Origin of the sequence: Myroides sp. C15-4, from assembly GCF_050522745.1 — a bacterium.
Lineage (GTDB): Bacteria > Bacteroidota > Bacteroidia > Flavobacteriales > Flavobacteriaceae > Flavobacterium.
In genome coordinates this window covers 1-85,928 of record NZ_JBMVQX010000012.1, presented here as the reverse complement: position 1 = coordinate 85,928, position 85,928 = coordinate 1, and the positions used below count along the sequence as shown (strand labels likewise).

The following is an 85,928-nucleotide window of genomic DNA, read 5'->3' as shown; positions in this document are numbered from 1 at the left end:
TAAATCAGTGTTAAAGCCTGTAACATTAGGTCGTTAGTGTGCTTATTTGGTTCATTGTTTTGAGATTTAACAATTCGAAAAAAATGGGGAAATGCGTTTTTTTTAAATAAATGTAATTTGTTTAAAAAAGAGTAAACGATATGATAACAAGGCTGTTTTGGAATTGGCATATGGAGGCCTCTTTTGATTATTCACTGATCATTCTTCGACCTTCCTTCGACTTTCCTTCGACTTTCCTTTGGTTGAGGGGGCTTTTGTCGAAGGATTGTTGAGGGAGACTTGGAGCATGCTAGGGGAAACTACTTACAAAAGATAAGGAAATACAAAGGATAGGGTCAGGTAGGTAGTAGAAAACTAGGAGGGCGTTGCTCACTGAAGGCAGGATATGTGCTTCACAACTAGAAAAATAGGTTAGTTTTCGCTTCTTGTATATAAGAATAAATGGGAAGACTTGATGTGTAAGGTGTTGACTATAAGTTAATTTTAGAATAAAGAAGATTAATTTTTGGTCTAAAAACAGGAATGCTATATATTTGCATCTTATTTCTTTTCCAAAAATATGAACAAGTTATTGATCGTCGGAACGATGGCGTTTGACAATATAGAAACACCATTCGGGAAAACGGACAACGTATTAGGAGGTGCTGCTACATATATAGGATTGTCTGCCTCTCATTTTGAGGTAGAATCAGCCATAGTCTCTGTAGTAGGGGATGATTTTCCTAAAGAGTATTTAGCCTTACTACAAAGTAAGAAAATAGATACAACAGGCGTAGAGGTGGTTCAAGGAGGTAAAACCTTCTTCTGGAGTGGTAGATACCACAATGACCTAAATGCGAGAGATACCTTAGATACACAATTAAATGTATTAGCGGATTTTAAACCTGTGGTTCCTGAAAATTTCAAGAAGGCTGATGTGGTGATGCTAGGTAATTTACATCCTGCTATTCAGCAATCCGTTTTGGCACAATTAGAACAAAAACCAAAATTAGTCGTTTTAGATACGATGAATTTCTGGATGAATTGCGCCTTAGATGAATTGAAAGAAGTGTTGAAGCAAGTTGATGTAATTACGATCAACGATGAAGAGGCCCGTCAGTTGTCTGGAGAATACTCTCTAGTGAAAGCTGCGGAAGTGATTCATCAGATGGGACCTGAATACGTTGTAATTAAGAAAGGAGAACACGGAGCGCTGTTGTTTGCAGGAAAAGATGTTTTCTTTGCTCCAGCTTTACCTTTAAAAGAAGTATTCGATCCAACAGGAGCTGGTGATACATTTGCTGGAGGGTTTGTGGGCTATTTGACAGAAAGAGGTAGTATTTCTTTTCAATGTATGAAAAACGCCATTATTTTTGGTTCTAATTTAGCTTCCTTCTGTGTAGAAGAATTCGGAACACAGCGTATGGAACAGCTAGAAGAAGAAGAAATGAAAAAAAGATTAATGCAATTTAAAATGTTAACACAGTTCGACATTGAACTCAAATAAACATGCAACATACTAAGCCTCGTCGTGGGGCTTTTTTTAATGATAACACACAACACAACACACTATGAGCGACGCACTACAACACGAATGTGGAATTGCTTTTTTACGATTAAAAAAGCCGTTATCCTATTATAAAGAAAAATACGGCAGTACGTTCTTCCCCATTCAGAAGATGTACTTGTTGTTGGAAAAACAACACAATAGAGGGCAAGATGGAGCTGGGATGGCGAGTATTAAACTCGATATGGAACCTGGTGAACGCTATATTAGTCGTGTGCGTTCAAATAAAGCACAGCCTATTCAGGATATTTTTGCTCAAATCAACGGGCGTATCAATGCAGAAATGGAGGCACATCCAGAATATGCAGATAATGCCGAATTGCAAAAGCAACATATTCCGTATTTAGGGGAAGTGTTTTTAGGACATGTGCGTTATGGAACATTTGGAAAAAACAGCATTGAGAGTGTTCATCCTTTTTTGCGTCAAAACAACTGGATGCACCGTAATTTAATTGTGGCTGGAAACTTCAACTTAACGAATGTTAGAGAATTATTCGAAGATTTAGTTCGCTTAGGGCAGCATCCAAAAGAAATGTCAGATACCATTACAGTAATGGAAAAGATCGGTCATTTCTTGGATGATGAAATCGACGATTTATATCACCAAATTAAACAAGAGGGCTTTTCTAAAAAAGCGGCTTCGCCAATAATTGGCGAGCGTTTGGACATTGCGCGTATCTTGAGAAGAGCATCGAAAAATTGGGATGGTGGTTTTACCATGGCAGGTATGTTAGGACACGGAGATGCCTTTGTATTTCGCGATCCTGCGGGAATTCGCCCAGCATTTTACTATGAAAACGATGAACTTGTCGTGGTAGCTAGTGAGCGTCCAGTGATTCAAACGGCTTTGAATGTTCCTTTTGAAGATATTAAAGAACTTACCCCTGGACAAGCGATTATCGTGAAAAAAGATGCAAGTGTGCATTTTGAGCAAATCTTAGAACCACTGCCTTTAAAAGCGTGTTCGTTTGAGCGCGTATATTTCTCAAGAGGTAATGATGCAGATATTTACCAAGAACGCAAAGATTTGGGGAAATTTATTTTTCCGCAAGTGTTAGACGTGATTGAAAATGATACGGATAATTCCGTATTTTCTTATATCCCCAATACCTCAGAAACTTCTTTCTTTGGTATGATTGAAGGCGCACAAGACTTTTTGAACCAACGCAAGATTTCCGATATCTTGAAGAACAAAGAAGCCTTAACGGAGGAAAAATTACAAGAGATCTTATCGGTTAAATTACGCACAGAAAAAATCGCAATTAAAGATGCGAAACTGCGTACGTTTATTACCGATGACAGTAGTCGTGATGATCTTGTAGCTCACGTGTATGACGTGACGTACGGAGTGATTAAACCGACAGATAATTTGGTTATCATTGACGATAGTATCGTTCGTGGAACAACGTTGAAGAAGAGCATTATCCGCATGTTGGATCGTTTAAATCCGAAGCGCATTGTGGTTGTTTCGGCAGCGCCTCAGGTGCGTTACCCCGATTGCTACGGAATCGACATGGCAAAATTAGAAGGGTTAATTGCCTTTCAAGCGGTTATCGAGATGCTAAAAGAACGCAAGATGTATCACATTGTAGAAGAAGTGTACCAAAAATCAAAAGCACAAGTAGGGCTGAAAGATGAAGAGGTTGTCAACTACGTAAAAGAGATTTATGCTCCTTTTACAGACGAAGAAGTTTCAGCTAAGATTGCTCAAATGGTAACTGAAGAGGGAACTAAATCAGAAATCAAAATTGTTTTCCAATCGATTGAAAACTTACACAAAGCTTGTCCAAAGAACCTTGGAGACTGGTACTTCACGGGAGACTATCCGACAAAAGGAGGAAATCGCGTGGTCAACCGCGCCTTCATCAACTACTACGAAGGTAGAGACGAGAAGCCGTATTAATAGAATAAATGTTTAGATATTGAAAAGCACTGATCGAGAGATTGGTGCTTTTTTTTGGGGTGTAAAGTTGTTGTTGTTTAAGTGCTTTTAATTAACAAACCTGCAGGGTAATGAAATTACCTTTTTGTATTAATAGTAAAATGTTTATTAATCGCAGTATAAGCGATATGTTTTCTTTTTCTTACTTGTTTTTTTAAACTATTAGTTTCAAATGTTGCACAACAACGGAGTACATAGCTGTAAAATGGGGAAGCCTACAGAATTTAATTAATGTAATAGAGTTAGATAAGGGTGTTTTATTAGAAAAGGGAAAAATAATGAAGGAGGAATAATATGAGTTCATGTATGGTGTTAGAACTATTTCAGATTATGATTTTTGTACACTAGAAATAATACTCTTCAATCCATCAGCTCATCAAACAAAACCGTAAAACAGGTACAATTGTTGATGTGATTTCGCTATCTTTAAGTTTCAAGAATAAATTGTAATTTTGCACCATGGCAACAGCAGAGCAAATAAAATCCTTATTAGAATCGCATTACAAAAATGATAATGAACGATTTACATCCATTGCACTTCAGGTGGCAGCACATGAAGCGCGCAAGGGAAGTATGGTCGTCGCTAAGGAAATCAAGGCCTTAGTGGATCGATCACAAAAGGACGCTTTTAATGTAATCCGGTTGGAGCCTAACCTCAGTGACTTAGTGCTGGTTTTTTATCCAGAGACCCAGTTCAATGAATTAGTGCTAGGAGAGGAAGTAGTGACGAAGTTAACTCGCATTGTGCGGGAGTATCAAGAGCGAGATAAGATTAGAAAACACGGACTAAAACATCGCAGTAAAATTTTGCTGTCTGGACGACCTGGAACTGGAAAAACGGCAACCGCTTCGGTCATTGCTGGAGAACTAAAATTACCCTTGTATGTCGTGATGATGGATAAACTCATGACGAAATACATGGGAGAAACAGCATCCAAACTACGCCTAATCTTTGATATGATGGTATCCAAACGCGGGGTATATCTCTTTGATGAATTTGATGCTTTAGGCGCTGAAAGAGGACGAGATAATGAAGTAGGTGAAATGAGAAGGGTCTTAAATGCCTTCTTGCAATTCTTAGAACAAGATGAATCAGAAAGCCTCATTTTTGGTGCTACCAATAATTTAAAAATATTAGATTCTGCCCTTTTCAGACGCTTTGATGATATTATTCATTACGATATTCCCAATGCAAAAGAAATAGAAGATTTACTTCAGTTGAAATTACATGGTTTTCTAGGAGACTATAGTCTAAAGCCAATAATCGAAGAAGCCAAAGGACTAAGTCATGCAGAAATTACCAATGCATGTAATGATGCGGTAAAAGAAATTATCTTGGATAATAAAACCATCGTTTCTCAAAAATTACTCTTGCAAATGATTAAAGATCGAAAGCAGACCTATCACCTCTTATAATGTAATGGCGTATGTCACAAAGTTTCAAACCGCATTTGTTTGTACAGCATGTCAAAGAATCTCAGGGATACACTAAACCAAAAATGGGTTTTAGTGGACTTCCACTTCCAGAAAAGGACAAGGAAAAACAAGGCAATCTCGTTTTAACTAGTTTACAAGAACTATGGGCAAGATTTGAGGAGGAAAAGGAATATACGACTCGACATGATATTCCAATGAGGAAAGGGGAATACATCACAGTTAAGGGAGAGCAAGGGCAAAGCTTAGAAGTAGATTCCTTAAGTAGTCATGGAGGTGCTTTTCTAAACATAAAAAAAGAAAAGGAGATAGAAGAGGCTACAATTTTTATTCCATTTGAAAAGAAAGAGGCCTTACTCAAAAAGGTTAGCCAGTATCTAACTGAATTTACGTCATCTGGAAATCCAAAACACCAAAAACTTATTGACAAAATAGCTTTAGTTCATCGCGCTTCAGTAGAAGATTTGTGGACGGGAGATTTAATGCTCTTACCTCAAGAAGAGATGCAATGGTGTGAGCTTTGGTTTGCGCTAAATGAAGAAAGCTTTACGGATGCTGTATTTCATCAAATTAAAGAACGATGTGATTATTTCAATATAGTATACAGTACGGTAAGACAGTTTTTTCCTGAACGAACAATCGTTGCCATTCAAGCGAATGGAGTACAACTAGAGCATTTTTTTAATTCCTGTGATCATATTGCGGAAATAAGAAGAGCGGAAGAACTCAATCGCTTTTGGACACAAGAACTCAATACACTAGATCGAGAAGAGTATATCGAAGATTTAACCCAACGAATAACATATACGGATTCAAATAATGTAGTAACAATACCATAGCTCAAGTATATGAATTATCGCCCTTTAGTACCACCTCTGCAAGCTGGGAGGGTAATTGGCCCATAAAACCAGAAGTCGTTTTTGAAGGAGGGAATGTGATTAGGCAAGAGCATAGCATCGATAGAGATGATGAATTAGAATTGTTAACGCTATCATTTTTGCCAAGAATGAATCAGTTTCGGACATTTAATGCAACAAGTGCGGCAACTGCTTTAGCGTCTAATTTTCTGGCACAAGTAAAAACACAATATCCTGAGGCTTGGCCAGAAACATTACGAGGACTTATGATCCATGCTGCTGATTGGTCAGAACAGATGATTAGACAGTTTGAAACAGATTTAAATGCTGTAAAAAGTAAACAAGAGTTGTTGAGAATTTTCGGATATGGTATACCTGATTTTAAAAAAGCAATACAATGTGGTTCCGATTACCTGACATTAATTGCGGAAGAGACGATTCAACCTTATAGAATTGAAGAGGGACGTGTTAAAACAAATGAAATCCACTATTATGAATTGCCCTGGCCAGTAGAAGTTTTGGCTAGTTTAGGCGAAACGATGGTTAAAGTAAAGGTAACCTTATCCTATTTTATAGAACCTAATCCTGGTGAAAAGGGGGATACAACATCCTATGCGTATCAATCGAGTGCGTTAGAATTTAAGTTAATCCATCCTACGGAAAGCTTTGATAACTTTAAAGCAAGATTGAATGAGGAATACCAAAGAACGGAAGAGGATGTTGCAAGATATAGTGATTCAAGATGGTTTTATGGATCCTTGTTTAAGGGGTCTATACACAGTAATTATATAGAAGGAATGGCGATTGAGATTGCCCAATGCAATAAACTAGCTGTTTTTCCAAAAGCCTCAGGTTGGTGGAAGAATTTAAAAGCTAAAAACAGGTATAATGATACCATGCGTTACGCTTTAATTATCTCAATCGAAACACCCGAATTAGAAACAGATATTTATACGCCTGTTCAGTTCCAAATTGAAAGTCAAATCAGACAAGCGATTATTACTTAATCCCTTACCCCAACCAAAAAAAGTAAGCCACCACAGCGATAATTACCGCACAAAATATATTGAGGATAAATCCTGCTTTCATCATTTCCTTTTGTTGAATGTCACCAGTGCCAAATACAATAGCATTCGGAGGTGTGGCCACTGGAAGCATAAAGGCACAAGAAGCACCGAGTCCGATAATCATAGACAATCCCAGTGGATGCATACCTAGTTCCTGAGAGATGGAGAAGAAAATAGGTACTAATAGTGCAGCACTAGCGGTATTGGAGGTGAATTCCGTTAAGAATACAATAAAAAAGGCGACGATTAGGCTGATAATAAAAAACGAACTATCGTGAATCACAGAAACCAATAAATCGGCCATCACCTTGCTAGCTCCTGATTCTTTAAGTACCATACTCAGTGTTAATCCCCCACCAAAAAGAAGTAAAACGCCCCAATCGACATTGTGTTGTAATTCTTTCCAACGAGAAACTTGACTAATACAAATCAAAATAAAAGCGCCTAAAGCGATAAAGGTATCGAAGTTCTTGAAGCTGCCTTCAAATCCGACCAAAGCCGCGAATAGGGGATTGATTTGGTTACTTAAAATCCAACAGATAGCCGTCATTAAGAAGATGCCAAGGGTAATCCAACGGTCTGTATTCATGGGAATGTTTTCCATTTGATGTTCAAATCGCAGGTTGAGTTTGGGCTTGAAAACAAAATAGATGACAGCAATCATTAAAGGGAGTAGTATGATAACCATAGGAAAACCCATTTTCAGCCATTCCGCAAAGGAAATATTGAGTTGAGAGGCAACAATGGCATTGGGCGGACTTCCAACTATGGTTCCCATACCGCCAATACTGGCGCTATAAGCAATTCCCAACAACACAAATACATAAGTATTTCGGTAATGTGATTTATCTAATTGACTCAATATTCCTGTAACTAAGGGCAGCATCATGGCTACGGTAGCTGTATTGCTAATCCACATGGATAGAATGGCTGTAGCGAGAAAGAGATAAAGAATGGCATAAGAGAGCCTTCCTTTTGCGAGATACATAATCTTACTAGCGATGATCAAATCAAGTTTTTGCACGTGTAAAGCTCCTGCGAGTACAAAACCGCCTAAGAATAGAAAGATGTTCGGATCTGCAAAAGAAACAAGGGCGGGTTGAACATCTGTTAGTCCCAATCCAATCGCGAGAACGGGAACAAAAACAGCGGTAGTTGTTACGTGCAATGCTTCTGTTAACCATAAGACAGCAACAAAGGCAAGCAGGGCAAGACCTTTATTTACTTGAGGTTCATAGGGTAAAAAATGAATCAAGCTAAAGAGCATCAGGATGTTTAAACCAATAATGAGGTAGTTTCGTTTTGATTTGTGTCTTTTGCTTTCGGGTTCGAAGTCTAGTTGCATGTCTTCAAAAGGTTAGGTGTAATAGGAAGGGAAATTACAAAAAAATAGGGGAAGTAGGTAGGGGAAAGAAGTATAACATTAGAAGTAAAACGAGTGAATAGTTCTAGTTTCAAATAAAAAAGGGAAATATCGATGATACTTCCCTTTTTACTATGTAAAGAGTGAACTCTTTATGTCTTATTTAGCTGCTGCATATCGCTTAGCAACTTCAGCCCAGTTAATTACGCTGAAGAAAGCGGCAATATAGTCAGGGCGTCTGTTTTGGTAGTTTAAGTAGTATGCATGTTCCCAAACGTCCATTCCTAAGATTGGCGTTCCACCACAAGCAACACCTGGCATAAGCGGGTTATCTTGGTTTGGTGTACCACATACTTCTAATTTACCGTCTTTTACGCATAACCATGCCCAACCTGAACCGAATTGCGTAGCACCTGCTTTTGCAAAAGCTTCTTTGAAGTTTGCAAATGAACCAAAATCCTTAGCGATTGCATCTGCTAATTCTCCTGTTGGCTCACCACCACCATTCGGGCTCATTACCGTCCAGAATAAGTTGTGGTTATAGAAACCTCCACCATTGTTGCGAACTGCACCATTTGACATATCAAGGTTTGTTAAAATCTCCTCGATTGTTTTTCCTTCTAATGCTGTACCAGCGATAGCTGCATTTAAGTTCGTTGTATAAGCATTGTGGTGTTTCGTATGGTGGATTTCCATTGTACGAGCATCAATATGTGGTTCTAATGCGTCATACGCATAAGGTAATTGTGGTAATTCGAAAGCCATAATTCGTATTATTTAAAGATTAGTGTTATTTTTATTCAAATTTAGGGATTTTCTGTGGAATATAAAAGATCTTAGGGGTTAATATAAGTTAAGGTATAATTTGATGGTTAGAGAGGAAAGGGCTTCATTTTCAGTGTATAACGCTTCTGCGGGTTCAGGAAAAACACATACATTAGTAAAAGAATATTTGAAAATTGTCTTAGAGGATCGATCCGATGATGCGTATCGAAAAATTTTGGCAATTACCTTTACGAATAAAGCAGTAGCGGAGATGAAAAATAGAATTCTCTCCTGCTTGTATGCATTTGCTCAAAAAGAAACGGAGAAGAGATTTCAGCCCATGTTGGAGCAAATTGTCCAAGAAACAGGATTGAAAGAAGGGGTGATTAAGGAAAAATCTGCGCGTATTATGAAGCATATTATTCACAATTACGCGGCTTTTGACATTTCCACGATTGATAAATTTACCCATAAAGTCATTCGTTCTTTTGCTTTTGATTTGAATTTACCCATGAGCTTTGAAGTGTCATTGGATTCGGATGAATTGCTACAGGAAGCGGTTGACTCTGTTATCGCAAAAGCGGGTACAGATCAAGCGTTGACCAAAGTGTTGATTGATTTTTCGATCGACAAGGCAGACAACGACAAAAGCTGGGATATTACTCGAGAATTGAAAGAAATGGGCGCCTTGTTGCTGAATGAAAATAACCGAGAGGAGATTGCCTTATTTGATCAGAAAACCCTACAGGATTTTATGGGAACGCGTGATTATTTGCGCCAAAAGATTGAAGAATTAACCGTAGAAACCCAACAAAGAGGACAGGCTATCTGGGATCTATTGATTGACAAAGGAGTGGATATGAAATCCTTTTCAAGGGGAACATTTCCCAATCACCTTTTGGCAATTATCAACAATACCGATAAAAGTACCCAGCGAAAATACGTCGAATTTGACGAAATTGCCATCCTCAAAGCAGCCAAAGATCGCGATACCATCGAGGCACTTCTACCAGAAGTGCTCAAGCAATTGGCAGTTGTCTATCAAGTATTGGCTAAACGCTTGTTTTATCAAGCTTTTTTAAAGAATATTACGCCTTTATCGCTGCTGAATATTTTGGGTATTGAGATGCAAAATATACAGGAAGAAAAAAATATGTTGTCGATTAGTCAGTTTAATGCGATTATTCACAACGAAATTCAACACCAACCCGCACCTTTTATTTACGAAAGATTAGGTGAACGTTACCGTCATTTTTTCATTGATGAGTTTCAGGATACTTCCGTCATGCAATGGGATAACTTAGTGCCTTTGATTGACAATGCGCTAGCAGGGGAAGATTTTGGCGTAAAGGGAAGCCTAATGTTGGTGGGAGATCCTAAACAATCTATTTACCGTTGGCGCGGTGGAAAAGCAGAACAATTTATTGCCTTGAGTAAAGACGACAATCCCTTTTCGAATCCAGATAAGGAAGTGGTGGTATTGGGAAAAAATTACCGCAGTTATGCTGAGGTGATCCACTTCAACAATAGCTTCTTCAAAGAAATCGCTAGTTTTTTTACCCAAGAGGATTACAAGCACATTTACGAAAATCAAAGCCACCAAGAGACCAATAGTAAAGAAGGTGGTTATGTCAAGGTACAGTTTTTAGACGAAAGTTTGATTGACAAGGAAAATGAAGTAGATAAAGAACGCCTGTATTTAGAGGCAACTTTGGCTACGATCAACAAGTGTAAAACGCAGGGGTTTTCATATAGCGATATTGTTGTGTTAACGCGCAAACGCGCCCATGGTATTGCGTTAGCCAATTATTTAACGGAACAGGAAATTCCCATTCTCTCTTCAGATTCACTGTTGATTAGCCATGCTACAGAAGTACGTCTGATTATGGATGTGTTGCGCTATATCCGCAACAAAGAAGACAAAGAGTCGAAATCACTCCTGTTGTACTATATCGCAAATAAAAGAAAGCAAGAAGCGGTTCACGACTTTATTGAAGAAGGTTTGCGTCATACATCTGATGCAAGTTTGGAAGAGTGGTTAGGGACGAAGGATATTGATATCTCCTTTGATCAATGTCGAAAGAAATCGCTGTATGAAGCGGTTGAGATTATCGTTCGCGCATTTTTTCCGGCACAAGCAACAAGTTCTTATGTGCTCTACTTTATGGATATTGTATTAGAACGCACCATCAAGAATCAATATGGCATTGGCGATTTTATCTTGTATTGGGAAGAGAACAACCACAAATTTAGCATTCCTACACCCGAAGGAAAGAATGCCGTTCAGCTGATGACGATCCACAAATCGAAAGGGTTGGAATTTCCCGTTGTTATTTTTCCATTTGCAGAAGAGGATTACGACCGATCCAATCGCGATAAATTATGGGTAGAGTTTGACGAAGATGACACGGGGATCGAATTGCCCAAAGCCTTGGTAGATGCAAAGAGAGAAGTGAAAGAATACGGTGTACTTGCAGAAGAATTATACGCCCAAAAAGAACAGGAAGAGCTTTTGGATAACATCAATGTGTTGTATGTAGCGTTAACGCGTGCAGAAGAGCAATTGCATATTATTACAACATGCGATATGAAAGCAGATGGCGCATATAAAAACAATATGTCTCGTTTTTTTATTCACTATTTACGTGCGCAAGGAGTGTATGAGGAGGAGGTAGAAGTATATGAATTTGGTCAACCCCAACGCCTGTCTGTACCAAGTGAAGCTCCTTTGGGACAAAATAAGTTGATTCACAGTGTGGAAACCCTGTTTAATTTTAATGATATCAAAATTGCTGAGCGCGAAGCCTTGATGTGGGATACCCAAGTGGGAGAGGCGATTGCTTATGGGAATATTACCCACCGAATTATGTCGTTTATTCAGACAGATCAGGATGTCGATGCAGCGATTGAGCGTGCATTAGAAGAGGGGCTCATTGTAGAAAGTGAAAAAGATAACTTCAAAGGAGCGATCGAAAAAATTATCAGCCATCCCGATTTACAGGTCTTCTTCACTGGAGGAGTAGTATATAATGAGCGAATGATTATCGGTAAAAGCCAACATAACCTCATTCCCGATCGGGTGGTGATCAAAGAGCAACAGGCCTATTTGTTGGATTATAAAACGGGAAAGCCAGAAGAAAAGTACATCAAACAGTTGGAGAAATACGAAAACTCCTTAGTTGCGATGGGCTATGTCGTGGTTAAAAAAGTTATTTTATATATGGGAGAGGATGACTTAAATATAATACATTTGTAAAAGAGTATAGTTAACGCTTAAAAAGAGTAAGTATGTACGGAAAAATTAAAGACCATTTACAACAAGAGTTGAAGTCGATTGAAGACAATGGTTTATTTAAAAAAGAGAGAATTATTACTTCGCCACAAGGAGCAGAGATTACAGTTTCTACAGGAGAAAAAGTATTGAATTTTTGTGCGAATAACTATTTAGGACTATCCTCACATCCAGAGGTAGTACAGGCGGCAAAAGACACACTAGATACCCATGGGTTTGGTATGTCCTCTGTGCGTTTTATCTGTGGAACACAAGATATCCACAAACAATTAGAAGCTACGATTGCTAATTTCTATGACACAGAGGATACTATTTTATACGCAGCGGCATTTGACGCTAATGGAGGAGTTTTTGAACCTTTATTAGGAGCAGAAGACGCTATTATTTCTGATAGCTTAAACCACGCTTCTATTATTGATGGGGTTCGCTTGTGTAAGGCAGCGCGTTACCGTTATGAAAATAACGATATGGCTGATTTAGAGCAACAGTTGATCAAAGCAAATGAAGCGGGACATCGCTTTAAAATTATCGTAACAGATGGGGTGTTCTCCATGGATGGTTTGGTAGCGCCTTTGGATAAAATCTGTGATTTAGCGGATAAATACGATGCCTTAGTGATGGTAGATGAATGTCATGCGGCAGGATTTATCGGAGCAACGGGAAAAGGAACGCTTGAAGCGAAAAAAGTTATGGGTCGTGTAGATATCATTACAGGAACCTTAGGAAAAGCATTAGGTGGTGCTATGGGGGGATATACAACGGGTAAAAAAGAGATTATTGAGTTGTTGAGACAACGTTCTCGTCCGTATTTATTCTCCAATTCACTAGCTCCTATGATTGTAGGTGCTTCATTGAAAGTGTTTGAGTTGTTGCAGAAAGACACAAAATTACGCGATCAATTGGAGTGGAATACCAATTATTTCAAAGCTGGAATGAAAAAAGCTGGATTTGATTTCATTGATGGGGATTCGGCTATTGTACCGGTTATGTTGTATGATGCGAAGCTGTCTCAAGAGATGGCAGACCGCCTATTACAGCATGGTGTTTATGTGATTGGATTCTTCTATCCTGTTGTGCCTCAAGGGAAAGCGAGAATTAGAGTGCAGTTGTCTGCTGCGCATACGCAAGCACACCTAGATCATGCGATTCAAGCCTTTACAACAGTAGGTAAGGAATTAAACGTGATTTAACTATTAACTTTTTTTAGTAAATAACAATAATTGTTAAGAATAAAATTTGTTAACTAGACATATAATTGTATTTTTGTTTTAACATTACAATAAATAGAAAAATAAAGTTATGAAACATCTCAACAAATTAATTGCAGCGGCAATACTATGTGCGGGTCTTTCGACTCAAGCGCAAGATGCTGACCACCCGTGGGCTGTAACTATTGGTGCGAATGCCGTAAACACTAAGGTTAGTTCAGCTAAAGGGTTTTCACACAGAATGGGAGGTTATTTCCAAACGTCAGATTGGAATATTTTACCTTCAGTTTCTTACCTAAACGTATCAAGATACTTAGGTGATGGATTTTCATTAGGTGTTGTCGGATCAGTGAATAAAATTGAAAAATTCATCGATACTGAGGCTACAGGATACAATAAGTTCAACCCTGGTGATTTATCTTACTACGGGATTGATGCAGAAGTTAAGTATAGCTTCAAAGAAATGTTGAAAGCAAAAGTTATTGACCCATTCGTATTAGTTGGAGGGGGATATACTTTTATGGGAGATGCAAGTACAGGAACTGTTAATGGAGGTTTAGGATTAAACATCTGGTTCACTGAAAACATTGCATTAACATTCCAATCAACGTATAAACATTCATTTGACGATACAAGAACGCCAGATATTGATGTGGCAAGCCACATGCAACACTTCGCTGGTGTTCGTTTCCAATTTGGTGGAAAAGATACAGATGGAGATGGAATCTTAGATAAATACGATGAGTGTCCAGATGTTCCAGGTTTACCAGAATTCAACGGATGTCCTGATACAGACGGTGATGGTATTCCAGATCATTTAGATGAGTGTCCAGACGTTCCAGGTTTACCAGAATTCAACGGATGTCCTGATACAGACGGAGACGGTATTCCAGATCATTTAGATGAGTGTCCAGATGTTCCAGGTTTACCAGAATTCAACGGATGTCCTGATACAGACGGTGATGGTGTGCCAGATCATTTAGATGAGTGTCCAGAAGTTCCTGGTCCAAAAGAAAATAAAGGTTGTCCTTGGCCAGATAGAGATGGAGACGGAGTGCCTGATCATTTAGACGATTGTCCAGATGTTCCTGGTCCAGCTTCAAACAGAGGATGTCCTGAAATCAAAGAAGAGCAAGTGAAACAACTTAATGAGTATGGAAAAACAATTTTATTCCACACTGGTAAGTTCACATTCCAAGATGCTTCTTACGCTGTGTTAGATAACATCGTGAAAATTATGAAAGAATTCCCTACTGCTAAATTCCACATCGCTGGATACACTGATAGTACAGGATCTGACAAAATTAACGTGCCATTATCGGATAACAGAGCAAACGCAGTTAAAGTTTACTTGATCGAGAAAGGTGTTGACGCGAACAGATTAACTTCAAAAGGTTATGGTTCTGAAAACCCAATCGCTTCAAACAAAACTGTTAAAGGACGTGAGTTAAACAGACGTGTTGAAATTCAATTACAAAAATAATTGAACGAAATATAATCACAAGATAGAAAAGGGCTTCGAGTATTCGAAGCCCTTTTTTTAGTACCTTTAGTCACATGAGTCAACAGCGTTTTTTATATCGATTAAGTGAAGAAATAAAGCGGAATTTTCCCTCTTCTATGCATGATTTGGTTGTGGTATTGCCCAATAAAAGAGCAAAGGTCTTTTTGCTTGAACAACTGAAACAGTTTTACGATCAAAGTGTCTTTGCTCCTAGTATTATCAGTGTCGAAGAGTTGGTGCAAGATATTGCTCAGCTTCGCGGTATTGATTCAATTGAGCTTTTATTTGAGTTTTATCACGTCTATAAAAATCAAGTAGGGGAGCAAGCGGAGGACTTTGATTACTTTGTAAACTGGGCACGCATGTTGTTGCAGGATTTTAATGAAGTCGATCGTTACTTATTAAATCCAACGCATGTCTTTAGTTATTTAAAAGACATTGAAGATATTAACCATTGGGCAGTTAATGTTGATCAACAGACGGATTTGATTAAAAATTATCTTCAGTTCTGGGAGCAAATACCACTGTATTATACAGCGCTTTACGAATATTTAAAAAGCAAAAAGATTGGTTATCAAGGAATGATCTACCGAGAGGCTGTTGCGGGACATCAGGATTTTTTGAAAACCAAAGACAATCAGTATTATTTTGCGGGATTCAATGCGTTAAACGCGGCTGAGGAAGTTATTATTCAGCACTTCCTAGTCGAAGGTCGAGCCCGTGTTTTTTGGGATATTGATGCGGTATTTTTACATGATCCTTATCACGATGCTGGTTTGTTTTTGAGAAGAATCAAAAAACAGTGGCCTTACTATGAAAATCATCCTTTTGAATGGATTACCACTCATTTTTCGGAGGAAAAAAATATCGAAATTATTCAAACCCCTAAGAGTGTTGGGCAAGCTAAGATTGTTGGCGGCGTGATTGAGCAAGCCTTGGCAAAGGGAACTGCTTTGGATCAAATTGCCGTTGTCTTGGGCGATGAAAATTTACTTCAACCTGTCTTGTATGGGTTACCTCATACTGTAAGTAGTTTGAATATTACTATGGGATACAGTGGAAATAGCAGTCCTGTACAGTTGTTTTTAAACAAAGTATTCAAGATGCATTTGGCTGCGGTACGACGTGGTGGAAAGCAGTATGTATTTTACTATAGAGATGTACTGGAAGTATTGACGAGTCCTGTTATGGAAGGCCTATTTGCTGTTGATACCGTCGTTTCGGAGATTCAGAAAAAAAACCTAACTTTTTTCTCTTTTGATCGATTTGAATCGTGGATAGAAGGAAGTGATACGGAAGAAAAAAGGCTTGTTTTCGATGCGTGGAGTGATAAAGATCCAGCGGCTATTTTAAAGGGATTGATTGCTTTGATTATTCTAGTCAAAAATAGATTAGCGGTGGATAGCCAGCAAAATCGTCTGATGAAAACGTTTTTGTTTACCACTTACAATCTGCTTAATCGCTTGTTGTCGTATTGTGAAAAATATCCATTTATCCACTCGATCGAATTGCTTCATGTTTTATACAAACAGATCATGGATATGAGTGAGGTTTCTTTTGAAGGAGATCCTTTAGAAGGCCTGCAAATCATGGGGATTTTAGAAAGTAGGGTGTTGGATTTTGATACGGTGATTGTCACTTCTGTCAATGAGGGAAAATTTCCTTCAGGCAAAACGCAGCAGTCCTTTATTCCCTATGATGTAAAAAGAGAATTAGGTTTGCCTACCTACAAAGAAAAAGATGCGATTTATAGCTTTCACTTCTATCATCTGCTTTTGCGCGCCAAGCAGGTGTATTTGATTTACAACTCCCAGGCAGAAGGAATAGATGCTGGAGAGAAGAGTCGCTTTTTAGCTCAACTTGAAATGGAGAAACAAGCTGCTCATCACTTGACTAATGTGACCTATTCCGCTTATTTGCCAGACAAGGCTTATGCGCCTATTTCAATTGGAAAATCGGAGGAGTTGATGGAAAAGTTGAAGGAAATTGCTACAGTAAAAGGATTTTCGCCTTCAGCTTTAACGGCCTATTTGCGAAATCCCCTACAGTTTTATGTACAACAAGTTTTGCGCATTCGCGAAGTAGAGGAGGTAGAAGAAAGTGTAGCCTTGAATACTTTGGGTACCATTATTCACAATGCTTTAGAAAATCTGTACCAGCCTTATGTTGGTCAAGTCTTGGATGTTGGAATGATTAAAGCCATCCAACAAGTGGCAGATGAAGAAGTTCAGAAACAATTTGAAGAAATTTACAACAGTGACAAGGAGAAGATGGGAAAGAACCTCTTGGCATTTGAGGTAGCGAAGCGCAATGTTTATCACTTTTTAAGAGAAGAATTAAGCGGGTTAGAACAAGGCGATCAGGTCGAGTTATTGGCGTTGGAAACGAGGCTAGAACACGTGTTGGAAGATAGTCGTTTGCCCTATCCGATTAAATTGTTTGGTTTTGTTGATCGCATTGAAAGTAGAAATGGCACCATCCGTGTAATTGATTATAAATCTGGAAAAGTGGAGGCAAATCAGGTCAAACTTTCCCAATGGGAAGGATTGACGACTCACTTAAAGAATGACAAGATCATCCAATTGCTGTGCTATGCCTTGATGTATGCGGATCAAAAGAACTTAGAAACGCTAGAAGCAGGGATATATTCGTTCAAAAATCGCCGAGAAGGCTTTTTGTTTTTCGGTGTACGCGAAGGTAGAACGGTCGATCACGCCATCACGCCATCAGTTTTAACTGCTTTTCGGGATGAATTGATCGAATTGATCTTACTTATTTTAGATCCAGAGACCCCCTTTGTTGAAACAATATAAAAAAAGCGAGAAGTAAATTCTCGCTTTTTGTTTTATTCATTAGCCTTTGACCTGTTCTGTTAGGAGTTGTAGTAAGGCTTCTTTTTGTTCGATATGGAGCATATGTCCACCTGCTAAGGTTGAGACAGTTGCGTTTGTGCCGATGGCTTGTTCTTGTGTTTCTTCATAAGGCATGACAGGATCCTCTTGCCCTAAGATAAAAGAAATCGCATAGGGAGCAAAGTGGAGGAGGACTTCTCTGTCAATCCTCGTTTTCATTCCTTCCAATGCGGCGATTACGCCTTGAGTGGGTGTTTTTAAAGCTTCTTCTCTTGCGTGATCGATGGCTTGTTGATGCAGTGGTCTGATGTGATCTGCAAAGAGGTTGTTGATGGCCATATTGATAAAAAGCGGCGCATTTTTTTTAATTAGGTCAATAGCGCGATTTCTATTTTCAATGCGTTCAGGACTATCTGCTCGTGCTGTTGAGTTAATCAAGATGATCTTTTTTACCAAATCAGGATATAGTTCTGCAAAGGCAAGCGAGACATATCCTCCCATAGAATGACCAATCAGTGTTACTTTTTTTAGCTTGAGCTGCGTAATTACTGCAAAAATGGCATCTGCCATGTCTTCCATGGAATGAATGTAACCAAGGCAACCTGTTTCACCATGGCCCAATAAGTCAAAGCTAATGACGCGATACTTTGAAGAAAAGTGATCCATGTAGTCTGTCCACATTTTGGCATTTTCTAAAAAGCCATGTAAAAAGATCAAGGTAGTTCCCTTGCCGCTGTCATAGTAATTGACTGGAATGTTTTTATATATCAGCGATTTCTGTACCATTATTTGTGTTTTGTTGAGCAGGCAAAAGTACAGGATGCAAAAGGAATAAAAAACTTTCTTCTAGTTAAATCCTCATTTAAGGTATTGGTTTTCTATTTTTATTTATTCTAAATTATTGAAATAGAAGTATCTTTGAAGCAGATAAAAACACAGATAACATGAAATATATTTACAGCGTATTATTCGCTTTGTTAGTAGGGACCGTTTTTGCGGGAGAAGGACAGCCGTATCAAATTTACAATGCGAAAGGGAAGAAGGTAACGTATAAACAAATGATTAAGCAGTTGGCAAAATCCGATGTTGTATTATTTGGCGAATACCACAATAACTCATTAGGGCATTGGTTGCAGCTAAAAGTAACCGAAAGTTTGGGAGAAAATCAGGCGCTAGTTTTAGGAGCGGAAATGTTTGAGGCGGATAATCAGGAAGGATTAACGGCTTATGTAACAGGAAAAACCCAAGAGGAAGAGTTTTTGCAAGCCGTTCGTTTGTGGAACAATTACAAAGGCGATTACCGACCGTTGGTGGAATATGCCAAGGCAAAGCGCTTTCCTTTTGTAGCTACTAATGTACCGCGTCGTTATGCAAGTTTGTTATTTAAAGGGGGGATGGAAGCGTTAGATACGTTAAAAGTAGAAGAAAAAGCGTGGATTGCTCCGTTGCCTTTTCCTTATGATCCTGAATTGCCAAGTTATAAAGAGATGTTGACCATGTTTGAAGCAGAGCATGTAAATGAGAATTTACCTAAAGCACAAGCGATTAAAGATGCGACCATGGCACATTTTATTCAAGCCAACATGGAACAAGATAAATTGTTTGTACACTACAACGGATCCTACCACAGCAATAAGTATGAGGGGATTTATTGGTACTTAAATCACTATGCGCCCCAGCTTAAAGTAGCAACAATTACGATGGTAGAGGGCGATAATGTAGCAGATTTCGAAAAACTCAATCTTGGTTTGGCTGACTTTATTCTTGTTATCGATGCGAATATTTTAAAGTCGTTTTAGAATGTTATAGAAAAATATACTATTTAGTCTTAAATCTAGTTGAGCAATAATTTTTTTTTAAAGAAAATAATGTGAAAAACTTTGTTTATATTGAGTATAAATAGATGTGCGCACATTGTGGATAACGTTAATTAGGTGTATTTTTGAGAGATTTTTTCAAGAAAAACAATTAAAATTACATTATGGCAAAATCTGCACTTTTAAAGTCATCCATTGCAAAGAAATATTGGATGTCTCTTACAGGGTTATTTTTATGCTTGTTTTTAGTTGGTCACTTGGTAGGGAATCTTCAGTTGATTTTTGGGGATGCGTCAAAATTCAATGAGTATGCCTTATTCATGACAACTAATCCAGCTGTAAAAGTATTATCTTACGTAACGTATATCTCAATCCTTTTCCATGCGATTGATGGTATAGTTCTAACGATTCAAAACAAAAAAGCTCGTCCGATTGGATACGCGAAGAACAACGCTAGTGCAAACAGCAAGTGGGCTTCTCGTAACATGGCGATATTGGGAACTTTATTGTTAGTTTTTATCGTAACACACATGGTAAATTTCTGGGCGAAAATGCACTTTTCGACTATGCCATTGCAAACGATGGAAGTTAAGATTGAAGGTCAAGAAGAGCCTGTATTTATTTACAAAACAGTTCAAGAGCAACCGATCGATGTAAGAGCAGTTGAAATGGGACAGTTAGAAATCAAAGGAACTTCATTTTACCAAAAAGGGACAGATTTAAAACTTGCGGATGGTTATAAAGATTTACATAAAATTACAATTGAGTTTTTCCAAGATCCTTCTACAGGATTGATTAGCACAATTTTATATGTAATCGCAATGATTGTTCTTGGATTCCATTTATCTCATGGTTTTGCAAGTGCATTCCAATCTTTAGGGATAAATAATCCAAAGTATAACTGTTTGATTAAAGGCATTGGCTACTTATTTGCCTATTTAGTTCCTGCTTTATTCGCAATCATTCCATTATACATTCACTTTATTAAATAGTCCTAAAGAAATTGATTATGAAATTAGATTCAAAGATACCTCAAGGACCAATCGATAAGAAATGGTCTGATTATAAAAACCACATTAAATTAGTGAATCCGGCGAATAAACGTAACATTGATGTTATCGTTGTAGGTACGGGATTAGCTGGTGGATCTGCTGCTGCTACTTTAGCAGAGCTAGGTTATAATGTAAAAGCCTTTTGTTATCAAGATTCTCCTCGTCGTGCGCACTCAATTGCAGCACAAGGAGGGATTAACGCGGCAAAAAACTATCAAGGTGACGGTGACTCAATCTACAGATTATTCTATGATACTGTAAAAGGGGGAGATTACCGTGCACGTGAAGCAAACGTTCACCGTTTGTCTGAAGTTTCAGCTAATATTATTGACCAATGTGTGGCTCAAGGGGTACCATTGGCACGTGAGTACGGTGGTTTATTAGACAACCGTTCTTTTGGAGGAACACAAGTTTCTCGTACGTTCTACGCGAAAGGACAAACAGGGCAACAGTTATTGTTAGGAGCATACTCTGCAATGAACCGTCAGATTGGTCGTGGTAAGATCAAAATGTACAACCGTCATGAAATGCTAGATTTAGTTTTAGTTGATGGAAAAGCAAGAGGAATTATTGCTCGAAACTTAATTAATGGGGAGATTGAGCGTCATTCAGGACACGCTGTAGTAATTGCTACAGGTGGATATGGAAACGTATTCTTCTTATCTACGAATGCAATGGGATCAAACGTAACTGCTGCTTGGAAAGCACACAAACGTGGAGCCTTCTTTGCAAACCCTTGTTTTACACAAATTCACCCAACTTGTATCCCTGTTACAGGAGACCACCAATCAAAATTAACGTTGATGTCAGAGTCTTTGCGTAATGACGGACGTATTTGGGTACCTAAAAACATGGAAGATGCTGTTGCAATTAGAGAAGGTCGTTTAAAACCAACCCAAATTGCAGAAGAAAATAGAGATTACTACTTAGAAAGAAGATATCCATCATTCGGAAACTTAGTACCACGTGACGTTGCGTCTCGTGCTGCAAAAGAAAGATGTGATGCTGGATATGGTGTTAACGCAACTGGAGAAGCTGTTTACTTAGACTTTGCTTCTGCTATTGAGCGTTACGGTAAAGAACAAGCGCGTATTCAACATTTAGATGAAAACGATGCAAAGTTAGTTTACAAATTAGGTAGAGACGTTGTAGAGAATAAATACGGAAACTTATTCCAGATGTATGAGAAAATCGTTGACGAGGATCCATACACAACACCAATGATGATTTACCCAGCCGTTCACTATACTATGGGAGGTGTTTGGGTTGATTACAACTTAATGTCTACGATTGAGGGATGTTATGTAATTGGTGAAGCAAACTTCTCAGATCACGGAGCAAACCGTTTAGGAGCTTCTGCTTTGATGCAAGGATTAGCCGATGGATACTTCGTATTGCCTTATACAATCGGGGATTACTTAGCTGATGATATTCGTACAGGTACGATCCCTACTACTTTACCAGAATTCGACGCTGCGGAGAAAAATGTACAAGATATGATCGATCACTTAATGAATAATAAAGGATCGCATTCAGTAGATTATTTCCACAAGAAATTAGGTAAAATCATGTGGGATAAAGTAGGTATGGCGCGTAATGCGCAAGGTCTAAATGAGGCAATGGATGAAATTGCAACATTGAGAGAAGAATTCTACAAAGACGTGAAAGTATCTGGAACTGCAGATAGCTTTAACCAAGAGTTAGAAAAAGCACTAAGAGTTGCTGACTTCTTAGAGTTAGGTGAATTATTCGCAAAAGATGCTTTACACCGTGAAGAATCTTGTGGAGGACACTTCCGCGAGGAACACCAAACAGAAGAAGGAGAAGCACAACGTGATGATGAGAACTTTGCTTATGCTGCTGCATGGGAGTACAAAGGAAATCCTAGAGACGCTGTTCTACACAAAGAAGACTTGGTGTATGAAAATATTAAGTTGGTAACTCGTAGTTATAAATAATATTGAGGTATTGATTCTTGAATCATATCTTGTTGTAAAAATTCGATGCAGATGAATCTTACATTAAAAATATGGCGTCAAAAAAACGCTAAAGAACAAGGAAAAATTGTTGAATATAAAATTAACGATGTTTCTCCTGATATGTCTTTCTTAGAAATGCTTGATGTGTTAAACAATGAGCTTATCGAGAAAGGGGATGATCCCGTAGCATTTGACCACGACTGTCGTGAAGGTATTTGTGGAATGTGTTCGTTATTTATTAATGGACAAGCACACGGACCAGATAGAGGGGTTACTACTTGTCAGTTACACATGAGAAAGTTCAAAAATGGTGATACAATCTATATTGAGCCATTTAGAGCAAAAGCTTTCCCTGTAATTAAGGATTTAGTAGTAGACCGTACCGCTTTTGATAAAATTCAACATGCTGGAGGATTTATTTCGGTAAATACTTCAGGAAATACACAAGACGCTAACGCTATTCCAATTCCTAAGCACGATGCTGACCGTTCATTTGATGCAGCAACTTGTATCGGATGTGGAGCTTGTGTTGCAACGTGTAAAAACTCATCAGCTATGTTATTCGTTTCAGCTAAAGTTTCTCAGTTTGCTTTGTTGCCACAAGGTAAAGTTGAAGCGACAGACCGCGTGATGAATATGGTCGCTGAGATGGACGCTTTGGGCTTCGGTAACTGTACAAATACAGGTGCTTGTGAGGTTGAATGTCCAAAAGGTATTTCATTAGAGAATATTGCTCGTATGAATAGAGAATACCTTAAAGCTGCATTATAGTAGATTTTAATATTTTTTTGAAAAAGGAAAAAGCAGAACCATGAGTTCTGCTTTTTTTATGTACGTGTTTTTAACCTCTGGTTTTCCTCAGTTTGCTGTAAAAAGAATAGGTGATACTAGCTTGAAAAGCTGAATGTAAAAAAACGATTGATAAAGTGTGCGTGAAATAAGGAAAATATGGTTTAATTTTTTATGTTTTGAGGTAATAAAAATTTTAAAATTAAAATCTATTAACATACATTTGGTTTTTATTAACAAAAGTTTAAAAGCAAATGAAAACCTTACTACTAACAATGATCGTGCTGTGTATTTCCTTTGTATCTTACGGACAACTCGGATTCGCAGGTACAGATGTAAATTATGGAAAAACGGTTCTTACATTCAAAAATGGTTCAAAAGAAACAGGAAAAATTAGAGAGAAGTTCACCGTTTTCGGTTCTCAATATACCGATCCTTACGAGTTTAAGTTTAAGAGCGAGGGGGCAAAAGACTATCGTCCTGTTTCATCTAGAGATGTAGTTTCAGTCGAAGTTTTCGATAAAAAGGATGAAAAATTGTCTACGGTATATTATCCTGTTCGCGTAAGAAAGTTTGATAAAAAATACGAGTTTTCAGATAAGTATTTTATTGATTTCTTTCCGTTGAACTCGTATAAAGATGTTCCGTATGCCCAACTGTTGTTTTTAGATAATGGGAAATTAATTTTTACTCATTTTTATTTTCCCGTAGCAAAAACCGATTACTTCTTCTTTTTCCATGCCGCTTATCGCAGAACCGATCGCGAGACTGCCAGACATATGATGCTAATGGATAAGGATTGCAAGGCTTTCCATGATTATTTGCAAGAAAACTATATTGATTCAAAAAACTATAAAGTAGAGTATAAACAAGCACTGGCTGATTTTAAAGCAACCAAGAAAGAGTATATTGCTAAAAGAATGGCCAATGGATCTCCGAAGCGATGGGCTAAAATCGAATATAAAAGCGAAGTAGATTTCGTGTTCTTTAAACAAATATTAGCGAAGTACAGCGAGCTTTGCACCCATGAAAATCATTAAAAATAGAGGAGGAGAAACGATCGTTTCTCCTTTTTTGGTTTGTACTTTCAGGATAAACAAGGGTTGATTTCGTGCGTAATGGAAAATAGCATCCCAATAATATTTTGTACTTTTGAAGGTACTTAAAACTCGCGTATGAAATTAGCACTAATTCAGGCCCCTTTGGTTTGGGAGGATGTCGAACAAAATACCGCCTATTTTAAAAATAAGTTGAATCATATCGAAGCAGGAACGGACTTGGTAGTTCTTCCTGAGATGTTCACCTCAGGCTTTACGATGAATCCTGAGCGCGTTTTTATGACAATGGAAGATACATTTATCCAAGAACTGCAAACGTGCTGTAAAACGCATCATTTTGCGTTAACAGGGAGTGTGGTGATTAAGGAAGACAACCAATTTTTCAATCGCCTGTTTTTTATTCTTCCTACGGGAGAGTTTCAAACCTATGACAAGCGCCATTTATTTTCACTTGCAGGAGAGGAGAAAGTTTATGCACCAGGTATGGATCGATTGATTATTGAATACAACGGATGGAAAATCTGCCCGTTGGTATGCTATGATTTGCGTTTTCCTGCTTTTGCCCGCAATGTTGGCGAAGCCTATGATCTATTGCTTTATGTTGCTAGCTGGCCTGATCAGCGCATCTATGCTTGGGATACGCTTTTAAAAGCGCGTGCCATTGAAAATATGAGCTATGTGATTGGAGTTAATCGCTGTGGAGAAGATCAAAACGACAACCAATATACAGGACATTCACAAGCCATTGATTATATGGGGCAGTATTTAATCGATCCTCTTGAAGGAGAAGTGATTCGCTATGTTGTTTTAGATAAAGCTGCACAAGACAAAGCGAGAAACCGATTTGCCTTTTTGAAAGATGCTGATGCAATTGAAATTAAAAACTAAGATGTTCCACTAGAAGTGACGTCGTTTTCAACATAAAAAGCTACTCCGCGGAGTAGCTTTTCTTATTTCAATTCCCATGTTTTTACTGTTTTGTGAAGGTATCTTTTGAGTCGCCTTGTAGAAGGTGTAAGGTCGTGTTATCCACTACTTCAAATTTGTAGGATACCGTGTCAAGACTTGATGTGCCGTTTCCAATACTCTCTTGTTCCAAGAACAATTGATCGCCTTCTACCCACCAGGTATTGGTTTTAAGCGTAGCCATATTAATAGAAGCCGCTGTTCCGTCCTCTTTTAATTCGAAACCTTGTACTTCTTTGTCATTAATGGGGTTGGGTTGCGTCCAAGAAGCAACTAAGGCTTTCGTGTCTGTGGCTTGAGGAGCTGTAGCCTCTACTACTTCCGTTGTTGTTTCTTCTGTTACAGGTGCTTCTTTGATCTCTTTGCAAGAAGCAAAAGTGATAGCCACAAATGCAGTAGCTACAATCATTTTTGTTGTGTTCATCGTAGACTAAATTTTAATTTTCACAGCTCAAATGTAGAACAGGAATAGGTGGGAAAATTATTTTAACAGTATTTTAACTCAGTATATAACGATCAGTACTATAGGGTGTTGGTTGGTTTTCTTTACTGTTGCAATCCTTTTTAAGCTAACTATTTTGCTTTTGGGTTTTAACGATTCGCAAGATGGGCTATAAACGCAGGGGTGTTGGGAGATTGCGTTCTATTTGCACAAAAAAATGTAAAAAAATACCTAGATTCACTAGCATTAGGGAGTAAAAACGGTTGTTTTTTTAGTTAATTTTGGTAATTAGTCCAAGAGGATTCACTTAACTGACCTAGTTTGGGAATTGTTCTTGTACATTAAAGCGTAAGCCTATGGAGTTTCTATCTTTTATCCTGCTAGTTGTAGCAGTTGTGTTGCTTATAAGAGTAACAACTAAATTTGATAAGGTCAACACAGAACTTGAACGATCGAATCGAATGGTCCACGGTTTACGTGAAACGCTAGAGCATTTAAAAGTAGATCTCGCTAGGCTCAAAGGAAATCAGCAAGACGAAAAACCAGCAGCTATCGCTACAGAAGAAGAGAAATCCGCTGTCGTTTCACCGCCAATTGAGGTTGATCCTGTTGAAACTCTTATTTCTCCACTGGCAGAAGAAGTGGTTGTTCCAGAGCCCTTGCAAATCATCACTAAACCTGAAGAGGAACAAAAATCAACTGCAATGCCTCCGCCTATACCTGATTTTGCTAGCCAAATGCAGCCTGCTGATTCAGAAGAAGGCGTTAATCCTAGGGCGAATTACGTGTCAAAAGAACCGCAAGATAGCAAGTTGGTCAAAGCGATAAAAGAATTAAACTGGCTCAATGCTATTGGAGTAATTACCTTGGTCTTAGGGATTGGTTTTTTTGTAAAATATGCGATCGATCAAGATTGGATCAATGAAATAGGGCGCGTGGCTCTTGGTGTTGTCGTTGGCGGTATCGTTGCGGGAATTGCTCATAAACTTAGTGCAAAATACCACGTCTTTTCTTCTGTTCTCATGGGGGGAAGTTTGGCTATTTTTTATACGACCATTACGCTCGCTTTTCGAGAATATGAGATATTTAATCAAACCACAACCTTTATTATTTTAATTGTAATTACGATACTGGCTGTTGGTTTATCCCTTGCATATAAGAGACAAGAACTCGCTATTTTTGCCTTTATTGGGGGGATGTTAGCACCTCTTTTAATTAGTACAGGCAATGGAAATCACGTGGTGTTGTTCTCGTATATCTTTTTGCTTAATACAGGAGTTCTTATTGTGGCTGTCCGCCAGAAATGGCTGCTTGTGGATAAGTTTAGCTATGTATTGACCTATTTGTACCTGTTTTCTTGGATCATACTCAAAGTCAATACAGCCCTTCAGTTTAGCGCTATATTTTTCATCAGCTTGTTCTTTGTGCAATTCATGGTTTTGTTAGTCTTGCGCTATATCAAGACTACTGCAGAAAAATCAAATGTCGGACAGTTGTTGTACATCACTGTGGTTAACTTTACCACCTTGATCTGTTTCTTTATGGTGCAAGCAAATAGTGCAGGTACCAATTATTTAGGGGTTATTATTATTGGAATGGCCCTCGTTAATGCACTATTCATTGTGCTTACAATGCGAACTAAAACAACAGCAGTTGACAAAAATTTTATTTATACCCTCTTAGCAATTACCATCGGATTGGTATCTTTAGCAATCCCAGTACAGTTGAGTAAGGTGTATATTACCATTGTATGGGCCGTAGAGATGAGTGTCTTATTCTGGATCTGGACGCGAACCAAAGCGAATCTATTCCGAATTGGATCAATTATTCTCAGCGTGCTTACCCTTTTATCCTACTTGATGGATCTTCGTGATTTTACACCAAACTTGGTGTATAACCTTGAAGAAGATAAAAACGTGTTACTAGATGTATTGCCTATTATAATCAATCAATATACGGTAACCGGTATAGTTATGCTCTTATCCTTTTTCTTCATCTATACGGTTGCTGCCAAAAAACCAATACAGGAAGAAGAAACGATTGGCTTAAAAGGGATCCAACAACCAACAAGTGGTGAAATACACAAAGTACTTGCTATTCTTTTACTTGTCATAGCATATGGGATCGGGTTTTTGGAAATTTCCTATCAGGTCGCCACTCGTATTGAGTATCCCCATCGAGCTGTAACTGATGGACTATACAAATTTTTGAGCTTAGTTGTATACACCCTCGTGTTTGCTACCGTTTATGTTACCTTATACAAAAAACAAATGACCAAGCTGTTTTACTCCATTGCGCTCGTTGTATCAGGTTTATTGTTGTTGCTATTTACCATTGCAGTTGTTGCTTTGCGAAAAGATATTTTCTACTATGGCGAATATAATTCAGGCTATTTTAGCTTACACTTGCTGGGCATTGGCGCTTTTATCTATTTCTACTTTAGACTTTACCGTCAAATTTACCTGCTTAAAGATCAATCGTATAAATGGGTACATGCGCTTTTATTCGGCTCTTTAGTATTGCTATCTTCTGTAGAACTTGATAATCTCGTGATTTGGATCAGGAGTACAGAAGAAACGTATAAAGCGATATTGGGCGATGTGCATGCCTATGGGTATCCAATTCTGTGGGGATTAATGGCTATGTTGCTGATGATTGTTGGTATCAACAAAGAGAAAGCAGAGTTGAGAAAATTATCGCTTATCAGTTTTGGTATTATTGTATTGAAGTTCTATTTATACGATGTTTGGCGTATGAACCAAGGGGGAAAGATCGCTTCATTTGTTGTGCTGGGTATTATTCTTTTAGTTGTATCTTTCCTTTTAGAGCGCATTAAATTGTTGCTAAAAGACAAAGAAAATAAAGAGGATAAGGATTTGAACACACCAGCATAAGGTATTTTAAATTGAGATCAAAAGAATTACACATGACAAAGAGAGAGACGATTGCGTTATTCTTGATGGGAAGTACTTGTTTTCTAAGTGTGCCATCGGGATATGCGCAAGAGAAAATCTATAAGGCAGATCTGGCTCCTGTACAAGAAAGTGGATATTATAACATTGAATTGGATCATCGATTAGTCGGTAATGCAAAGCCAAAGGGAACGAATCTTCGTATTGTTCAGCAAGAGCAAGGCAATCGCATGGAGGTTCCCTATTTTATCAGAGCGGTACAGCCAACAGCGAATGAAACGAAGATTGTTGATCATCCTGTACTAGATAGCGTTGAGCGAGATAGCATCAATCGCTTTGTCATTCACAATCCCGAAAAAAAGAAAATAACGGATTTCTATATTACAATAAATAAAGCCGATGTTGCGCTAAGTGCTTCGGTGAAAGGAAGTAACGATAAGCAAGAGTGGTTTATTGTCAAACAAAAAACACCGATTTATACCTATGCTTCGTCCGAACGAGAGGAAGAAACGTTGTTTGTATCCCTTCCCGAAGGGCGTTATTTATACTATGAGATGGAGTTGATAAACAATCAAACAACACCACTAAAAGTAAATAAGGTTAGTACAATTGTGGGGACAAAGACCTATGGACAGTTTAGCCCAACGCAGTTGCGCTATGACAAGAGTACCCTTGGTGCGAAGGACAAGAAAACAACAGTATCCTTTGTTGCGCAAGATTTGAGCTATATACTCAATAAAATTGTCTTTGAGATCGCCGCACCTCGTGATTATTACCGCAAGGCAGTCTTGCGAGATTCAATTACAAAAGTAGCCGTGCCTTTTACGCTGTCATCTAAACAGCGCAATGAATGGGTTCTCGATGATGTGTTGGTTCGCAATCCTTATATTGAGATTGATAATGGCAGTAATATTCCACTGGACATTATATCCGTTCAAACGTATTCTTTAACGCGATTTGCTACGGCATATCTCGATGCACATACCCATTATACAGTAGAAGTCAATACTTCAACGAAAGACGTTCCCCAGTACGATATTGAATATTTCAAGAATGAAATTCCCGCACTATTGCCTACTGTTAAAACACATGACTTTGACGTTCAGGTTCTCCTAGATGATCTAAAGGAACAAAGGGCAAAGGAGGCTAAGGCAAAACAGATGAATACTATGCTGTGGGCAGTACTTGTTGTTGTAGGCCTGTTGGTTTCTTTTATCTGTTATCGAGCGTTTAAGAAATTAGAGAAATAAAAAGGGGGCTAGCGGTGCGTTATTCCGCTAGACTCATGTCCTGATTGATATCCCAATTGGCGCGTAAATCGATGGCTTCTTTGGAGTAAAAGGTTTCTTCAGGTTGGCGTTTATCCCAATAATATCCCGTATCCCATTGACCATTTTTATTGTCATCGTAAATCACGCGAACAAAGTACTTGCGTGGTGGGAGTAAATCAAACACAATGGTCTGAGGCTCTTGGATCACTTGTGTGAAGTACACTTTCTCCTGCTCATCGATCAGGTCTACAATAATAGGGTAGCGTTTAACGTCACTTAAATTCAGATTTAAGTTCCCATAATCACTGTGTTTATTTGTCTTTAACGTATATTGAAGGGAATCGTTACCTTGTCCAAAAAAATCGGTTATCGCCTCAGGCATCAGTTGAATATTGTATAATTCCTCTTGCAGTTTTTCGAAGAGCAAAACTATTTTTTGCTCCGCTGCAATTTCTTGAACCTCAAAAGAAACAGGAAGGGAGTCTTTATTGATGATGTTGATTAGACTTTTGTTCACCTGACCAAGCGGTGTTGTCATTTTTAAGGCGAAATTCTCCTTAAAGTCAATGATACTGTTTTTAGCACTGATTTTTAAGGTGTCAATCTCTTTCATTTTTGCACGAGGACGCACCGTAAAAGTTTCAGCGTAATCCTCGTTAGTTACCGTAAAATGCAAGGAATCTGCCACAACTTTTGGAAACCAAACTTGAAGGGTGTCTTTGCCTTCCAAAGGCGTGTATACACTGCGAATTAAACTGTCATTTTTAGACACCTTTACTTGTGTCCCTTTACTATTGCCGATATAAGGAAGATACCATTTGTTCTCTGAAAGTTGAGCAGGTCGTTTAGCAACAAATGCCTCCTCAGATTTAAAAAGCACCAAATTGTATTTGTCCTCTGTTGGAATGACAATAGAATCTTGAATAAAGGCAATTTTATCCTGTTCCGGATTAAATTTATAATTGTTGGTCTTTTGCTTCAATCCCACTAAATAATACGTGCCTGCCTTAATATTTTCAATCGAGAAGGTAGTAAGAGAATCTAAGGTATTGGTGATATATAGCGGTTTTTCTTTGTAAACTGTTGAGTCTTTGAATGTTTTGGCATCATAAAGCATAATATTGACAAAATTGTCCGTTTTCAGTTGATGAGCGGATTGTATTGTTCCCTCTAGTTTTAAGGAATCGATATAGGTTCCCGTAGAGAATATATACTTAAATTGAGGTAATACATTACCTTCATTATTGTCAATAATAGCGTCTCCAAAGTTGAAACTATAGGTGGTATTTGGGAGCAAAGTATCTCTAAGCTGGATGGTTAATTCCTTTTTAGGTCCTCCCATCGGTTGAATTTCAGGATTGTTTTTCAACGGTGGAGAAACAATCAAATTCTGGGTGATGTTTTTCAATTTGATGAATTCATCAAATTCGATTTTGATCACTTCTTTATCAAAGTTGATGGAATAATTTTCAGGATAACTCTTTAATACAACGGGAGGTAAGGTATCCATAGGACCCCCTGATATAAAACCTCTCTTAGCACAATTGGAAAAACAAGTTACACATAAAATGAGTAAACAAGTAAAAAAATATAGACGAAACTTAGACATAGTTTTGTTTTGAAAAGACAAAGTAACAATTATATTTTTTACTTAGAAAATATCAACCCGTAAAAACTTTATTTTGTGTATGCTAAACACAAAATACTCACCTTGCACCCAGGTATTTGAAGCAATAATTTGGCGCAGGTCTCCAATGTACTTCCCGTGGTTAAAATATCGTCTAATAAAAGCAAGTGTTTTCCAATAAAAGAAGAAGAATCGCCAAGGTAAAAGGTTGTGATTTTTGTCTTGATGCGCTCTTGAAAGGTTTTGGTTGTTTGAGACGGGGTATGTGTTATTTTGGTAAGCAAGGTTCTATTTACGGGAATTCCAAAATAATAAGCGAGCGCATCAGCAAATCCATCGACTTGATTGTAGCCTCGTTGGCGTTGTTTTCTCTTGTGCATGGGCACGGGAATGAGATAGTCAACAGTATCCAAATGAGCCGTTTCTGCAAGGAGTTCGGCATACATTCTTCCCAAGGTATAGCTAATTTTAGGCTGGTTGTTGTATTTCAATTGATGGAGTAAACGCGATACAATTCCTTCTTTGGTATAGTACAACATACAGCTAGCATGGTTGATTTTTACTTTGCCATAAAATTTATTGAGTGCTTCGTTTGGAGTATGGCAATGCTGATCCGTAAAGGGCAGGAACGTACGACAGCTAACACAAAGTAGGTCTTCCTGTTGCAAAAGTAAAGTGGAACAACCACAACAGTAGTGTGGTAAAAAGAGATGGAGTACGTCTTGTAACATGGGCGAGAAGGTGTTTCTCGAAAATAACACAAATAAAAAGCCAGTTTAAATCAACACAACCAATATCTTTGTATAGTATATGAAATTAGAAGAAAGAGTATGGAGAAAGCAATACTTGAATTGATGCAGCTGATAGAGCAGGGAAAACACGACATTGCTCAAGCATTTGCCGTTGAAATTACCAAACAATTACAGCGTATGATAGATGTTGAAACCAAGGACGACGCTTTGGTTCGTTTGGCCAAGATGCAAAAAATTGTGGAGGATCTCCAAGAAAAAATAAAACAGTAAGAAGATGATGTGTCCTTGTGGAAGTGAACATACACTCGAAGCGTGTTGCTTGCCCTTGTTAAAAGGCCAACAACAACCAATCTCCGCAGAAGCGCTAATGCGTTCTCGTTATACAGCTTATGTCTTGGCTAATGCAAACTACTTAATTGATACAACACATCCGCGTACGCGCCATCTGTACAGTAAAAAGTCAATCTTACAATGGGCAAAGGAAAATCAATGGTTGGGATTAAAAATAAAAGAAGCAACGGCTACAACTGTGACGTTTCGCGCGTCTTTTAGAGATCAGTCGGGCGTGGAACACCAGCATGATGAACATTCTACTTTCGAGCTTTTAGGAGGAAAATTATACTATGTAGCTGGTACTTTTGAAGAATAGGATTTTTTGTATTAAATACAACGTAGAATCTATTACATATAAGGAATCGAAAAAGAATAAAAAAAAGAGATGAAAAAAACTAGAATTGAAAGCGATTTAATTGGGGAAATTGAGGTTCCTCTTGACGCCTATTACGGCGTACAAACGCAACGTGCGATTGAAAACTTCGCTATTTCTCAACAGAAATTAGCAAATTACCCCGCTTTTATTAGAGGTTTAGCGCTAGTAAAATGGGCTGCAGCGAAAACAAATTTTGAACTCAATCTATTAGAAAAATCCATTTATCAAGCTATTGAAACGGCGTGTAAAGAATTAGTAGCAGGGCAATTTCACAGTGATTTTCCTATAGATATGATTCAAGGTGGAGCGGGAACATCGACCAATATGAATGCCAATGAGGTTATTGCCAATCGTGCTTTAGAGCTTTTAGGACACGAAAAAGGGGACTACCAATATTGTTCACCGAATGATCATGTAAACCTTTCACAATCGACTAATGATGCCTATCCTACTGCATTTAAAGTTGCATTATTTGAAATGAATCAAGTAGTTGTGGCAAGTCTAACTCGTTTAGTTGTTGCATTAAAAGAAAAAGAAGCACAGTTTAAAGAGGTGCTTAAAATGGGACGTACCCAATTACAAGATGCTGTTCCCATGACGTTAGGTCAAGAATTTGGAGCTTTTGCCTTTACTTTAGAACGAGAAATTGGTAAGTTAGAGGAGGCAAGCCATTCATTTTTGGAAATCAATATGGGGGCAACAGCTATTGGAACGGGATTAAATGCCGTTCCTGGTTATGCAGCACTTTGCGCAGAAAATTTGGGTGCGCTTATGCAACAGCCTGTTATTTCAGCAGCTAACCTCATTGAGGCAACTTCAGATACCAGTGGATTAGTGGCGTATTCTAATGCGCTAAAAAAAGTGGCTATCAAGGTGTCCAAAATGTGTAACGACTTACGCCTGTTGTCTTCTGGTCCTCGTACGGGATTGGCAGAAATTCAATTGCCTGCCATGCAACCTGGATCTTCTATTATGCCAGGGAAAGTTAATCCCGTGATTCCAGAAGTAGTCAATCAAGTTTGTTTCAAGGTAATCGGAAACGATATGACTATTACCATGGCTTCTGAGGCAGCTCAATTGCAATTAAACGTGATGGAACCTGTATTGGTACACAGCTTAATGGAATCCATACAATGGATGAGTCAAGCCATGGATACCCTAACAACAAAGTGCATTACTGGGATTCAAGCCAATGCAACCCATACGAAGGAACAAGTGTTGCACAGTATTGGAATCGTAACGGCATTGAACCCTTATATTGGTTATAAAGCAAGTACAAAAATAGCGAAAGAAGCACTTGAAACAGGTAAAGGAGTCTATGAATTAATTCTCGCTCATCAACTGATGACTCAAGAACAACTAGATGAATTATTGGATCCAAAACACATGCTTGCACCGCATTCAGTGAACAAATAAGAAGAGAATCGACTAAAAAAAGAAAGTAGTCGCATTATTTTTTTTTGTAAATTACTTTTATGAGAGCTGTAATTATTGGGGCTACTGGAGCCGTTGGAAAAGTATTAGTGCGTCAACTGCTGTGTGATGATCGCTATCATTTTGTCGAAATATTCGTACGAAGCTCTTGGGATATCCAACATCCCAAGCTGATTTGCCATGTTGTAGATTTTGAAAAGATGAATGAGTGGCATCACTTGATCGAAGGAGATGTTGCATTCAGCTGTCTGGGAACCACCAAAAAACAAGCGGGAAGTAAAGAAAATCAGTGGCATATTGACTATGACTATGTCGTACAATTTGCTAAATACTGTAAAGCAAAATCAGTACAGACGTTTGTTTTAGTCTCTTCTATGGGAGCTAATTACCACAGCAAAGTGTTTTATCTCTACCTTAAAGGTCGCATTGAACAAGCGATTGCGCAATTGCATTTTAATCGAACGATTATCATTCGCCCAAGTTCACTCATTCGCCCTAATTCCGATCGCAAAGGAGAAGAATGGGGAGTAAAGACCTTGAATTTTCTCAATCGACTAGGGTTATTTACATCGTATAAGCCCGTTCCTGTATCCAAAGTAGCAGATCGGATTCGCGAGGCTGCCGTACAGCATGTTGCATATAATCTAGTTGTGATTGACAATGAAGAAATATAAAAAAAGGCTTGCTACTAGCGCAAGCCTTTTTCATTTGAAGGTATTATAAAGGATTAGTTAGCCTTACTAAATTCTAAGTTTACCGTAATATCAACATTTTTTCCAATGGCTTGACCTGTTGGGTCATAAGCTACCTCGTAGTCAAAGCGATCGATCGTTGTTTTGGCTTGAAAACCTAGTTTTGTATTCCCATTTCCATCATCTGCCAATAAACCACCATAAGTCAATTGAAAGGTTACCAGTTTGGTAATATTTTTGATTGTTAAGTTTCCTACTAATTCGTATTTATCTTTGCCTGTTTTTTTGATTGACTTGCTTTCAAATTTCATTGTAGCATATTTTGCTGTATCAAAAAAGTCAGCTGATTTTAAGTGATTGTCACGCATTTCTACACTGGTGTTGATACTGTTTAAATCAACTGTAAAATTGAATGTACCTTTTGTTAAATCCTCTGGGTTGCCTACAAAAGTACCTTCGTATTTGTCAAAGCGACCATCCACAAAGGAGATGCCTAAGTGTTTAACCGAAAAGTTTAAAAAGGAGTGCATAGGATCGACATTCCATTTTGTTTGTGCAAATGAAGTAACTGAAAATAAGGCAGCTACAACGAATAAAACTATTTTTTTCATATGGTTTATATTTTGTGATTATCAATGATACAAAAATACGGTTCTGTTGCAGGATATGTGCTTAACCTACATTAAGAAAAGACCTGGTGTTAGGGATAAATCCAGATAAAGAAGTAAAAGCAGGACGAGTCCTGCTTTTACCAGTAATCGGTTTATTTGAAATTTGCAGCAATTTTAAGCAAAGCACCAGGATTACTTACTCCTTTTTCGACATCCATTATTTTGATGCCATCATGATCAGTAGTACCTGTGCTCAGAGGTAATTGTTGGGGTATTTTTGGCGTTTCTCCAAATAGCGTTTGATAGAGGACGATGCTGTTTACAAATACAGCATCATTCAACATATGATGGGAACTATCCGTAAAGCGCAATTGATCCTTTCCCTCAACAACGGCAATGTAGCCTTCTTTCCCTTGATAGGCAGCACCCAATACAGCGGAGAAATTCAAATATCCAGTATTGGGTACGGATTGAGCCACCATTACGCCATTTTCCTGTAAGATCGGTTGGTACTCTTTATAATCGGACCCATTGTATTCAAAAGGAGCAGTTAGCCCGTAAATATACGTAGCGACCTCTGGACTGTTTTTAGTCGCTAAATCATGTATGGTTTTTACGTTTGCTTTGTAATCCTCTAAATCTTGGATTGCTACAGGCGTTGATTCTTGTAGGATGATGAAATCAAAATAGTTGCCATCAGCATCAGTGGCACTGAAGATTTTATCCGCTTCTTTTTTGTTGGAAGCGAGAATGCGATCAAGGCTTACGCCCATTTCGACTAGTTTCTTTACCTCAAGCGGTTTGCTGTTTTCTTTGGCTAAGGCTTCGAGAACTTGGGGAAAACTAGCGAAGTATTCGGTATGACTATTGCCTACAAAGAGTACGCGAAGCGTTCCTTCGGCTGTGGGTGGCGTTGGTTTAGCGACCAACGCTGTTGCCGTTTGGTCAGCATCTTTTGTTTTGTCTCCACATGAGCCTAAAGCTAGGGAAGCAAATAAGGCGAATAATACAATTTTTTTCATAGTCAATTTTTAAATATGTTAATTATTATAAATTTATTAAATTAAAACATTTAAAAAGTCTTTTTATTTTAATTTTTATTTGTTTTTTAAACGTATGGACTAGAAGTAATGAATTGGAAGCGATTAATCGCACCCATTGCTCCTTTATCTCACTGAGTTTACCTTTGTTTTGGTGTTTGATGAATCTATCTCCCTATTCAAGCCGTAGGCTAACAAAAAAAGGAGGGTGTCCTTTTGGGACACCCTCTCGTTATTATTAGCTAAATTTTTAGATCATTTTCTTTAACCAGTTTTTCATGGAGACTTCTTCATTGATGAGGTTGCGAAGATCAGCAATTGCCACGCGATCTTGTTTCATCGTATCGCGGTGACGGATGGTTACTGTTTTGTCTTCTAATGTTTGGTGATCCACAGTAATACAGAATGGAGTTCCCAAAGCATCAGCACGACGGTAACGACGTCCTACCGCATCTTTTTCATCATATGCCACATTGAAATCCCATTTCAAATCTTCAATAATTGCTTGCGCAATTTCTGGTAAACCATCTTTTTTTACCAATGGGAAAATAGCCGCTTTTGTTGGTGCTAATACAGCTGGTAATTTTAATACCGTTCTCGTTGTTCCGTCTTCTAGTGTTTCTTCTTGTAGAGATTTAGAGAAAACAGATAAGAACATACGATCCAATCCTACCGATGTTTCTACTACATAAGGAACATAAGATGAGTTGGTTTCGTTGTCGAAAAACTGCAACTTCTTACCAGAGAATTGTTCATGTGCTTTTAAATCGAAATCTGTACGCGAGTGAATTCCTTCTAATTCTTTAAATCCGAATGGGAAGTTGAATTCGATATCGGTAGCTGCATTAGCGTAGTGCGCTAATTTTTCGTGGTCGTGGTAACGGTAATTTTCCGCTCCCATTCCCAAGGATAAATGCCATTTTAGACGGGTATCTTTCCAATACTCGTAGTATTTCATTTCTTCACCTGGTTTCACGAAGAACTGCATTTCCATCTGTTCAAATTCGCGCATACGGAAGATAAATTGACGCGCAACAATCTCGTTACGGAATGCTTTTCCTGTTTGTGCAATACCAAAAGGAATCTTCATACGTCCTGTTTTCTGAACGTTTAAGAAGTTAACGAAAATACCTTGTGCTGTTTCTGGACGCAAATAAAGATCCATCGCTGTATCCGCAGAAGCCCCTAATTTAGTACCAAACATCAAGTTAAATTGACGTACTTCCGTCCAGTTTTTAGAACCTGTATCTGGGTCAGCAATTTCTAACTCTTCGATTAGCGCTTTTACATCAGCTAAATCTCCTGTATCTAATCCGTGAGCCATACGCGCTAAGATTTCTTTTTTCTTTGCGTAATACTCTACAACACGTGGATTGGTAGCGATAAACTGTTCTTCATCAAAAGACTCACCAAAGCGTTTTTTCGCTTTTTCAATCTCTTTTAATGCTTTTTGGTGTAATTTTTCACAGTAGTCTTCAATTAAAACGTCTGCTCTATATCTTTTTTTACTGTCTTTATTGTCAATTAAAGGGTCATTGAATGCATCAACGTGACCTGAAGCCTTCCAAGTGGTTGGATGCATAAAGATTGAGGCATCAATTCCTACAATATTTTCGTGCATTTGTACCATGGATTTCCACCAGTACTCTCTAATATTTCTCTTTAACTCTACACCGTTTTGAGCATAGTCATATACTGCACTCAAACCATCGTATATTTCGCTTGATGGAAAAATATATCCATACTCCTTTGCGTGCGAAATAACATTCTTAAAAATATCATCTTGTTTTGCCATACTGCAAAAGTAATAAAAGACTTTAAGATTAAAAACTTCAACACAAGCTATTTGCTGTTAATAATCTTAAGCTTATTGGTTTATAGTAGAATTGTTACTTGTTTTTTTATTTTAGTGCATGGTAAGCGGATAAAATGCGTTCCGTATTCTCTATATGCCCTTCTTGATTCCAGTTATCATGGCCTGGAATTACTGTTTTTGCTTGTTTAAATTTGTTTTTAACGGCTTCAATTGTTGCGAGCCAAGCGTCGGTATTTCCATCTCCAATGAAACCAATGTCTGTGGCCTCCGCGCTTTTAATTAAGCAACCGCCATATAAAACTTTTTCCTTCGGAAACCACACTACTGTATTATCCTTGCTGTGTCCTTCTCCTAAAAAGTAAACAACGATTTCTTCTTTACCAAAAGTGAAATGCTTTTCCTTTCCGAAAGTGAATTCTGCCCGAGGCTCATTTCTTGATTTGAGAATCTCATTCGTTAGAGCATACGTATAAGTCTCTGCTCCTGCTTTTCTGAAATAGTCCAATCCGCCAGATCGATCTGCGTGAAAGTGTGTGGTAATGACCCATTTCACTTCCTTATTGTGCTGCTTTTTGATGTGTTCTACCAAAGGATCATTCTGTTCTTTGTCCCAGGGTGTGTCCACGAGAATCGCTCCTTCATCAGTCAAAATATACAAAGCATTAGATGAATATTCTATACCATTATACATTTGATAGGTAACGTAAACATAGATGTTGTCCTGTAGCTTTTCAACCTTTAATTTGTCGGATTGTGCATAGGTCAAGGAGGTAAAAGCAAGTAAAATGATGCTGTTAATGAATTTGTACATGGGATGGATTGAATTAGTAATGAGTAGATGACATCAAAGACAATGAAAAATGGCGATTGGCCTCGTGTACTATTTTAATTGTGCAAAAATAAAAAAAGGGTTTATATGTTACCCTATCATTTATTCCTTTTTATAGCCATCAAATCGATTATTTGTTGTTTTTTACTCGTCCAAGTATAAACCGATCGCGCGGATTTAATCCGTGCGTTGGATTAAAATATGTATTTAAATCCACGCCAGCGGATTGGGTTTTGTTCGGGTTTTGTTCGGGTTTTGTTCGGTAAATGGGGGGTAATCCCCCGTAAATACGCATGTTTACCGAAGAAGACCCAAACAAAACTAAAACCAAACAAGATAAATGACTGAATAACAGCTGTTTGTGTTGTTTGTATAGGAACAAATAAAGCCATTTGAGCTTTTTTTTGCCATATAAGGAAAGGGGATATTGCAGGTTAATTTCGACTGATGTAGGTTTGTAGTTTATTCATGTAGCTTGTGAATAGCACAGAACGATGGTAAAAAAATAGTAAACAGTTAACAAGGTAAATTATGGCAGAAATTAAAAGAGGAATTTTAGGTGGCCTAAGCGGGAAGGTAGGTACAGGAGTAGGTGTAAACCCGATCGTGCGGATTTGAATCCGTGCGTTAGATTTATTCTAATTCTTTTATAAAAGAGATGATAAATTATATTCATCATCGGATTTGTATGTTACCCTATCATTTATTTTTTTTTATAGTCATCAACGCGATTATTTGTTGTTTTTACTCGTCCAAGTATAAACCGATTGCTGTGTGGATGAATTTACTTTCACAGGTGGTGATTTAGCTTTACTTTTGGATTTGTTTTTAGAAAGAATCCTATGTACACACGAGTTAAAAAGGCGGTATTGTTTATTGTTGGTGTTTTTTTGCTGACGGGATGTGTTGATCTTTGGGAACGAGAACCAGATTGTAAGGTATCGACTAAAGTAAGTCAGAAGAAATTAACCTTCCCCAATGTAGGAGGACAGCAATACGTAGAGGTTACGCCTAAGCCTTTTTACCTTATCCAAAAGATTGAGGTAGGGAAAGTAGGCGAGCATGGCTATACCTATGAGGAACGTCCTGTGAATAGTTATAATACGGAACACTATACGGTGCGGAAAATAGAGGATGGGCGTTTGCTTGTCCAAACGAATCGCTATTACGGTGATAAGCCTTATGAATTTTCAATTGAAGTAAAAGGAGGAGATTGTTCCAAAACGATTTACTGCACGATAAAACCATAAAAAAAGTCCAGCCTAGTGCTGGACTTTTTTTTATTCTTCGTCTTCCGTATTGCGGAGTTTCATCAGTAGGGTGTACGCTCCTTTCGAAACAATGGTCTTACCCGTTAGGGACGCTGCATTGCGAATTGCTGTAAAACCGTTTTCTGTTTCGCCAATCTCAACAGGGACCATTTGATAGGTTTGTTTACTCACTTCGATAAAAACGAAATGCTTGGCTTCAAAATACACAACGCTCTCTTCTGGTAAAGCTTTGGTTTGGGCAGAATGGGTATCAATTTCGGCATTCATATACATCCCAGGTAACAGGTTTTTTTCAAAATGCTCAAAATGACAGTGAACTTCTGAGGTTCCTTCTACGGTGACATCCATGCTGATCAATACAATTTCGCCTTCGTATTTTTTTGAGGGATTGTTGTTGGTAAAACTCACCACACGTTGTCCTACTTCTAGCTTATCAAGGTCTTTTTCATATACTTTTAAATTCAAGTGAATATCTGAAGGATCAATGAGTTCAAATAACACATCAGAAGGGGTAACGTATTTGCCAATATTGACATAGGTATTACTCACAAAACCATTGATTGGACTGTAAATAGCAATGGATCTACTGATGGTATTATGCGTCAGTGTATTGGGATTAATGTTAATTAAACTTAGCTGTTGACCTAAGGCATGCATGGTAATGCGCTGTGCATTCATCTCTGCTTGCGCTTGTTGCATCACCTTGTCACTGCTGGCCTGACTTGCGTTTAAGTCTTTCTGACGTTGATAGTCCAATTGAGCAAATTGAAATTTGTCTTTGGCAATTAAGTAATTCTGTTGCAACTCAATATAACGCGGATCTTCCATCAGGGCAATTTGTTCTCCTTTTTTGATCTGCATCCCCGGCATGAGTTTGGTTTGCTTGATATAGCCTCCTAGTGGATTGGTAATGGATATTAAATTTTGAGGTGGAACATCAATTTTTCCATTTAGTTTCAAAACTGTTGCAATGTTGTGTTCTTGGATCTGTGTGGTTTGCAGATCGACGTGTTTCATTTGTGCATCGGACAATTGTACAAGATCCGTTTCTTCGTGTACAGTTGATTCTTCTTCTTGGGTAGCTTCTCCTTTACATTGGGTAAAAAGTAACATCGGTGCCAGTAAAAGGGCGATGAATGCGAAGCGAAAGCTGGTTTTATGTGGTGTAAACATGGTCTTAGTTATTTGAAGTTAGGTAATTAATTTGAATCACGGTGTCATTATACGTCTTGAGTGCATCGAAATAGTTACTCAATAATTCCATGGCTTGATTGGTCAAGAGCACATATTCCAAGTAATTAATTGCCCCGTTGATGAATTGCAGTTCTGCCGTTTGCATAATTACAGCAGCTCCTTTTGGTGCTTGTTGTTCATAACTTGTCAATATTTGTTGACTACTTTCAAGGGTTATCAACAGTTGTTGATAACGGTTCTGTACGTTTTGTTGAGTGAGTTCCAGTTCTGCTGTGGCCAAGTCTTCTGCTTGTTTGGAAGCGCGAATTCTACCGCGTTGTCCAAAATCAAATAAAGGCAAGGTCAGTCCTACTTGAAAAGCGTGAAAACGATCTTTTCGATCATAGTATACTTCATTGGCTGCCAATCCCATAAAACTGCTGTTATTATAGGCGAGTTGTAGGGTAGGTAAGAGCTTTGATCGCTCTAATTTGGTTTGTGCCTCTGCCAGTTCTTTGTTTTGTTCTGCTATTTTTAATTGCGGATTATCGTTGAGGTTCTGTTCTAATGTGGATAACTCCATTTTTTGAGCGGCCAATGTTGGCAAGATGTCTTCTTCGGTATTCAACAAGTATTTTAACTGTAGTTGGGCTAAACTTTTCGCTTGAATCACTTCAGCCAGTTGCATCTGTATTTTAATCAATTGATTCTTTGCAGTAGTTTGTTCCAAAATCGTACTTTCTCCTTTGGTAAAGCGCAACGTAGCTTTGGTATAGAAACTCGTGTACAAGCTATCGGCTTGTTGCAGTAGTTCTTCTTTTTCACTCCAATAGTAATAGTCATAGAAATTTTGAGTGACTTCTCGTTTTACCTCTGTGGTTTTGAGTGATAGTTCGAAAATACTCTTTTGCCATGCTTTAGAATAAACGCTTTTTTGTTTGCTGTACACGGTTGGGAAAGCAATATCTTGACTAATGGTAAATTTATTGTCAGTATAAGGGCCATTAATCTGTCCAAATTCACCCGAAATAGCCGTTTGCGGAAGATCGGTTGAGGTATGAATAAAGGCTTTGGCAAAGGCAGTTCGCAAGTGTTCAGTTCGAATCATTTTGTTGTTTGCTACTGCTTGATCCAACGCCTCGGTTAGTCCAATAGGGGTTTGTGCAACTACAGGACCTGCTGTTGCAAGTGCTAGGCAAGTAATTGCTGTTAGAATGCTAGCTTTCTTCTTTTTTAAGAAAGAGAAATGGAGCTTCTGTTCGAAGGTAATATAAAGTAAAGGCAAAATAAATAACGTTAAAAAAGTGGCTAAAATTAATCCTCCAATTACAACAGTCGCGAGTGGACGTTGTACTTCTGCTCCAGCACCATTACTCAATGCCATGGGAAGGAACCCAAAGGAAGCAACAGAAGCGGTCATTAATACAGGACGTAAACGACTTTTTGCACCGCGTACTACAACGTAAACAATGTTGGTAATACCTGATTTTCGCAAGCGATTGAATTCGGCAATCAAGACGATTCCATTGAGCACAGCAACGCCAAATAGCGCAATAAATCCAACGCCAGCACTAATACTAAAAGGCATTCCGCGCAAGGCTAGTAAAAAGACTCCTCCAATTATAGAAAGAGGAATAGCCGTGAAAATCATCAAACACTCTTTGATATCTCTAAAGGCAAAGAAGAGCAAAATAAAGATTAGTACTAGGGCTAAAGGCACTGCAATGGCTAAGCGTTCTTTGGCTTCATTTAAGTTTTCAAATTGTCCACCATAAGTAATTCGATAACCTGTGGGTAAGGTAATTTTTGCTTCTACTTTTTGCTGTAGTTCTTCCACAATACTCTGAACATCGCGACCTTTTACATTGAAACCAACAAAAATACGACGCTGTGCATTTTCGCGTTGAATTTGATTCGGACCTTCTTTGACTTCAACACGGGCGAGTTGGTTCAGGGGAATTTGTATTCCTGCGGGTGTAGGAATCAAAATATTGCGGATTTGTTGGATGTCTTTTTTGCTTTTTTCTTCCATGCGGACCACCATATCAAATCTATTTTCTCCTTCATAAACCACACCTGCGCTTTGCCCTGCTAATGAGGTATTGACAATGCGGTTGATTTCCCCTATTGACAAGCGATGACGAGCAATGGCTGCACGGTCGTATTCAATGAGAAGTTGAGGCATACCAGTAATGGGTTCCACATAAAGGTTAGCTGCACCGGGAATTGTATTAATGATTTGTCCAATCTGATTGGCAGTAGTCGCTAAAGTGTCTAAATTATCTCCAAATACCTTGACTACAACATCTTGTCGTGCCCCTGTCATCAATTCATTGAAGCGCATTTGCACAGGAAACTGAAATCCAACCGTTATTCCGGGCACTTCTTCTAGTGCTTGTGTCATTTTTTCTGCTAGCTCTGGGAAAGACGAAGCAGAGGTCCATTCTTTTTTGTCTTTTAAGATGACCATCATGTCTCCTGCTTCCATTGGCATAGGATCCGTAGGAACTTCACTATTCCCAATTTTGGTTACTACTTTTTCTACTTCGGGAAATTGAGAGACCAAGATGTGAACAGCTTTTTGTGTACTTTCTATGGTCGTTGTTAAATTACTGCCTTGGAGTACTTTCGTATCTACTGCAAAGTCACCTTCCTCCAAAGAAGGAATAAACTCACCTCCTAAGGTTGACAAAATATACAATGCACTGACAAAGAGTAAACCAACAACAGCATAGATAATTTTGGGAATCTCCAGTACTTTGACCAATGCTTTTTGGTATATCTTTTCCAATTTTGCCATAAAACGATCTGAAAAATTGGGCTTGGTATTTACTTTTCTACTTAAAATGAGGGAACTCATCATAGGGACATAGGTCAATGACAGTAAAAAAGCACCAAGTAAGGCAAACGCAACGGTTTGTGCCATCGGTTTGAACATTTTTCCTTCAATGCCCTGTAAGGTTAGAATGGGGATATAAACGATTAGAATGATAATTTGCCCAAATACGGCACTATTCATCATTTTTGAAGCAGATTGAATCACTGTTTGATTCATTTCTTCCTGTTTGAGCAATACCTTTTCCTTGAATTTGTTATTGTGACTGAATTGATGGAGGACTGCCTCCACAATAATGACGGCGCCATCGATAATTAATCCAAAATCTAAGGCTCCTAAGCTCATTAAGTTTCCACTTACACCGAATAGATTCATCATACAGATCGCAAATAGCATCGCCAACGGAATAATAGAAGCAACTAAAAGCCCTGCACGGAAATTACCCAAAAATAAAACCAGGACTAGTACGACAATTAGTGCCCCTTCTAATAGGTTGGTTTCGACGGTTCCAATGGCGTTATTAACCATCTTCGTACGATCGAGAAAAGGTTCAATCACTACGCCTTTTGGCAGTGATTTTTGAATTTCAGCCACTCGATTTTTTACGTCTTGAATTACGTTGTTGCTGTTTTCACCTTTTAGCATCATGACAATGCCTCCAGCAACTTCCCCTTGATCGTTATAAGTCAAGGCTCCATATCGTGTGGCATATCCAATATGAACTTTCGCTATATCGCGGATAAGTATAGGAAATTCACTGTTTTTGGAAGAAATAGCAATGTTTTCGATGTCTTCAATGTTGCCAATTAATCCTTCTGAACGAATGTATAGAACCGTTGGCCCTTTTTCAATATAGGCACCTCCTGTATTTTCGTTATTTTGATTTAAAGCCTCAAAGACATCTGTAATCGTGATGCCATTTGCATCGAGTCGATTGGGATCAATGGCTATTTCATACTGTTTTAGTTTTCCTCCAAAGCTACTGACTTCAGCAACTCCTTTTACTGCAATTAATTGACGGCGAACGATCCAATCCTGAATCGATCGTAATTCTGTCAGATCATATTGTTTTTCATAGCCTTTTTCTGGGCGTACAACATACTGATAAATTTCTCCTAATCCAGTAGAGATTGGACCCAATTCAGGTTGCCCTACTTCTTTAGGAATGTCATTTTGAACCTGTTGTAGACGTTCCCCTACTTGTTGTCGCGCCCAATAAATATCAACGTCTTCATCAAAAACGATGGTGATTAACGATAAACCAAAGCGAGAAAAACTTCGTATGCTTTTCATACCGGGGATGTTGCTGTTCGCTTGTTCTATAGGGAAGGTGACTAAACGTTCAATATCTGTAGCTCCATAGTTGGGAGCGACTGTGATAATTTGTACTTGATTGTCTGTAATATCTGGTACAGCATCGATAGGCAATTTGGTCATTTGGAATAATCCAACACCGATTAGGCCTAGTACCAGTAAGCCGATGATGAGTTTATTCTTGATTGAATACTCAATAATTTTGTTTAACATAAGATAAGATTTAACCCCAAAATCTACAAGAAACAGGACAAGGCATATTGCGGCATAGCAGTTGGATTCCGACTAAAAAAGAGTGCTTTTTAGCTGGAATGCATGCCTATCCCATGGCAATATAGGCCAATAAGGTATTTCAGGTAAAGGTTGAGTTGATACATAAATGGATACAAACCGTTCAAGCCATAGCATTACAGCTTGGACGATGTAAAAAGTTCAATATGTATTAACAAAATTTAGGCGGTTGCCAGATGGAAGATAAAAAACTACTCTCAAAGACAGCGTCGTGTATACGCGCTACTTTTGGGTTATTTGCAGGAATTTTAATTTTATCGATTTTTAAAATCGTGGGGGGAGTAGTGGCAACCAAATGAATAATGGGCGCATGAGAAACAAAAGGCAGCTTCTCGTCTGTAGGATCTCCATCTTCTTTGTGGTTGTTGTCGTAGTGGATTTGTAAAAATCCCCAAATACTCAAATTAGGATTTGCCCCTTTGTGTTCAACATAATGCTCTATAAGCAAAGGAAATTTCAACAGCTGACCAAATTCAGTTGTTGAAATCAAAAACGCAAGCATAAAAAATACTGCTAGTTTTCTTTTCACGACGCTTAGTTTGAGGTTATTAGTTGATACAAAATTAAGTAATCTTTTCCATTCAGGAGTGCGCAAGGTAGTAATTTGTTTGTATTCAAAATAACTAGTTCACCAATTCTAATAAAAATCTAATAATGCTTAGGCATAAAAAAAGCAAGATCTAATGTCTTGCTTTTCAGTATATTGTCCTTGAATCTACATTTCTGATGCAGCTGCTACTGCGATGGCAGTACCTAAAATACCCAGAATCAGAAACATAATGATAAATCCAATGAAGGAAATTACGATACCTGCAATCGCGAATCCTCGAGGTTTTTTAAATACTCCAACGATTGATAAAATTAATCCCAACAACCAACACAACCAACCGACTACGGGTACTAACGAAATTACAATCGCAACAATAGATAAGATGAATCCCGTTAATCCGATATTGTTTTTCTCAACAGGGGGGTGTACTGGTGGTGGAAAATTCTGATAGCCTGTATGGACAGGTGGTGCAACTATTTCCTCTTGTTGAATCGGCGTTGGCTCTAGATGAGGTTCTTGATGTTCTTTTTGCTGATTTGTATCCATAACGATGTGTTTTAACTCAAATTTAAAATATTTTATCAAATATTCGTAAATAAAAGTTAATTATTTATACAAATCAAGTTTATTAATGGAATATGAAGATGAAGGTTGAGCAAAAAAAACTGGCTAAAGGCCAGTTTTTTTACTTTATTGTAATGCATTCCATCCTTTTGCTTTGATTGGAATTTTAGTATTATCGCGTGTGATGAGGTGAACTCCCTCACTTGCTTGTGTCATATGTCCGATAACTGTTAAGTTTGGATTTCCTTTGATCTTGTCGTAATCTTCCATTTTAATAGTGAAAAGCAGTTCATAATCTTCTCCACCATTGATGGCAATTGTCGTTGAATCTATATTGAATTCTTCACAAGTATTGATGAACTGGGGATCTAAAGGGAGCTTGTCTTCAAATAGGTTACATCCTACTTTAGATTGTGTACACAAGTGCATAATCTCAGAAGAAAGACCATCAGATACGTCAATCATACTCGTTGGTTTGACATCAAGTTCCGTTAAGAGTTGTTTGATATCTGTACGTGCTTCAGGTTTTAATTGTCTTTCGATGATATAGTCGTAGAGCGATAAGTCGGGTTGGTTATTCGGATTCACCAAATACACTTGTTTTTCTCGTTCCAGTACTTGTAATCCCATATAGGCGCTTCCGATATCTCCTGTGAGCACTAATAGATCATTGTCTTGTGCTTGATCTCTATACACCAGTTCTTCCGTTTTGGCTTGGCCTATTGCGGTTACACTAATAATTAATCCCTTTTGAGAAGAGGTTGTATCTCCGCCAATTAGATCTACTTTATAATAAGTACAAGCTAGTGCAATACCTTCGTATAGTTCTTCTAAAGCCTCTAAGGGAAAGCGATTGGAAACGGCAATTGAAACAGTTACCTGAGTAGGGGTAGCGTTCATTGCACAGATATCAGAAAGATTGACAACAATAGCTTTGTAACCTAAGTGTTTTAAGGGAGCATAAGCCAAATCAAAATGTACGCCCTCAATGAGTAAATCAGTTGAAACAACCAGTTGATCATCAGCAAAGTCAAGGACAGCTGCATCGTCTCCAATTCCTTTTAACGTAGAAGGTCGTGTAATAGAGAAGTCTTTCGTTAAATGTTGGATTAAACCAAATTCACCCAATTGCTCTAAATCTGTTTTGCTTTGATTTTTATTTTCAATCATATTGTGTTTTTCCTTTTGAGTGACAAAGTTACTAAAAAATCAATGGCATACCTTCGAATTGTTTTCAACCTTATATCAGTAATAGACCTATAACAAAAACAGCCTTTATTGTACAATAAAGGCTGTTTTGTTGCGCTAAGCTATTTTTTATTCTACAGACTCTCCGTCTTCTTCTCCTTGGTATCTTTTGAACAAGTAGTTGAAGTGAGTGAAGTAGGTATTAAAATCATTTTTATATGGATCGACAAAAGCAGCTTGTTTGTCTTCCGTGTCAACAATTTCAACTAAATGTCTCCAAATATTTAATTCTGAAAGAATTTCATACGCATTGTAGTTTTGCTCTTCAAGCGAAAGGTTCTTATAGTAGAACAATTTTTCATTTGATTTTTGTGCTAGCTCTTTCGCATATTTTTGTGCCAGTTCTGTTTCTCCTATTTTGTAATAGCACTCGACAAATGGGATAACCATTTGATAGTAACCAAAGTATTGAATAGGCATATTGATCATCGCAATATCAAGAATTTCTTTCGCTTTATCGTTTTTACCCTCCTCAATTAATTGCTCTGCCAGACGGCTTAAATTAACGCGGTAGTTTAGTGAATTTCTGCGTGTTTGTGGATCGTGATAAATCTTGTCACTACCCATATTACCCCAATACCAAGTTTTTACAGTATTGTACATGCGATCAGCGTCAATCATACCCAAGTCAAGTGGGTGTGCATTTTGTCCTGCTGATTTAATAGGAACTAGCTTGTAGATCAATCCTTGTAATTGCAAGTAATCTTTCATCCAAGCAAAGTCGTCATTGTTGAAACTACCTCCTGAAAAATAAATTGGACGTTCCCAGTTGTTGTTCGCAATGATATCCAACATGATCAAACGGTGTTTGTAGATCGCTTGATCTGTGATGTCAATTTCTACTTGTGGAACAACTTGATCCATTAGGTAAGGTGATACAATATTATTTTTGGCAATAATGTTGCGATCAACAGGTAAAAATGCTTTGCTTGCTGGGAATAAGTATAGGGTTGTTCCTGCTTCAGTCAATTTTTTCGTACGCTGATCGTCTAATCGCACCACATCTAATAAAAACGATAAATTGTATCGTTCTTCTGACACCGAGTTAATCACAGTAATATCGCGTTTATTACCTACGTATTGATCGTGAGTGAATTTAATTGGCAATGGTTCAGAATCATACGCTTTTGCCTTCATTTGATCGATATACCAATCCTGTGTTAATAAGCTGGTACACACGACGCGTACATCTGTTCGATAACCTTCAATTTCTTGAAGATACCACAAGGGGAAGGTATCATTATCTCCAATGGTGAAAATAATGGCATTTGGATCACAGGAATCCAGATAAGCTCGTGCATTAGCTAAAGCTGTATAGCGATTCGAACGATCGTGATCGTCCCAGTTTTGTTGTGCCAATAGGACAGGAGCCGCTAAGGTACAAACCGATAATACTACGACGTTGGCCAATTTTGGGTTGAGGTATTTACTCAGTCCTTCATAGATTGAGTACACACCAAATCCTAGCCACATAGCAAAAATATAGAAGGAGGGAACAACAGCGTAATCGCGTTCTCTCGGCTCAAATGGACGCTCATTTAAGAATACTTTTAATGCTAAACTCGTAAATAGGAAGAGCACCAATAAAACCCAAAACATCTTAGGATCCTTGCGGTAGTTGAACACAATTCCAACAATACCCAAGATAAAAGGCAAGAAGAAATACGTGTTTCGACCTTTATTTTCTAGTACATCTGTAGGAAGATTATCTTGTGAACCTAGGCGAATTTCATCTAAAAAGTTAATACCGCTCAACCAGTTTCCGTGTTCTAAATCCCCTTGACCTTGAATGTCATCTTGACGACCGACGAAGTTCCACATCAAGTATCTCCAGTACATATACCCAAATTGATAGGTAAACATAAACGACATATTATCTGAAAAAGAAGGTACTTCAATATCTAATGTTTGACCATATTGGCTAAAGAAATTGTCTAATTCTTCAAGGCCAAATTCTCCTGAGGCTAGTTTTTGTTTGACTGCGCGATCGAGATATACCAATTTTTCGCTATTGGTATAGCCTTGAGCTATGTTGAAGTTCAACGGTTTTGAATAGCGCATATAGTTTATGCGGTGGTTTTTATCTGTACTCCACATACGCGGTAAAAAGCCTTTGTGTTTTTCATCAAAGTTTTGTCCCGCATTTTTCCATTCGTTGACTACAACGTATTTTCCTGTTTTATAATCTCTTTCGTAGTTGGGTTGCTGATCTTTAAATGGATTGTTTGCATCTAGACCCACGTAGGCTTTCGTAAAATAAGAGTCATAGTAAATACTCTCATCTCCATATTGCTCACGTTGATAGTAGGCCAATAATTCGGCAGCATCCGAAGGTGTATTTTCATTAATTGTTACGTTGGCATTGGCGCGAATAGGTAACATTAACCACGCACTTAATCCCACGCAAACAAATACTAGCGTCAAAATCAGTGTATTGATTTTTACATGTCCTTTCTTTCGAGTATAGTACAGTCCAAATACAGTAGCACCAATTAAAATTAAAAAGGCAAGAATTGTTCCGCTGTTGAAAGGAAGCCCAAGCGTATTAATGGCAAATATTTCTGTTTTTCCGAAGAAAGCTAAAAGCTTAGGAAAGAAAAAGGCAAATAGGAAGAATAAAGCGGCAACGGAAACAATGTTACCGATGATAAAGTTCTTAATGGTAACCTTTTCGTATGTTTTGAAATAGTATAATAAACAAATAGAAGGGATGGTTAATAGGGCCATTAAGTGAACCCCAAAAGAACATCCTGCAACGAGTCCAATGAGCAGTAACCAACGATTTCCTCGAGGTTGATCTAGGTCATCCACCCATCGCAATCCTAAATAGAGCAAGAGGGAGGTCAGGACCATAGCGGAGGCGTATACCTCTGATTCTACGGCATTAAACCAAAAACTATCTGTAAAACTAAATGCTAGTGAACCAATTGCAGCACTACCTAAAACGGCAATTGCATTGGATGTATTCCATTCTGAAGTTTTCACCACCATTTTCTTTAAGATGTTGGTCATCGACCAAAACATAAAAAGAATAGTAAATGCACTTGAAAATACAGCTACCATATTCACTGCTAAGGCGATATGTTGAGGTGAAGCTGCAAATAGAGAGAACAAAGCACCTGTCATTTGATAGAAAGGAGCCCCCGGTGGGTGTCCAACTTGAAGTTTAGCCGAAGTAGCAATGTACTCTCCTGGATCCCAGAAACTAACGGTAGGTTCTACGGTCAAAGTGTAAGTGATTAATGCAACGAGGAAGCATAGCCATCCCCCGATTATATTCCACTTTTTGTAGTTGAATGTTAACATATAAGAATATTCTTGGTATTTTTAATCATTATATACAAAGAAAGACTTTTTTTATTAGATACATGCCACATTAAAAAAAAATAATTTTGCATTTTGTTTTTGGATAATATAAAAAAAGTGTTACTTTTGCCTCCGCAATGCAGAAGTAGTTCCTACTTTTGAAACGCAACGTGGTACTGGCCTATGGTGTAATGGTAACACAGCTGATTTTGGTTCAGTCGTTCTAGGTTCGAGTCCTAGTAGGCCAACAAGAGCTCCTTGATTAATCAAGGAGCTTTTTTTTTGTTTTATTGGGGTCTGCTTTTCGAAGAGCAACCTACAAGAGGAGCGCTGACTTTCTTTTTTTGCTGGAGAGAGGCTCGCTTGCTTGAAAAGACTAAAAATAAAAAATCCGCTTTTAAAACAATAAAAGTTTTCAATTGGTGAAAATAAATATGTTAAAATTTATTTTGTTTTTAGTTGATTGTTAATGGATTGTAGTGAGAGTGGGAGCTGATGGAGTATTATTCTTTCATAAATCTTTGGTAAGTACAGAAATATTGCTAATTTTGCCTCCGCATTACAGAAGTAAAATACTTTTGAACGCAACGTGGTACTGGCCTATGGTGTAATGGTAACACAGCTGATTTTGGTTCAGTCGTTCTAGGTTCGAGTCCTAGTAGGCCAACAAAAAGCTCCTTGAATTTCAAGGAGCTTTTTTTATGACCTTGTGTGTAAATAAAAAAGGTTGGAAGCTAACTTCCAACCTTTTTTTCTTATCCTTTAAAATTTGGTTTTCTCTTTTCTAAGAAAGCAGTAGTACCTTCTGTAAAATCTTGGGTGTTAAAACACTCTCCGAAGTGTTTAATCTCTTCGTGATATCCGTTTGTACCGTCTTTGAAGTTGGCATTCACTGATTTGATAGCTTTCGAAATCGCTGTGATCGAATTGTTTGAGATCTTTTGTGCAATCCCCTTAGTAAAGGTCAATAAGTCTGCTTGTTCCACTACGTGGTTCACTAAGCCATATTCCAATGCTTTTGCAGCAGAGATCATATCAGCCGTCATAATTAATTCCATCGCACGTCCTTTGCCAATCAGTTGGGGCAAACGCTGTGTTCCTCCATAACCTGGAATCAATCCTAACGTTACTTCAGGTAATCCCATTTTAGCATTCGTAGAAGCAACTCTAAAATGACAAGACATAGCCAATTCTAATCCGCCACCTAAAGCAAATCCATTAACTGCCGCAATAATTGGTTTTGAGTAGTTTTGAGCGTAATCAAATAACAACTCTTGCCCTTTGGCTGCTAATTGTGAGCCTTCACTTACATTGAAGCTAGAAAATTCTTTAATATCAGCACCTGCAACAAACGCTTTTTCTCCACTTCCTGTGATAATCACAACGCGAACGCTTTTGTCTTCTTCAAGTTGAATTAAAGCACGGTGTAACTCCTCAATAGTAGGTTTGTTTAAGGCATTTAATTTTGTGGGTCTGTTAATCGTGATGACCGATATGTGATCATCCGTCTCAATTAAAATATTTTCATATTCCATATTTCTCAAATTTTTATTTGGTCTGTGGTAAAGTTACGGTAAAAGTCGTTCCCTTACCAGCTTCTGTTTCAAAGGTAATGGTTCCTTTATAATTTTCTACAATATTTTTAATAATCCCCAGGCCAAGTCCCATTCCACTTGTTTTGGTAGTAAATTTCGGTTCGAAGATCCTCGTCTTGTCTGCAATAGAGACTCCCGTTCCATTATCGGTGACCGAAATAATAATGTTTTCATCATCTTGATACGCTTTAACCAGAACAATTGGACTCGGGTTGCTATCGGGAATCGCTTGAATTGCATTTTTTACTAAGTTAGTAATAATACGGATAAGTTGTGTCTGATCAATTACTGCAATAATTTCATCTTCTTCATGCTCAAAATAGATGAAATCTTCTGTAAAGATGTCCAGCGAAATGCGAATAGTTTTAATGACATTAAGGGTCTCATTTTGCTGAGCGGGCATGGACGCAAAACTTGAGAAAGCCGTGGCTACGGATGACATGGTGTCAATCTGCCCAATCAGTACAGCAGAATAGTCTTTGAGTTTACTGCTGATCTCTGGATCAGTAGGGTCAAATTTTCGTTCAAAGCTCTGAACGGTTAATCGCATGGGTGTAAGTGGATTTTTAATCTCATGGGCGACTTGTTTTGCCATTTCTCGCCAAGCTTGTTCGCGTTCGTTTTGCGCTAATTGCTGGTAGGTTTCATCTAATTTCTCTACCATATCATTATATGCATTGATTAAGTTGGAAATCTCTTTACTGGTCGAAATGTCTTCTATCTTTTCGTTTTTCTGACCCAATTTCGTACGCGTCATTTTTACGCTTAGCTTGTTTAAACTTTGGGTGATGTAGTTGGATAGAAAGTAGGAAATGGCAATTGACATGATCAACATGATGATGTAAACCTGAGCGAATTTTGACATGAAGTTGTGTACTTCGTTTTCGTAAAATTCAGTCTCCTCAGCATAAGGGATTTTAATAATGCCTAGCGGTTTGAATTTTTGATCTTTTACATAACGATACGAGGTTCGAATGCGTACGTCATCTATTTCTTCAGCATCAACAAAACGCTTGTGTGGCGAAGATTGGATCGTTTTTAAGATGATAAGCGGTATATTGGACTGAATGCTATCAACGGAAAAAGTCCCCTTAGAGGACAGTAGTAATTTTCCGTTGAGATCGTGTATATATAGTTCTGTATTGTGTATCGCTGCTAACTCGTGTATTTTGTCTTTAAATATGAGCGGAAGATTTGCTGTGTTTAACGGGTAAGGTGTTGTGGTTAAAATGTAATTAATATTTTCTGTGATGGAGCTTTCTTTTCGCTCCAAGCGATATTGATGGTAAGTACGCGCTTCTTCCTTAAATTGATAAACGGAAACCGCAGATATCAAGATGGAAGATATGATACTTAAAAAAATTAAAGAGAAAAATATTCTATTTTGTAGGGAGAAACTTTTTAAAAAAAACTTGTCTTTCATTCATTCTTATTGCGTTGACGTCTTCGTTTGTAAAGCTTAATCCCTATCATTAACAATATAGCCAAAGCAATTAATCCGACTACACCAAATATCCAGTTGAAAGCATTCTTTAAAAATACTAAAAAAACAACAGAAAATAAAATAATTGTTGCTCCTTCATTCCAAACTCGAAAGAACGAAGACGTTTTTGTTAAAGTATTGCGATTGATTTGTTTAACAAACTGATGACACTTTAGGTGATACGCAATTAAAAGCACCACAAATAGTAGCTTTACGTGCATCCAGGGCTGTTGTAGCAGATAGGGATTCACCACAAAAAGGGAGATTCCAAAAACAAGCGTTAGAATCGCAGCAGGCCATGTAATGATGTTCCAGAGGCGATTGGTCATAAGGCGGTATTGCTTTTTGAGAATAATTTGCTCCAGTTGTGGTTTTTCATTCGCTTCTACGTAATAGACGAAAAGGCGAACAATGTAGAATAAGCCTGCAAACCAGCAGACAACAAAGATAACGTGTAGTGCTTTTAAATATAAATAGGCCATAGCTTCGCGTTAATTAGTTTGTTGCCAAGCTGTAATCCAAGTGGCTAAGGCATCGATAAATGTATCATTGTCGTTTAAACAAGGGATGGTTTTAAAAGATGTGCCTCCGTGGTGTAAGAACTCATCATGCGCTTCCATGCCTATTTCCTCTAGTGTTTCCAAACAATCGGCTACAAAAGCAGGTGTAACAACAGCCAAGTGTTTAACGCCACTTTCTGCAAGTTGATTTACTGTTTTGTCTGTTGGAGGTTGTAACCATTTGTCTGGTCCCAATCGCGATTGAAAGGTATTGGTATATTTTCCTTCAGGTATGTTTAATTTTTCAACCACTTGTTTGGTCGTTTCCAAACATTGATGTCTGTAGCAATGTTGATGGGCAACAGAAGGAGTATTACAACACGAACCGTTAATTTTACAGTGTGATTTCGTTGTGTCCGATTTATAAATATGACGCTCCGGTACACCGTGATACGAAAATAAGAGATGATCCCATTCGTTTTGCTCTAAATGCGTTTGAATAGACGCGGCCAAGGCATCAATGTACTCTTGCTTGTTGTAAAAAGCAGGCATACTGGTGATTTTCATCCCTGAAAAATACTTTTTGCGCAATTGTTCTGCTAAGACGTCGATCGTTTCTGTCGTTGCCATGGCAAATTGAGGATATAACGGGATCATAAATACATCCGTTACCCCTTGGTCTTTCAATTCTTGTAAGCCTGTTTTGATCGAAGGTTCTCCGTAGCGCATCGCTAGAGCAATAGGCAAGTCTATTTTCTGCTGTAACTTTTTTTGCTGGCGTTTAGAAATCACAATAAGTGGTGAACCTTCGGGCCACCATACTTTCTGATAGGCTTCCGCCGATTTCTTAGGCCTTGTGTTTAAAATGATTCCCTTTACTAAGAATGCTCGAAGTAAATAAGGCATATCAATGACTCTTTTGTCCATTAAAAATTCATCCAAATAAGGTTTTACATCCTCAGGGGTTGGAGATTTTGGCGAACCTAAATTTACAAGTAGTATCCCTTTCATTATTGATTGTTTGAATTAATTGACATTAAATATTTTTTGGGTGTAATTCCGTACTTCTTTTTAAAGGCAGAAATAAAATGACTCGCTGAGCTATAGCCAATTTTTAATCCCACCTCATTGACATTGTAATTGCCTTCATCGAGTAATTTTCGGGCGTAATCCATCTTGTAATCAAATAGAAAGCTAAAAACAGAATCGCCATAAATTTGTTTGAAACCAATTTTTAATTTTTTGATATTTAGACCAATGAGATCTGCTAATTCCTGCAATGTTGGCGGTTCGGTCATTTGCTGAATCATAATGTCTTTGGCTTTTTTAATCTTGATTACATCTTCTTCATCGGATAAAAACGGACAATTATCGATGTTTTGTTCCTCATTGTAGTTGAAAACAAGGCTTAATAACTCGTAGGTCTTCCCTTTATAGAATAGGTTTTTTACTGATGGATGCATCGATGCATTGAGCATTTGTGTCAACACAATAGCAATCGCAGGTGTGATTTTTTCTTCGGTATAGTACTTTTTTTCCTTGTTCTCATCGGTCAAAAAACCGATAAACTCCGCTTCAGAAGAAAAGAGGGAGTGAAATTTTTTGATTGGAATCATCAGGCAAATAATCGCCGATTGACTCTTTACTTCGAGGTGAACAGGAAGTTGTTTTTGGGGATTGTAAAGGAGTAGCGATTTCTCTTCAGGTAACTCCAACGTATAGGCTCCTTGGTTGTAAATAAACTGCCCTGATCCTCTTAAACAAAAGTAAAATTGGATGATGTCCGTGCCAATCTCTTTGTGAAAATTCAGGGGCTGCGGACTGTTATTGTCTAGTTTAAAGACAGAAAATTCCGGGTCGATATTAATTTCTTCTATGGGACTCATAGCGTTATTTTTTTGAAATGCAAGAAAACGAAAAGTTGTATTTTTTATTTAGAATGATTCTATATAAAGCCTTTTGTAACCCTTGCTATTCCTGCAAATGTACTGTATTATAATGAAATATTGCTAATTGTTTTTCTTTTTCTTTTAGCGTTATTAATAGTCCTTCTAGCGTTACTTTTATCGAATCATTAGCGCTAAATTTGCTTACTTTTGAAATTGAAATAGGTATGGAAAAAATAGATAAGGTCAAATCAACTACTTTTTATGCAGTAGGATTAAGCTATAAAAAAGCGGATGCCGAGATGAGAGGAAAGTTTAGTTTGAGTGAAACGGCCAAAGAAAATCTATTACGTCAAGCGAAAGAAGAAGGGATTGAAAGTTTAATCGTTATCTCTACGTGTAATCGAACGGAGATTTATGGTTTTGCTCAACACCCTTTTGAACTTATTAAATTATTATGCGATAATAGTAAGGGAACTGTAGACGATTTTCAACGAGTAGCCTATGTGTGTAAAAACAATGAGGCAATTCGTCACTTATTTCGCGTAGGAACAGGATTGGATAGTCAAATTCTTGGCGATTTTGAGATTATTAGTCAAATTAAAAATGGCTTTATATTAGCCAAAGAAGAAGGACTAACAACTAATTACTTTGAGCGCCTTGTCAATGCTGTGATTCAAGCGAGTAAACGCATTAAAAATGAAACAGAATTAAGCTCAGGTGCTACTTCAGTGTCTTTTGCCGCCGTTCAATATATTATGGATCACGTAGCGAATATTTCAGACAAAAATATTTTGTTATTCGGAACGGGGAAAATTGGACGAAATACCTGTGAAAATTTGGTGAAACATACCCATAATGATCATATCGTTCTCATTAATCGTACCAAAGAAAGGGCAGTAGAAGTGGCGGGTAAGTTTAATTTACTCGTAAAAGATTATGCCAATCTTCAAGAAGAAGTCAGTAAAGCAGATGTTTTAGTTGTAGCAACAGGTGCGCAACAACCCACCATTGACTTAGCGATGTTGCAACTAGACAAGCCATTGACTATTTTGGATTTGTCGATTCCCAAAAATGTAGATCCCGCCGTTTTGTCTCATCCTATGGTAGAATTAATTCACATGGATGACTTGTCAAAAATGACAGATAAAACGATCGAAAGACGCAAAGCGTTTATTCCTCAAGCAGAAGAAATTATAGACGAAGTGATGTCGGAATTTGTCGCTTGGACGAAAATGAGAAAATTTGCTCCGACCATTCATGCACTCAAAACGCGATTAGAACAAATAAAAGATGGAGAAATTGACTACCATCGAAAAAAATATGAGAACTTTGATAGTGAACAAGCTGAAGTAATTACCATGCGTATTATTCAGAAGATCACCACCCACTTTGCGAATCACTTACGACAAGAAGAAACCGTTGTAGATGAGAGCATTGAGTGGATAGAAAAAGTATTTCAATTAGATTCAAGACAAAATGGATAGAGTTATTCGTATCGGTACACGCGATAGCGAGCTTGCGATGTGGCAAGCAACAACAGTGGAGAAGGCATTGCAAGCTTTAGGGTATAAAACGCAATTAGTTCCTGTAAAATCTGAAGGCGATTTGGTTTTAGACAAGCCTTTATACGAGATGGGGATTACGGGTATTTTTACCAAAACCTTGGATGTGGCGATGATCAACAAAAAAGTAGACATTGCTGTACACTCCATGAAAGATGTACCAACGGCTTTACCGCAAGGTATTGTACAAGCCGCTGTATTGCAAAGAGCCAATACGGTGGATATTTTACTACACAAAGGAGATACTACCTTTTTAGATCCTGAAGTAGAGGCCATCGTGGCAACGGGAAGTTTGCGTAGAAAAGCCCAATGGCTCAACCGCTTTCCCAAACACACCCTAGTGGATTTAAGAGGAAATGTCAATACGAGAATGCAGAAACTAGCAGATAATGCCGATTGGAAGGGCGCTATTTTTGCTTCTGCAGGATTAGATCGCATCAAGAAAAAACCAAAGGGATTTGTCAATTTAGACTGGATGATTCCCGCACCTGCACAAGGAGCTATGGTTGTGGTAGCGATGGCAGATGATTCTTTTGCTTTAGATGCCCTACGCCAATTAAACGATTACGAAGCAGAAATGACAACGCATATTGAACGCCAGTTCTTGCGTACCTTAGAAGGAGGATGTACAGCGCCAATCGGAGCAATTGCAACCTACAATCAAAAGGAAGATACTATCGATTTTACAGGGGTTTTATTGTCTTTGGATGGAAAAGAAAAATTCGAAATTAAAAAGACCGTACCTATTCAAGAGTGGAAGAAATTGGGCTTCTATGCCGCACAAGAATTGTTGGCAGATGGTGGACAAGCGCTAATGGAAAAATTACGCCAAGAATTAAAACGATAACAGTATGCCAAGGGTTTTATCAACGCGAATCTTAAGCGATGCACATCGTCAACTCTTCCATACATCCAATGTACAATGGGTGGAGAAGGACTTCATAGCGATCGAACCTCAAGCATTTACAGTAGAGGCCGTTCGAGATTTGGTGGTATTTACCAGTCAAAACGCGGTGAAAAGCGTCTTGAATAACCCCCATGCGCAGCTGTTAAAAACAAAACCAGCCATTTGTGTAGGGGTGAAAACAAAAGCCCTTTTAGAACAAGAGGGCTGGGAAGTGAAGGCATGGACACATTATGCTAAAGAGTTAACTGCAGTGATTGAACGCGATTTTTTTTCTTGTAGTTTTTCTTTTTGCTGTGGCAATATTAGGCGCGAAACCTTGCCTACCTTTTTTAAACAACACAACCTCATATTTGATGAGTATGAGGCGTATCAAACGGTAAAACAGCCCCATACGCTTCAAAATAAAGTAGAGGGGATCTGTTTTTATAGCCCATCGGCAATTGAAAGTTTTTTGCAAAACAATCAAGTAACAACAGAAGTTTGCTTTTGTATTGGCGATACAACTGCAGACGCACTCAAAGGAATTACAACGCAAATCGTCGTAGCGAGTCAACCGACTATCGAAGCTACTTTATCGGCTTGCTTAGCATATTATAAATAGTGTCAGCTAAAATTGACGTACTTAAATGGTTTAGAAATGATTAAAAATGATTTATTCTTAAGAGCTTTAAAAGGAGAAACGGTGGAAAGACCACCTGTTTGGATGATGCGTCAAGCCGGTAGATACCTACCCGAATTCCGTGCTTTACGAGATAAATATGATTTTTTTACCCGTTGTAGAATGCCTGAAATCGCAGCTGAAATTACGGTACAACCAATTCGTATTGTAAAACCAGATGCCGCTATTCTATTTTCTGATATTTTAGTTGTTCCACAAGCGATGAATATCGATGTGGAAATGAGACCAGGTGTAGGACCTTGGGTTCCCAATCCCATTCGCTCTGCCAAAGATGTGGAACAAGTAATTATTCCAAATATCGAAGAAACCTTGGGCTATGTGATGGATGCCATCAAAGTAACCAAAGAAATGTTGAATGATGAAGTGCCGCTAATTGGATTTGCAGGTTCGCCTTGGACGATCTTCTGCTATGCTGTAGAAGGAAAGGGATCTAAGAGCTTTGACCTTGCCAAAGGATTCTGTTTTTCTGATCCAGTAGCGGCCCACACATTATTGCAAAAAATTACGGATACCACTATCTTATACTTAAAAGAAAAAGTAAAAGCAGGAGTAAATGCTGTACAGATCTTTGATTCATGGGGAGGAATGCTTTCACCAGTGGATTACCAAGAGTTTTCGTGGAAATACATCAACCAAATTGTCGAGGCTTTAGCTGAAATTACACCTGTTATCGTATTCGGTAAAGGATGTTGGTTTGCTCTTCCTGAAATGGCGCAATCCAAAGCTTCTGCTCTAGGTGTTGACTGGACTTGTAGCCCACAAAATGCGCGTTTATTCACCGGAGGAAACATTACACTTCAAGGAAACTTTGACCCAAGTCGATTGATGTCGCCAATTCCGACCATTAAGAAAATGGTACACGAAATGATTGATGCTTTCGGAAAAGATAAGTATATCGTGAATTTAGGACATGGTATTTTACCTCACATCCCCGTAGATCACGCCAAAGCTTTTATCGAAGCGGTAAAAGAATACGAACAAAAATAAAAGAAATCACCCAAGAAAGGTTAACGCAACTGCCGAAACCTTTTTTGTTTTTATCGAATGACCTATGTTAAACAAAGGAGTTAAAAGCGAAGAAGACAGACGTATAGAATCGATTGTCGTAAAACTTTCATCGATTGGATTTGTTCCCGATGATCTAAAAGTAAAAGAGGAAATTGACAAAGAATTAGCAAAAATAGGGTTAACCTACGCTATTTTGTTCGAAATGGAGGCTACAGCTTTGAATCAACAGTTGTTGCAATTCAATTTTGGATGGGATCGCATGGAACAATTTGCCGATGTACTCGTTAACTGGTCCAAAGAAGAAGAGCAATTCAAAGCCAAAGCGAAAAGTTTATATGCCTTTATTCAAAAGGAAAGTAAAGCCTTTTCCTTTGAAATCATGGCTAAAATTGCACAATTATAAATAGATGATGCGCTATTTGAGAGGGGGAATTATAGGAGGATTCAGTTTATGGTGCGTGATACTAGTTATGCTCATGTATGTAAATCTCATTCATAGTCGCGAACCTTTTTGCCCGGAGCATATACCCAATAACCATTTCTTTTGGGTGCTAAGTGGTAGCGCAATGTTAGCTTACCTCTTGCTGTTTGGAATAAACACAATAGCACGTAAGAATAAAACAAAACAATTTAGGATTATCACTTATTTGTATCTTAGTTTCCTGTTGCTATTGGGACTAGGATATGCTGTAGACTATATACTATGAAAGAACAATTTTATCAATATATACAGCAACTCCAAGATCAAATCACCACGCGATTAGAAGAAGTAGATGGAGAGGCTAAATTCCAACAAGACCTTTGGGAACGTCCCGGAGGAGGAGGAGGAAGAACACGTGTGATTGAAAACGGACGTGTCTTTGAAAAAGGAGGAGTGAATATCTCTGCTGTACACGGAGTATTACCCGCAACGATGCAAAAGTATTTTAACGTAGGTGATGTTGATTTTTATGCCTGTGGATTAAGCTTAGTCATTCACCCAAAGAGTCCAATGGTGCCAACAGTACATGCCAATTGGCGTTATTTTGAGATGTATGACAAACAAGGACATGTCGTGCGTTCTTGGTTTGGTGGAGGACAAGATTTAACCCCTTACTATCTGTTTGAAGAAGACGCTATTCACTTTCATCAAATCTGTAAAATGGCTTGTAATCAACACGATGTTGCGTTTTACCCACAGTATAAAAAGCAATGCGATGAATACTTTTGGAATGCACACCGAAATGAAGCCCGTGGAATAGGAGGTTTATTCTTCGATCGACTGGAAGAAACGGCCGAAAAAACAACCCAACAATGGTATGATTTTGTTACTACCGTAGGGAATAGCTTTTTAGAAGCTTATGTGCCTATTGTCGAAAAACGCAAAACAATAGCTTATACAGAGGAACAACGTACATGGCAAGAAATCCGACGTGGGCGTTATGTAGAATTTAATTTAGTACACGATAAAGGAACGCTGTTTGGACTAAAAACCAATGGGCGTATCGAATCTATTTTGATGAGTTTACCACCTCATGTGCAATGGGTCTACGACCATCAACCCGAAGAAGGAAGCGAAGAAGCAAAATTGCTAGCAGTATTAGCTAATCCAATAGAGTGGATAACAGTAAATAGTAAGCTGTAAACCATAAACCGTACACCGTAAACCAAATAATATGTTTCCATTACAAAGAGGTAGAAGATTAAGAACAAGTGAGTCTATTCGTAGTCTAGTAAGAGAGACGATTGTGACTCCACAAGATTTTATGTTTCCCATGTTTATTGCAGAGGGAACCAATGTAGAAGAACCTATTTTATCCATGCCAGGGATTTACAGACGATCTGTAGATTTAACGGTAAAAGAGGTAAAAGAACTATACGCTTTGGGTATTCGCGCAGTGAATATTTATGTAAAAGTGAGTGATCATTTAAAAGACAATGCAGGAACAGAAGCATGGAATGTCAATGGATTAATGCAAACGGCGATTAAAGCGATTAAAGATGCATGTCCAGGGATGATTGTCATGCCTGACGTTGCCTTAGATCCCTATTCGATTTATGGGCACGATGGTATTATTGAAAACGGAAAAGTAGTCAATGATGCAACGGTAGATGCTTTAATGCGAATGAGTGTTTCCCATGCAGAGGCTGGAGCTGATTTTGTAGCACCAAGTGATATGATGGATGGTCGTGTGTTGCGCATGCGTGAAGCCTTGGATCAATCGGGCTATACGGATGTGGGCATTATGAGCTATTCCGCCAAGTATGCTTCCGCGTTTTATGGACCTTTTAGAGATGCACTTGATAGTGCTCCAAGAGCGGATGTTGAAATTCCAACGGATAAAAAAACCTATCAGATGGATTATGCTAACCGCCTAGAAGCCATTAAAGAAGCACTATATGACGTAGAAGAAGGCGCAGATATTGTGATGGTAAAACCGGGGATCGCTTATTTGGATATTGTACGTGAGGTAAAAGATGTAGTAAACGTACCTGTTTCTGTTTATCATGTATCCGGAGAATATGCCATGGTCAAAGCAGCCGCAGAAAGAGGTTGGTTGGATCACGATTTAGTGATGATGGAGCAACTAACCTGTATCAAACGCGCAGGGGCGAGTATCATCTCCACCTATTTTGCAAAAGAAGCAGCAATCTTGCTGAATAAATAAAATAGAAAGCTCAGATTGTTCTGAGCTTTTTTTGTTTTTAGTCGATGCACAGCGATCTGAATCAAGAGTCGATGTCGTTTTTTTACATAAAAAGGAGTGATTTGTGAAAGAGAGAAACAGGATTGTTTTTGTACATTTGATACAACAAAAAAATAAACAACACTATGCGCAATACACTCATTAAAACGATTCCTTTTTTCGTTGCCCTCCTTGTATTCTCCTGTGGAAAAAAAGAAGAAAAACAAGCCATGCCTGAACCAGTATATGAATCAGAACGCGGCGGAGCAACCGAAATGACCCAAGCAGAAAAAATTGCACTTGGAAAGAAAATATTCGAAGGAAAAGGAACCTGTGCTTCTTGTCACTTGGCAGATAAGAAAGTCATCGGACCGAGTATTAGAGAAATTATTGAAATTTACGATAAACACGATGTTAGCCTAATCTCATTCTTGAAAGGACAAGAAGAAGCCATTGTGGATCCTGCTCAATTTATTATTATGCAGGCCAATTTAGAGATCACCAAAAAAATGAGTGATACCGAATTAGAAGCTTTGGAAGCCTACATGCGTAGCATGTAATTCATCCTATTTTACAAGTTATTGTCATCTAAATAAAAAAGCTTGCGTGTAGATTCGTCACTCAAGCTTTTTTTGTTGTTATAAATTCTTTTTGATTTGGTCGATTTTAATTCCTCGATTCGATGAATACACCACCTTATCATCCTTTTTGATCATCACGTAAGGAACCGCTTTGGATTTCAAATTGTAATTGGGAATCAATTGCTTAATTAAATCCTCCGAAGTAAATAACTCCCAAGGCGTTTCTAATAGCCCAAAGTTTTGGTATACAGTCCCTTCTGTATAGGTTTTGATGTTATCTGCTGAATTAATATACAAAGCAGTAAACGGAATGCCTTGATAAGCAGGATCACTAGCCAATTGATTCAGGTCAGAATAAGCCAGCATACAAGGCCCACAAGTCGTAGACGTAATAATAAATACCCCGTCTCTAGCTAATAGCGTTGGCAAATCATAGGTTTGCCCGCTAAAAGTCGTAAACTCAGCCACATCAGTTGTAGCAATTGCTGTATCAACTAGATTTGAGGGTTGAGTGTTGTCAAAAGAGATCGTTCCGTCTTCTTCAATAACAATCTCTCTATTCTCCTGATCGATGATGGTGATCCGATTGCGAACACCTGTTAAATCATAAGAAAAAATTTGGTAGTACACGCCAAATTGATCCCCACTGCCTTTTCGAAGTAAATCGGAGTCAATGTATCTTAGCTTGTCCTTGGACGACATCTTCATGGTGCTTTTAAAGGCCTGTAAATCTTCAGGAGATAAGTTTTCAAGTAATAATGGGAAGTGTTCTTTGATGTAGTTGTCTTTCTTTGATTGACCGATAGCGAGGGTTGTGCCTAAGAGAAATAAAAGTAGTGTTTTTTTCATGGTTGGATTGGATTATACATTTTCGCTGTATAATCCAATTGGTATACCATGATTTATCTTATTTGTAACGGGTTGTTTACCAGTTTGTTGTTTTTTTCTTTTGTACAAGACTGTTCAGTAGTGAACGCTTTACTGTGCGGTTTTGGTTTTGTGAAATCCTTTTTTTATCGCATTGAGTGTTGCTTGATGTAATACAGTGGCATGTACTTCGTCTGGCATATAATCAAACGTCGCGTGAATCATAGGGTTTTGTTGAAGGAACGAATAGAAACGAGTCCCCACTTCGTACATCATTTCATCTTCTTCTTTGCTTGGAAGACCCACATACACATGGACCGGGTGTTTAATCTTATTCAATAAACATACCGTTGTTTCGTCTAACAATTTTTCTTCCCCCCACCAAAAACTCGGACTTACAATCACGTAATTCGAGAATACATGCGGGTGTTTGATTAAGAGGTAAGAAGACATTAATCCCGCTAAAGATTCACCAACAACAGTGCGTTCACTGGTGGTGTTGTAGTGTTGATCAATATAGGGAATCAATTCACCTTCTAAGAAAGCCGCATAAGGTTCAGCACCGCCATATTGAGGAAAAAAATCCTTGCTATACTGGAGGTTGTCTAAAAAGTCGATATTCGGTACAGCAAAAGTAAAGTCCCTTCTGCGGTTGGTGTTTTCAATTCCCACAACAATCGCTTCTGGAAAGCGGTCAACCCACGGTTGTGAATTAACGCGGAACAATCCCGCTAGGTGAATAAAATCTTCTTCTACACCACCGTCTAAAATGTAAACCACGGGATACTTTATCGTATCATTGGGTTGGTAGTAGGGAGGAAGGTAGATGTTTATTGTTCTATTCTCGTTTAAGATGTTCGATGGTAAGGAGATAGATTCCCCCAGTGATATTTGTTGCGCTTGGGTTTGCCCAAAGAATAGGAGAGCGAACACACCCAAAGCAAGGGATACAACTTTGTTTAAAATGGTCATAGGTTTTTATTTAATAAAACCAAAAGTACAGAAAATGGGAGGATACGGACGAAGACCAGGAAAAAAAGAAGGAGATTAACACAGAGTATTGGTTTCAAAGCCCGATAAACAGGGAGTTATTTAGAAACGTTCTACGGTTTTTCCATTGGTATATTTCGTAATTTTATCGGACAAAAATAAACGAATTATCCAATGGACTTTATATATCAAGATCCGTATCCAATTCTAAAAGACGATACGAAGTATAAAAAAATTTCTACTGATTTTGTAAAAATAGAGAAATTAGGGGATCGCGAAATCTTAGTTGTAGATCCAAAGGCTTTAGAAGTTTTGTCTGAAGCAGCAATGACTGATGTTTCCTTTATGTTGAGAACCGCTCACTTAGAAAGCTTAAAAGCAATTTTAGATGATCCTGAAGCCACAGATAACGATCGATTTGTAGCCTATAACCTCTTGCAAAATGCGGTTGTAGCAGTAGAAGGACAATTGCCTTCTTGCCAGGATACTGGTACAGCAATCGTTGTTGCAAAAAAAGGAGAAAACGTATATACGGGATCGAACGATGCAGAGAGCTTGTCCAAAGGAATTTTCAATACCTACCAAAAGAGAAATTTGAGATATTCTCAAATCGTTCCAATCAGTATGTTTGAAGAGAAAAACTCAGGATCAAACCTACCAGCACAAATTGATATTTACGCGACACAAGGGCAAAAATACGAGTTTTTGTTTTTGGCAAAAGGAGGAGGTTCTGCAAACAAAACGTTTTTGTACCAAAAGACCAAATCCCTATTGAACGACAAAAACTTGACGGAATTTATCAAAGATAAGATCATGGATTTGGGTACTGCTGCTTGTCCTCCGTATCACTTAGCGTTAGTGATTGGTGGTACATCTGCTGAGGCCAACCTAGCTGCAGTGAAAAAAGCATCCGCAGGATACTACGATAACCTACCAACCTCTGGAAATATGGGCGGTCAAGCGTTCCGCGATTTAGAGTGGGAGAAAAAATTACAGCTAATCTGTCAAGAATCACATATTGGAGCACAATTCGGTGGAAAGTATTTCACCCATGACGTTCGCGTTATCCGTTTACCACGTCACGCAGCTTCTTGTCCTGTAGGATTAGGGGTTTCGTGTTCGGCTGACCGTAACATCAAAGCTAAAATTACCGCAGAAGGATTGTTCATCGAACAATTAGAAGAAAATCCAGCGCGATTACTCCCTGCAGTTGCTCCACATTTAGAAGAGCCTGTGATTATCGATTTAGATAAACCAATGCAAGAACAATTGGCAGAGTTGACCAAACACCCTATCAAAACACGTGTGATGTTGAATGGAACGGTAATCGTAGCCCGTGATATCGCTCATGCGAAGATTCAAGAGATGTTAGACAACGGCCAAGAGATGCCAGAATATTTCAAAAATCACCCAATTTACTACGCCGGACCAGCAAAAACACCAGAGGGAATGCCTTCAGGAAGTTTCGGTCCAACTACTGCAGGACGCATGGACCCCTATGTGGATCCGTTCCAAGCCGTAGGTGGAAGTATGATTATGTTAGCCAAAGGAAATCGCTCCCAAGCCGTAACTGATGCGTGTAAAAAATACGGAGGATTCTATTTAGGATCAATCGGTGGACCAGCGGCTATCCTCGCCAAAGAAAATATCTTGAGCGTTGAGGTCGTAGATTTTCCAGAATTGGGAATGGAAGCGGTGCGCAAAATTGTGGTAAAAGATTTCCCTGCCTTTATTATCACCGATGATAAAGGAAACGATTTCTTCCAAAATTTGTAAACCAAAATTTGTAAAATAGACAAGAACTCAATACGATGAAAAAGCTGTCTTACTTCGGTAAGGCAGTTTTTTTTTGTTTTAAAAAGCTGTTAATAAAAAGGATGGAAACTGCTTTTGCCTTTTTTAATTTGTAACTTAATAGAAATTAAAAAAGTAAAGTATGAAAATGTTAGAAAATAAAGTAGCTATTGTAACAGGAGGCGCTTCAGGAATTGGAAAAGCCGTTGTTGAACTTTTCGTTAAAGAAGGAGCCAAAGTCATTATTGCAGATTTGAATGTGGAGCTAGGAACAAAATTGGCTGATCAATTAGGAGATGCCGCTCATTTTGTCCAGTCCAATGCTTCCCTTCCCGCAGATAATGAAGCTTTAGTGAAACAAACTATCAAGCATTTTGGAAAATTAGATATTGCCGTTAATAATGCTGGAATTGGCGGGGCTAGTGCACCAACAGGAGAATACGCTATTGAAGAATGGCAAAAAGTAATTTCCATTAATCTTGATGGAGTCTTTTACGGCATGCGCTATCAAATTCCTGCCATGTTGAATCATGGAGGTGGAAGCATCATCAATATTGCATCTATTTTAGGACAAGTGGGATTTGCAGGATCACCAGCTTATGTAGCGGCCAAACACGGAGTGGTAGGATTAACAAAAACGGCTGCTTGGGATTATGGAACCAAGGGAATTCGAATCAATGCTGTAGGACCAGGGTTTATTGAAACGCCACTCTTGTCGAGTATGGATCCCCAAGTCAAACACTTCTTAGAAAGCCAACACGCCATGCAGCGTCTAGGAACATCAGAAGAAGTTGCCGAACTCATCCTGTGGTTGGCTTCGGATAAAGCGTCTTTTGCAACTGGAGGATATTATCCTATTGAAGGAGGATACCTCGCAAAATAAATAAAAAAAAGAGGCTGTCTCCATCGAGATAGCCTTTTTTCTTTAGGTGTTGGAGGGTTTCTCTTTGGGACTTTAGTCTATACATGGTATAGGTTTGACCATGATTCATCTATGCTGCCTCTATAGTATGTCTATTAGAAACCGCTATTTTAATAGAGACACTATAGACTCACTATGGACGTACCACAAACAAAATACAAAGAAGACACCTACTTAATCCGTCTTTTTCTTTGTACTTGCTCGTTTACTCGCTGTTGAATATTCGAGCATTAGTATGGAATCGAATACGATAAGGCAAAGAATAAATACGCTGTTCTCAAGACTCTTTTTTGTTAACTAAATTGGACCGTTAATTATTCAAGTAAAAAAAGTAAATTTGCAGCATGCAAGTAGAGAAAAAAGACATACGTAGTTTATCGAAAGAACAATTGAGAGATTTTTTTGTTTCTCAAGGAGATAAACCATTTAGAGGTAATCAGGTGTACGAGTGGTTGTGGAGTAAAGGAGCCCATTCTTTTGAGGATATGAGCAATCTTGCTAAAACGACCCGTCAAATGTTGGAAGATCACTTTGTGATTAACCACATTCGCGTGGATAATATGCAAATTAGCTCCGATGGAACCATTAAAAATGGCGTAAAGTTACACGATGGATTAATCGTGGAGTCTGTTTTAATTCCCACTGAAAGCCGTACTACTGCTTGTGTATCTTCTCAAGTGGGATGTAGTTTGGATTGTGAGTTTTGTGCAACAGCACGATTAAAACGCATGCGAAATCTAAATCCCGATGAGATTTATGATCAAGTCTTGACGATTGATCAACAAAGTCGTCAAAATCATGGACGCCCGCTTTCGAATATCGTATTCATGGGAATGGGTGAACCTTTGATGAACTATAACAACGTGCAAGCAGCTATTGATAAAATTACGTCGGATGAAGGATTGGGGATGTCGCCCAAACGCATTACAGTGTCTACTTCTGGAATTCCAAAAATGATTCGAAAGCTGGCAGACGATCAGGTGAAATTCAAATTAGCTGTTTCGTTGCACTCAGCTATAGAAGAAACGCGTAATCGAATTATGCCGTTTTCTAAAAGTTTCCCTTTGACAGACCTGCGTGATGCCTTACAATATTGGTATAGTAAAACAAAAAGTAGAATTACCTTTGAGTACGTGGTATGGAAGGGAATCAATGACGACAAGGCTTCTATTGATGCTTTGGTTAAATTTTGTAAACAAATGCCAAGTAAGGTCAATCTAATTGAATACAATCCCATTGACGATGGAGAGTTTCAACAAGCAGACCCACAAGCCATAAACAATTATATTAAAGCATTGGAAAGCAATGATATTACCGTGGTGGTAAGACGAAGCCGTGGAAAAGATATCGATGCAGCTTGTGGACAATTAGCGAATAAATCGTAAGAACAACGACCAAAAGGACGATTACGTCCTTTTTATTTTTCAGATATTTATTTGAATTGTATACTATGACATAAAAAGTCATAAATTTGGTTATAATGAATATTGTACAGCAAATACAGGAACCAATTAAGGTTGAAATGGAACTCTTTGAAAAGAAGTTCCACAAATCGATGGCGACCAAAGTTGCCCTATTAAACAGAATCACCTACTATATCGTAAACCGAAAAGGAAAACAAATGCGACCGATGTTTGTTTTTTTAGTCGCCAATATGGTGCAGAAAGGCGGCGTGAATGAACGTACCTATAGAGGAGCTTCTGTGATTGAATTAATTCATACCGCAACACTCGTACATGATGATGTGGTAGACGACAGTAATAAACGCCGCGGTTTCTTTTCTTTAAATGCCTTGTGGAAAAACAAAATTGCCGTTCTAGTTGGTGATTACCTTCTTTCTAAAGGTTTACTTCTCTCGATTGACAATGGAGATTTTGATTTGTTGCGCATTATTTCAGTGGCTGTACGTGAAATGAGTGAAGGCGAACTACTGCAAATCGAGAAAGCTCGTCGTTTGGACATTACAGAAGATATTTACTACGAAATTATCCGTCAAAAAACAGCAACGCTTATCGCTGCTTGTTGTGCATTAGGTGCTGCCTCTGTACAACCCGATGATACCGAACTGATTGAAAAAATGCGAAAATTTGGTGAGGTGATTGGTATGGCCTTTCAAATCAAAGATGACTTGTTTGATTATACGGATGGTCCAATAGGCAAACCAACAGGGATTGATATCAAAGAGCAAAAAATGACCCTGCCTTTAATTTATGCACTCAATACGGCATCGAAAGATAAACGCAAGTGGTTAATTAATTCGGTGAAAAATCATAACGAAGATAAACGCAGAGTAAAAGAAGTCATTGACTATGTGAAAGAAGCAGGTGGGTTGACCTATGCCACGCAAAAAATGATCGCTTATCAAGAAGAGGCGCTCGCTTTACTTGTCGATTTTCCCGATTCGCCCTTTAAAAAAGCACTGATTACGATGGTTAATTACGTAATTGAACGAAAAAAATAGATTTCTTTCTTTTTGTTTACAACCTTTTGTCTCTTGTTGCGTCTATACAGTAGAACAACCTTAAGACAACAAAAGATGAAAAAAGTAATCACTTCTCTTTTCTTAGCTATAGGTACCTTAACTATGGCACAAGAACAAGAAAATAAGAAACCCGATTTTGGTATATCGGCCTATCTTTTTAATGGAAATGCCCTGTTAGAACAAAAGGGACATGTCGATCAAAATAGCTTTGTCCGAGATGGCGTATCGCTAGAATTTGATGTCAAGTGGAAGGGCTTTGGCGTGTATACCGGTTTGGGAACGTATGAACTGCATGCCAATCGCGTGGTTGATGGACAGTCTACGTTTTTGAAAAATCAATATATATTTATCCCATTTGGAATTACAACTACGTATCCGTTGTTTAGAAAAGCTGGGGTGGACAAATTAAATTTCCAACTCGATTTTGGTGGATATGCAGGACATTTACTTAATTCAAAAGAAAAAACAACAGATTTAACAACGATAGATAAAAATGTTGGTTGGAATTTTGGATTTATAGGAAGAATTGGTGTATCTTACAAGATGTCTAATCACTTGGAGATTAAAGGTGGACTACAAGCAATGTCCGACCTCTCTAAAATAAACACACAAAAAGTAACCAAATCAACGATGTATTTTATTTCCGTTGGTTACCGATTTTAAATCAAACCAACTCATTTTAAATTGTACAGAAAGCCCCATTTATGGGGCTTTCTTGTTTTTCTTTCGCTCTATACTCTACCTAAAAAGAGACGGAAAATAAAAAAAGTTTAGTTTTCATCCCAACCTTTTACTCCTCCTTGCGTCTATGTAATAGATCAACCAATAAATCGCCGCCGCATGAAAGGATTAGTACTGTTTATTATAGGAATGATACAGCTAGCTGTATCTTTTGCACTTCATTTTTTAACTTAATTTAATTTAAAAACGCATTTTTGAATGTTTAAATTAGCGAAGCCAAACTAAAAATGAAATTGATACGACTATATCCTAAAAAAGTAGAGGACTACATTGATGACCTGCGACGTGAAAAGCGGATAGCCCAGCAAGAGGTATACCAATTGTTGTCAGGCAAGATGCTAAGCGTATGTAGGCAATACATTGCAGATTTACACTTCGCTGAAGATGTGATGGTCACCGCCTTTATGAAGGTATTTACGCGTATGGATCAATACGAGAATCAAGGTAGTTTTGAAGGGTGGATTAGACGCATCATGGTCAATGAGTCCATTTCTTTTTTACGAGCACAAAAGAAGTTGACGTATTTTGATGAGGATAGAAACTATCCCCTAGAAGAAGGAAGCGAAGAAGATTGTGATCTTTCAGTAGAGGCAATTCAACTTTTGATCGATCAATTACCCGAAGGGTGTAAAATGATATTCAATTTATATGTTATGGAAGGATATAAACATCAAGAGATCGCAAAAATGCTTCAAATTAAGGAAGGAACTTCCAAATCACAACTCGCACAAGCGAGAAAAATATTACAACAACAGTTAAGAAATTTAAAGAATCAAGGCATATGGAATGGCGTAAAATAGAACAGGAATGGAAAAAGAAGGTGGATGATCGAAGCATTACTCCTTCTACAACTGCTTGGGATAAATTAGCCCAACAGTTGGATGGCCAAGAGAAAAAGGTCAAGAAATTAGCCTATAGAAAATGGATGTCTATTGCCGCTTGTCTGCTGGTTGGAGGGCTTGGAGTAATCGTCATGATGCAGTTGGAGCCTTCCAATACAATCGAAAGTACACCCGTGTATCGTCCAGTGGAAGTGCAACAGGTTGTGATGGAGGAACAACCAGCCTTAGAAGTAGAAAAGACTGCTGTTGAACAAGCCGTTCCAAAGCAATCAGTACCGATAAAGGAACCTGTGTTTGAAGAACGTCATGTACTCGTTCAACAGCTAAATCCAATAGCAGTAGAACTAAAAATACCAGAAGTATCAAATACAGAAGAAGTGGAGGCCTTGCTCAAGGAAGAACTTCAAATACAAAAAACACCAACAAAGGTGATTGTCAATAGCAATAACCTTTTAAAGCAAGTAGAAGGTGAAATTGAAATTGAGTACAGAGATACCAAATTGATGAAAATGAGGGAATCAGCCAAAAAATTTGTAGCAGATATATCAAATAGCAAATATGAAGAACAAAATTAGAGCGATCGTACTATGTTGTGGTTTTTTTGTTGTACCAATAAGCCAGGCACAAGTGAAAGGAAAAGAACAAGACCCTAAAGCCATGGAAAACGAAGCTCTTCCTGCGTTGACGGATCGTTCTTTAAAAGACTTCGACTTTAAAATAAGTCAAATTGCCGTTGAAATTCAAAATACAACCGTACGAGAAAAAGAACAGTTGCGCGTTCGCGTGGATTCAATTAACAATCTAGTGGATCTTGATCTGATGACAGAAGAAGCAGGACAAAAATTAAAGACAGCTTATGCCAAAGAAGCCTCCGAGAAGATTGAAAGAACGGCTGCACTGATGCAAGATAGCCTGACATTGGCTGTACAAAATCAGGTAGATTACGCCATGAAGAGCGGAGAATACCTCAAAATAGCAGATACTAGACAAAGAGGAACTGATATTTTGATAGAAAGGCCGTTTAACTATGAGAAGAAAGGCGAAAAAATGACCAGTGAAAAGCGAACCACTTTTCGTTTAAGCTTGGCTTATGGAATAAGCAATTTGGAGACGGAGGGAGCATTTGCCAATTCGGAAATACGCTATATTCCTTCTAATCTGATTCAAGGAGGGTTTTATTTGAAAACACGCCTAGAAAAAAACAAAAGTTTCCTGTATCTGCGCTATGGGATTGGCTGGACTTACAGTAACTTAAAATCAACGGGTCACCGTTATTTTACAGTAGAAAACGGAGAAACGATCTTGGTAGAGCACGAAAAAAACCTGCGAAAAGCAAGATTAACAGTTGGAAGTATTCAAGTGCCTATTTACCTAGAGTTTGACTGGTCAAAACCCGTGATCGATGAAAAAACAGGAAAAAAGTATTTTAGAAGTGAAGAGTCTTGGCGGGGGGGAATTGGTGCTTTTGTAAATGTCGATGACAAAGACAGCAAAGGACATCAAGTGTATCGCTACCGAGAAGATGGAGTAGAGTACCGCGTGGATGAAAAAGGCAACTTGGGTATTAATCGCGTGCGATACGGTGTTGGCGCTTATTTTGGATACCGCGCTTGGTCCTTGCAGTTCCAATACGAGTTAACCCCCCTTTTTAAACACAACAGTATCAAACAAAATATATGGTCTTTCGCCATACGATTAGATATCTAAATAGGAGAATTATGAGAAAAAGTATACAACTTTATAGCGTCTTGTTCGTTTTTCTTGGGAGCTTGCTTGGACTTCAGGCTCAAACCCAAGTATTGAAAGGAACAGTTATGGATCGTCAATCTCGAATGGGAATTGAGGGCGTCATGGTGAGTACTCCTGAGGGCACTGATTTTACATTGACCAATAGCGAAGGAGATTTTGTATTGGAGGTAAGTGAACAAGTAGCCTCAGTTTGGTTTAGCCAAATCAACTATGAGGTCAAAGCGGTAAGTACCCAAGCAGCCATGTTAATTGAATTAGAGGCGAGAAGCAACGAACTAGAAGAAATTATAGTGCTGACTAAACCCCTGAAAACGGTTTTTGGCTCTGCATTAGAACGAGTGACGCAAGCCGTGGAACAAGGAGATCGCTATCAAACCTACGTTAGAGCATTTAATCTAATCAATGACGATCTAAGTAATGTAGCCGACGGCCTTGTGGATTTTTATATTGAAAATCCCAAAAAACACCCTTTAATTAATGTCAAGCAAAATCGAGTTCTAACGGCTAAAACAGAGGTAAGTAGTGAAGATAATTTAGACGAGATGCTCAATGTAATAGGGGTGGAGGGTTTGCGCTACGCTATTGGAGATAAACAGCGCGTACGCGATCTTCAAACCATATTAAAGCGAGAAAAGGACTATGAATATGTAATAAAAAAACAAAAGGGAATTCGAGGAGAAGAAACAATTGTCGTTGAGTTTCATCCAAAAGAAAACTTAAAAGGATGGCAGTATTACAAGGGGCATATGGTGTTTACAGCTGACCAAGAGTATTTATTGTCGTATCGCTATGCTTTGGCAGAAAGTTATAAGCACAAACGAGTAGAACTTCCTATGATTTTTGCTCGAATGTTTTTCCAAGATATGGAATACTGTGGAATCTATCGTAAGTATTTAGAAGACTACCAGTTGTCCTATGTGGCCATTTATAGTAATATCGATTTGAGAAGTAAATTATTGGGCAATAATAACATCGTTATCTTGGAAGAGCTGGTGGTAAACAACATCAGTAAAAATGAAACGCTCCCACCTAAGTTGGAAAAGGAATTAAATCTTTTTGGAAGACAAAGCAATTACCAAACCGAGTTCTGGAAAAATAGAAATATTCGATTGCTTACAGCAAGAGAACAAAATACGTTGAAAACACTAGAAATGGTACAGCAAACAAACTAGGTGGTCTTTTTTGATGCGTACTGCTAACTAAATCCGAATAATATGAGTAAAACGATACAAGTTTATAGCGCCTTTTTAATTTTTCTTGGAAGTGTGTTTGGGCTTCAGGCACAAACCCACGTACTGAATGGAACAGTCGTTGATCGTCATTCTCAAAAGGGAATTGAGGGAGTTGTTATTAGTACCGCTGATGGAATGAGTTATACCTTGACCAATGATGAAGGTAATTTTGAATTAACAATAGACAATCAGGTAGAATCTCTATGGTTTAGTCAGATGAATTACCATGTAAAAGAGGTGAGTACAACGACTGCCAGGTTAATTGAACTTGATCTGATCAATAAAAATTTAGAGGAAATTGTCCTGTTTGCTAAACCATTAGCTATTGTTTTCAGTTCCGCCTTACAAAAAGCAAACAATTACGTTGAGAAAGGAGACGTGTATCGAACGTATTCAAGAGAATTTAATATGGTCAATGAAACGTTGAGTAATGTAGCAGATGGGTTAGTCGATTACTATATTGAAAAACCAACGAAAACACCTAAAATTGAAGTGAAACAAAATCGAGTTTTTTATTCGCCAAAGGGTCGTGAAGATGTTGGTTTGGAGGAAATAATGAATACGATGGGTGAAGGTGATATAAGGACGTTTCTTACCGATGAGAACAATATTGAAAAAGTAAAAAATATTTTGGAACAACAAGATACCTACGATTTTGTAACTAGAAAGAAGATTGGAATCAATGGAGAAGAAACAATTGTCGTTGAGTTTGCACCAAAAGAAAATTTAAAGGGATGGAAATATTATGAAGGTTATGTTGTTTTTACAGCGGATCAACACTATTTGCTCGAATATAAAATGGGGTTGTCTAAACCGTATGAAAAAAATCGAAATGTGCATAATTTTCTCATTGCAAAAGCCTATATCCATGATTTTGTTTGGCAAGGGGTGTATCACAGACAAGGAGATCAGTATTTCTTGTTCTATAAATCAGCTCAGTCGGATATTGAGTTGATACGCAAAAAATGGGGAACTAATAGAATTAATAGGTTAAGAGAGGTACAAGTGAATCAAATTGAAAAAAATGTAGCGATTCCCCCAATAGATAAACTGAGGAGAATGAGTCTTTTTTCATTGGAAAGTCATTATCAAACCGAATTTTGGAAAAATCAAAATAGTCGACTATTGTCCAAAAGAGAAGAAGCCATCCTCCGAGCACTAGAAGAAAGAAGTCAACAATAATCATTTACAAATCTAAAGAAGTTGTTTTTACCATAAAGCAACTTCTTTTTTTATCTTTGTGGAACAAATATAAACTATGATTTCCAAAAGTACCATTGATACTGTTTTCGATACGGCTCGTGTAGAGGAGGTAATTGGCGACTTTGTCAATTTAAAAAAAGCAGGAGCCAATTACAGGGGGTTGAGTCCTTTCGTCAATGAAAAGACACCTTCTTTTATGGTATCCCCTGTAAAGCAAATTTGGAAAGACTTTAGTTCAGGTAAAGGTGGAAATGCCATTACCTTTTTGATGGAGCATGAACATTTCTCTTATCCAGAAGCTATCCGCTATTTAGCGCGAAAATACGGAATCGAAATAGAGGAAACGGAACAGACTGATGCAGAGAAAGAACAGCTGAATGAAAAGGAAAGTATGTTTATCGTATCAGAATTCGCCAAGACCTATTTTGAAGATACGTTATCTAATACGGAAGAAGGAAGAGCCATTGGGTTGTCCTATTTCAAAGAAAGAGGGTTTACCTCCGATACCATTAAGGCCTTTGGCTTGGGATATTCTCCAGATAAATGGGATGCCTTTACCGAAGAGGCCTTAAAAAAAGGCTACTCGCTCGAATACTTGGAAAAAACAGGATTGACTATCGTCAAGGATGACAAGCGCTTTGATCGATTCAAAGGGCGCGTCATGTTTCCTATTCAAAGCATGTCAGGTAGGGTATTGGGCTTTGGTGGACGTATTTTGACCAATGATAAAAAAGCGGCCAAATACCTCAATTCCCCCGAAAGCGATATTTACCACAAGAGTAAGGTGTTGTATGGTATCGCACATGCCAAGCAGGAAATAGCGAAAAAAGACAACTGTTATCTAGTGGAGGGCTATACGGATGTCATCCAAATGCACCAAACTGGAGTGAAAAACGTAGTGGCTTCTTCAGGAACAGCCTTGACTCCTGACCAAATTCGATTAATCAGTCGATTGACCCAAAACATTACCATGCTTTTTGATGGTGATGCGGCGGGAATTAGAGCTTCTTTTCGAGGCGTTGACTTAATTCTCGAAGCTGGAATGAATGTGCGTATTTGTCCCCTTCCTGATGGAGAAGATCCCGATAGCTTTGCACGTAAACACACCCTTGAAGAATTAGAAACCTATTTTGAGGAAAATGCAACTGATTTTATTCGTTTCAAAGCCAATGCTTTGATGATAGAATCAAAAGGAGATCCCATTAAAAAAGCGGAGATTATTCGCGATATGGTGACGAGTATTTCAAAAATACCCGATCCTATTAAAAGGGAAATCTACATTCAAGAGTGTTCGAGAATCATGGATATCTCGGAAGAAGTGATTTTTACTTCACTTGCACAAATAAGTAAGAAGGAGGTCGCAGACGCCAATAAAAAGTTCACCCAGGAGCGTCGACAGATGGAAGTGGTACATGCAGAAAAAAAGCCAGAAGAAAGTACAGTCGATGCACTTTATCTTTTGGAACAGCGCATCATTGAAATCCTGTTGTTGTATGGCAATGAAGAAGAACAATTTGTCGAGCTCGTTTTTGAAACCAATGAAGATGACGAAATTGTAGAGGTGGAGCATAAAATCGTACAAAAGGTATACGAGCGGATCTATCTAAGCTTGCAAGAGGATGAAGTGCAGTTGACCAATCCCGTTTTCAAACGACTTTATGCGGATATTATGACTTTCTACCACAACAATGCGTGGAGTTTGGAAGATTACCTCAAACGTTTAGATAGTGAATTATCCGGACAAGTGACAACCATTCTCATGGAAGAAGAAAAGGAGAACCTACATAAATGGGAATCGCAAAATATTTTTGTCAAGCAAAAAAAAGATGGGATTGCCCAATATACTACAGAAACGATCCTAACCCTTCGGATGCATTTAGTAAATTCAATTATTGAGAAGTATAAAAGTAAACTTGGAGGCGTAGAACAAGATCGCGCATTTGAAATACTCGGAATAATAATGGATTATTCTACCTTAATGAATACTTTTTCGAAACGATTGGGCCAAGTTACCACCCGATTTAGGCTATAAAATAGAAACCTCATATACAATGAGGTTTTTTTTTGCGCTATTTTTTTTGATTTAGAACCGCTTGGGCTAAAAATAAGTAATAAATCAAAATGGAAATTAGATTTTAAGATGTAAAAATGCAAAAAAAACAACCTTTAGTATGGATAAAGGTAATATTATGATTTTTTTAAAATATAGATGCTAAAATTAAATACTAACACTAAATTTTTATATATTTGATTGTTAATTATTGTTATTTTTAAGGTTTTTAATATATAAGAAGATTGATTTGAGAATAGTTCTAATGATTTTGTTTTTTGTTAAAAAGAAAAACAGCTTTTATTAAGGTTTATTTAATAAACAAGAGGTGGTTTCATTAATATATGAAAAAAAAATAAAATATTCAATGTGATTTTGTCATACAAGATTTTTTTTTGTAGCATTATTTTTGATGTATAAAATAAAGCATAGCATGCGAATAGAAATAAGATAAAGTATTTACCATAATAATAAAATTTTAAAGCATATGAAAGATACAAGAAGAGAACACGATTTTTTAGGCGAATTAGATATTCCAAATGACAAATATTACGGTGTTCAAACATTTCGTGCAGTTGAGAATTTCACTATTACAGGGATTACCCTTAATCACGAAAAAGGATTAATCAAGGCTTTAGGCGAAGTAAAAAAAGCAGCTGCATTAGCAAATAGAGACTGTGGAGTGTTAGATGCAAAAATTGCTGAGGCAATCTGTTTCGCTTGTGATCAAGTAATAGCAGGAAAATACGACGATCAGTTTGTCAGTGATTTAATCCAGGGTGGAGCAGGAACTTCAGTAAACATGAATGCCAATGAAGTAATTGCCAATGTTGCCTTGGAATACCTTGGACACAAAAAAGGAGAATACCAATACGTGCATCCTAATAATCACGTAAACTGTTCTCAATCTACAAACGATGCATACCCAACAGCTTTTCGCTTGGCCTTGTACTATAAATTGGACGGTTTTTGTCAAATTATTGCCAATTTAGAAAAAGCCTTTGCAACCAAAGGGGAGCAATTTAAAAATGTGCTAAAAATGGGACGTACCCAATTGCAAGACGCGGTTCCGATGACGTTAGGTCAAGAGTTTCACGCTTTTGCAACAACCGTAGGAGAAGACTTATTGCGCCTGCGCGAAGCACAACGCCTCATCCTTGAAGTAAATATGGGAGCTACGGCAATTGGAACTAAAGTGAATGCTCCTGAAGCATATCCTGAATTATGTGTGAAGTACTTGGCTAAAGAAACGGGATTGCCGTTGGTATTATCTCCAGATTTGATCGAAGCAACAAGTGATACAGGTGCTTATGTGCAAATTATGGGTACAGTAAAACGTGCTGCAATCAAAATATCAAAAATATGTAATGATTTGCGTTTGTTGAGTTCAGGTCCGCGTACGGGATTAAATGAGATCAATCTTCCTGCACGTCAACCGGGTTCTTCTATTATGCCTGGAAAAGTAAATCCAGTAATTCCTGAAGTAGTAAACCAAACGTGTTTTTATGTTATTGGACAAGATCTAACAGTGACAATGGCCGCAGAAGCAGGTCAACTTCAATTAAATGTAATGGAACCTGTTATTGGTTTTGCACTGTTTACCTCTTTAGAATACTTAGGCAATAGCTTAAATACACTGATTGAAAAATGTATTGTAGGAATTACAGCCAATGAAGAACATTGTGCCAACTTGGTCATGAACAGTATTGGAATCGTAACACAACTAAATCCTATTCTAGGCTATGAAGCTTGTGCTAGTGTTGCAGGCGAAGCTTTATTATCTGGTAAAAGTGTGCACCAAATTGTTGTGGAAGAACGCAAGTTGATTACACAGGCAAAATGGGATGAGGTTTATTCATTAGAAAACTTAATTCATCCAAAATTAATTGTATCCTAAACTAAAATCACACGATAATATGAAAAAGGTCCTAAATGTTTTGGTTGTCTTTTTACTTGTGTTTCAAGTTCAAGCACAACCAAAGAAAAATAATCAATCAAACAAGGAATTACCTCGCGTCATCATCTTGGCAACTGGAGGTACAATTGCCGGTGCTGGTGAATCATCAACGAAGGCTGCTTATACCGCAGGTAAAGTTCCCATCGATGATTTGTTGAACGCTGTTCCCGAAATGCACAATGTGGCCAAAATCAAAGGAGAGCAAGTGGCTCAAATTGGAAGTCAAGATATGAATGTTGAGACTTGGTTGAAATTGAGTAATCGCATCAACGAGATTTTTGAAAAAAATGAAGCGGATGGAGTAGTGGTAACTCATGGTACGGATACACAAGAAGAAACAGCGTATTTCTTGGAATTAACGGTTAATTCTACAAAACCTGTGGTACTAGTTGGTGCAATGCGCCCTTCTACGGCGATGAGTCAAGACGGAAACCGCAATTTATTGGATGCTGTGATGGTAGCAGCTTCTCCAAATAGTAAAGAAGTTGGTGTAGTAACGGCTATGAATGAAGAGGTATACGCCGCTCGTGATGTAACCAAAACCGTAACAACTAATATGGCTACGTTCAAATCGAGAAACTTTGGACCTATTGGATTGATCTATGATGGAAAAGTGAATTACTACTATAAAACATTGCGCTCACCTGAACAAAAGTTCAATGTGAAAGGATTGACAAAACTACCCCAAGTGGAAATTGTATACGGTTATGCTGATGCGAGTCCAAGAGCTGTTACTACGGCTATAGAAGAAGGAGTAAAAGGAATTGTATACGCAGGAATGGGGAATGGAAACTTTAATGCCCCTGTAGGAGAGGCGTTAGAGCGTGCAGCGAAAAAGGGAATTGCTGTTTGTCGATCTGCCCGTGCAGGTTCAGGAAGAGTAACCTTATTCAATGAAGTTGATGATCAAGCCCTTGGTTTTGTCGTTGCAGATGATTTGAATCCACAGAAAGCTCGCGTTTTATTGATGCTAGCTCTTACTAAGACAAACAATCAACAAGAATTACAAGAGATATTCTTTAACTATTAACTCCTGTTGAGTACATCAAAAGGAAACATAAAGGGGGGAGCGTATAGAATAAATTAGTTGTTCGCTCCCTTTTTTGTACCTAATGATGAGCTTGATGACAGTAAATTAGATGTTATGTTATTGATTCAGTTCGCAATTTTAATTGCTATGATATTAATCGGTTCCCAAATGAAGGGAATAGGATTAGGTGTGATGGGAATGGTGGGGTTGTTAATCTTTGTGTTCGTCTTTCAGATGAAACCAGGAGATCCCCCTATTGATGTGATGTTGGTTATTATGGCTATTGTTTCTACAGCAGCTACCTTGCAAGCCTGTGGGGGATTAGACTATTTAGTTCGATTAGCAGAGAAAGTAATTCGTAGTAACCCTTCTAATATTGTTTTTATTGCGCCATTTACGGTGTATTTCTTTTGTCTGTTCGCTGGAACAGCTCACTTGCTCTATTCATTGCTTCCTATTATTGCTGAGGTAGCTACAAAAAAGAGAATTAGACCCGAGCGTCCCTTAAGTGTATCGGTGATTGCATCCCATTTGGCTATTACAGGAAGCCCGATGAGTGCTGCCACGGCCGCATTTGCTGGAGCATCAATTCTCGCCTACCCAGGTGCGTTAATAGATATCATGAAAGTGTGTATACCCGCTTGTTTAATCGGAATACTAATTACTTGTCTGGTGGTGTTGCGCAAAGGAAAAGAGTTAAAAGATGATCCAATCTTTTTAGAAAAGATGAAAGATCCTGAATTTGCCAAGAGCTTAGATGCCGATGAAGATGCATGTGGAAATCAATTGCCGTTAAAAAAAGGAGCAAAAACATCCGTGATTATTTTTGCCATTGCGGTTTTATTAATTGTTGTAGCAGGAGCTTTTCCGCAATTGTTACCTCAGTTTGAACCAGGGGCAGCTAGTTTGGTTGTTAAAGCCAATGGAGAGCTACAAATGGTAAGTGTTATTAGTATGATTACACTATCTGCATCAGCCTTGATGATGTTGATTACGAAAACAAGTGCAATCAGTGTAACTAAAGTGAGCTTATTCTCCTCTATGGCAACAGCGGTTGTATCCGTTTTTGGTGTGGTTTGGATGAGTGCAACGTTTATGTCACACAACGAGGTAGCAATCAAAGGTTTCTTAAGTGAAATCGTAACCTTATACCCATGGACTTTTGCTATCGCTGTATTTGTATTAGGAGCCTTGATGTTTAGTCAAGCCGCAACAACAAAAACAATGATGCCTTTAGGTATGGCGTTGGGCGTTTCTAACCCGGCGTTAATTGCAATCTTCCCCGCTGTAAATGCAGATTTCGTGCTGCCAGGTTATCCTACTTTATTAGCAGCGATCAATTTTGATCGTACAGGAAGTACAAAAATTGGAAAATTTGTAGTGAACCACAGTTTTATGATCCCTGGTTTAGTCGCTATTACCGTTGCTATTGCAGCAGGCTTCTTGTTGGGCTCCTTTCTACTGTAAGGTACACTCCCCTTAATATATTGAGCTATGAAAAAAACCTTATTATTTCTCGCCCTACTTGTGCAAGTAGGAATGGTTGCACAAGAAACACAAACGACCGCGGATACGTTATCGAAACCGCTACTCCCAGTTGAGAAAATTGATCTGTTGAAAAACGTCGATATGATTTTTAATATGCGTTTTGCCAATGACAATCTTTTTCAAGATGGTAAATTCCAAGAATCAACCTTTAGTAATAATCAATTCCGATTAGAAATTAAAGGTAAAATTCACGAGAAAGTGTATTTTAGATTCAGAGATCGCTATACTAAAAGTACAGACCCCGGAAGTAGAGATAATATTAGTAGAGCAACAGATATGGCGTTCATTGGCGTTTCCTTATCTCCTAAAACACAATTGAACCTCGGTAAGATGAGTGCAGATTGGGGGGGATTTGAATTTGATCTTAATCCAATCGATATCTTAGAATACAACGATATCTTGGAATATGCGGATAACTTCTTAACAGGAGTTGGCTTGACACACCAAGTATCCAAAAATCACTCTTTCGGATTACAAGTGCTCAATTCGCGCGTTTCTGATTTTGAAGATGTATATAAAGGACAAATGCCAGAGGGAATTGAAAAAGCAAAAGCACCAATGGCGATTGTAACCAATTGGAGAGGTAGCTTCTTTGATGGAAAATTTGAAACCATTTATAGTTACAGCTACTTCCAAGAAGCGAAAAATAGAGGAATGAATTATTATTCCATTGGTAATAAATACCAAGATGGTCGATTTAAGTTGATGTATGATCTAAAATACAGCAACGAAGGATTAGATCGAAAAGGAATTATTACAGGAATGATGACAGGAGACAATGTCGTTGCACAACAAGATGTATCGTATTTAGAAAACTGGATCAAAGCAGAGTATTTGATTGCTCCAAAAGTAAATGTTACCCTGACTTTAATGAATAATAATGCCTATGCCAAAAATTTAGTATCTGAAAATAGCGGGGTAAGCCATATTCGTTCAAGCTATGGATTTATTCCAACGGTAGAATATTTACCATTCAAAAATATGAATATTCGCTTTTATGCTTCTTATGTAGGTAGATATTATAATTATTCGAGCTACGCTAAAGAACATTTAGGTCAAGAGAACTATAATACAGGTCGATTAAGTGTTGGATTTATAGCACCGTTGTTGATTTTTTAATTGATACAATTTAAGTTGATAAAAAAAGGAGCGCGAAAGCGCTCTTTTTTTATGGTTTGTTTTTCGCTCGGTTCGCGCGGTTTGTTTTGATGTATCTGTAAGAAGTAAATTTCTTCTCTATTATATATAGGGAGTATTTTTTCTGTATAAGGAAGAATCTTCCTTAGTATTGAATCACGCAAAGAACCTTAAGACGTGCGAACCTCACGACGAGCAAACCGCGCCTTCAAGAACCGCGCCTTCAAGAACCGCGCAACGAGCAAACCGCGCAACAAACAAACCGCGCAACAAACAAACCGCGCCCCAACAAAAAAGCCAAACGCCAAAAAAACTTTCTATGATAAAACGCGTTA

The 85,928-nt window shown here is 38.1% G+C and carries 69 protein-coding genes and 2 tRNA genes; 47 read left to right on the top strand and 24 right to left on the bottom strand.

What is annotated here, in order from left to right; all coding sequences use genetic code 11:
* Window positions 1-559 precede the first annotated feature (559 nt).
* From ACPDHL_RS07755 to ACPDHL_RS07735, 5 genes are all read left to right on the top strand, one after another.
* The gene (locus tag ACPDHL_RS07755) at window positions 560-1,486 is read left to right on the top strand and encodes a PfkB family carbohydrate kinase (protein WP_430532205.1); all 927 of its coding nucleotides are present in this window, start codon (window positions 560-562) and stop codon (window positions 1,484-1,486) included.
* A gap of 64 nt (window positions 1,487-1,550) precedes the next feature.
* Window positions 1,551-3,449, top strand: a complete 1,899-nt coding sequence (locus ACPDHL_RS07750) for an amidophosphoribosyltransferase (protein ID WP_430532204.1) — start codon at window positions 1,551-1,553, stop codon at window positions 3,447-3,449.
* A gap of 498 nt (window positions 3,450-3,947) precedes the next feature.
* On the top strand, window positions 3,948-4,904 hold the full coding sequence (locus ACPDHL_RS07745; protein WP_430532203.1) for an AAA family ATPase: 957 nt from the start codon (window positions 3,948-3,950) through the stop codon (window positions 4,902-4,904).
* Window positions 4,905-4,915: 11 nt separating this feature from the next.
* On the top strand, window positions 4,916-5,761 hold the full coding sequence (locus ACPDHL_RS07740; RefSeq protein WP_430532202.1) for a hypothetical protein: 846 nt from the start codon (window positions 4,916-4,918) through the stop codon (window positions 5,759-5,761).
* Window positions 5,758-6,786, top strand: a complete 1,029-nt coding sequence (locus ACPDHL_RS07735; protein ID WP_430532207.1) for a S8 family serine peptidase — start codon at window positions 5,758-5,760, stop codon at window positions 6,784-6,786. Before ACPDHL_RS07740 ends, ACPDHL_RS07735 begins: the two co-directional genes overlap by 4 nt.
* Before the next feature lie 4 nt (window positions 6,787-6,790).
* Here the strand turns inward: ACPDHL_RS07735 and ACPDHL_RS07730 are convergent, their stop codons facing one another.
* Both ACPDHL_RS07730 and ACPDHL_RS07725 read right to left on the bottom strand, forming a co-directional pair.
* A complete protein-coding gene (locus ACPDHL_RS07730; RefSeq protein ID WP_430532201.1) occupies window positions 6,791-8,191 on the bottom strand; it encodes an SLC13 family permease in 1,401 nt (466 codons plus the stop codon).
* A 177-nt stretch (window positions 8,192-8,368) separates the two neighbouring features.
* Window positions 8,369-8,974 carry a superoxide dismutase gene (locus tag ACPDHL_RS07725; RefSeq protein WP_430532200.1) on the bottom strand — a complete coding sequence of 202 codons (606 nt, stop codon included), beginning with the start codon at window positions 8,972-8,974 and terminating at the stop codon, window positions 8,369-8,371.
* Between the two features lie 103 nt (window positions 8,975-9,077).
* On the opposite strand from ACPDHL_RS07725, the gene ACPDHL_RS07720 reads away from it, so the two are divergent.
* The 4 genes from ACPDHL_RS07720 to ACPDHL_RS07705 all read left to right on the top strand — a co-directional run bounded on the left by ACPDHL_RS07720 (window position 9,078) and on the right by ACPDHL_RS07705 (window position 17,791).
* On the top strand, window positions 9,078-12,230 hold the full coding sequence (locus ACPDHL_RS07720; protein ID WP_430532199.1) for a UvrD-helicase domain-containing protein: 3,153 nt from the start codon (window positions 9,078-9,080) through the stop codon (window positions 12,228-12,230).
* A 32-nt stretch (window positions 12,231-12,262) separates the two neighbouring features.
* Window positions 12,263-13,456, top strand: a complete 1,194-nt coding sequence (kbl, locus tag ACPDHL_RS07715) for a glycine C-acetyltransferase (protein WP_430532198.1) — start codon at window positions 12,263-12,265, stop codon at window positions 13,454-13,456.
* Window positions 13,457-13,565: 109 nt separating this feature from the next.
* Window positions 13,566-14,957: an OmpA family protein gene (locus ACPDHL_RS07710; RefSeq protein ID WP_430532197.1), complete on the top strand. Its 1,392-nt coding sequence runs from the start codon at window positions 13,566-13,568 to the stop codon at window positions 14,955-14,957.
* A 74-nt stretch (window positions 14,958-15,031) separates the two neighbouring features.
* The gene (locus ACPDHL_RS07705) at window positions 15,032-17,791 is read left to right on the top strand and encodes a PD-(D/E)XK nuclease family protein (RefSeq protein WP_430532196.1); all 2,760 of its coding nucleotides are present in this window, start codon (window positions 15,032-15,034) and stop codon (window positions 17,789-17,791) included.
* Between the two features lie 39 nt (window positions 17,792-17,830).
* Here ACPDHL_RS07705 and ACPDHL_RS07700 read toward each other — a convergent pair whose 3' ends face one another.
* Window positions 17,831-18,616 (bottom strand): alpha/beta fold hydrolase, encoded by a 786-nt coding sequence (locus tag ACPDHL_RS07700; protein WP_430532195.1) that lies wholly within the window; start codon window positions 18,614-18,616, stop codon window positions 17,831-17,833.
* 158 nt (window positions 18,617-18,774) lie between these two features.
* On the opposite strand from ACPDHL_RS07700, the gene ACPDHL_RS07695 reads away from it, so the two are divergent.
* The 6 genes from ACPDHL_RS07695 to ACPDHL_RS07670 all read left to right on the top strand — a co-directional run bounded on the left by ACPDHL_RS07695 (window position 18,775) and on the right by ACPDHL_RS07670 (window position 25,413).
* Complete coding sequence (locus tag ACPDHL_RS07695) at window positions 18,775-19,629, top strand: ChaN family lipoprotein (RefSeq protein ID WP_430532194.1); 855 nt, start codon at window positions 18,775-18,777, stop codon at window positions 19,627-19,629.
* 182 nt (window positions 19,630-19,811) lie between these two features.
* Entirely contained in the window at window positions 19,812-20,639 is an 828-nt protein-coding gene (locus ACPDHL_RS07690) for a succinate dehydrogenase cytochrome b subunit (RefSeq protein WP_430532193.1), read from the top strand.
* 17 nt (window positions 20,640-20,656) lie between these two features.
* Window positions 20,657-22,657 (top strand): fumarate reductase/succinate dehydrogenase flavoprotein subunit, encoded by a 2,001-nt coding sequence (locus ACPDHL_RS07685; protein WP_430532192.1) that lies wholly within the window; start codon window positions 20,657-20,659, stop codon window positions 22,655-22,657.
* Between the two features lie 51 nt (window positions 22,658-22,708).
* Entirely contained in the window at window positions 22,709-23,449 is a 741-nt protein-coding gene (locus ACPDHL_RS07680) for a succinate dehydrogenase/fumarate reductase iron-sulfur subunit (RefSeq protein WP_430532191.1), read from the top strand.
* A gap of 272 nt (window positions 23,450-23,721) precedes the next feature.
* A complete protein-coding gene (locus ACPDHL_RS07675) occupies window positions 23,722-24,507 on the top strand; it encodes a hypothetical protein (protein ID WP_430532190.1) in 786 nt (261 codons plus the stop codon).
* A gap of 135 nt (window positions 24,508-24,642) precedes the next feature.
* The gene (locus tag ACPDHL_RS07670; RefSeq protein WP_430532189.1) at window positions 24,643-25,413 is read left to right on the top strand and encodes a nitrilase family protein; all 771 of its coding nucleotides are present in this window, start codon (window positions 24,643-24,645) and stop codon (window positions 25,411-25,413) included.
* Window positions 25,414-25,495: 82 nt separating this feature from the next.
* Here ACPDHL_RS07670 and ACPDHL_RS07665 read toward each other — a convergent pair whose 3' ends face one another.
* Window positions 25,496-25,915: a lipocalin family protein gene (locus ACPDHL_RS07665; RefSeq protein ID WP_430532188.1), complete on the bottom strand. Its 420-nt coding sequence runs from the start codon at window positions 25,913-25,915 to the stop codon at window positions 25,496-25,498.
* 374 nt (window positions 25,916-26,289) lie between these two features.
* Between ACPDHL_RS07665 and ACPDHL_RS07660 the strand changes: the two genes are divergently transcribed.
* Both ACPDHL_RS07660 and ACPDHL_RS07655 read left to right on the top strand, forming a co-directional pair.
* Window positions 26,290-28,827 (top strand): DUF2339 domain-containing protein, encoded by a 2,538-nt coding sequence (locus ACPDHL_RS07660; protein ID WP_430532187.1) that lies wholly within the window; start codon window positions 26,290-26,292, stop codon window positions 28,825-28,827.
* A gap of 32 nt (window positions 28,828-28,859) precedes the next feature.
* On the top strand, window positions 28,860-30,095 hold the full coding sequence (locus tag ACPDHL_RS07655) for a hypothetical protein (RefSeq protein WP_430532186.1): 1,236 nt from the start codon (window positions 28,860-28,862) through the stop codon (window positions 30,093-30,095).
* Window positions 30,096-30,114: 19 nt separating this feature from the next.
* On the opposite strand, the gene ACPDHL_RS07650 is transcribed toward ACPDHL_RS07655, so the two are convergent.
* Together ACPDHL_RS07650 and ACPDHL_RS07645 are read right to left on the bottom strand one after the other, a co-directional pair.
* Window positions 30,115-31,626, bottom strand: coding sequence for an Ig-like domain-containing protein (locus ACPDHL_RS07650; protein WP_430532185.1), 1,512 nt, complete (start codon window positions 31,624-31,626; stop codon window positions 30,115-30,117).
* Between the two features lie 167 nt (window positions 31,627-31,793).
* Entirely contained in the window at window positions 31,794-32,474 is a 681-nt protein-coding gene (locus ACPDHL_RS07645; RefSeq protein ID WP_430532184.1) for a ComF family protein, read from the bottom strand.
* A 99-nt stretch (window positions 32,475-32,573) separates the two neighbouring features.
* Between ACPDHL_RS07645 and ACPDHL_RS07640 the strand changes: the two genes are divergently transcribed.
* The 4 genes from ACPDHL_RS07640 (at window position 32,574) to ACPDHL_RS07625 (ending at window position 35,312) form a co-directional block, all read left to right on the top strand.
* On the top strand, window positions 32,574-32,765 hold the full coding sequence (locus tag ACPDHL_RS07640) for a hypothetical protein (RefSeq protein ID WP_430532183.1): 192 nt from the start codon (window positions 32,574-32,576) through the stop codon (window positions 32,763-32,765).
* A gap of 4 nt (window positions 32,766-32,769) precedes the next feature.
* A complete protein-coding gene (locus tag ACPDHL_RS07635) occupies window positions 32,770-33,144 on the top strand; it encodes a YchJ family protein (protein ID WP_430532182.1) in 375 nt (124 codons plus the stop codon).
* Between the two features lie 69 nt (window positions 33,145-33,213).
* A complete protein-coding gene (locus ACPDHL_RS07630; protein ID WP_430532181.1) occupies window positions 33,214-34,620 on the top strand; it encodes an aspartate ammonia-lyase in 1,407 nt (468 codons plus the stop codon).
* 59 nt (window positions 34,621-34,679) lie between these two features.
* Window positions 34,680-35,312, top strand: a complete 633-nt coding sequence (locus ACPDHL_RS07625) for an NAD(P)H-binding protein (protein ID WP_430532180.1) — start codon at window positions 34,680-34,682, stop codon at window positions 35,310-35,312.
* Between the two features lie 53 nt (window positions 35,313-35,365).
* Here the strand turns inward: ACPDHL_RS07625 and ACPDHL_RS07620 are convergent, their stop codons facing one another.
* The 5 genes from ACPDHL_RS07620 to ACPDHL_RS07600 all read right to left on the bottom strand — a co-directional run bounded on the left by ACPDHL_RS07620 (window position 35,366) and on the right by ACPDHL_RS07600 (window position 40,018).
* On the bottom strand, window positions 35,366-35,941 hold the full coding sequence (locus tag ACPDHL_RS07620; protein ID WP_430532179.1) for a YceI family protein: 576 nt from the start codon (window positions 35,939-35,941) through the stop codon (window positions 35,366-35,368).
* Between the two features lie 152 nt (window positions 35,942-36,093).
* Complete coding sequence (locus ACPDHL_RS07615) at window positions 36,094-36,963, bottom strand: hypothetical protein (protein ID WP_430532178.1); 870 nt, start codon at window positions 36,961-36,963, stop codon at window positions 36,094-36,096.
* A gap of 268 nt (window positions 36,964-37,231) precedes the next feature.
* Window positions 37,232-38,776 (bottom strand): glycine--tRNA ligase, encoded by a 1,545-nt coding sequence (locus ACPDHL_RS07610; RefSeq protein WP_430532177.1) that lies wholly within the window; start codon window positions 38,774-38,776, stop codon window positions 37,232-37,234.
* Window positions 38,777-38,882: 106 nt separating this feature from the next.
* Window positions 38,883-39,608, bottom strand: coding sequence for an MUS/TUS/MOC family subclass B1 metallo-beta-lactamase (bla, locus tag ACPDHL_RS07605; protein WP_430532176.1), 726 nt, complete (start codon window positions 39,606-39,608; stop codon window positions 38,883-38,885).
* 212 nt (window positions 39,609-39,820) lie between these two features.
* Window positions 39,821-40,018, bottom strand: a complete 198-nt coding sequence (locus ACPDHL_RS07600) for a hypothetical protein (RefSeq protein WP_430532175.1) — start codon at window positions 40,016-40,018, stop codon at window positions 39,821-39,823.
* A gap of 450 nt (window positions 40,019-40,468) precedes the next feature.
* Here ACPDHL_RS07600 and ACPDHL_RS07595 point away from each other — a divergent pair, with 450 nt between their 5' ends.
* Complete coding sequence (locus tag ACPDHL_RS07595; RefSeq protein WP_430532174.1) at window positions 40,469-40,876, top strand: hypothetical protein; 408 nt, start codon at window positions 40,469-40,471, stop codon at window positions 40,874-40,876.
* Window positions 40,877-40,906: 30 nt separating this feature from the next.
* Here the strand turns inward: ACPDHL_RS07595 and ACPDHL_RS07590 are convergent, their stop codons facing one another.
* The 6 genes from ACPDHL_RS07590 to ACPDHL_RS07565 form a co-directional block, all read right to left on the bottom strand.
* Entirely contained in the window at window positions 40,907-42,010 is a 1,104-nt protein-coding gene (locus tag ACPDHL_RS07590) for an efflux RND transporter periplasmic adaptor subunit (RefSeq protein WP_430532206.1), read from the bottom strand.
* Between the two features lie 64 nt (window positions 42,011-42,074).
* Window positions 42,075-46,433 carry a CusA/CzcA family heavy metal efflux RND transporter gene (locus tag ACPDHL_RS07585; RefSeq protein WP_430532173.1) on the bottom strand — a complete coding sequence of 1,453 codons (4,359 nt, stop codon included), beginning with the start codon at window positions 46,431-46,433 and terminating at the stop codon, window positions 42,075-42,077.
* Between the two features lie 229 nt (window positions 46,434-46,662).
* The gene (locus ACPDHL_RS07580; protein ID WP_430532172.1) at window positions 46,663-47,040 is read right to left on the bottom strand and encodes a hypothetical protein; all 378 of its coding nucleotides are present in this window, start codon (window positions 47,038-47,040) and stop codon (window positions 46,663-46,665) included.
* Window positions 47,041-47,226: 186 nt separating this feature from the next.
* Window positions 47,227-47,607 (bottom strand): hypothetical protein, encoded by a 381-nt coding sequence (locus ACPDHL_RS07575; protein WP_430532171.1) that lies wholly within the window; start codon window positions 47,605-47,607, stop codon window positions 47,227-47,229.
* Between the two features lie 144 nt (window positions 47,608-47,751).
* Complete coding sequence (gene thiL, locus ACPDHL_RS07570) at window positions 47,752-48,795, bottom strand: thiamine-phosphate kinase (RefSeq protein WP_430532170.1); 1,044 nt, start codon at window positions 48,793-48,795, stop codon at window positions 47,752-47,754.
* A gap of 147 nt (window positions 48,796-48,942) precedes the next feature.
* Window positions 48,943-52,179: a glycosyltransferase family 117 protein gene (locus ACPDHL_RS07565; RefSeq protein ID WP_430532169.1), complete on the bottom strand. Its 3,237-nt coding sequence runs from the start codon at window positions 52,177-52,179 to the stop codon at window positions 48,943-48,945.
* 177 nt (window positions 52,180-52,356) lie between these two features.
* On the opposite strand from ACPDHL_RS07565, the gene ACPDHL_RS07560 reads away from it, so the two are divergent.
* Together ACPDHL_RS07560 and ACPDHL_RS07555 are read left to right on the top strand one after the other, a co-directional pair.
* A tRNA-Gln gene (locus tag ACPDHL_RS07560) sits at window positions 52,357-52,427 on the top strand.
* Between the two features lie 348 nt (window positions 52,428-52,775).
* Window positions 52,776-52,846, top strand: a tRNA-Gln gene (locus tag ACPDHL_RS07555).
* 88 nt (window positions 52,847-52,934) lie between these two features.
* On the opposite strand, the gene ACPDHL_RS07550 is transcribed toward ACPDHL_RS07555, so the two are convergent.
* The 5 genes from ACPDHL_RS07550 to ACPDHL_RS07530 are packed head-to-tail and all read right to left on the bottom strand — an operon-like array spanning window position 52,935 to window position 57,643.
* Window positions 52,935-53,714 carry an enoyl-CoA hydratase/isomerase family protein gene (locus ACPDHL_RS07550; protein WP_430532168.1) on the bottom strand — a complete coding sequence of 260 codons (780 nt, stop codon included), beginning with the start codon at window positions 53,712-53,714 and terminating at the stop codon, window positions 52,935-52,937.
* 13 nt (window positions 53,715-53,727) lie between these two features.
* Complete coding sequence (locus ACPDHL_RS07545) at window positions 53,728-55,197, bottom strand: sensor histidine kinase (protein WP_430532167.1); 1,470 nt, start codon at window positions 55,195-55,197, stop codon at window positions 53,728-53,730.
* Window positions 55,194-55,739 carry a CopD family protein gene (locus ACPDHL_RS07540; RefSeq protein ID WP_430532166.1) on the bottom strand — a complete coding sequence of 182 codons (546 nt, stop codon included), beginning with the start codon at window positions 55,737-55,739 and terminating at the stop codon, window positions 55,194-55,196. The genes ACPDHL_RS07545 and ACPDHL_RS07540 overlap by 4 nt, the downstream gene beginning before the upstream one ends.
* A gap of 9 nt (window positions 55,740-55,748) precedes the next feature.
* Window positions 55,749-56,768 (bottom strand): ferrochelatase, encoded by a 1,020-nt coding sequence (hemH, locus tag ACPDHL_RS07535; protein WP_430532165.1) that lies wholly within the window; start codon window positions 56,766-56,768, stop codon window positions 55,749-55,751.
* Window positions 56,768-57,643, bottom strand: coding sequence for a helix-turn-helix transcriptional regulator (locus tag ACPDHL_RS07530; protein WP_430532164.1), 876 nt, complete (start codon window positions 57,641-57,643; stop codon window positions 56,768-56,770). The genes hemH and ACPDHL_RS07530 overlap by 1 nt, the downstream gene beginning before the upstream one ends.
* Window positions 57,644-57,870: 227 nt before the next feature.
* Between ACPDHL_RS07530 and hemA the strand changes: the two genes are divergently transcribed.
* From hemA to ACPDHL_RS07490, 8 genes are all read left to right on the top strand, one after another.
* Entirely contained in the window at window positions 57,871-59,130 is a 1,260-nt protein-coding gene (hemA, locus tag ACPDHL_RS07525) for a glutamyl-tRNA reductase (protein ID WP_430532163.1), read from the top strand.
* Complete coding sequence (gene hemC / locus ACPDHL_RS07520; protein WP_430532162.1) at window positions 59,123-60,055, top strand: hydroxymethylbilane synthase; 933 nt, start codon at window positions 59,123-59,125, stop codon at window positions 60,053-60,055. The genes hemA and hemC overlap by 8 nt, the downstream gene beginning before the upstream one ends.
* Window positions 60,056-60,059: 4 nt before the next feature.
* A complete protein-coding gene (locus tag ACPDHL_RS07515) occupies window positions 60,060-60,716 on the top strand; it encodes a uroporphyrinogen-III synthase (protein ID WP_430532161.1) in 657 nt (218 codons plus the stop codon).
* 36 nt (window positions 60,717-60,752) lie between these two features.
* Window positions 60,753-61,781 (top strand): uroporphyrinogen decarboxylase, encoded by a 1,029-nt coding sequence (gene hemE / locus ACPDHL_RS07510; RefSeq protein ID WP_430532160.1) that lies wholly within the window; start codon window positions 60,753-60,755, stop codon window positions 61,779-61,781.
* 64 nt (window positions 61,782-61,845) lie between these two features.
* Complete coding sequence (locus ACPDHL_RS07505; RefSeq protein WP_430532159.1) at window positions 61,846-62,205, top strand: hypothetical protein; 360 nt, start codon at window positions 61,846-61,848, stop codon at window positions 62,203-62,205.
* Between the two features lie 300 nt (window positions 62,206-62,505).
* Window positions 62,506-63,426: an oxygen-dependent coproporphyrinogen oxidase gene (hemF, locus tag ACPDHL_RS07500; RefSeq protein WP_430532158.1), complete on the top strand. Its 921-nt coding sequence runs from the start codon at window positions 62,506-62,508 to the stop codon at window positions 63,424-63,426.
* A gap of 31 nt (window positions 63,427-63,457) precedes the next feature.
* Window positions 63,458-64,450, top strand: a complete 993-nt coding sequence (gene hemB, locus ACPDHL_RS07495) for a porphobilinogen synthase (RefSeq protein WP_430532157.1) — start codon at window positions 63,458-63,460, stop codon at window positions 64,448-64,450.
* Window positions 64,451-64,614: 164 nt separating this feature from the next.
* Entirely contained in the window at window positions 64,615-65,028 is a 414-nt protein-coding gene (locus tag ACPDHL_RS07490) for a c-type cytochrome (RefSeq protein WP_430532156.1), read from the top strand.
* Between the two features lie 78 nt (window positions 65,029-65,106).
* Here ACPDHL_RS07490 and ACPDHL_RS07485 read toward each other — a convergent pair whose 3' ends face one another.
* The gene (locus ACPDHL_RS07485) at window positions 65,107-65,898 is read right to left on the bottom strand and encodes a hypothetical protein (RefSeq protein WP_430532155.1); all 792 of its coding nucleotides are present in this window, start codon (window positions 65,896-65,898) and stop codon (window positions 65,107-65,109) included.
* A 129-nt stretch (window positions 65,899-66,027) separates the two neighbouring features.
* Entirely contained in the window at window positions 66,028-66,888 is an 861-nt protein-coding gene (locus tag ACPDHL_RS07480; protein WP_430532154.1) for an alpha/beta hydrolase, read from the bottom strand.
* Between the two features lie 192 nt (window positions 66,889-67,080).
* Between ACPDHL_RS07480 and ACPDHL_RS07475 the strand changes: the two genes are divergently transcribed.
* The 15 genes from ACPDHL_RS07475 to ACPDHL_RS07405 all read left to right on the top strand — a co-directional run bounded on the left by ACPDHL_RS07475 (window position 67,081) and on the right by ACPDHL_RS07405 (window position 85,575).
* Window positions 67,081-68,682: a fumarate hydratase gene (locus tag ACPDHL_RS07475; protein ID WP_430532153.1), complete on the top strand. Its 1,602-nt coding sequence runs from the start codon at window positions 67,081-67,083 to the stop codon at window positions 68,680-68,682.
* Between the two features lie 160 nt (window positions 68,683-68,842).
* Entirely contained in the window at window positions 68,843-69,583 is a 741-nt protein-coding gene (locus ACPDHL_RS07470) for an SDR family NAD(P)-dependent oxidoreductase (protein ID WP_430532152.1), read from the top strand.
* A 383-nt stretch (window positions 69,584-69,966) separates the two neighbouring features.
* Window positions 69,967-71,007 carry a 23S rRNA (adenine(2503)-C(2))-methyltransferase RlmN gene (gene rlmN, locus ACPDHL_RS07465; protein WP_430532151.1) on the top strand — a complete coding sequence of 347 codons (1,041 nt, stop codon included), beginning with the start codon at window positions 69,967-69,969 and terminating at the stop codon, window positions 71,005-71,007.
* Window positions 71,008-71,102: 95 nt separating this feature from the next.
* On the top strand, window positions 71,103-72,083 hold the full coding sequence (locus ACPDHL_RS07460) for a polyprenyl synthetase family protein (protein WP_430532150.1): 981 nt from the start codon (window positions 71,103-71,105) through the stop codon (window positions 72,081-72,083).
* 75 nt (window positions 72,084-72,158) lie between these two features.
* The gene (locus ACPDHL_RS07455) at window positions 72,159-72,767 is read left to right on the top strand and encodes a hypothetical protein (RefSeq protein ID WP_430532149.1); all 609 of its coding nucleotides are present in this window, start codon (window positions 72,159-72,161) and stop codon (window positions 72,765-72,767) included.
* Window positions 72,768-73,072: 305 nt separating this feature from the next.
* The gene (locus tag ACPDHL_RS07450; protein ID WP_430532148.1) at window positions 73,073-73,645 is read left to right on the top strand and encodes an RNA polymerase sigma factor; all 573 of its coding nucleotides are present in this window, start codon (window positions 73,073-73,075) and stop codon (window positions 73,643-73,645) included.
* Window positions 73,627-74,262, top strand: a complete 636-nt coding sequence (locus tag ACPDHL_RS07445; RefSeq protein WP_430532147.1) for a hypothetical protein — start codon at window positions 73,627-73,629, stop codon at window positions 74,260-74,262. The genes ACPDHL_RS07450 and ACPDHL_RS07445 overlap by 19 nt, the downstream gene beginning before the upstream one ends.
* Entirely contained in the window at window positions 74,246-75,394 is a 1,149-nt protein-coding gene (locus tag ACPDHL_RS07440; RefSeq protein ID WP_430532146.1) for a hypothetical protein, read from the top strand. The genes ACPDHL_RS07445 and ACPDHL_RS07440 overlap by 17 nt, the downstream gene beginning before the upstream one ends.
* A gap of 11 nt (window positions 75,395-75,405) precedes the next feature.
* The gene (locus ACPDHL_RS07435; protein WP_430532145.1) at window positions 75,406-76,608 is read left to right on the top strand and encodes a hypothetical protein; all 1,203 of its coding nucleotides are present in this window, start codon (window positions 75,406-75,408) and stop codon (window positions 76,606-76,608) included.
* Between the two features lie 42 nt (window positions 76,609-76,650).
* Window positions 76,651-77,850, top strand: a complete 1,200-nt coding sequence (locus ACPDHL_RS07430; protein ID WP_430532144.1) for a carboxypeptidase-like regulatory domain-containing protein — start codon at window positions 76,651-76,653, stop codon at window positions 77,848-77,850.
* Between the two features lie 76 nt (window positions 77,851-77,926).
* Window positions 77,927-79,903: a DNA primase gene (gene dnaG, locus ACPDHL_RS07425; protein ID WP_430532143.1), complete on the top strand. Its 1,977-nt coding sequence runs from the start codon at window positions 77,927-77,929 to the stop codon at window positions 79,901-79,903.
* Between the two features lie 505 nt (window positions 79,904-80,408).
* The gene (gene aspA, locus ACPDHL_RS07420; protein ID WP_430532142.1) at window positions 80,409-81,818 is read left to right on the top strand and encodes an aspartate ammonia-lyase; all 1,410 of its coding nucleotides are present in this window, start codon (window positions 80,409-80,411) and stop codon (window positions 81,816-81,818) included.
* Between the two features lie 19 nt (window positions 81,819-81,837).
* Window positions 81,838-82,908, top strand: coding sequence for a type II asparaginase (locus ACPDHL_RS07415; protein WP_430532141.1), 1,071 nt, complete (start codon window positions 81,838-81,840; stop codon window positions 82,906-82,908).
* A 114-nt stretch (window positions 82,909-83,022) separates the two neighbouring features.
* Window positions 83,023-84,375 (top strand): anaerobic C4-dicarboxylate transporter family protein, encoded by a 1,353-nt coding sequence (locus ACPDHL_RS07410; protein ID WP_430532140.1) that lies wholly within the window; start codon window positions 83,023-83,025, stop codon window positions 84,373-84,375.
* A 27-nt stretch (window positions 84,376-84,402) separates the two neighbouring features.
* Window positions 84,403-85,575 carry a porin gene (locus ACPDHL_RS07405; protein WP_430532139.1) on the top strand — a complete coding sequence of 391 codons (1,173 nt, stop codon included), beginning with the start codon at window positions 84,403-84,405 and terminating at the stop codon, window positions 85,573-85,575.
* The last annotated feature ends 353 nt before the right edge of the window (window positions 85,576-85,928 follow it).

Excerpts from the sequence above, each read along its gene's own strand:
- ACPDHL_RS07565 (WP_430532169.1), bottom strand. The coding sequence starts at position 52,179 with ATGTTAACATTCAACTACAAAAAGTGGAATATAATCGGGGGATGGCTA.
- ACPDHL_RS07720 (WP_430532199.1), top strand. The coding sequence starts at position 9,078 with ATGGTTAGAGAGGAAAGGGCTTCATTTTCAGTGTATAACGCTTCTGCG.
- dnaG (WP_430532143.1), top strand. The coding sequence starts at position 77,927 with ATGATTTCCAAAAGTACCATTGATACTGTTTTCGATACGGCTCGTGTA.
- ACPDHL_RS07650 (WP_430532185.1), bottom strand. The coding sequence starts at position 31,626 with ATGGATACCTTACCTCCCGTTGTATTAAAGAGTTATCCTGAAAATTAT.
- ACPDHL_RS07505 (WP_430532159.1), top strand. The coding sequence starts at position 61,846 with ATGTTAAACAAAGGAGTTAAAAGCGAAGAAGACAGACGTATAGAATCG.
- ACPDHL_RS07685 (WP_430532192.1), top strand. The coding sequence starts at position 20,657 with ATGAAATTAGATTCAAAGATACCTCAAGGACCAATCGATAAGAAATGG.
- ACPDHL_RS07590 (WP_430532206.1), bottom strand. The coding sequence starts at position 42,010 with ATGTTACTTTTTACCCAATGTAAAGGAGAAGCTACCCAAGAAGAAGAA.
- ACPDHL_RS07665 (WP_430532188.1), bottom strand. The coding sequence starts at position 25,915 with ATGAACACAACAAAAATGATTGTAGCTACTGCATTTGTGGCTATCACT.
- ACPDHL_RS07675 (WP_430532190.1), top strand. The coding sequence starts at position 23,722 with ATGAAAACCTTACTACTAACAATGATCGTGCTGTGTATTTCCTTTGTA.
- ACPDHL_RS07600 (WP_430532175.1), bottom strand. The coding sequence starts at position 40,018 with ATGGCTTTATTTGTTCCTATACAAACAACACAAACAGCTGTTATTCAG.
- ACPDHL_RS07550 (WP_430532168.1), bottom strand. The coding sequence starts at position 53,714 with ATGGAATATGAAAATATTTTAATTGAGACGGATGATCACATATCGGTC.
- ACPDHL_RS07655 (WP_430532186.1), top strand. The coding sequence starts at position 28,860 with ATGACAAAGAGAGAGACGATTGCGTTATTCTTGATGGGAAGTACTTGT.
- ACPDHL_RS07485 (WP_430532155.1), bottom strand. The coding sequence starts at position 65,898 with ATGAAAAAAACACTACTTTTATTTCTCTTAGGCACAACCCTCGCTATC.
- ACPDHL_RS07695 (WP_430532194.1), top strand. The coding sequence starts at position 18,775 with ATGAAATATATTTACAGCGTATTATTCGCTTTGTTAGTAGGGACCGTT.
- ACPDHL_RS07755 (WP_430532205.1), top strand. The coding sequence starts at position 560 with ATGAACAAGTTATTGATCGTCGGAACGATGGCGTTTGACAATATAGAA.
- ACPDHL_RS07630 (WP_430532181.1), top strand. The coding sequence starts at position 33,214 with ATGAAAAAAACTAGAATTGAAAGCGATTTAATTGGGGAAATTGAGGTT.
- ACPDHL_RS07700 (WP_430532195.1), bottom strand. The coding sequence starts at position 18,616 with ATGGTACAGAAATCGCTGATATATAAAAACATTCCAGTCAATTACTAT.
- thiL (WP_430532170.1), bottom strand. The coding sequence starts at position 48,795 with ATGATTGAAAATAAAAATCAAAGCAAAACAGATTTAGAGCAATTGGGT.
- ACPDHL_RS07415 (WP_430532141.1), top strand. The coding sequence starts at position 81,838 with ATGAAAAAGGTCCTAAATGTTTTGGTTGTCTTTTTACTTGTGTTTCAA.
- ACPDHL_RS07595 (WP_430532174.1), top strand. The coding sequence starts at position 40,469 with ATGTACACACGAGTTAAAAAGGCGGTATTGTTTATTGTTGGTGTTTTT.
- ACPDHL_RS07740 (WP_430532202.1), top strand. The coding sequence starts at position 4,916 with ATGTCACAAAGTTTCAAACCGCATTTGTTTGTACAGCATGTCAAAGAA.
- ACPDHL_RS07670 (WP_430532189.1), top strand. The coding sequence starts at position 24,643 with ATGAAATTAGCACTAATTCAGGCCCCTTTGGTTTGGGAGGATGTCGAA.
- ACPDHL_RS07450 (WP_430532148.1), top strand. The coding sequence starts at position 73,073 with ATGAAATTGATACGACTATATCCTAAAAAAGTAGAGGACTACATTGAT.
- hemE (WP_430532160.1), top strand. The coding sequence starts at position 60,753 with ATGATTAAAAATGATTTATTCTTAAGAGCTTTAAAAGGAGAAACGGTG.
- hemB (WP_430532157.1), top strand. The coding sequence starts at position 63,458 with ATGTTTCCATTACAAAGAGGTAGAAGATTAAGAACAAGTGAGTCTATT.
- ACPDHL_RS07635 (WP_430532182.1), top strand. The coding sequence starts at position 32,770 with ATGATGTGTCCTTGTGGAAGTGAACATACACTCGAAGCGTGTTGCTTG.
- ACPDHL_RS07490 (WP_430532156.1), top strand. The coding sequence starts at position 64,615 with ATGCGCAATACACTCATTAAAACGATTCCTTTTTTCGTTGCCCTCCTT.
- ACPDHL_RS07430 (WP_430532144.1), top strand. The coding sequence starts at position 76,651 with ATGAGTAAAACGATACAAGTTTATAGCGCCTTTTTAATTTTTCTTGGA.
- ACPDHL_RS07690 (WP_430532193.1), top strand. The coding sequence starts at position 19,812 with ATGGCAAAATCTGCACTTTTAAAGTCATCCATTGCAAAGAAATATTGG.
- ACPDHL_RS07410 (WP_430532140.1), top strand. The coding sequence starts at position 83,023 with ATGTTATTGATTCAGTTCGCAATTTTAATTGCTATGATATTAATCGGT.
- ACPDHL_RS07440 (WP_430532146.1), top strand. The coding sequence starts at position 74,246 with ATGAAGAACAAAATTAGAGCGATCGTACTATGTTGTGGTTTTTTTGTT.
- ACPDHL_RS07710 (WP_430532197.1), top strand. The coding sequence starts at position 13,566 with ATGAAACATCTCAACAAATTAATTGCAGCGGCAATACTATGTGCGGGT.
- ACPDHL_RS07445 (WP_430532147.1), top strand. The coding sequence starts at position 73,627 with ATGGAATGGCGTAAAATAGAACAGGAATGGAAAAAGAAGGTGGATGAT.
- ACPDHL_RS07640 (WP_430532183.1), top strand. The coding sequence starts at position 32,574 with ATGGAGAAAGCAATACTTGAATTGATGCAGCTGATAGAGCAGGGAAAA.
- ACPDHL_RS07460 (WP_430532150.1), top strand. The coding sequence starts at position 71,103 with ATGAATATTGTACAGCAAATACAGGAACCAATTAAGGTTGAAATGGAA.
- ACPDHL_RS07470 (WP_430532152.1), top strand. The coding sequence starts at position 68,843 with ATGAAAATGTTAGAAAATAAAGTAGCTATTGTAACAGGAGGCGCTTCA.
- rlmN (WP_430532151.1), top strand. The coding sequence starts at position 69,967 with ATGCAAGTAGAGAAAAAAGACATACGTAGTTTATCGAAAGAACAATTG.
- ACPDHL_RS07625 (WP_430532180.1), top strand. The coding sequence starts at position 34,680 with ATGAGAGCTGTAATTATTGGGGCTACTGGAGCCGTTGGAAAAGTATTA.
- ACPDHL_RS07455 (WP_430532149.1), top strand. The coding sequence starts at position 72,159 with ATGAAAAAAGTAATCACTTCTCTTTTCTTAGCTATAGGTACCTTAACT.
- ACPDHL_RS07705 (WP_430532196.1), top strand. The coding sequence starts at position 15,032 with ATGAGTCAACAGCGTTTTTTATATCGATTAAGTGAAGAAATAAAGCGG.
- hemH (WP_430532165.1), bottom strand. The coding sequence starts at position 56,768 with ATGAAAGGGATACTACTTGTAAATTTAGGTTCGCCAAAATCTCCAACC.
- ACPDHL_RS07620 (WP_430532179.1), bottom strand. The coding sequence starts at position 35,941 with ATGAAAAAAATAGTTTTATTCGTTGTAGCTGCCTTATTTTCAGTTACT.
- ACPDHL_RS07545 (WP_430532167.1), bottom strand. The coding sequence starts at position 55,197 with ATGAAAGACAAGTTTTTTTTAAAAAGTTTCTCCCTACAAAATAGAATA.
- bla (WP_430532176.1), bottom strand. The coding sequence starts at position 39,608 with ATGTACAAATTCATTAACAGCATCATTTTACTTGCTTTTACCTCCTTG.
- ACPDHL_RS07405 (WP_430532139.1), top strand. The coding sequence starts at position 84,403 with ATGAAAAAAACCTTATTATTTCTCGCCCTACTTGTGCAAGTAGGAATG.
- ACPDHL_RS07645 (WP_430532184.1), bottom strand. The coding sequence starts at position 32,474 with ATGTTACAAGACGTACTCCATCTCTTTTTACCACACTACTGTTGTGGT.
- ACPDHL_RS07515 (WP_430532161.1), top strand. The coding sequence starts at position 60,060 with ATGCCAAGGGTTTTATCAACGCGAATCTTAAGCGATGCACATCGTCAA.
- hemF (WP_430532158.1), top strand. The coding sequence starts at position 62,506 with ATGAAAGAACAATTTTATCAATATATACAGCAACTCCAAGATCAAATC.
- ACPDHL_RS07745 (WP_430532203.1), top strand. The coding sequence starts at position 3,948 with ATGGCAACAGCAGAGCAAATAAAATCCTTATTAGAATCGCATTACAAA.
- ACPDHL_RS07475 (WP_430532153.1), top strand. The coding sequence starts at position 67,081 with ATGGACTTTATATATCAAGATCCGTATCCAATTCTAAAAGACGATACG.
- ACPDHL_RS07615 (WP_430532178.1), bottom strand. The coding sequence starts at position 36,963 with ATGAAAAAAATTGTATTATTCGCCTTATTTGCTTCCCTAGCTTTAGGC.
- ACPDHL_RS07730 (WP_430532201.1), bottom strand. The coding sequence starts at position 8,191 with ATGCAACTAGACTTCGAACCCGAAAGCAAAAGACACAAATCAAAACGA.
- ACPDHL_RS07660 (WP_430532187.1), top strand. The coding sequence starts at position 26,290 with ATGGAGTTTCTATCTTTTATCCTGCTAGTTGTAGCAGTTGTGTTGCTT.
- ACPDHL_RS07435 (WP_430532145.1), top strand. The coding sequence starts at position 75,406 with ATGAGAAAAAGTATACAACTTTATAGCGTCTTGTTCGTTTTTCTTGGG.
- ACPDHL_RS07585 (WP_430532173.1), bottom strand. The coding sequence starts at position 46,433 with ATGTTAAACAAAATTATTGAGTATTCAATCAAGAATAAACTCATCATC.
- ACPDHL_RS07575 (WP_430532171.1), bottom strand. The coding sequence starts at position 47,607 with ATGGATACAAATCAGCAAAAAGAACATCAAGAACCTCATCTAGAGCCA.
- kbl (WP_430532198.1), top strand. The coding sequence starts at position 12,263 with ATGTACGGAAAAATTAAAGACCATTTACAACAAGAGTTGAAGTCGATT.
- ACPDHL_RS07480 (WP_430532154.1), bottom strand. The coding sequence starts at position 66,888 with ATGACCATTTTAAACAAAGTTGTATCCCTTGCTTTGGGTGTGTTCGCT.
- aspA (WP_430532142.1), top strand. The coding sequence starts at position 80,409 with ATGAAAGATACAAGAAGAGAACACGATTTTTTAGGCGAATTAGATATT.
- ACPDHL_RS07540 (WP_430532166.1), bottom strand. The coding sequence starts at position 55,739 with ATGGCCTATTTATATTTAAAAGCACTACACGTTATCTTTGTTGTCTGC.
- ACPDHL_RS07725 (WP_430532200.1), bottom strand. The coding sequence starts at position 8,974 with ATGGCTTTCGAATTACCACAATTACCTTATGCGTATGACGCATTAGAA.
- ACPDHL_RS07750 (WP_430532204.1), top strand. The coding sequence starts at position 1,551 with ATGAGCGACGCACTACAACACGAATGTGGAATTGCTTTTTTACGATTA.
- ACPDHL_RS07680 (WP_430532191.1), top strand. The coding sequence starts at position 22,709 with ATGAATCTTACATTAAAAATATGGCGTCAAAAAAACGCTAAAGAACAA.
- ACPDHL_RS07530 (WP_430532164.1), bottom strand. The coding sequence starts at position 57,643 with ATGAGTCCCATAGAAGAAATTAATATCGACCCGGAATTTTCTGTCTTT.
- hemC (WP_430532162.1), top strand. The coding sequence starts at position 59,123 with ATGGATAGAGTTATTCGTATCGGTACACGCGATAGCGAGCTTGCGATG.
- hemA (WP_430532163.1), top strand. The coding sequence starts at position 57,871 with ATGGAAAAAATAGATAAGGTCAAATCAACTACTTTTTATGCAGTAGGA.
- ACPDHL_RS07610 (WP_430532177.1), bottom strand. The coding sequence starts at position 38,776 with ATGGCAAAACAAGATGATATTTTTAAGAATGTTATTTCGCACGCAAAG.